Genomic DNA, 112,335 nt, shown 5'->3' with positions numbered 1-112,335 from the left:
GGACTTCACGGGCGTCATCGGTTTCGGCGCCTGACCGCCCAGCGATTGTGCAGAAAGAGCGGGTGCATTCGCCGGGCACCCGCGATTTCTGCACAATCGGCGGCCCCGCGTGGGGCTCAGCGGTACGCGACGACGCCGGAGGTCGTCCCGAGGAAGAGCAGGCCGAGGGCCGTGCTCGGCGTCGCGAAGTTCGGAACCGATGACCCGACCCCGATCGTCTGGATGAGCGCCCCCGTCTGCGCGTTGTATTCGCTGAGCGTGCCATCCGGGTACTGGGCGGCCCAGAGCGTCGACCCGATGAGCGTCGGTGAACCGTTCGCCCCGGACATGATCGGGCCGACCGTTGCGTGGGCGAGATCAACCGGCTGGATGCCGCCGCCCCTGCACGGAACGAAGATCCGGTTCGTGGCCGCGTCGTAGGCCGGACCGCCGTCCGGGTCACTCCCGCAGACCCCGTGGATGGCCGCGACCGGCGCGAGGGCAGACTGCGAGAGCACGTAGCCGATGTCGGTCTTGCCGACCGAGAACAGCGTCCCGCCCCCCACCAGTACCGGGTTCGTGGTGCCGAGGTCCTCGTCCCCGCCGGCCGTCCGGTCCTTGTACGAGGCCAGCGGCTTGAGCGTCGGCGACAGCTTGACGACGCTCTCTGTGAAGCGCACCGGGTCCGGACCGCCCTGCGGCGGATCCGGGTTCGCATTGCCCGTGCCCACGTAGAGGTTTCCGGCGGAGTCGATGGCCGGTGCGCCGCCGCCCTGCCAGATCGCGCCGCCCTGGCCGTCCGGAGCCGCTTCGAATGAGACCAGGTTCGGAGCGCCCGTCTCGTTCACGCCGACGACCCACCCGTGGTACGCACCGCAGTCCCCGTAATTGCCGCCGTAGGCGATGTAGACGCGGCCGTTGGCGAGGGCGAGGGATGCGCGCTGCAGCAGGCTGACGGGACTCTCGCCGGCAGGGAGCGGGGGATCGACCGGTTCGGACAGCGCGACCCGCCCCGTCGCGACGTTGATGCCTTCGAGCTGATGGTGGACGGAGCCTCGTGCGGCGACTTCGCCGACCACGAACACGGTGCCGGTCGCAGCATCCACGACCGGAGTGCTGGTGATGCCGAGCGGATCGATGTTGCCGCATCCCGCGACCGCACCGACGTTCGTCAGGGGTGCGCCGAGCGAGACCGACCAGACGAGCTGCCCGTTGGCCGGGCTCAGGGCGACGACTTCGTTCGTCTCGGTCGCTGCGATCACCCGTCCGCCGGCGACGACCGGCTGGCCGTAGACGGCTCCTCCGAGGTTCGCCCTCCAGGCGAGCGTGGCCGGGGAGTGAGGCGCGGGCGCGGCCACCGCCCCGGTGCGCGCCTGGTCGGCGTGGTATCCGAGCCAGCTGTTCACCCCGGGGATGGCGACGCCCACTGGAGGCCGGATGTCGGTGGCGCCCGGCGTGGGACGGGCCGCAGGTGGACGGCCGGACGTCGTGTGCGTCGCGGTGGGAGCCGGGGATGCGCATCCGGCGAGGATGAGCCCTGGGAGCAGGGCGAGCGCGGCGCTGGTGCCGAGCGCCCGCCGCGCCCGCCGGCCGAGCGCGTCCGGCCCGTTGGTCATGGCGTCAGCGTAAGCCTGCGCGGTGGTGGCCGCCAGTGGCGCAACACGGGGCTTTGCCCGCCACGTCGAGTCGTTTCGCCAGGTCGCGGCATCGGACTTGGAGCGCGGCTACGCGGCGAGCGCGCAGGGGAATCATCGAACCGGTTCGAGCTCGAGAATGCGAATCGTGGGGTCGGATCGGGAGGCCAGATGCCGGGGCGTGGGCGCGAAGCGACGCCGACGAGAGCGGTCCGTCGGGTGACGCGCCCCGCGAGAACCGGTTCGACGATCATGCGGGATTCGGGGCCCTTGCGGCGGTTCGGCGCGGTCGACGGGCGGAGCTGCGGCCCTTTCGTGGGAACATGAAGGGACCGCACGGTGAACGAGCAGAGGAGCGACGTGGCCGCGACGATCCGTGACGTGGCCAATGCCGCCGGAGTCTCGGTGAGCACGGTGTCGTACGCGCTCTCCGGAAAAAGGACGCTCTCCGAAGAGACGCGCGCGCGAATCGAAGACGCCATCCGCACTCTGGACTTCACGCCGAATGCAGGCGCCCGGGCGCTTGCATCGGCTGAGACGAAGGTGTTCGGCCTGTACCTGCAGTTCCGGGAGGACGAGTTCGCTCCCGCCATGCTGCAGTACGTCCTGCCGGTTTCGACGACCGCCCGCGAGCACGGGTACGACCTGCTCATGGTGACGGACACCGACCTGCGTGGTGCGGTCCATCGCACGACGTCGTCGCATATGGTCGACGGCGTCGTCCTGCTCGACGTCACTTATGATGACGTTCGCCTGGAGCCGCTGAGGCAGGCGAAACAGCCGGGCGTCCTCATCGGCTATGCTCGCGACGCCACCGGATTCGACGCGTTCGACCTCGACTTTGGCGAAGCGGCGCGGATGGCGGTCGACCACCTCGCGGAGCGCGGACACCGCGAGATCATCCTCGTCACACCGCCGCGGCACGTCTACGATCGCGGAGGTTCTTACGCCTGGCGGTTCCGGGACGCCGCGGTCGAGAGGGCGGCGCGGTACGGCATCCGGATGTCGGTCCACGAGGGAGAGGCCCGCCAGCCGGGGATCACCGAGGCGCTCGACGCCGCGCTCGCGGCGCTGCCGACCGCCACCGCGCTGATCGTCCACAATGATGCGACCGTGGCCGGACTGCCGGCATACCTGAACGCCCGTGGTGTCGTCGTGCCGCGGGACCTCTCCGTCGTCGGGGTCTACTCGGCGGACTTCGGCAACGCCTTCTCGCTTCCCTACACTGCCGTGGAGACCTTGCCAGACGAACTCGGAAGGCTCGCCGTGACCCAGCTGGTGCGCCGCATTCAGACGCCGGGTCTGGCCGGGGAACCTCTCACCCGGTTGATCGAGCCCGGGTTCGTGGTCCGCGACAGCACGCGCACCGTCCCGTAAGGTCCGCGCCGGAACCCCAGGCCAGGCACGTCGCCGCCGCGCGCGCGGGCAATTTCCATCCTCTGATCAGGCCCGAAAAAATCGTCGAACCGATTCGACTTGATTAATGGGTTCCACGGCGCTACTGTCATCGAAGCGGTTCGACGACGAATGGAAGAGGCAGCGTGGCCGTAACGATCAAAGACGTGGCGCGTGAGGCCGGCGTCGCCCGGAGCACCGTCTCCTACGCCTTGTCGGGAAAACGCACGATCTCGGATGAGACCCGCGCCCGCATCGAGGATGCGATCAAGTCACTCGGGTTCATGGCCAACGCCGGCGCGCGCGCCCTTGCCACATCGCAGACGATGGTGATCGGCCTGCTGACGCAGTTCCACCAGGACGAGTTCGCCCCGGCGATGCTCCAGTACGTCCTTCCTGTTTCGGACACGGCGCGCGAACTCGGCTACGACATCCTGCTCGTCACCGAAGCCGACGGAACCGAGGCGCTCAAGCGCGTGACCAGCTCAGGGATGGTCGATGGCGTCGTGCTCCTCGACGTCACGCATAATGACGACCGACTGGAGACGCTCAAGGCGGCCCCCCAGCCCGGCGCACTCGTAGGACTGCCCAAGGACACCGAAGGGCTCGACGTGTTCGACCTGGATTTCGGCGAATCGGCCCGGCTCCTCGTCGACCACCTGTACGGGCTCGGTCATCGCGAGATCATCGTCGTGTCCCCGCCGAAGCACGTCTTCGAACGCGGGGGAGCGTACGGTTGGCGATTCCGCGATGCCGCCCTCGAGCGTGCGGCCAGGTACGGCATCCAGATGTTCGCGTACTACGGGGAGGCGCAGCAGCCGGCGATCGGTGTCAGCCTGAACGCGATCCTCGACGCGCGCCCCACGGCGACCGCGATGATCGTCCACAACGACGCGACCATCGCGGCGCTCCCATCCGTCCTGATGCAGCGGGGGGTCCGCGTTCCTGACGACCTCTCCGTCGTCAGCCTCTACTCCAAAGACTTCGGTCGATCGTTCTCACTGCCGTACACGGCCGTCGAGACCTCGCCCGACCAGCTGGGCCAGCAAGCGGTCCGGCACCTGGTGCGGCGGATCAACTCGCCCGAGCTCGCTGGAGCTCCGGTGACACGGTTCATCGCGCCGGAACTCACGAACCGTGGAAGCACCCGATGATCCCTGACGCGAACGCAGCCACAGGCGGAAGCGGTTCAATGCAACGCACAATTCAAGGAGGAATACTGTGATCGGCAACAAGAAAATGCAAGCAATCGGGGCGGCCATCCTGGCAGTGTCGGTTGTCGGCGGCGTGTCCGCCTGCTCGTCCGCCAGCAGCGGAGGAAGCAGCAGCGCGGGTGGCAGCTACACGTTCTGGGACCCATACCCCCAGTTCGACGCGACCAGCGACTGGGCGAAGCTCATCGACAAGTGCGGAACCGACGCCGGCGTCACCATCAAGCGCACCGGCAGCGACACCAGCGCACTCACCAGCAAGGCCCTCCTCGCCGGCCAGCAGGGCAGCTCGCCCGACCTGCTCCTCGTCGACAACCCCGTCGTCTCGACCCTGGCGGACGCTGGCATCCTCACCTCGACCGACGAGAACAAGCTCGACACCTCGCAGATCCAGAAGAACATCCTGCAGGCGGGCATCGTCGACGGGAAGACCTACGGGGTACCGATCGGCGCGAACACCCTTGCGCTCTACTACAACAAGAAGGTCCTCAGCGAGACCGGCGTCGACATCTCGACGGTCAAAGACTGGAACTCGCTGACGGCGGCGCTCGCCAAGGTCAAGGCCGCCGGCAAGAAGGGCATCACCTTCTCGGCGATCGGCACCGAAGAGGGCAGCTTCCAGTTCCTCCCGTGGTTCTGGGGAGCCGGCGCCGACCTGACCAAGCTCGACTCGAGCGAGGCTGTCTCGTCCCTCGCGCTGTGGACGGACTGGGTGAAGAAGGGTTACGCGCCCAACTCGGTCATCAACAACACCCAGACGACCAGCTGGCAGGAGTTCGCGACCGGCGACTTCGCCTTCGGCGAGAACGGGACGTGGCAGCTCGGAAACGTGAAGAAGGCCGGGATCGACTACGGCATCCTGACGGTCCCGGCGATGAACGGCGGCGACGCTTCGGCACCGACCGGCGGCGAGTTCATGACCATCCCGGTCCAGAAGGACACCGCACGCTATGCCACCAGCGTCAAGATCGCGAAGTGCCTCACCAGCACGGAGAACTTCGTGACGACCGACAACACGCTGTCGTACATCGCTCCGACCACGGCAGCGCAGCAGGCGCAGGTCGCGCAGAACCCGGAGCTGAAGCCCTGGGTCGCCGCGGTGGCTGCCGCGAAGGGCCGCACCAGCGACAACCTCGGGACGAAGTACCCGAAGATCTCGCAGCAGCTCTGGACCGCCGTCCAGAACGCATTGAGCGGGGCACAGACGCCGGAGGCCGCGCTCAAGGCAGCGCAGACGGCGGCGGCTGCAGCAACCAAGTAGCGTAACCAGGCTGTACAAAGCAACAGAGGTAAAACCGATGACAACAACACAGGCAGCACTCGAGCAGTCTGTCGGCGCACCAGGTGGGGCGGCGCGAGTCTCCCCACCTGGTCGCCCCTCCCGCCGCCGCTCAGGGCAGTGGGCGGCCTGGGCGTTCCTCGCCCCGGTCGTGATCTACCTGGTCGTGTTCTACGCGTTCCCGCTCTACCGAAACGTCGAGCTGAGCGTGAAGGACTACAACGTCCGGTCGTTCGTCGAAGGCAATGCGCCCTTCGTCGGCTTCGACAACTACATCACGGTGTTCCAGGACCCGACCTTCGGGCCCGCCTTCCTGCACACCGCCCTGTTCACCGTGATCTCGATCGCTTTCCAGTTCACGATCGGCATGGCGCTCGCCGTGTTCTTCCACCAGAACTTCCGGCTTTCGGCAACCCTGCGCGCACTGTTCCTGGTGCCGTGGTTGCTGCCACTGATCGTGTCGGCGTCGACCTGGTCGTGGATGCTCAACAGCGACTCGGGCGTCGTCAATGCCGTGCTCCACACGTTCGGTGTCGCACCGGTGAACTGGCTCACCTCGCCGCAGTGGGCGCTGACGAGCGTGATCATCGCGAACATCTGGATCGGCATCCCGTTCAACCTGGTCATCCTGTACAGCGGGCTGCAGAACATCCCGGGCGACCTGTACGAGGCGGCCTCGCTCGACGGCGCGAACGGCTGGCAGAAGTTCTGGAGGGTCACTTTCCCCCTCCTGCGTCCGGTCTCGGCGATAACGATCCTCCTCGGCCTCGTGTACACGCTGAAGGTGTTCGACATCATCTGGATCATGACCCGCGGTGGCCCCGGCAACGCGTCGACGACGTTCGCGACATGGTCCTATCAGCTGGGCTTCGGCTCCGTCCTGCCCGACTTCAGCCCGGCCGCAGCCGTCGGTAACGTGCTCATCGTCCTCGCGCTGATCTTCGGTTTGATCTACATCCGCACCCAGCGAAAGCAAGACATCTCATGAACGGCAAGCGTCCCTGGTGGAAGACGATCGTCGGCCTCGTGCTGACGGCGATCATGCTCTTCCCGGTGTACTGGATGATCAACGTCTCGCTCACGCCGACGACCGAGATGCGCAAGAGCCCGCCCGACTGGTTCCCGCTTCACCCGACCCTCGAGGGCTACCAGACCGTCATGAGCGAGCAGTTGCCGTACCTCGGCACGAGCCTCATCGTCGGCCTCGGAACGGTGCTGCTCACCGTCGTCCTGTCGGCGCCCGCCGCGTTCTCGCTCGCCAAGCTGCGTCCCGCCGGCCGCGGTGTGCTGAACTTCGTGCTCCTGATCGCACAGATGATCCCCGGGATCATCATGGCCATGGGTTTCTATGCCATCTACCTGAATCTGGGCATCCTCAACACCATTCCCGGCCTCATCGTCGCGGACTCGACCATCGCTGTGCCCTTCGGGGTCCTCATCTTCTCGGCATTCATGGCAGGCATCCCGAACGAGCTGATGCAGGCCGCGAAGATCGACGGAGCGGGCGCCTGGCGCACGTTCCGTTCGATCGTGCTGCCGGTGAGCCGCAACGCCATCGTCACGGTCTCCTTGTTCGCCTTCCTCTGGGCGTGGTCGGACTTCATCTTCTCGTCGACGCTGAACTCCGGCGGTGACCTGCAGACGATCACACTGGGCATCTACAAGTACATCGGCAACAACAACCAGGAATGGAACGCGATCATGGCCACCGCCGTCGTCGCGTCCATCCCGACAGCGGTGCTGCTCGTCCTCGCGCAGAAGTACGTCGCGGCCGGGGTCACGGCGGGGGCGGTCAAAGACTGATGGACGCTTCCCAGTGGTCTTTCGACATCCGCGAGATCCCGTTCGCGCGACGCGGTTCCTGGATCGACCTGTCGCCGGTGATCGGCCTTCACCGCAGCGCTCCCACCGTGCATCTCGTCAGCCACCAGACGGGGATGCATCCGGTGTTCGAGTTCGCGCCGACACGCGCAGGCGAGCCGGTGGACGTTGCGATCACCGCGACGCCCGCCTCGATCCGATGGGCGGATGATGCGGGCAGCGTCGACGCGACGTTCGAGTCGGCGGACACCCTCCGCATCCGCGGCGTGGGGCTGGGCCTGCGCCTGATCGAAGCCGCTCATGGCCTGACGCCGTTCACCGGCGCCTTCCTCTTCACCGACCCCGTCGACGGCGGCATCGTGCTGACGACCTACGAGACGGGTCGCCGCTACCGGGTCACCGTCCTGGCCGGTTCGGCCGTGGTCACGGGCGACGGCGCCCTCGGAATGGCCGACCGGATGATCGACCTGGCCGAGGATGAGCCGTGGGAGATCGCGCTCGAAGAGTTCGAGACGGCGCGCCCCGGCTATACGCAGTCCCGCCCGTTCCGCGAGGTCATGACGGCTGTCGCCGCAGAGTTCGAGGCGTACCACCGTGCGCTGGCGCCCACCCCGTCACCCGGTTCCGTGAAGGCCGCGTACGTCCTCTGGTCCGCGACTGTCGCGCCCTCCGGTTTCTTCGGGCGCGAAGCGATCCTCATGTCCAAGCACTGGATGGATAAGGTCTGGAGCTGGGACCACTGCTTCAACGCGCTCGCGCTCGCCGAATCGGACGTCGACGCGGCTCTCGACCAGTTCCTTCTTCCCTTCGATCACCAGGACCCGTCCGGCGCGCTACCCGATTCGATAGCGCACTCGGAGCTCCTCTACAACTTCGTCAAGCCACCGATCCACGGATGGGCGTTCCAGAAGATCCGCTCGCGGGCGACACGCGAACTCACTGAGGCAGAACTCACGGTCGCCTACGAGAGGCTCGCGAGCTGGACCCGATTCTGGCTTCGCTCACGTCGCGCTCCCGGGCACGACCTCCCGTATTACCAGCACGGCAACGACAGCGGATGGGACAACTCGACCACGTTCGACGTCGACCGCATCATCGAGTCGCCCGACCTCGCGGCCTTCCTGATCCTCCAGCTCGACGCTCTGGCTGAGCTGGCCCTGGAACTGGCGCGCTCCGAAGAGCCGTGGAGCGCGATCGCCAGCGAGCTGGAGGGCGCACTGCTGGAGCAGCTCTGGACCGGCGAGCACTTCGTAGCCCGGTCGGTCGTCACGGGCGCCGCGAGCAGTGCCAGCAGCCTGCTCAACACGCTGCCGATCGTGCTCGGCGACCGGCTTCCCCGATACGTTGCCGAACGACTCGCCGAGCAGATCGAGAATCATCTCACCGAGTGGGGGCCGGCCACCGAAGGCGTCGGGTCCGACCGCTACGAACCCGACGGATACTGGCGTGGTCCGATCTGGGCCCCGTCCACGGCGCTCATCGAGGACGGAGTTCGCAGGGCCGGGTTCGTCGGGCTCGCCGACACCATCTCTTCGCGCTTCCGTGCACTGTGCGAACGCAGCGGCTTCGCCGAGAACTTCGATGCCGTGACCGGGGAGGCCCTGCGCGACCGCGCATACACCTGGACTGCGAGCACCTATCTCGTGCTCGCGAATGATGCCGCGATGCGCGAACGCCACCTGACGACTGTCACCGGAGAAGCATGACGACCACGCTTGAAAACCTCCGGCTCGGCGGACCCGTCACGCCGTCGAACTCCACTTTGCGCCCGTTGAGCCAGCAGGAGATCCGGCTCGTCGACGGCTTCTGGGCTGACAAGCAGGAGCTCAACGCGACGGCGATCCTCGATCACTGCCTGACCTGGATGGAACGCATCGGCTGGATCGCCAACTTCGATCGTGCGGCCGACGGCACGGTGGCCGACCATCATTCCGGGATCGAGTTCGTCGACTCGGAGGTCTACAAGCTCCTCGAGGCGATGGCATGGGAACTCGGCCGCAGCGGGGAGAAGCACCTCGATGCAACCTATCGTTCGCTCGTCGCCCGCGTCGCCGGCGCCCAGGAGGCGGACGGCTATCTCCACACGAGCTTCGGGCGACCGGGCCAGCGCCCGCGGTACTCCGACCTCGAGTGGGGGCATGAGCTCTACTGTTTCGGACACCTCTTCCAGGCGGCTGTCGCGCGAATCCGCACGGGCCACGACGACCAGCTCGTCGATGTCGCCCGCCGGGTCGCGGATCACGTCTATGCCGAGTTCGGACCGGCAGGCCGGGATGCCGTCTGCGGTCATCCCGAGATCGAGACGGCGCTCGCCGAACTGGGAAGGGCGACCGGTGAGCCACGCTACCTCGAACTCGCTCGCGTCCTGATCGAGCGACGGGGGCGGGGGACCCTTCGGACGACCCTCTTCCAGGGAAGCGAATATTTTCTCGATGACAGGCCGGTGCGGCAGGCGGAAGTGCTTCGCGGCCACGCCGTCCGGGCCCTGTACCTGGCATCCGCCGCGGTCGACATCGCCACCGAGTTCGGCGACGAGGAGCTCCTCGACGCAGTGAAGCTCCAGTGGGACAACACCGTCGCCAGGCGCACGTACATCACGGGGGGAATGGGCTCCCACCACCAGAATGAAGAATTCGGGAGCGACTACGAGCTCCCCGCCGACCGGGCGTACTCCGAGACCTGTGCCTCGATCGCCTCGGTGATGCTCAGCTGGCGGCTGCTGTTGCAGACCGGGGAGGCGAAGTACGCCGATCTCATCGAACGCACCCTCTTCAACGCGGTTCTCGTCTCGCCACGCGAAGACGGCAGGGCGTTCTACTACGCGAACACGCTCCACCAGCGTGAGCGCGGAAGTGTGCCGAGCGAGGGCGAACTGAGCCAGCGGGCCGAGGCGAGCCTCCGCGCTCCCTGGTTCGAGGTCTCCTGCTGTCCGACCAACGTCGCACGCACCCTGGCGAGCGTGTCCTCCTATATCGCCACCGCGACCGACGACGGGGTCCAGCTGCACCAGCTCGCCGACGCCGACATCGATACGGTGACCGGCGCAGGGGTGCCCGTTCGGATGCGCGTGCGAACCGGCGGCTACCCGTTCGGCGGCGAGATCGTCGTCACCGTGGAGAGCCCCGCAGAGGTCGAAGTCAGCGTACGCATCCCGCCGTGGGCGCGGGAGGAGGCCCAGGCCACGTTCGACGGACAGCGGCTCGAGGTCGTCGACGGCTACGTGCGTCACCGTGCCGTATTCGACGCGGGCCGCGTACTCCGTATCGAGTTGCCGATGAACGCACGGTTCGTGAAGCCCTCTGATCGCATCGATGCGGTCCGGGGCACTGTCGCGGTCGAGCGCGGCCCACTCGTGCTGTGCCTCGAATCCGTCGACCTGCCCGGAGACATCGATGTGGATGCGGTGCGGGTGGACACCGCCTTCGAACCGTTCCTGACCGAGGACGGCGCGACGGTCACCCTGTCCTTGACGGCCGCGGAGGAATCGGCCTGGCCCTACGGGTCGGCGGGTCGCGCAATGTCTGAAGCACCAATCGTCGCTGCACTGCGGCCGTACGCGAATTGGGCGAACCGGGGGCCGAGCACGATGCGCGTCTTCCTGCCGCATTCGCCCGAATAGACCGCCTGGCCGCCGGTCACGTCATCGGTGCCGGCGGCCAGGTGAACGCCGGGGTCACCCTTCGTGCCCTCGGCGACCGCACGACTGTCCGGCGTCGGATGCGGCGGGTACCGTGAGCCCCATGGGCCCGGAACACGACAGCGGATGCGCGATCACGCTGGCCGACGGACGCCGCTGCCCGGAACCACGCGACCCGGGCTCCCCGCTCGCCCTCTGCACCAACCACCTGCTCGCCGCGTACGACTGGGTGGCCAGGGATGTGGGCGTCACCGACCTGCTCCCGTCACCGTGCCTCGCCTGCGGTCGGCGGGTCGGCATCCGCTATCCGTCCGGCTGGATCTGCGCCGCCTGCGAGTCCCCTGGTCGGCGACCTGCCCGACCAGGGGATCGTCGACGTGCGTGTCGACGTCGTCTACTACCTGCGGTTCGGCGACCGCATCAAGATCGGCACCTCCAACAACCCGCGCCAGCGGATCGCAGCTCTCCCGCACCACGAAGTGCTCGCCTTCGAGCCCGGAGGGCGGATGCTCGAGCAGCGCCGCCATGCCCAGTTCGCCGACCTGCGCATCCCCCGCACCGAGTGGTTCGAGACCGGGCCGGCGCTGAGCGCGCATGTCGCGGCGCTGCAGGAGGGTGTGGACGATCCGTGGGCGCAGTACGCGTCATGGCGGAGCCGGCGGATCGCACTGAGCGGGTAGGTGTTGCGGCTTTCGTGCATCCCGTGCTGCGGGAGCGGCCGGCCGTTGAGAGAATAGGGGGATGTCACCGAGGAACCGTGCCAACGAAGAAGCCTTTCCGAAGAACGATCGGGGATCCGGCTCGCTCAACGACTACAAGTTCGACCTCATCCCGAAGTCGGCCAAGCTGCGCATCCAGCTCGCCGGCAGCGATCCGTACCAGGACGAGTTGCGCGCCGTGCTCGAAGAGAACGGCAGCGACGTCTTCACCGCCGGCGGCCAGCGCACCATCGAAGAGGAGCGCACGGATGCTCCGATGGAAATCCGGCTCTTCACCGGCAGGCGCGTCAGCGGGGTCGTCGGAGTCGTTCCACGCGGCCTGGAGCCCGCGTTCGCGGAGGCGCTGATCCGGTTGGAGCGCGCGAACAAGCCGCCGCGCATTCCGGCGGAGATCGTCACCACACGCCAAGGGCTCCGCCTCGAGGTGCTGATCGGCCAGACACGCGACGTCTGAACCGGCGACCAGCGACCGGCCTGCTGCCACCGGCCTAGGCTGAGCGCGTGACGATCTCGCGCGCGGAACTTCTCACCTATCGCGGCGCCACGCTTCCCGACCTCGTCGGGCCCGGGACGAAACTGCTGTTCGTCGGGATCAACCCCGGCCTGCTCACCGTCGCCGTCCAGGCGCATTTCGCCAAGCGCGGCAACCGGTTCTACCCCGCGCTCCACCGGGCCGGCATCACCGACCGCGTGATCGACGCGTCCGAAGGGTTCCGGCCGGAAGACCGGGCATACCTGCTCGCGCGCGGCCTCGGCATCACGAGCATCGTTCCGACGGCGACCGCACGCGCGGACGAGCTCACCCGCGACGAGTTGATCGCGGGCGGCGGCGCACTCAGGGACCGCGTGACGAGCATCCGCCCTGCCGTGGTCGCCGTGCTCGGCATCACTGCGTACCGCGTCGCCTTCGATCGACCGGACGCGCGCACGGGCAGGCAGGACGACCTCTGGGGCGACTCGCAGGTCTGGGTGGCGCCGAATCCGAGCGGCCTGAACGCGCACGAGTCGCTCGCCAGCCTGGCCGAGGCCTATCGCACGATCGCCGTCGCGGCCGGCCTGGATCTCTATCCGGAACCGGTCTGACGGGTCAGGCGAGCCGCGAGCTGTAGTGCAGGTCGCCGATGGCAGGGAAGTACGGTTCCTCGGTGGCGTTGAGGCCGGCCTGCACGAAGGTCGCGCCGATGTTCCCGAGCAGGAAGGTCAGTGCGAAAGGTGCGGCGGTGCTCTTACCGGTGACGTGTGCGATGCCGGCGGAGAACTTCCACAGCCACCAGATGTTCACGATCGGCACGATGTAGAACCATGTCGTCGGCACGCGCGCATCTCGTGAGATCAGTTCGCCGCGAGTTCGGGCGAGCCAGACGATCCAGTAGATACCGAGCGTGAGAAAGGGTAGGAAGAAAACGGCCGCGGGGGAACGACGCTTCACGGAACTCCTCGTCGAGTTGGGTAATCGCGTAATCTTATCTTTCTGAGGGCTTTCGCAGAAAGCCCGTATATGGGGCACATCCGGGCGTCCGTTTCGCCGTCCGTGTGACGTGCGGAATACCGCTCTCTCTGAGTGTTTGTTAGCCTCGGACGGGTATGCAGACCCGACCCCGCACACGATCGCACGGCCGCCGCTCGGCGCGCCGGCCCGTCGCTGTGTCCAAGGCGATCGTCACGCGGGCCATCCACCACCGCATCGGGGTGGGTGTCACCGCCCTCGCACTGGTGGCCGGGCTGTCCATCTCACCGACCGGTCCGGCACAGGCGGCGCCCGCCCCGTCGGGCTCTCACGGGCCTGTGCAAGTGTTCTACGTCGACGCCCACGTGACCGCCCCGCCGGTCAAGCGCGACGAGATCAGCGCCACCGACGGCGTGCAGACCCTCACCACGAACGCGACGAATGCCGATTGGGCGAAACTCGTCATGATGTTCGGCGGTTGGCCGCAGAGCGAGAACAACGTCACGGTGATGCTGCGCTGGATGCGACAGGAGAACGGTCCGCCCGACTGGTGGAACCGTAACAACCCCCTGAACAACGGTTACGGTTCGGGCGGTGGGGCAGGTCTCGGCAGCTACCCCGACCTCGTGACGGCGGCGAAGTATGCGGCGCAGAACCTGCAGCGCGGCTACCCGGACATCGTCGCAGGCTTCGCGGCCAGTGCATCCCCCGACGTGACGGCGGCGGCGATCTGGGCGTCGCCCTGGTCGACCAGCCACTACGCGAACGGCGCCCACTGGAGCACGCGTCCTGTCGAGGTCGTGCAGGCGCCGGCTTCAGCCTGGTAGTCAGCGGGACGCGTCGGGGGCGCCGGCCGACGGCGTCCCGTTTTCGAGCATCCGCGCGTGCATCTCCTTCGTCAGCTGGTGGATCGTGCGGGTCAGCTCGGTGTTCTCCTCGAGCAGCTTCTGCTGGGCGATGTAGTCGTGGTCCGCTTTGGACTGCTGGAAGGCCGCCTGCCGGTTCTGTCCGATCATGACGAAGGTCGAAAGGAAGATCGCCTCGAGCGACACGATGAGCGTCAGCGTCGGCCAGGGGCTCTTCTCGAACACGAGCATCCATACCGCGAACAATGCGATGTGCAGGTAGACGAACATCATCGACCCGGCGAACGAGGTGATCGCGTCGGCGATTCGCAGCTGAACGCTCGAGGCTCGGCGCTCGGCCTCCGCGAGCACCGCAGGGTGTAGTTTCTCGTGCGGGGCGTTGGCGAGCAGGCGGCTCGGCCTGAGGAAAGGGCGCCGGTGCTCGGGCGCAGGTGCGGTGGCCGTGGCGGTGCCGCCCGGGTTCTGGGGGGTGGGTGATCCGGATGCTCCGGTCGGGGAAGACGGTTGCGACATCGCTCTGCTCCAGGCTCACAGCGGGTCCCTCCCGCCGATGTGGTGAGCGTACTGCCCAGGCTTGACGTTGGCTGGGAAGACGAGGGTGTTCGTGGGTGCGCCGATGGCGGTTCGGCGGTTCCGTCGATAGTGTTCCCTCACGGTCCCGATCCGCGACCGGTCGAGCATCCCTATCCCGAGGTTGAACGTGGGCAGAGCTGAGCGTGCGGCCGCTGAGCCGTGGCGCCGCGCGTCGGGCTCCGGATGGTGGTGGGCTGTCGGCGTCTTCGTGGCGGTCGCGATCGTACTCGGCTTCGCCAGCATCCTGGGGATCGGGCGGACGCCCGTCCTGGCGGGGGTGATCGCCGCGCGGAACGCGATCACCGTCGCGGCCGCGGCCGGAGCCGTCATCGCGCTCGCCGCAGCGAGCATCCGCCCGGTCCGATTCCTCGCACTCCCGATCGCCGTCGCGCTCGCCGTGACGACCGCGATCAGTGCGCCGATCGTCCTCTCACGCGGGGTGGTGGATGCGCGCCCGGCGCCGATCTTCGACGCGCAGCTGCGCATCCTCTCCTGGAACATCAACGCCGACCTCGTCTCAGCCGACACCATCGCCGAAGAAGCGGTCTCCGTGCGCGCGAACGTCATCGTGCTGCCCGACGTCGCTACGGCGGTGAGGCAGGATCTCATCGCGTCCCTCGCCCACCACAACCTCATCATGGTCCCCCACCGGGCCGGCGGGAACGGGGTGCTGGTGCTGACGGATGCGGCGCTGCGGCGCGCCGACACGACCACCACCGGGAGCCCCCAGCGTTCCGCGACCCTGGTGGTTAAGCCGTCCGACTCGCGCCAGCCCACCATTCTCGCGCTGCACGCCCCCCGGCCGACGCTGCACGGCAATGCGGACTGGCGCACGGAACTCGCGTGGGTGAGCGCTGAGTGTGCGAAAGGCGACACGATCGTCGCAGGCGACTTCAATGCGACGCTGGACGGGCTCGGCGACTCGGGGCTCGGCCGGTGCCGTGACGCCGCCGCCGCCGCGCACGCGGCCAGTGTCGGAAGCTGGCCCACCGCTGTGCCGACCTGGCTGGCGATGCCGATCGACCACATCCTCGTCACCCCCGGGTGGGCGGTCGACAGTTTCACGGTGCTGACCGACCAGGATCGGTCGGGGGCGCGCCACCGCCCCGTGTTCGCGGTACTGTCACGCCGCTAGCGTGGGTCGCCGTCCGCGATCGGGCAGGTTCTGCCACATGTCGCGCGGTTCGGCGACCGAAGACGTCCGATCGGCCGCGCTGCGGTCCGCGACGAGGCGCGGACGGGGTGCGAAGTCAATCCCTCCCGCGAAAGTCGTTGCGGGTTTACCGTCGTTCATGACGCAGGGCGCAACCCGAAGCGTCACCGTGAGCGTCCCGGCCCTCCCGCAACCGGCACCCCTCAGGCCGGGAGGGCCGGGCACTCACTACCCCGACGTCCCCAAGCGTCGCCGAGCACAGGAAAACCGGGCCTCAGCCTCCGACAGAGGCCCGGTTTTCCTGTGCTCGGCGGAGTTCAGCGGGGGCGGTCTTCGGCGGACGGAGCTCCGTGGGGGTGCGCGTCCGCGGGACGGGCGCGACCCGCCGCTGCGGCAAGGGCGGCTGCGTCCGCGGGACTCGCCGCGTCTCTCTCTGCCGCGCCAGCCGCGGGGGCATCGGTGCGACGCCGCTTCCGCCGTGCCGCCAGCAGCCGGATCAGGAGGGGGACGATCGAGATGACGACGATCCCGATCAGGATGTAGTCCAGGTACTTCGACACGAAGTCCGCAACGCCCGGGATGTGCCCGAGCCAGTACCCGAGAAGCACGACAGCGGTCGTCCAGACCGCCGCACCGACGACGTTGAACACGGTGAAGACGCGTCGCCGCATGTGCCCGACGCCGGCTGCCACCGGCGCGATGGTGCGGACGACCGCCACGAACCGGGCGACCGTCACGGCGGCTGGGCCGAACCGGTCGAAGAAGTGCTGTGTTCGCTCGACGCTCGCCCGGCTGAACAGGCCGGCTTCGCGCCGCTCGAAGACGGCAGGCCCGGTGCGGCGCCCGATCGTGTAGCCCAGCTGGTCGCCGAGGATCGCCGCCACCGCGATGGCGATGATGGTCACCCAGAGCGGTTGGGTGATGTGCCCGGTGAAGGTGAGCACGCCGGTGAAGAAGAGCAGCGTGTCGCCGGGCAGGAAGAAGCCGAGGAGCAACCCGGTCTCGCAGAAGACGATCCCGCAGATCACGAGGAGCGCCCAGCCTCCCGAGCTGTCGATGAGGGATTGCGGGTCGAGCAGTCCGGTGTGCAGTGCGGAGAGCATCAGATGAGAGTTCCGTTCAGTCGGTGGTTGGTGAGTGGTCTGTGGTCTGTGGTCTGTGATGGCTGGTCAGCGGGTGAACTCGACGATCAGGCCGCGGTGCGTGTGGATGACCGCCCCGCGCTCCTCGAAGCCGAGGCGTTCCAGGTCACCCGTCCCGTAGGTGTCGGGCCTGCCGTCCGCGTACTCGATCAGCCAGACCCGGCGCACGCTGTCGAAACGCCCGAGTGCGGCCGCGTGCGCGACGGTGTATGCCCGGTCCGCCCATCCGTTGTTCGCGGTGTACGGAACGTCGATGGTGACGTCGCGCGTGTTCGCGAATCCCGCCGGGTAGGCGTGCATCGCCAGTCGCGGCTTCTTCGACGGATGCGCGGACTCGTCGAAGACGACCGCGTCACCGGCGACCGCGTAGGAGCCGATCACGCTGCTGACGACCGCCCAGTCGCTGTCGTTCTTCGCATAGGGCGTGCGCTGTGCGAACCAGATCGGAGCGGCGAGCGCGGCCAGCGCGGCCAGCGCGGCGAGTTCGACCCAGCGCCGGCCGCGGGCGAGCACCTCGATCCCGCACGCGATGAGGAGGGCTGCCGCCGGAGCGCAGAACGATACATAGCGGGCGGTGAAGGCCGGGATCGCCGCACTGCCGAGCACGACCACGAGCGTGGGAAGGAAGAGCCAGGCGGATGCGACCGCCACCAGCGACAGCGGGCGCGCGGTACCGGCGAGGTCGGCCTGGACATCAGGTCCGACTCCGGCCCGGGTGCGCCGCGCGCGCATCCGGATCGCGTCCACGAGCGCCACGATGATGAGCGCCCACGCGGCGGCGGCGAACCAGGGAGCGCCGAACCACAGCGAACTGAAGACCGTGTCCGGGCTGAGCTGGTCGTGTGTCGCCAGGTAGGAGATCTGTTTGCGTTCGAGGATGGCGAAGATCACGAGGGGCAGGACCGCGGCGGCAGCGATCCCGACGGTCGTCGCCCAGCGCACCAGCAGTGCGCGCGGGGCACGGGCGCTGACGAGGATCACCGCGTGCACCAGCGCGAACAGTGCGACGTACAGGAAGGCGTAGCTGCCGACCGCGAGCAGCGCGCCATAGGCGACCCACAACCGCATGGGTGCCTCGTCGCGACGCAGCAAATCGAGCACGATCACGGTCAGCCACGCGACGATCGCAGCGCTGAGCGCGAACGACCGGGCTTCCTCGCCCATGTAGGTCACCCGAGGGAGCAGGCAGCAGACGATTCCGGCGATGACGCCGAGCCGTGACGACCCGAGCCGGGTCGCGATCACCACGACGGCGGCGACCGTGAAACCGACGGCAAGGGCGCTCGGGAACCGGATCGAGAACGGAGAGGGACCGAGCAGGACGACCCACCAGCGCAGGAGGAAATAATAGGTGCCGTGCACGGCGTCGACATGCCGGAGCATCGTGAACAGTGTCGGCAGCGGGCGCTCCGCCGACATCAGGCTGGTCGCCTCGTCGCCCCACAGTGAGGGCGTCCACGAACCCCAGGCCGTGACCACCACTGCGATCAGACCGAAGAGCGCAGCACGGTATCGCAGCGGCACGGATGCGCGAACTGCGGTGGCGAGTGTGGGCTTCGTTGTCCGATCGATGGTCTTCGACATGCGGGACCTCCAGCCTGCATATACCTCTCGGTCGACCCCTCCAGTCCACAGGTACCACTCCCAGAAACATCCAAGAAGCCCTCTGGCTGCGCAGGGACTCAGATTCTTGGAGGCATCTGGGAGGCGAGTGCGGATGCTGGGTGCGGAGGGGATGCACGCATGCGGACGGAGAGACGGATGGGCTGGGCGACGCTGCTGGGGCTGTCCGTGGCGGTTGTCATTGCCACGTTCGTGTACGCGGTCGCCCTCCTCGTCATGGAGGACGCCGAGGACGACGTGGACCAGGTGGGCGACGTGGACGGCTTCCAGGGCGACCAGCTCAGCGAATTCGACTGATCCGCCGCGCGACTCAACGCGCCTAGTGCGCGAGCGGCAGCCGCAGCACGAGGGTGGTGCCCTCCCGCGAGGTCTCCGCGACGTCGACCGTCCCGCCGTGCCGGGTCGCGATGTCGCGCACGAGCGCGAGGCCGATACCGAAGCTCGACCGCGGCAGTGCGGATCCGCTGGTCGGTGCCGCGTGGGCGAACCGGTCGAAGATGCGGCGTGGCTCGATTCCCTGGATGCCGGTGCCCTCGTCGGCGACCGCGATCGACACATCGCGCCGGTCGGCGGTGACGAGCACCCGGATTGTCGTGTCGTTCGGCGAGTGCGCCACCGCGTTGTCGAGGAGCGCGGTCAGGCACCGCTGCAGGCTGGTCTCCGGCACGCGGGTCGCAGGGGCCGACCCACCCGCCGGGTCCAGCGTCAGCGCGATCCGGATGCCACGGGGCAGCGCCAGCACGGCCATCGCGTCGACGGCGCTGCGGATCGCCGGCTCGACCAGCACCGGTGCGGATGCGCTGCTGTTCTCGTCCGCATCCGCCGCCAGCAGCAGGTCGTTGACGATCTCGATCAACGTCCGCGTGTCCTCGCGCAACTGCTCGACCGTCTCCCTCGACGGGTCGTGCACGTCGAGGGAGCGCTGCAGGACCTGGAGGCGCGCATCCAGGACGGCGAGCGGCGTGCGCAGCTCGTGGCTCGCATCCTGCACGAAGGTCCGCTGGATGCGCAGGGCCCGTCCGAGCGGAAGCACGGCCCGGCGCGTGATCACGAGGCTGAGCACGCCCGCGATCGCGACCGCGAGGATCCCGACGACGATGAAGGCGACGAGCGCCTCCGTCGTGTCGATGTAGATCTTGTGCTCGCCCGGCAGCGGCTTCTCGCTGAGCTCGGAAGGCCGCAGTTGGTCGAGGATGAAGAAGAACGCGGCGCCGATCGCGGCGATGACGAGGGCGCCGGATGCGATCGTGATCCAGAGCCCGACGAACCGGGATGCGCGGCGCACGGCACGCGTGTCGCTGTCGACCACCGCATCCCTCCCGCTCTTCCGGCTCACAGCTGACCCAGCCGGTAGCCCTCGCCACGCACGGTGGCGATGATGTCCTTGTCCGTCTTGCGCCGCACATAGTGCACGTACGTGTCGACGGTTCCAGGTTGCTCGTCGCTCTCGAAGACGGCTCGAAGAATCGCGTTCCGGCTGAACGTGCGCAGCGGATTCTCGGCGAGCAGCCGCAGCAGCGCGGTCTCCCGCACGGTCAGCTGGATGCGCCCGTCGTAGGGCGAGTAGATGCAGCGGCTCTCCGGATAGAACTCCCACGCGCCGATCGACAGCGACGGGCCTTCGCCCGTGAAGGTTCGCAGCAGGGCGCGCAGGCGGGCGAGGAGTTCGTCGAACTCGAACGGTTTCACCAGATAGTCGTTGGCGCCCGCATCCAGACCATTGACCCGGTCGGCGACCGTGCCGAGCGCGGTCAGCATCAGGATGGGCGTGACGACCCGGCGTGCACGCAACGCTTCGACGACGGCGACCCCGTCGCGCCCGGGAAGCCGGCGGTCGACGACCATCACGTCGAACTCGTCCGTGAGCCCCACGGTCAGGCCCGTATCGCCGTCGACGACGCGCAGCACGTCGTAGTGCTCAGCGAGGACCTGCTCGATGAGGGGTCCGAGCTGCGGGTCGTCCTCGATCAGAAGGAGGCGGGGTCGGTTCTCGTCCATCGGTGCTCAATCTAACGCTTGGCTGATTCTTAGAGAACCGGTGGCAGGGTGGGCGGGTGCTGCGAAACAAAGTCCCCGAAGTGACGGCGATCTTCTGGATCACCAAAGTGCTGACCACCGCCATGGGCGAGACGACCTCCGACTTCATGGTGCACCAGATCGACCCTCCGGTGGCTGTCGCCATCGCGTTCGTGGTGCTCGCCGCATCCCTCGTCCTGCAGTTCGCGGCCAAGCGCTACCTGCCGTGGGTGTACTGGTTCGCGGTCGTCATGGTGAGCGTGTTCGGCACGATGATCGCCGATGTGATCCACGTGCAGTTCGGCGTGCCGTATGCCGTGTCGACCACCTGCTTTCTCGTGGCGCTCGGTGCGATCTTCGCCCTCTGGTACGCGACGCAGAAGACACTCTCGATCCACCGCATCGATACGCGTGCCCGCGAGACGTTCTACTGGGCGGCGGTCATGGCGACCTTCGCGCTCGGCACGGCGGCCGGCGATCTGACCGCGACGACGTTCCACCTCGGCTACCTCGCCTCAGGGATCCTGTTCGCGGTGGTGATCACCATCCCGGCGATCGGGTTCCGGTTCTGGGGATGGAACGGGGTGTTCTCGTTCTGGTTCGCATACATCATCACCCGTCCGCTGGGGGCGTCGTTCTCCGACTGGCTCGGGCTCCCGCCGGAGCGCGGGGGAGTGGGTTTCGGCACGGGACTCGTCAGCGCAGTGCTGACCGTCGCGATCATCGTGTGCGTCGCGATCATGAACCGTGACCACAAGCGCGCGGAGCGGGTGCCCGCGCTCGCCGTCAACGCGCAGGCCGAGTAGCGGCGCGCGGCCTCGTAGCCGCGCCTGGCCCGAGAGTGCCACGTGCGGCCGAGCTGGTCCCGCAGAACGGCCACGCTCGACCGGAACTGACCCTCTCGGCAGTGGTTGGGTCGCTGCTCAGGATCTCCGAATAGCCTTCGCCTATGAAGTCGCTCCTGCGGATGCTTTCGCCGTTGCTTGCGGCACTCCTTCTGGTCGGAATCGCCATTTCGGTTTGGGGAGCCGACGCCACCCTGGCGGAGGCATCTCTCTACGAGCCGGTCGCCCCGCTCGGGCACGCACTCGCGACCGCATCCGTACTGATCGCCGGAACATCGGCGGGCATTGCCGCCCTCATCTCGACGGGCCGTCTCCTGAACGCCCGGACCGCCTCCCATTCGCATGTGGAGTCGGGGCCCTCCCGAGAGTGACACGTGCGGTCGAGCTGTCCCGCGGAGCGGCCACATTCGACCGCGACTGACCATCTCGGCAGCGACCGTCCGCGCGAGAGTCCCCGTTTACGCCGAGATGACCCGGTACAGGGGCGATTCTCGGCGGTAATGGCGATTCTCGGCGGCGCGCGGGGCGCGGGTCAGACGCCGGCGGCCGTCACGATGAAGTCGGTGGCGAAGCCGGCCGCGAGGCCGATCAGGATGCCCCAGTAGAGCGTGTAGCCGCGACCGAGCTTGAGCGCGACGCCGAGCAGCTGGACGATCACGTAGATGATCGAGCCGGCGGCGAGCGCGAGGAACGTGATCGCCAGCGCCTCGTTCACGAAGAGACCGCCGAGGATGGAGCCCACGACCGTCGGCCCTCCGCCGATCAGGCCGAGGAGGGCGAGCTGGCCCCAGCTGGGACGGCGGCTGCCGCCCGCGAGCGGCGCCGTGATGCCGAAGCCCTCGGTGGCGTTGTGGAGGGCGAATCCGACGACGAGGACCACGGCGAGGCTGATCTCGCCGCTCGCCGCCGACTGGCCGATGGCCAGGCCCTCGGAGAAGTTGTGGAGGCCGATGCCGACAGCGATGAGGAACGCGAGGCGGCTCGCCGGTTCGTGCAGGTGGAGCACCCCCCGACCCGTGTCCGCGATGGAGGGGTCGATCGCTTTGGCGCGGGCGGCGATCCACCGGTCGTAAGCGGCCAGTCCCATCAACCCAACGATGATGCCGCCGAGGAAGAGCGAGCCGAGTCCGATGAACGGCCACCAGCTGTCGGTGTGATCGAGGGCCGCCTTCGTGAGCGCGGTCTCGACGGGTTCGACGGCGTGCGTGAGCACATCCCAGAGCAGGAAGAGGAGCACACCGATCGTGATCGCGTTGAGGAGCGAGCGCACCCCGACGGCGCGCGGACCGAGCCGGCCGATGGGCAGGCCGAGGAAGATGGTCACGCCGGCGATGCCGCCGAGGATGGCAGCATTGGTCAGGTTCATTGAGGGGGCACTCCAGCGGAGGGATGGGGCGAGGTGGCTTAGGTTACCCTAGCCTAACTCGCTGGCATCGGCGTAGCCGCGTGTCGAAATGCTTCCGCTGCTGCAGACTTGACCCATCGAAACCACAGCACGCCGGGCCGTCCTCGCCGCGGTCTCCCTTTCACTCGTCCTCACCGTCACCGGATGCGCGGCCGGCACGTTCACCGCGATCTTCCCGTCGCCGAGTCCGGCCGGGTCCGCCGACGCCGGTTCGCCTGTCGCGAGCCCGTCCTCGGCGACGCCCACACCGACGCATCCCATCCCCGCCCCTCCTGCCGTCGCGCCGGGCGCCCCGACCGCCGACGCACGCGCACTGCTCGCGACCCTTCCCGTGAAGGGCAAAGCCCCGCTGACCGGCTACAACCGCGTCGGAGACTTCGGCCCCGCGTGGAAGGACATGGATCACAACGGTTGCGACACCCGCAACGACATCCTCGCCCGCGACCTGGTGGACAAGACGAAGTCGGGCGTCTGCAAGGTGCTCACCGGCATCCTGCACGACCCATACACCGGCAAGACCATCGACTTCGTGCGCGGACCCCAATCCGCCCAGGTGCAGATCGACCACCGCGTTCCCCTCGCGAACGCCTGGCAGACCGGCGCGCAACAGCTGACCCAGCTGCAGCGGGAGGAGCTCGCCAACGATCCGCTCAACCTGGTGGCAGTGGACGGCCCGACGAACGAGCGCAAATCGGATGCGGATGCGGCGACCTGGCTGCCTCCGCAGGCCTCCTACCGGTGCCAGTACGTCGCATCCCAGGTAGCCGTCAAGGCGAGGTACCACTTGTGGGTGGCGCCGGCCGAGCGCGACGCGATCGCTCGGGTGCTCGCGGGCTGCCCGGTCATCCGCGTGCCGACGCCCGGCCACTGACCACCGGGTCCCGCCTGCGCCCCGTCGCACGAGTTGTGTGCCACCGCACGTGTTCCAACTTGTGCGCTGGGATGCAACGCGTGCGGCGAGCTGTGAACCCTCGTGCGCTGAGACAGCCGCGCTCAGTCGGCGACGGCGCCGGCCGTGATGTTGATCGCCGCCGCCGTGATGGATGCGGCCTTCGAGGACGCGAGGAATACCGCCACGTCGCCGACCTCCTCCAGGGTCGCCGCGCGCCCGAGCATCGTCGACTCCACGATCGACTCCGCGATGCCCTCGCGGCCCGGAAAGTCGCGCGGCACCGTCTCGAGAACGCCTCCGGTGTGGATGGTGACCACCCGGATGCCGTACTCGCCGAGTTCCGCAGCCAGCTGGCGGCGCATCGCATCCACCGCCTGCAGCGCCACCTGGAATCCGCCGATGCTGTAGTGGCGGATCGGGTTGCGCCCGCCGTCGCCGCCGAACGCGAGGATCACGCCTCCGCCCTGGGTACGCATCCGCCCGGCCACTGCCGTGGACGTGATGAAGAACGACCGCACAGCGGTGCGGATCGGCCGTTCGTAGTCGTCGAGCGACATCTCCACCATCGGCGTGCCCTGCACATCATCCACCGAGATCAGGTCGAACGCGATGTCGACGCTCCCGAACCGGCCGGCCACACGCTCGACGTGATCGGCGACCTGGGTCTCGTCGAGCGCATCCACGATCGCCGTCTCGGCGAGTCCGCCGGACGAGTGGATGTCACCGGCCACCGCATCCAGTGCCTCCTGCGTGCGACCGCACAGGTGCACGCGCGCACCCTCCTGGGCGAAAGCACGCGCGACTGCACCTCCGATCGAGCCGCCGCCGCCCCAGATGATCGCGTTCTTCCCGTCCAGCAGCATCCTGCACCTCCCGACCCCGCGTCGCGGTCCGTGCCGCCCGCGGACAGTGTGAACACTGGCACGGACGCCCGCGATGCTCAAGGCCAGGCGCGGCGGCGCGGCCGCTCGGCGTACTAGGCTCCGGATGTGGACGGCTCGACGGGCGACGATCTGGCGGTCGCGGCGATCAGGGAGAGTCTCGAGCGGACGCGGATTCGTCTCGCCGGATCCGGGGCGCGGGATGAAGCGCTCGCCGAATTCGTCCCCTCACGACGCGTGCTGCTCATCCCCCGCGAGGCCACCATGGTTCCCATCGGCCGGGTCTGGCGGCTCGGGGCGCTGCTGCTGGGCGTCGCTCCCAGTCCCGGCTCGGACGGACTGTGGGCGACCGGCTCCATCACCCGGTCGCTCGAGCCCGGCCGCCCCGCCTACCAGTCCGAGTCGGCCGAACAGCGGCGTGCCTATCGGGCTGCGGCGTTCCGCGCGCGCTTTCCGAAGGGTGAGACGGTCAACTTCGACGCGGCGGCGATCCTGCTGGATGCTGCGTCGCTCGCCGCCTCCGCCGGTCCGCTCATCCTCGCCGACGGCCGCGCACTCGTGCGCTGGAACGCCACTCTCGGCCCGGAGGCGGCGAGGCCCCTCGACGAGTACCTGGACGACCGGGTCGACCTGCTCATCCATCCGCCCGAGGGCGCGTAGCGCGTCAGCCGCGCGCGGCGGCCTCGAGGTCGGCGACCACGATCTTCTGCATCTGCATCATCGCCGCCATGACCCGCCCCGCCTTCTCCCGGTCGGGGTCGCTGAGCAGACGGTTCAGTGCCTCTGGCACGATCTGCCAGGACAGCCCGAAGCGGTCGGTCAGCCACCCGCACGCGACCGGGGCTCCCTCGGCGGTGAGAGCATCCCAGTACTTGTCGACCTCGTCCTGGTCGGCGCAGCTGACGAACAGCGAGATGGCGTCGGTGAACGGATGCCCCGGCCCGGCGTTGAGCAGCAGGATCCGCTGCCCGGCGAGCTCGATGGTCGCGGTGAAGAGGTTGCCGTCCGGTCCGTGCTGCCGATCGAGCACACGGGCGTCGGGGAAGAGGCCCGTGTAGAGGTCGATCGCATCCTGGGCGTTGTCGTCGAACCACAGGAATGGCGTGATGCTGGTCATGATCGGTCCTTTCGTCTGACGGCGACTGCCGGAGAGGTTCCGGTCCACCGTGTTTCGTGAGGGGGTCGGAACCGGTTCACCGTTCTCGACATCGCGCTGGGAATTGTTTCGCGCCGTCGACGCATCCGATATGTTCTGGACAGTAGCAGGGTCGATCGAACAGGGGAACCTGATGAGCCAGCCATCATCGATTGCGCGCATGCTGCGCCGTCCTGTCGAGAACGCCGAGTCCGTCGAATCCGTCGCGCTCGTCGGGGGGGCTGGGGTAATCCTGCTCGGCGGACTCGTCGGCATCGTCTTCTTCTGGGGTCGCAATGTTCCCATCTCCGGGCCTGACTCGCTGGGGGCGTTCGTGGCGATCGGAGCCGCCTTCGTATCCCTCATCGCGTTCGTCGCCGGTCGGATGCTGCTGCGCGCGGGAAGGCCGCGGCACGAACGCGCGCCGCTCCTCGGCGACCTGCGCGCAGGCCTCCACGTGCGCAACCGGCTCGACGTCCCCGGCGTCCGGCTGCACTGGTTCGACAATGCCGCTCTCGCTCTCGCGCACGCGTTCATCGCGCTGCTCGGCTGGATCGGGCTCGCCGACCTCCTCAACCGCAGCTTCATCGGAGCGGTCGTCTTCAGCCTGCCGGCCGCCGTGCTGGCGGGCGTCGCGCTCGCCGTGACCACCTACATCGTCTTCCTCTCGGCCGTGAACCTCACACCGATGCTGCTCTCGCTGGTGCTGGCGCTCTTCCTGGTCGTCGGCGGTCTGGCGAGCATGCTGAGCTCGTCGGATCCGCACTGGTGGAAGAAGAACCTCAGCGCGCTGGGGATGACGGATGACATCTCCGCCTTCGCCTTCAACATCACGCTCATCATCGCGGGCGTCATCGTGACGACGATCGCCCACTATGCGACCGCGACGATCCCCGTCCGTACGCCTGCCGAAGTCAGGGGGAGGAACCGGGTGCGGATCGCGCTCATCGTCATCGGGGTGGCCCTCACCTGCGTCGGGCTCTTTCCCGTCGACCGTTTCTATGCGTTGCACACCGGGTGCGCGACCGGGATGCTCGTCGTCTTCGCGGTGATGGTGGTGGGGCTTCGGTGGCAGATCCCTGCGATGCCGAGGGTGTTCATCCTGCTGGGCTATGTCTTCGTGGGCGTGATCGTCGTGCTCGCGGTGTTCTTCGTGATCGGCTACTACAACCTGACCGCGGTGGAGCTGGTCGCCGCGGTGCTGATCTTCAGCTGGATCATCGTGTTCCTGCGGAACACCAGCGCGATGCGCCCGTCCGCCGTCGTCACCGGCGAGACCGGCGCGACCGACCTGTCGGAGCTGACCAGCGCGTAGCGGGACTCAGCCGTCCCCTTTGCCTTTCCCTTTGCCTTTGTCCTTGCCGTGCCCGTTGCCGTTTCCGTGGGTGGCGGGAGCGGGGGGCGGCGCCACGGATGGAGAAGTCGTCGTGGGCGACAGCGTGGGCGTCGGTGAGGTGGGCGGAGGGGAGGTCACCGGCGGGGTGGCTGCCTGCGGAGCGTTGAGGAGCATGCTCGCACCGAGCACGAGGGCGACGAGCACGGCGCCCGCACCCACGAGGATGGCCGCGAGGCGCCCGCGCCTGCGCTCAGGTGGATGCGGTGGCAGGTTCGCGACCGTCTCGGCCGGGCCTGGGCCGGCGCCCGCCAGGCCGGCGCCCGCCAGGCCGGCGCCCGCGAGGCCGGCGCCCGCCAGCCCCGCATCCGCCACCACAGGCAGCACGCGTGTCGGCGGCAGCATCGCCACCGTCGCATCCGTGACCGCGTCCGCCCGGGCCGCTGCGGCCCATCCGTCCAGTTCGTCCGCGATCTCCCGCGTGGTCACCGCGACCTCGAGTGCATTCGGTCGCATGGCCGGGTCGCGCGCCGTCATCTGGCTGATCAGGGATGCCCACGCAACGGGAAGATCCTCGGGGATCGCCGGGTCCCGCGCCAGCCGTGCACTCATGGCCTCGACCACGCTGCCGGGGTACGCCTTCTCGCCGGTCAGGCATTCGAGGACGACCAGTCCGAGCGCGTAGACGTCCGACGGAGCGCCAGGACCATCGCCGGTGGCCTGCTCGGGCGCCAGGTAACCGGCGGTTCCGAGGACGAGGCCGCCGGTGGTCATCCGCTCGGCGCCGAGAAGGTGGGCGATGCCGAAGTCGGCGAGCTTCGCGTGGTAGGCGGGAGACGGGAGGCCGGTGGGTGCGAGCAGGATGTTCGCAGGCTTCAGGTCGCGATGCACGATGCCGAGCGAGTGGACGGCGACGAGTGCTTCCGCGATCTCGCAGGCGATCTGGGCTGCGGCCTCGCCGGTGAGGGGTCCCCGTTCGAGCTCGGAACGCAGGTCGGGTCCATCGACGAGTTCCATGACGAGGAAGCTCGGATCCTCGGACCCGGCCGGAGCGAGATGCGCGTCGTGGAGCGTGACGAGGTTGGGGTGGTTCAGGCGCGCCAGCAGTCCCACTTCGGCGCGGCGGCGGTCGTCGTCGCTGGCCGTCCCCGCCGCGAAGACCTTGACCGCGACGAAGCGCTCGAGCCGGGCGTCCCAGGCGCGGAAGACCGAACCCATGCCGCCCCGTCCGATGACCTCGTGAAGTCTGTACCGGTCGGCGAGCACCTGTCCGATGCGGTGATCAGCGTCGTTCATCGATCCCTTCCGTGGCCTCCTGCTACCGCATCGAGAGTAGGCGCATGTGGCTGGGGATTCCAGCGGAACGACCGGTCCGGTCGGGCGTCAGTCGCTGGGGATGCGTGCCGGAACGCCAGCGCGGACGGAACCGGTCGTGGATGCGGGTTCGAGCGGAACATCCGCCTTCTCCGAGCGCACGAAACCGATGCCCACGAGGATGAGCACGCCGCCGATCAGCTGCGGGATCGTGAGTCGTTCGCCGAGCAGGAGCCAGGCGTAGAACGTCGCAGCGACCACCTCGAGCAGCCCGGTGAACGATGCGAGCCGGGAGCCCAGGATCTCGCTCGCGGTGATGCTCGACGCGTACGCGATCGCGGTCGCGACCACGCCGACGATGAGGAGGGGGATCCACCAGGCGATCTCGGCGCCGAACATGTGCACGGTGCCGAACGTCGCTGTGAACGGGACGAGACCTGTCGCGCCGACGAGTGCGAGCACCACGCCGCCGAGAAGCAGGCCGAAGCCCGCGAGTGCGACCGGAGGCAGGCCGCTGTTGGGGCGCGCGGCGATCACGTAGTAGCCGGCGCAGCCGATCATGGATGCGATGGCGAATGTGAGCCCGAGCATGTCGAAGCTGCTCGCGCCGCCGGGGGAGACCACGAGGACGAGCCCGGCGAGCGCGACGACCGAGCCGATGAGGACGACCGCTTTCGGCACGCGGCGGGAGCCGACCCAGACGACAGCGACCAGGAGAAGCGGTGCCATGTACTCGATGAGGATCGCCGTGCCGACCGGGATGCGCTGCACAGCCGCGAAGTAGGCGAGCTGGCAGCCCGCGACACCGACCAGGGCCATGCCGAGGATCCGCCAGCGCGACCGCCAGACGACGCCCCAGTTTCGCCGCACCGACAGGATGGCGAACGGAGCGAGCACGATTCCGCCGGTGAGGGCACGCACCGTGACCGCTGCTGCCGGGCTCCAGCCTGCTTCGAGCATCGGCTTGATGAACGCACCGGACATGCCGAACGTGGCCGCGGAGATCACGGCGATCACAAGGCCGACGGAGGTCGACGAGCGTTTCATGGGCGGTCCCTGGCTGGGCGTGTCGATGGGGTGTGCATCCGACGCTAGTCTTGTGCTGAGTAAGGAGTCAAATTGCATTTTGCCCCTGACACCGAGGACACGCTGGACTTCACGGTCGCCCTCGTCAATACGCATCCGGGTGCGAGCAGAAGCGGCGCCGATGAGCTCGAAACGCCTGAGCAACTCGGTGCGTTCCTGGCCGAGCAGCAGTTCTCCGGGCGCATCGACCACGACCAGGCCGAGCTGGCGGACGTTCGCGAAACGCGGGAGCGCCTTCGGCAGCTCTGGACGCTCGACCGCGACGCCGCCGCCGTCGAGGTCAACACGATGCTGCGGGCCGCCCGGGCCCTCCCATACCTGATGCGCCACGACGGGTTCGACTGGCACCTGCACGCGACCGAACCCGACGCACCGCTGGCGGAACGCATCCGTGTCGAGGTCGCACTCGCGATCGTGGACGTCATCCGCACCGGCGAGACCGGCCGTCTGCGCGAGTGCGCCGCCGACGACTGCGCGGGGATCCTCGTCGACCTGTCGCGCAACGGGTCGAAACGGTTCTGCAGCGTCCGCTGCGGTAACCGGATGAACATGGTCGCGTTCCGCGAGCGTGCTGCCGGCGCCGCGGGCGCCTGGGGTGACGCGCCCGCGACAGAGGGGTCAACTTCGGTCAGTGGGCGCGATCCGCACTAGCGGAATCTGCCCCTTTTGTGCGCGGGCGGCGCGGGCGCAGCGCCGACGCCGAGCGGCCGTCGCGACAGAAAGGTCAACTTTCGTCAGTGGGCGCGGTCCGCACTAGCGGATGCTGCCCCTGTGCGGCCGGGGTCGCGGCGGGCGGGGCCGCAGCGGGCGGGGTCACGGCGGACGAGCCGCGCAGGGCGCCGGTGAACCGCATCCCGGTAGTCACGCGGCTCCAGCGCATCGTCGCGCGGTCGCGCAGATAGTTCTGCCGGAGCACCCACGGCGCCCGTCCGCCCTGTTTCGGCAGCACCGCCGACGCCCGACGGATGTAACCCGAGGTCAGGTCGAGGATCGGTCGGCGCACGCCGTCGTCGTCCGGCGCGACGGGCACCGCAATGTCGAGCCCGGCGCGGTCGAGGTGCGCGAGCAGTCGGCACACGTAGCGGGACGACAGGTCCGCGCGCAGTGTCCACGACGCGTTCGTGTATCCCACGCACCAGGCGAGGTTGGGCACGCCGGCGAGCATCAGCCCCTTGTAGACGAGCCGTTCCGCCGGGTCGACGCGCACCCCGTCCACCTCGAGTTCGATGCCGCCGCACGCGACGAGGCGTAGTCCGGTCGCCGTCACGACGATGTCGGCGTCGAGGTGCCGCCCCGACGCGAGCTCGACCCCGGATGCCGTGAACCGGTCGACCGCATCCGTCACGATCGTCGCCGCGCCGGTTCGCAGGACCGTGAACAGGTCGCCGTCGGGCGCGACGCACAGGCGCTGGTCCCACGGCTTGTAGCGCGGAGTGAAGTCGCGTTCGACCGACGCGCCACCCCCGACGCGCGCCCGCGCCCCGTGGATCAGCCACCGGGCCGCGGCGGACGGGAACCGTCGCGCGAACAGGTAGAAGCCTTGGCTCTGGGTGAGATGGGTAAACCGCGCGATCCGGTTGGCCGCGCGGGCGGGGAGGATGCGACGGAGCACATCCGCGAACCGGTCGGATGCGGACAGCGACACGACATAGCTCGGCGAACGCTGCACCATGGTCACCCTCGCGCCACCCGCGACGAGCGCGGGCACCAGGCTGACGGCGGTCGCGCCGCTTCCGATGACGACGACGGACCGGTCGCGGAACTCGAGCTCCGCCGGCCAGTCCTGCGGATGGATCACCGGGCCCCCGAAGTCGTCGATGCCTGCGAAATCCGGGCGATAGCCGCTCTCGTAGCTGTAGTAACCGGTGCAGAGATACAGGAAGCGGCAGGTGAAGTCGCGGGTCTCGGAGCCGGAACGGGCCGTGACCGTCCAGAGCGCCGCATCCGACGACCATGATGCGCGCTCCACGTGCATCCCGAAGCGGATGCGCTCGTCGACCCCGTAGTCGCGCGCGGCGTCCTCGAGGTAGGCGAGGATGTCCGACCCGCCCGCGATCACATCGCGGCCCGGCCACGGGCGGAAGGGGAAGCCGAGGGTGAACATGTCCGAATCGCTGCGCACGCCCGGATAGCGGTACAGGTCCCAGGTGCCGCCGACGTGCTGCCGGGACTCGAGCAGGACGAACGTCTTCGCCGGATGCTCGGTCTGCAGCCGGTACGCGGCCCCCACGCCCGACAGCCCGGCCCCGACGATCAGGACGTCGAAATGCTCGACCATGATGCAGCTCCTCGTCTCCGATCTTGCTCCGATCGGGTGCTTAGGGCTAGGGCGCATCCGGCGCGGATCGGGGAGAATGGCGACATGGCATCGTCATTCGCGACAGTCGACGAATACATCGCATCGTTCCCGCCCGAGGTGCAGGAGGTGCTGCAGGGTGTGAGGCGGGCGATCCGTTCCGCAGTTCCGGACGGGCAGGAGAAGATCCGCTACGACATCGCGGCGGTTATGGTCGACCCGACGCACGCCATCCATTTCGCGGGCTGGAAGAAGCACGTCGGCATCTACCCTGTGCCGCCGTTCGAAGGCGAACTCGAAGAGCAGATTGCACCGTACCGGGCGGCGAAGGATTCGGCGAACTTCCTGTACGCGCGGCCGATCCCGTACGACCTGATCGAGCGGGTCGCCGCAGGGGCCGCCGCGCGCTACGCCGGCTGAGGCGGGCGCGCCGCTGGCCTGCCTCGTTGTTCGCCAATCTTTGGGCGACCAATCGAATACCTCGCCAATATATTGGCGACCAATCTCCCGAGTGAGTAGCGCGGCCTGCCGCTGAGCCGATCGCTTGCCAATCTTTTGGCGACCAATCGAGTGCCTCGCCAATACGTTGGCGACCAATCTGCCGAGTGAGGAGCGGCCTGCCGCTGAGCCGATCGCTTGCCAATCTTTTGGTGACCAATCGAGTGCCTCGCCGATATATTGGCGACCAATCTCGCGAGCCGAGTCGCTAGGGTCGTGGGATGGACGCCACGACCGGATGGGGATGGCTCGCGCTCGCCCTGGTGAACGCGGGACTCGCAGAACAGAAGAACCGTTCACGGTGGAACTGGTTCGTGATCTCGCTGCTCATCGGTCCTCTGGCCACCGCGATGATCGTCATCTGGCCCCGGCTCGAGCCCGGAGAGACCCAGCAGCCGGCGAGTCCCGGTCTGTTGCTCGCGTGCTCGATCGGGCTCTCGCTCGTCGCCGTCGCGTCGGCGGTCGGCGCCATCCTCACCGGCGAGTGGATGCTGTGGGTCGCATGCGGCGTCACCGCACTGGGCGCTGTGGCCTTCGGCTATACCAGCGCGCGCGCCCGTTCGGATGCGCTCCCACCCGCATCCTGAACCGTTTGCCACGGAGGGGACGACTTCCGATAGTCGGCGGCAACCAGCACGAGCGGAAGTTGTCGCTTCTGCGCCTGGGACCCCCCGAACGACGCGCGCAGGCACAATCGCGTGACTGAACTGGCATCGCGGTGTCAAACTGGCGATGCTGCGGTGCTGCGGCGCCCCGATCCGAAAGGACATCATGGCGAAGAAGAGCAAGCTCGAGAAGGCGGCGGACGAAGCTTTCGCGAAAGCGAAGGCGGCGGTCGAGGATGCACGTAAAGCCGCCAAGGACCTCGACAAGCAGGCGCGCAAGCGGGTCGAGGACCTCGCGTCCTCGCTGGAGGCACTCCAGCGTCGGGCGCTCGCCGCCGCGAAGCAGGCCCGCGGGACCGTGACCAAGGCGTCGAAGGCTGCCACCGAGAAGGTCGCGGAGACGTCGAAGGAGGCCACCGAGAAAGTGGCCGAGACGTCCAAGGAGGCCACCGAGAAGGTCGCGAAGGCCTCCAAGGCGGCTACGGCGAAGATCGCGAAGAAGTCGAAAGAGGCGACGGATGCGCTCGCTGCCTCCGCGCGGTCCGTCCAGGAGAAGGCCGCAACGGCCGTGAAGTCGACGCCCACGCTGACGAAGGCGAAGGCGAAAGCGACCACGAAGGCTATCGCAGCGAAGCCGAAGTCGGCCGCCGCGAAGCCAAAGGCCTCAACGGCGAAGCCCAAAGCCTCAGCGTCCAAGCCGAAGGCGGCAGCAGCGAAGCCGAAGGCGGCACCGGCCAAGCCGAAGGCGTCGACCGCGACAGCCAAACCGAAGGCGTCAGCATCCAATCCGAAGGCATCGACGGCAACCGCGAAATCGGTCGCCGCGAAGCCGAGGGCCGCCGCGAAGCCGAAGGCCCCCGCCAAGCCGAAGGCCCCCGCGACCCCGAAGCTGGTCACGGAGGTCCCTGCCAGGCCGGTGCGTTCACGGCCGCGCACGACGCCGCCAGTCTCGGCCCCGTCGTCCACCCAGACGCCTGTCGCAGACCTCACTGTCCGTCAACTCCGCGACCGCGCGAAGGCGGAGGGCCGCACCGGGTACTGGTCGCTGAGCAAGGCGGGGCTCGTCGACCTGCTCTCGAGCATGGACGAATGAGGTCCGTTCACCTCGCGGCAACCCCGCGCAGCTAGCGTCGGGGCGGCGCGAGCGCAGGGCCAGCCGCGAGTCATCGACCGGAGTGAGACGTGACCGAACCATCCGACGGGATCCTCGACCGCGGTGACGACGCGCCCATGTCCACAACCACATCCGCACCACCGCCATCCGCCGCGCCCGCATCCCTCCTCGACCGCGGCGACGCCGCGCCCGCGCCGCGCACCCTCCTCGACATCCTCCGCGCCACCGCCCTCGCCCACCCCGAAGCGTCCGCGCTCGAGGACGGTCGCGGAGCCCTCAGCTACCGCGAACTCATGGCGCGCGTCGTCGCGACGGCCGCACGCCTGAACCTCGCCGGCGTGCGGAGGGGCGATCGCGTCGGCATCCGGATGCCGTCCGGCTCCCGGGAACTGTACGTCTCGATCCTCGCCGTGCTCGCCGCCGGCGCAGCGTACGTCCCCGTGGACGCCGACGATCCCCAGGAGCGCGCCGACCTCGTGTTCGGCGAGGCCGTTGTCCGGGGCGTCATCTCCGGCGACGGCGATTACCTGCCGACCCCTCACGAGGATGAGGTGGGCGCCCCGGCCGAGGACGAGGACGTCCCGCTCTTCGCCGGTGCGCCGCCGCATCCGAGTACCTCCGTGAACGCGATCGTCACCCCGCCCACCCCGCAGGATGACGCGTGGATAATCTTCACGTCCGGCTCGACGGGCACCCCGAAGGGCGTCGGCGTCTCGCACCGGTCTGCTGCCGCCTTCGTCGACGCCGAGGCCAGCCTGTTCCTTCAGGGCGAGCCGATCGGACCCGGCGACCGGGTGCTCGCCGGCCTCTCCGTCGCGTTCGACGCGTCGTGCGAGGAGATGTGGCTGGCCTGGCGTCATGGCGCCTGTCTGGTGCCGGCCCCGCGTTCGCTGGTGCGCAGCGGCATGGATCTCGGCCCCTGGCTGACGACGCACGGCATCACGATCGTGTCGACGGTCCCGACGCTCGCAGCATTGTGGCCGGCGGAGTCGCTCGAGAACGTCCGGTTGCTGATCTTCGGCGGCGAGGCCTGCCCGCCCGACCTCGTGGATCGCCTGGCCGTCGACGGGCGCGAAGTCTGGAACACCTACGGCCCGACCGAGGCGACCGTCGTGGCCTGCGCCGCGCTCGTGCGGCCGGGCGAGCCGGTGCGGATCGGCCTCCCGCTCGACGGCTGGATCCTCGCGGTCGTCGACCGCGAAGGCAACCCGGTCGCGGCGGGGGAGGCTGGCGAGCTGATCATCGGCGGCGTCGGGCTCGCCCGCTACCTCGATCCGGCGAAGGATGCGGAGAAGTACGCCCCCTTCCCGTCGCTGGGATGGGACCGCGCCTACCGCAGCGGCGACCTGGTGCGCTTCGATCCTGCCGGGCTGCTCTTCCAGGGCCGGGCCGACGACCAGGTGAAGGTCGGCGGCCGTCGCATCGAGCTCGGCGAGATCGAGACCGCGCTTCAGAACCTGCCCGGTGTGTCCGGGGCTGCCGCCGCGGTGCGGAAGACGGATGCGGGCAACCAGGTCCTCGTCGGCTACCTCGCGGTGAGCGATCCCGCATCGTTCGATCGCGGCGCAGCCCTGACGAGGCTGCGCGAGGAGCTCCCCGCCGCGCTCGTCCCGCTGCTCGCTGTCGTGGGCGACCTGCCGACGCGCACCTCGGGCAAGGTCGATCGCGCGCAGCTCCCATGGCCTCTGCCCGATCTCGACCCCGGCGAGGCCGACCTCGATCCCGGGCTGCGGGAGCTCGCATCCCAGTGGCAGGCGGTCCTGGGCCTGCCCGTGTCCAACCCGGCGGACAACTTCTTCGACCTCGGCGGAGGGTCGCTCGCTGCCGCCCAGCTCGTGGCGCGCATCCGGGTGCGCGATCCCGAGTTCACGGTCGCCGACATCTACGCGCATCCCCGGCTGGGCGCCATGGCCGAGGAGGTCGCCTCCCGCATCGGCGACCGGTCGGCGGGGGAGTCCACGCACATCGTTCCACCGACCCCGCGCCGGATGCAGCTGCTCCAGACGGTGCTCGGCGTTCCCCTCTTCGTGCTCAGCGGCTTCCGCTGGCTCCTCTACCTGCTGACCGCGAGCACTATCCTGCACTGGTTCGGAGGGTTCGACGCCCTGCCGACCGCGAACCTGGGGTTCCTCATCGTCGGCCTCATCTTCTTCGCGACGCCGTTCGGGCGGATGACGATCTCGGTGATCTGCGCGCGACTGCTGCTGGCCGGGGTGAGCGCCGGGGACTATCCGCGTGGCGGCGGTGTGCATCTGCGCCTGTGGCTCGCCGAGCAGGTCGCCCACCAAGTCGGCGCCGTCAGCCTCGCCGGCGCCCCGTGGATCTCGTACTACGCCCGCGCACTCGGCGCGCGGATCGCCCCGGAGGTCGACCTGCATTCCCTGCCTCCGGTGACGGGGATGCTGCGCATCGGCACCGGCGCCGCGATCGAACCCGAGGTGGACCTGTCGGGGTACTGGATCGACGGCGACACCTTGCGCATCGGCGCGGTCCGGATCGGCGCCAACAGTACGGTCGGCGCCCGCAGCACTCTGCTGCCGGGCACACGGATCGGCAAGAACGCCGCGATCGCTCCCGGCTCGTCGGTCTTCGGCCGCGTCCCGGCCGGGCAGGTGTGGGCCGGCTCGCCTGCCGCGCGCGTCGGCAAGGCGGAACAGTGGTGGGACCCCGCGCGGCCGCCACGACGCACCCGCTGGCTGGTCGGCTACGGAACCTCCGCGATCATCCTCTCGCTGCTTCCGATCGTCGCCTTCTCGGCGGGCGGCGTGATCGTCGCCCTGTTCATCCGTGACGCCCCGACCCTCGCCGATGCCGCGTGGCGCTCGCTCGCCGCGCTCATCCCGGCGACGTTGCTGGCCGGTGTGATCCTCTCCGGGCTGGTCGTCGTGCTCGTGCGCCTGTTCTCGCTCGGGGTCGCCGAGGGTGTCTTCCCGGTGCGCGGCCGGGTCGGCTGGCAGGTGTGGACGATCGAGCGCCTGCTCGATCTCGCGCGCACGCTACTCTTCCCGCTCTACTCGAGCCTCTTCACTCCGGTCTGGCTCCGGATGCTCGGGGCCACGGTCGGCCACGATGTCGAAGCTTCGACGGTCCTGCTGCTGCCGAGCATGACGACCATCCGCGACGGCGCCTTCCTCGCCGACGACACCCTCGTCGCGTCGTACGAACTCGGCGGCGGCCGGGTGCGGATCGCCCGGGCTGAGATCGGCGCGCGCGCCTTCCTCGGCAACTCCGGGATGGCCGGAGCCGGCCACCGCGTGCCGCGCGACGGTCTGGTGGCCGTGCTCTCCGCCGCGCCCCGCAAGTCCAAGCCCGGATCGTCGTGGCTCGGCTCACCGCCCGTGCGACTCCGGCGCAAGGCTGCGGCGGCGGACGAGAGCCGCACGTTCGCGCCGCCGACGTACCTGCGGGTCGCACGCGCACTGTGGGAGCTGTGCCGAATCATCCCGGTCTTCGTCAGCTGTGCGGTCGGCCTTGGCGTGTTGTTCACGCTGGCGGCGCTCGCCGAGGCGTGGGGGACACTCGCCGCGGTGCTGTTGAGCGGGGTGGTGATGCTCGCGGCCGGGGCCGTCGCTGCGGGGGCGAGCACCGTGGGCAAATGGCTGCTGGTGGGGCGCATCCGCGTCGGCGAGCATCCACTCTGGTCCTCCTTCGTCTGGCGCAGCGAAGTCTCGGACACGTTCGTCGAAATGGTGTCGGCGCCCTGGTTCGCCCAGGCTGCCGCGGGCACGCCCGCGCTCGTCTGGTGGCTGCGCAGCCTCGGCGCCTCGATCGGCCGCGGAGTGTGGTGCGACAGCTACTGGCTGCCCGAAGCCGACCTCGTGACGTTGGGCGACGCATCCACCGTCAACCGCGGGTGCGTTGTGCAAACTCACCTCTTCCATGATCGAATCATGAGCATGGATACCGTCATCCTCGATGCCGGAGCGACCATCGGGCCGCACAGCGTCATCCTTCCCGCCGCCCGGATCGGCGCGCACGCGACGGTCGGTCCCGCTTCGCTGGTGATGCGCGGGGAATTCGTCCCCGACCGCACGCGCTGGAGCGGCAACCCGATCGGGCCGTGGCGCGAAGTCACGATCGCGGACTACCACGCGACGGTGACCTGATGACGGCGATCCCCGCGGGCGCCAGGACAGCCGGCGACCCGTACCTTCCGACGTCGGGCAACGGCGGCTACTCGGTCGAGTCGTACGACCTCGACCTGCGGTACAAGGTCGCCACCAACCGGCTGGACGCGGTGGCCGTCATCCGCGCGATGAGCATCCAGGGGCTGCGATCGTTCAGTCTCGACCTCGTGCGGCTGCGCGCGTCCCGGGTTCGGGTCAACGGCAGCAAACGCACGCGGTTCAGCCAGACGGCGACGAAGCTCGTCATCACGCCCGAGGAGGCGATCGGCATCGGCGAGTTGTTCACGGTGGAGGTCGAGTACTCCGGGTCGCCCGCGCCGCGGCGCAGCCACTGGGGCCTCGTCGGGTGGGAGGAGCTCACCGACGGAGTGATCGTCGCCTCGCAGCCGTCCGGCGCGCCCACGTGGTTCCCGTGCAACGACCATCCGGCGGACAAGGCGAGCTACCGCATCCGGGTGACCTGCGAACAGGGTTACACCGTTCTCGCCAACGGGGTGCTGTTCGACCATTCGGTGTCGGCCGGCCGCGGCACCTGGGCGTTCGAACAGCACGAGCCGACGGCCACCTACCTCGCGACCGTGCAGATCGGCCGATACGTCAGCGAGGCCCGAGACCTCGCGGGCGTTCCCGGTGTCGTGGCCTACGCGCCGGAGGTGGATGCGCAGGTCCGCGCCGACTTCGACCCGCTCGAGCGGATGATGGCCTTCTTCATCGAGTCGTTCGGGCCCTACCCCTTCGCGGACTACAGCGTCGTGATCACGGCGGACGACCTCGAGATCCCGCTCGAAGCGCAGGGCGTCGCGATCTTCGGGGCGAACCACGCGGACGGTGACGGCGGCTCGGAGCGGCTCATCGCGCACGAGCTCGCGCACCAGTGGTTCGGCAACAGCGTCGGCATCGCGGCCTGGAAGCACATCTGGCTCAACGAAGGATTCGCCTGCTACTCCGAATGGCTCTGGTCGGAGCACTCGGGAGGCGCGACCGCGGATGAAATGGCGCGGCGCTACCACGCAGGCATCCGTTCGCTGCCGCACGACATCGTCATCGGCGACCCGGGTCCGGCCCTGATGTTCGACGACCGCGTCTACAAGCGCGGGGCGCTGACGCTGCACGCGCTCCGGCTGACGATCGGCGACGACCGCTTCTTCGCGCTGCTGCGCGCGTGGACCGCGACGCGTCGCCACGGAACGGCGACCACCGACGACTTCCGTGCCCTGGCCGAGGAGCACGCCGGTGCCGACCTGGGCACGTTCTTCGAGCACTGGCTGGTGGCGACCTCGCTGCCGCGACTGCCGAGGGCGACGTCCGTCAGGTCCTGACGGCGACGCGGGCCGTGGGCTCGGGCTCGCTGAGGTCGACCGGTGGTCAGGTCGTGACGGCGACGCTGGCCGTGTATCCGCGCCCCAGGTCGAGCGACGAGAGCGCGTAGACAGTGTCGTCGCCGTCGATCCGCGCACGAAGCTCGTCATCGGCGCCGGTGATGCGCACCGTCCGCGGGTCGACGCCGAGCCCACGGCCATCGGCCTTCAGGACCGCCTCGACGCGGGTCCAGTGCTGGAGGGGATCGTCACCGGATGCACCGGCCACGTTCGCGATCGCCGCGTCGCGTTCTGCGGGGCGTTCAGCATCCGCGCTCTCGACATCCACCCCGACCGGGTGCCCCCACGCGGCGGCGGCGGCGACGAGGTCGGTCGCGTGCGCGAGCGCGAGATGGAGCGTCGTCGCGGCCGCGGGCTCGACGGCGGCCGGCCGGCCGTGTGGTCCACCGCAGTACGGGCAGCGGGCTTCGATCACGACCTCGGCAGGGTCGACGGATGCGAGAACGGCGACGAGGTCGCGAAGGAGTCGGCGTCCGGCAAGGAACGTGCGGGCGGCGCCGGGGCGGAGGGAGCGATAGCGGACGAGCTCCCGCGAGGTCAGCAGGTCGCGGGCGAGGTGATCGTCGCGCTGCGCTGGGTAGTCGGGTGCGACCGCGATCCAGCGCACCTCGATATGGACGCCCGCGATGGTGCGCGCATCCTGCTCCGCGACGGGCACCGCCTAGGCGCTCGTCGCTATCTCGTCACGGAGGCGTGCCTTCGCGCCGTGCTCGACAAGCACAGGGATGTAGTCGCGAATCGGCTTGCCGACCAGCGACTCCCGTTCGCTCTGGACGATCTCGTCGATCCGGCGGCGCGGGATCGACGGGAACCGCTCGGCGAGCCGTTCGGCCACTTCTGCGACGGCTTTGTCCTCGTTAAGCTCGTTCACACTCACAAAGCTGAGTGTGGAACGCGCCCGCCCGGTCTGTCAATGCGCTCCCGGGTGATCTTCGGGTGATCCTGAGGTGCTCGAGCCGCTTGTGTCCGCTTCCTGCACAGGCTGCTAGCGTGAGCACACCATCGCACGAGGAGGCACGGACGTGACCACGGATGCTGCAGCGCAGGCCTACAACAGCCTGACGATCGAGCTCGCCGAAGATGAGGACTACGACGTCGACATCGCCGCCGACGGACTGCTCGTCCGCGGCAGGCTCTTCGCCTTCCTGGAAGGGGACGACCTCGTCGTCGAACTGCCGGAAGCGCGTGCGAACGACCTGAAGGCTCGGGGCGTCGCGGCCGCATTCCGCGCCGCCGGACATCCGACGCGCGACTGGGTGCGCGTGAGCGACCGCCAGCTCTGGTCCGAGCTATCACGCGAGTCGCACACCTTCGTCGGCGAACCGGCCGTCGGGGGCGAATCCTGAGCGGATGGCGCGGCGTCACGATCCGGCCGGTGCCGGCGTTCACGCCCTTCATCATCGTCAGCATCGTCCAAGTCGTCGCGATCGCGACGGGGGCGGATGCGCTGGTCCAGGTCACGAAGCCGCTCCTGATGCCGGCGCTCGCCATCGCCGTCGTGCTCGCGCGACTGGGGCGGGGGTTCACGCTGCGGGTGGGACTGCTGCTCCTCGCGATCGGTCTGTCCTGGCTGGGGGACCTGGCGCTCATGGTCCCCGGCAACCTCTGGTTCGTGCTCGGGCTCGGCTCGTTCCTGCTGGCGCACGTCGCGTACCTGGTGCTGTTTCTCCGGATTGGCGGGTTCGGCCGGCCGCGCGCGTGGTCGATCGTCTACGCGGTCTGGTTCATCGTGTTCCTGGCGGTGCTCATCCCGAGCCTCGGCTCGCTCGTCGTCCCCGTCGTGCTCTACGGGCTCGTGCTCGGTTCGATGGCGACCGCGGCGACGCGCGTTTCGCCGATGGTGGCTGCGGGAGCTGCGGTGTTCGTCATCTCGGACACCGTCCTCGCGCTCGCCAGGTTCCTGCCTGCGCTCACCATCCCGGGGCATGACGTGCTCACCATGCTCACCTACTGCCTGGGGCAGGGGATCATCGCCGCCGGCGTGCTCGCCGTTCTGGCCCGCGCGACCGTCGAGCCTGCCGCTGCGGTGTCGTCAGGCGCTCGTGCGGGGTGACAACAGTTCGCTGCGCTCGGGATGCTTGTCGAACCACGCGGCGACATACCAGCACATCGGAACGATGCGGTAGTCCGTCGTCGCCTCGATGTCGTCCACCGCGAACGAGACGAGCTCCCCGGCGAGACCGTGGCCGCGGAAATGCGGAGCGGTGTACGCCCGCGTCAACGAGATAGCGCTGCCGAGAACGGAGTAGTCGAGCGCGCCGGCCAACTCGCCGTCGATGTGCACAGCGTAACGATCCGCATCCGGTTCATGCGTGAATTCCTTCGCCATGTGCACAGCCTACGTCCGCTTCAGGATCATGGCCCCGCGCGTTTCCCCAGAGTATGGTTGGCCCTGTGGGAAACCCGACCCGCACCTCGGTTCCACCGCATACCGCAGCGCCACAGCAGGCCGCAGCGTGTCGAACGCCGTAGAACCGTGGAACCGTGGAGGTACCGTGACCATCGAGTCGCACATGCCCAGTCTTTCGCCTGTCCATGAAGCACTGCTCGCGCAGGTCCCCGTGCGGGAGCACACGTTCATCGAGACCGAGGACGTCCCCTACGAACACGAGGGCCTGGCGCTCGAAGGCTATCTCGCCCGCGACTCGCAAGCCGACGAGCGACGGCCGGCCGTGCTCATCCTGCACGACTGGAGCGGTGTCGGAGACAACGTGCGGATGCGCGCCCAGATGCTCGCGCGCCTCGGCTACGTCGCCTTCGCCGCCGACCTGTACGGTGCGGGGGTACGGCCCACCGGCGAGGCGGCCTCCGCCGAGGCGGGCCGGTACTACCGGGACCTGCCCCTGCTGCGCTCCCGGGTCGGTGCCGGCTTCACCCACCTGTTGCAGCATCCCGCCGTCGACCCCGCGCGCCTGGTCGTCATCGGATACTGCTTCGGCGGCACCGCGGCGCTCGAGTTCGCGCGCACCGGGGCACCCGCCCGCGGTGTTGTGTCCTTCCACGGAGGACTGGTCACCCACGACCCGAGCGACGCCGGCGCGATCGCGGCGTCCCTGATGATCCTCACCGGCGGGGCCGACCCGGTCGTTCCGGATGAGGCGATCGCCGCGTTCAAGGATGAACTGCGTGCGGCTCCGCACGTCGACTGGCAGGTGACCAGCTACAGCGGTGCGCCGCACGCGTTCACGGTGCCCGGGTCGGACCGGTACCGTCCGGTGGCGGATGCGCGCAGCTGGCGGGCGCTCGTGTGCTTCCTCGACGAGGTGTTCGCGTAATCGCGCGGGCGTTGGGCGCGCGTGTGCCGTCCATGCGCCCGAGTTCGCGTGAAGCGCAGGTGGGCCGTCCATCCGCCCGCGTTCGCGTCGAGCGCACGCGTACCTCGACGTGCGCTCCCTCACGACGCGTGCGCTCGGCGCCTCTCGCCGTCGTGGCCTCGACGCAGGGTTGCGCCTCGCACTAGGAACGTCTCGCCGCACGTGGTCTACCTCGTGCGCCGAAACTCAACTAGTGCGACGAGCCGCGGATGCGAGCGCGAGCCAGCGTAGACGGCCCCAATTGGCGGCGCCCGACCCCATCATGTAGTCTCTAACGTGGCTTGCGAGCGGTTCCCGCCCGAAGCCGGTGTGTTCCAGGCCTCGCCTGACACGCAAAGCGCGCCCGTAGCTCAACGGATAGAGCATCTGACTACGGATCAGAAGGTTGGGGGTTCGAATCCCTCCGGGCGCACCACACCCTCGGCCAGCCACTCAAGAGGCTGGCCAGTGATCGCAGCCCAGCGCACGAAGTTCGATGCGCTGGGCTCGGTCTTTCCAGTCTCCCATGTCGAGACGGTGGCACGAGCCACACCCAGCCGAGCGGCGATCTCTGCCTGCTCCAGCCCTGCAAGTAGACGCGAGCGGCGCAGCCTGTCGGCGAGCGTCCACGTCGGATTGTCGATCATCGTCATGCGGCTACGTTAGCGCAATCCGCGTCAAATATCCCGACACGCCGCAACCAATCCGCGAACGTGTCACGGCGTGCGGAATGTTCGTGCTGTGACAACAAACCCGACACCGGAGCCTCGGCTGATCCGCCGGCAGATGCGGTTTGAGCGCAACTTCACGCAGCTCCCGAATCCGTGGCTGCGCGACGAGTCGCTGTCCTTCCGCGCTCGTGGCCTGCTGGCCATGCTGATGACGCACGAGGACGGCTGGCACGTGACGCTCAAGGCGATTGCAGCGACGAGCCCGACCGAGGGCATCGACGCGATGCGCTCAGCCACGAACGAGCTGGAGGCTGCAGGCTACCTCAAGCGGGTGACACTGCAGGGCAAGGGCGGCAAGTTCGAGGGCACCACCTGGGAGATTTGCGACCCGCACGACCACGGCGACGTGCCCCTGTTCACCGCGTTGGATCATCCAACAACGGTGGGCACCCGCGTTGGATCATCCAATGCGCACCGCGTTGGATCATCCAACGCCTATAAGAACACAAGTAAGAACACTAAAGAGAGTTCTAGAGACAACCAGACGGGCCCGCACCCTGTCCCGAACTCTGATCGTGTCTGCGACGCCGAGCTGGTCGACGATCGCCATTGCCTATACGGGCACCTCGTCGTCCTCGACTCCGAGCTGGTCGACGCATGAGCCGCCGCCGTCGCTCGACCTACATCAAGCCCGCGCCGCCGGTCTGGGCTCCGCTCGTCGTCATCGCCGGGCTCACCGCCTGCGCGTGGCTGGCTTCACCCCTGCTCTGGATGGGAGTCGCAAAGTGAAATGGTTGGTCTTCAAGCGGCGGGCCCAGCATGGCCTGAGCGCCGGCTGGTATGCGCTGCACGAGTCGAACGGCACCGGCGGATTCTTCCCGTCCCGCGAGGGCATCGAGGGATGGCGGGCGGCTATCGAGTTCGTCGCCTCGCAGATCCGCTGCGAGGTGAGCGCCTGATGCACGACAACGACAGCATGCCGGCGTGGTTCGCCTACACCCTGGGCGCTATCCTGTGGCTTACCCTCGGGGTCGTCTGGCTCCGGATCAAGCGCAGTGAGAGGATCGCCCGCGATGCCGACCAACAACTACGAGCTGGAGAACTGGGACAAGCCGCGGGCTCAGACCAAGTGGGAGCGCAAGACCCACGAGCAGAAGGTGCGCGTGCTGCTCGGCTGGATCGTGGCGACGACGGGCGTGGTGGCAGTGGCGACGGTGGCGAACTTCATCGCGGGTCTCGTGATCGCAGCAGCGGCAGCAGCGCCCAGCTTCTAGACGACGACGAGCTGATAGCGCTCGCTCGCTATCACAACACGCCTTGGTTCCTCGCAGACGATGACGGTGTCGCGCTGCGCTCCGCTCTGATCAAGGTCGAGCGGGCGGCATCCGACGCGCTGCATGCGGAGCGGGCGGGTCGACGGTGAGCCGCCACCACCGGGCGCAGCAGTGGTCGACCCACGCGCCCAAGCTGCGTGCCATCATCAAGGCGCAACTGCCTGCACCCTGCGTGAACTGCGGACGGCCGGTGCTGCCCACCGACGCGTGGCAGGTCGGGCATCGCCAGGACGCAGCGAACGGTGGCAGGCCCACCATCGCGAACACCGGCCCAGCTCACACTCGATGCAACCTGTCGGCCGGCGGTAAGCTCGGTGCCCGGATCGTCAACGCCTCCCGCTCTCGGCGCAACGTCGGGCGCCGCTCGTGGTGAGTTTTTTGAGCGAGGCGTCCATACCCCCGCTAGATAGCAGCACGAAATTCTCTCTCGATTTGTGGGATTCGATTCGGGCGCGCGCGCTTCCGCCAACGTTCGCCGGCACCCTCGACGAGACGCCCTCCCTTCGCGTCGAGTTCCTCGTGGGGGCTCGTCTGATGGGCTATGAGCTGGTCGACCTCGACGACGCCGACGAGCTGCAGCGGCTGCAGGCGATGACCCCGCCGCGCTACCCGCTGCAGCCGCAGCAGCTCATCGTCGCGGACGCCCTGAACGCGCCCTACGACGAGTATGTGGTGGAGATCGTGCGCCGCGCGTCGAAGACCACGAGCATCTTCTGTCTCGTGCTCGGCCGGATGAAGTGCAGGCCCGGCTACCAGGTCACCTTCTCGGCGCAGAACGGGGTGAAGGGCACCGCTCGGCTGCGTGAGTGGAAGCGCCGACTGGACACCGTCAACCCGCCCGACGACCTCGACCTGCCGCCGTGGCTGCGCGGCCACCGCCCGGTGCCGAAGAAACGGCAGCAGGCGATCGCCCTGTTCGGTGAGGACGTGCTGCCGGTCGAGGACGAGACCGACACCCGCCGCGGGTTCAAGATCATGATGGGCGAGGTCGGCAAGGGCATCTACTTCGAGAACGGTTCGACGATGCTCGTGTTCAAGCCGGACGCCGAGGCCTACCGCGGCGAGGCTGCCGACTTCGCGTGGATCGATGAGGCGCAGGAAATCCCGGTGGACGCCGGCGGCGACCTGGTCGCCGGTCTGCTGCCGCTGATGGACACCAAACCGAACGCCGCCCTGTGCCTGTCCGGCACCGCCGGCGAAGCCCGCGTGGGTCCGTTCTGGGATTCGGTTAGCCGCATCCGTGAGGCCGACCCGACCATCGGCGGCGTCGACTACTGCGCACCCGAAGGCGTCGAGTGGGCGCAGGTCGAGGACGAGGACGCAGCGATGGAGCTGCTGCGCGCTGTGCACCCGGGCATCGGCACCCTGACCACGATCGAGAAGATGCTGAAGAACTACCGATCCAAGAAGCTGCCGAAGCCGCAGTGGGCGCGCGAGTACCTGTCCATGTGGCCGGAGGCCTACGGCACGAGCGCCATCCCCGCCGGATGGTGGAACGACGCGATCGCACCGATGCAGGCGAAGCCGCGCCGCGTCGCGTTCGGGTTCGACATCGCCCCGCGCGGGTCGTCGGCCGCGATCGTCGCCGCATGGCGCGACGAGTCCGGCACCGCGTGCATCGAGGTCATCGAGCACCGGCAGGGTACCCGGTGGATGCCCGCCCGGATGCGTGACCTGTCCCGCGGCTACCCCGGGTCGACGCTCGCCTACGACTCGTTCGCGGAGAGCACCGCCACGGTGACCGAGGCGCTGGCGCTGCGACCGCGGCCGCGGCTGCAGAAACTCGTCTACGGCGACATCGCCGCCGGCTGTGTGCAGTTCCTGCGCGACCTCGAACGCGGCACCCTGCAGCACTTCGACGACGCTTCGCTGAACTCGGCCGCGATGATCGCCACGCAGCGCGAGGTCCGCGGCGACAAAGGCATCTGGCTGTGGGGTAAGCCGCTCGACGGCGGCGACATCTGCCCGCTCGTCGCGGCCACCCTGGCGCTGCGGAACTGGGACCAGTACCACGCAGGCAAGACACGAGAACGGACGACGGCAGTGGTGGTTGCAGCATGAGCGCATTCGTAGACGGGTCGCACGAGACGTTCGTGTATGGCTGCCATCTCTGCCCGTTCTGGCGCGGCATTGCCCTGTCGAAGGACGCCGCCGAAACCCAGGCGATCGCCCACGAAGAGACCTTCCACGGCACGCAGCAGCTCCGCAACAGCCGCGACCGCCGGCGGGCGCGACACGCCAAACGCGACCGGGAATTGATACCGACGCCGTAAATGTCCGGATCGAGCCCTGAGCATCTAACTCATGGGAATTCTCGGCGGGTTCAAGTTGGCGCAGCAGGTCGCCGCGTCGAACGTTGTGCCGTTCGTGCGACCCAAGGCTGTTGCCTCACCGTGGGCCGACAGTGAGCTGGCACAGATCCTCACCGGCGAGCTGTTCGGGCTCGACACTGACCGGCTGCCGCTGACCCGACTCGAGGCGCTGCGCGTGCCGTCGATCGCGAAGGCCCGCGCCGTGCTGCACTCGCTGATCGCCTCCCGGCCGCTGCGCGCCTATGACGCCACCGGCCCGCTGGCCACCCAGCCGACCTGGCTCTACCGCTCCGACACCGGAGTGTCGCCGTACCTGCGCAACTGCCAGATGCTCGATGACATCGCGTTCAACGAGGCGAGCCTGCTCGCGGTCAAGCGCGGCACCGCCGGGCAGATTCTCGATGCGGTCAACGTGCCCTATGACACGTGGCGGGTCGACGCGGACGGCTACATCCTCGTCAACGATGAGCAGGTCGACGAGAACGACGTGGTCTACATCCCCGGCCCCGGCCCCGGCCTGCTGCTCGCCGCGGCCGAGACGATCCGCGCCGCCCGGGCGATGGACCGGGCGTGGGCGCAGCGGGTGCGCAACCCCATCCCGCCGATCCTTCTCAAGGAGAAGGAAGACAACGGCATGACGGTCGACGAGGCGAAGCCCTACGTGCTGGCGGTCGCTGAGGCCCGCCGCAACCTCGACGGCGGCGTGATGTTCCTGCCCTACTCGATGGATGCCGAGTTCGCGCAGGCGACGGCCGAGACGAGCCTGTTCGAGAACGGCCGCAACGCGTTGCGGATCGACTTCGCCAACTACTTCAACATGCCCACTGCGATGCTCGACGGCAGCGTGGCCCAGGCGTCGCTGACCTACTCGACCCAAGAGGGCCACCGCAACGAGCTGTTCGACTACACGGTGCCGTACTGGGCCAATCCCATCGAGCAGGCGCTGTCGCTCGACAACGTGGTGCCGCGCGGCCAGCGTGTGCGCTTCGACTTCACCGACCTACTGACCAGTCAAGCCGAGCCCACCGGGCCGGCAGAGGAGGACTAACACCAATGGAACTCGGCGCTTTCACTGTCGATGTCGATGCGCGGATCGTGCGCGGCATCCTGCTCCCGTTCGGGGAGACCTCGAAACTGTCCATGTCCAAGACCGAGCCGGTGTACTTCTCGGCGGACGCGGTCGAGCTGCCCGCCGACCCGTCCGTGGTCACCCTGAACGTGGAGCACGACCAGTTCGGGCCGATCGGCCGGGCGACCCACCTGGAGAAGCGCCGCGAGGGCGTCTACGCCGAGTTCGCGATCGCCCGGACGCCCGAAGGCGACGAGTACCTGTCCAGCCAGTATCCGGCCGGGAAGCTCAAGAAGCTGTCGGCCGAGCTGCGCGGCATCGTCCGCGACACCGTCGACAGGACGAAGGCCGTCGCCGGGCTCATCACTGGCGCGGCGCTCTGCAGCGAAGGCGCGTTCGAGACCGCGGCGCTGTTCGCTGTGGCACCCGCCGATGGCTCGGTCGAGGTCGACGGGGTCGAGGTGCCGGCCGAGTCGTCGAGCACGTCGAGCTACACCACGACCGGCAGCGACGGCTCCGAATGGTCGGACTCGACCGAGACCACAGAGAAGGTCGAAGACCTCGGGAGCGGCAAGAAGCGCGTGACCCGAACCACCGTCACCGTGACGGAAATCACCGAGCCTGACCCTCAGGCCACCAACACACAGGAGGACACCACCGTGGGCGCTGCAACCGTTCCAAGCACTCTGGCCGCATCCGCGGCCAACCTGGTCACCCCGGCCGGGCTCATCGACGAGCAGAGCGCACGTGACGTGTTCTCGCTCATCACCCGCGCCAAGCGTGGCGACAGCGAGGCCGAGACCATGCTGGCCGCGCTGACCGACATCAAGGTGACCGGTGCCGGTGCGCTGCCGGTCGCCGGTGTGCTCCAGCCCAACTGGCTCGGTGAGGTGTGGAAGCAGCGCACCTACAACCGGCGCTACATGCCGCTGATCGGGCAGGGCAACATCGTCGCGATCGATGAGAAGGGTTTCACCGTCTCTGCCGGCACCGAGCCGGTGCAGCCGTGGAACGGTAACAAGGCGGACGTGCCCTCGTCGGGCGGCACCACCGCGCTCGTGGCGTCCGTGTTCCAGCGCTGGGGCTGGGCGGCCGACATCGCCCGGGAGTTCTTCGACATCCCCGGCAATGAGGAAGTCATCGCCGCGTTCCTGCGCCTCGTGACCAACAGCTACGCCCGCGTCACCGACAAGTGGACCTGCGCCCAGCTCGTCGGCTCGGCAACGCTCGTCGCCCCGGATGTCTACCCGACGCTGCCGGATGTCCGCGACTACCCGACCGCCATCAAGCAGCTCATCCAGGGTGTCGACGCGATCAGTGCCGACCCGATCGACGACACGCCCACGTTCGCCATCGCGAACGCGGCCGCGTGGAAGGAGATCATCTACGCGCCCAAGGATGCGCTGCCGCAGTGGCTCAGCGTCGATTTCGGCATCACCGACCAGTCGGGCACCGCAGACGGCAAGGTGCATGTGGTCCGTGGCGATCTCGGCATCGAGGACACGTCAGCCGTGCTCGTCGGCGCGAAGGACGCTGCGCACGTCAACGAGCTGCCCGGTGCGTCGCCGCTCCAGCTCGACGCGATCGACATCGCCCACGGCGGCGTCGACCGGGCGAACATCGGCTACACGCAGTTCATGGCCGACTACGCGCAGGCGCTCGTCATCATCGGCGAAGCCGACGCGTAACCACCGGACACTCAAGGGATAGGGCAGGCACGATCATGGGATTCTACGAAGGCGACGCGCCAGCGCAGCCGCTCATCGTCGAGCCTGCCCTAGACCTTGGGCCGTTCACCGCCGCCGAGGCGCTGCTGCTGTCCCCGGAAGGCAGCGAGACCCCGATGGTCGCGACGATCGATTCCGAGCTGGACCAGATCAGCATCGCGTGGCCGGCCGAGGTCGAGCTGACCCCGGCCGGGCTGTGGCGGGTGCGACTGACCCTGACCAACACCGCCGGTGCGCGCCAGCTCGTCGCCGCGTTCCCGGTCGTCGTCGATGCGTTTGAAGACGGTTGGTACACCCTCGACGCCGCCCGCGACGACTGGGCGGACGCACCACGCGCCGACCTCAAGCTGTACGAGCTGCTGCAGGGTGCCAAGGGACAGGTGCTCGACTTCGCGCCCGCGCTGGCCGAGGATGCCCCGGTGCCGGGGAACTATAAGACCGGGCAACTGATGCAGGCCCGGAACCTGTGGAACGCGGCGCTGGTCGACCCGTCGAACGGTGGCATCGGTGAGGACAGTTTCATGATCAGGCCCTACCCGCTCGACTGGATGATCAAACAGGTACTGCGGCCGCGCCGTGGCGTCCCGGTGGCTCTCTGATGTCCGTGCGATCCGACCTCGAGGCCTTGCTCACCGCGGCCATCCCGACCACGTGGCGCGTTGTGCCGTCACAGCGCAACACCGACAAGCTCGACGCCGTCACGATCAAGCTCAAGCAGGACGAGATCGTGAACACGCCCGAAGCGCCGAAGGGCTCCTACACCTACACCTACGTCATCGCACTGATCAGCCCGCTGAGCGACTTCGAGCGGGCCGAGATCGCCCTGGACGACGACGTGCAGACGCTCTGGGAAGTCCTCGAATCGATCAGCCCCCGCATCAAGCCGACCAAGGCAACCAAGGTGACCGCCGGCGCGTACCTCGCCTACGACATCGAAACATCCATCCTCGCAGAGAAAGAGAGCTAACCCCTCATGGCCAAGATCCTCAACAAAGCGCTGTTCCTCCAGAACGCCACCGTCGAAATCGACGGATCATCCTTCGAGGATGCCGTGTCCTCGGTGGCATTCACCCCGACCACCAACCAGGTCGTCTTCAAGGGCCTCACCCCGACCGCGATCCAGAACTTCTCGACCCCGGCGACGTGGGTCTGCGCGCTCGACTTCGCGCAGGACTGGACCACGCCCGGCAGCCTCGCCCAGTACCTTCACGAGCACGAAGGCGAAGTGGTGCCGATGACGTTCCTTCCGGAGGCCGACGAAAACGTGGACAGCCCGACCGTCACCGCGGATGTCGTCATCGTCCCCGGTGCGATCGGCGGCGCGGGCGGCGCGGTGGCGACCTCGTCGGTGTCCCTGCCGGTCAACGGTCGCCCGGTCATCGTCCCGGCACCGTAACCCCGCGGGCCGAGAGGGTCGACACCATGCCGCTGCTGAAGATCAGCACCAAATCCTCGACCGCGCTGCGTGCGACAGTGCAGGCGTTGAAAGTCATGGATAAGACCCTCTCGGCCAACATCCGGAAGTACACCAAGTCGGAGCTGCTGCCCGAATGGCAGAAGGGCCTCACCGAGCACGCGCTGAGCAGGGTGCAGATTCGGACCCTCGCTGACACGGCCCGGGTCGCGGTCAGTAACACGAACGTCACCCTCAAGTCGGCCACAGTCGGCAAGCCGCTCTCCGGCGGTCTGAATCCGAAAAGGCAGTGGTCGGCGCTGGAGTTCGGAGCCGACCGCGGCGACACCCGGAAGACGACCTACAACGCTCGCAGCTCGAAGGGCCGACCCTACACAGTCACCCGCAACACCAAACGGCAGCTCCCGCCCCGGTCCCGCACTGGCTGGGTCGTCTACCCGACAGCCGCCAACCTCATCCCGCGGTTCGCCGCCCTGTGGGTACAGACCACCGTCCGCACGATCTATGAAGCATTCGAAGGGAAGCCCTGATGTCCGCCGGCGTGAACATCCCTATCGCGGTCGATACCCGCGACGCGGTCAAGAGCACCGGTGACCTGGCGAAGGGCTTCGACTCGGTCGCATCCTCCCTCGACGAACTCGCCACCGATGGCAGCAAGTCGGGGGCGAAGCTCGAAGAGTCGATGCGCGATGCGCAGCGCGAGACCAAGGAGACCGGCGACGCGTTCCAGCAGCTCGCCCGGACCCAGCGGCAGGCCAACAGTCAGAGCACGAGCGACTTCGAGCTGTCCACCCGGGAGAAGACGAAGCTCAACCGGGAGGCCATCCACGAGATCGGTAACGAGGCGAAGCAGAACGCCGCCGAGACCTTCTCCAGCTTCGACGGGTCGGCACAGTCATTCGTCGATGGCATCCAGGGCACCCTCGGCGGACTCGTCGGCTCGCTCGGCCCGGTCGGGCTCGCCATCGGTGCAGCCGGCGCGCTCGCTATCGGTCTGGTCAACGGTGCCCTGCAGAAGGGCGACGAGACCAGCCAGCAGTTCAAACAGGATGTGGCCGACCTCACCCAGGCGCTCATCGACGCCGGCGACAGCGGGCAGGTGTCAATCGATCACATCGTCGATGCGCTCAAGAAACTGGCCACCACCGGCGACACATCCGGGGTCACCCTGCAGAAGCTCTCCGAGCTCAGCAAGCGATCCGGGAACACCTTCGAGGATGTCGCGCAAGCCTACTCAGGCAACGCCCAGCAGTTGCGCGAGCTGACCCTTGCCCAGCATGAGCACCTGCAGTCGCTGCGCGAGCAGCAGATTCAAGCCCAGTCGAACGCGGACATCGTCCCCGGCGTCATCGACGATCTCGCCAAGCAGGCCGGGGCGCAGAAAGACCTCGTCGACATCCTCGACCAGGCCGCCGCGAAGGCCGACGCCGCAGCGAAGGCCGACGAACTCTACGCCGAGTCGGGCGCTCCCGAGATGGAGCGCAAGAAAGAGCTGGTCGCGCAGATCGGCAAGGCCTACTCCGACACCGCCGGCAACGCTGACGACTACATCAACCAAGAGCGGCAGCTTCTCGACGTCTCCAAGTACATCAAAGCGATGCAGGCCAAGCAGAAGGCGCTGGAGGACTACCAGACCAACCTCGCCTCCAGTGGCCTCTCCGACGCCGCCAAAGGGTTTCTGGAGTCCGAAGGGCAGGAGACCGCGGCCGCGCAGCTCGCCGGGTACAAACAGGCCTCACCGCAGCAGCAGGCCGAGCTGAACGACATCTGGGCGAAGGCCGGTGCCGGCAACGGGCAGACCTACGCCAACAACTTCCAGAACAACATCCCGCACAACATCGCCGGACCTGAGATCGTCGCCACCTGGCGCATCGACGACTCGGCGCTGCAGCGCGCGATCCGGGCGCAGACCAACGTCACTGTCCCCGTTCGTCTCGTCGATCCCCGATCAGGTAGGGCCATCAATTGACAACCACCATCACCCGCAACCCGCGCACCACCGTCACCGATCGCATCAACCGGGTCACCAACCCGGCCCGCCGGACGGCAACTGGCTGGACGGTCTACGCGGGCGCGGGCGGAACGTCCGCAGCGTCTTCGCAGACGGGCAGCGGCCCCGTCGCCGGCGTGACGACCTACCAGCGCCAGACGTGGACGGTCGCCTCCACCAACTACGGTGACATCATCTACGGCGCGGGCAAAGAGTTCCAGGTGTCCAACCTGATCGGCCGCGGATTCACCGCCTCCATGTATATCCGCAACACTCTGGCGATGACGCAAGCGAAGCTTGTGGTCGAGTTCTACACCTCGGCCGATGTACTGATCGGGTCGGCGTTCGTCGGCGCTAACACGACGATCAGTGCGTCGCAGTGGGGGCGCGTCGCAGTGATCAACCAGCTCGTGCCGGCAGGTGCGCAGTACGCCATCATCCGCGCCCGCTCGGGCGTGCCGCAGACGGTCGGCTCCGTGCTAGACGGCACCGCACTGCTGTTCGAAGCGCCCGGGATCGTTCTGGACACGTACTTTGATGGGACCACCGCGAACGTTCCACCGAACGCGATCTACACGTGGGCCGGTACGGCGGACGCCTCGACCTCATCGAAGGGCCACTACGACCCGGCCGACATCTTCACCCCGGACCTGATGACCGGCTACGACCTGTCGGCACCGATCGGGAACACCCTCAACCCGATACCCGGGGATGGTTTCCCGTGGGTCACCTTGCACCCGCTCGGGGCGCGCGCCGGTGACCTCACGTTCCTCGTCAAGTCCGACGCCGCAGTGAACACGCTGCGCCAAATGCTGAGCATCGCGACCTACTGGCTGCTGGCTGACACCGACCGGCCGTGGATCAACATGCCGTTCGCGCTCGGCGGTGGCCAGGTGCGGGTCGCGCTCGACCCAGACACCCGCGACGCGTGGCTGGTCAGCTTCGCCGTGGTCGAGCAGGCGGAACTCTGATGGGCCGCCAGATCATCGCCAAGATGTGGCTGCCCGATAAGACGACCACGTTCGACATCATCCGGATGAACGTGACCGCCGACGAGGGGTGGATGCCCTACTACCAGGGCAGCATCACCATCCCGCCGCCGAGCGCCGCCCAGCTCGCCACCCTCGACCCGCGCACCTACCCGGTGATCGGCGTCGCCGTGTGGTCCTTCGACGTGCAGGGCAACAACGACGGCACCCAGTCCCAGTCACTGCTCTATGTGCCGCTGGTCGTGCGCAACTACACCCGCAACTACGGCACCGACGACTCGCTGACGCTGGATGTAGCCTCCACCGAGTTCAAGCTGCAGCAGTTCGCCCGCGCGGAGACCACCGACTACGTACCCGGCACGAAACGCATCGACGGGCTCGTGAACGATGCGCTGGCCTTCGCCGGGGAGCCCGCGCTGCTGTTCTTCGGCCCGGACGCCTCGACGGCCGCAACGCCCGCGTCCACCCTCTCAGTCGGGCAGACGCTCGACGACTGGATCAACCCGCTGATCACGGCCAAGGGGTGGGTGCTCTATCCGATCCTCGAGAACGGTCCCACGTTCGACCCTGCCCCGTTCCCGCCGACCGCCGCCCAATACGCCCTGATCACCGCCGCCCAGCGCGCGGCCGGGAACGGGGCAGGCTACCTGCACACATTCCAGTACAACTCCGACATCATCGACGCGTCGATGACCATCGACACCGATTCGCAGTACTGGGGTGATGCCGTGGTCTATCGGTACCGGTGGAACGACGCCGCGACCAACACCAACCGGCTCAAGACCTACACCGCCAAGCCCGCCGCCGGCAGCTACCACAAGACCCTCGTGCAGGATTTCAGCACACCCGACCCCGGCGTGAACGGTGCCACCGCAGCGCTCGCCCGCGCCCAGACCATCGTCATCAACGCCGAGATAACCGTGCCGCTCGCCTCCGGCACCAACGCAACCGCGATCGGCGTGCAGACCGGCGACCCCGTCAACGTCATCCTTCCCGAGGGCACCCTGTCCGGCATCGCCCGCCGGATCACCTGGTCATTCCCCGACGACCGCATGACGATCAGCCTTCCCCAAGCGAACTGGATGTGACCATGACTGCATACGTTTACCCCACCATCGTCCGAGCCGTCTCGGACAGCTTCGACGATCACGTCGAGCGCCACTCGGTCAACCCTGGCACCGACTACAAGGCACCGAAGGGCACCACCGTAGTGTCGGTCGCTGCCGGGGTCGTGACGGACGCCTACGGGGCGCCGGACGGTTCCGGAGGGCGCCGAATCCACATCGACCACGACGACGGCAGCGGGGCCGATTACCTGCACTTGAACGCGCTTAGCGTCTCGGCCGGCGATCGGGTCAAGCAGGGGCAGAAGATCGCCGTCAGCGGCGCATCCGGATCCGAGTCCGGCAAGCCAAACAACGACGGTTACGGGCCGCACCTTCACATCTCGTTCAGACGAAACCACAGCCACGACTACGGCAACGTCGGCAACGTCGACTTCGACGCACTCATGCGGTCGCAGACCGCACCCGCAAGCATCCCCGCCGCCGGCGGGGCCACCCCGATAGGAGAGACCGAGATGGGCAAGTTCATCCACAAGAAAGACAGCACGATCGGCTACGTCAGCCCCGAGGGCAAACTCACCCCGCTCGTCAACATGGACGAGGTGCGCGCCATCGAGGCGGTCGGCCTCGCCAAACAGGCCGAGATGATCGAGCTGTCCGACAATCTGATCTGGGACAAGCTGGCGGCGATCACCGCGCGCCAGAAGTGAGCGATGGGGTGTGGGTCGCGATCGTTGGAGCGGTCGCGGCCATTATCGCTGCAGCCCTCGCCACGTGGCAGGCTGTCCGCGCCCGTCGAGAGAACCGCCAGGAACATCTAGAGGCGCGGGTCGCCCGAACCGAGCGCGACAATCGGCTGCTCTGGCTGTGGTGCCGGCAGCTCGTTGACCACATTTACAGGCAAGACCCGCCGCCACCACCCGAGGCCCCGCACGGCCTCTTCGAGGACACCTACCCACGGAAGGAAACAACACCATGACCACCACGGACACGGACACCATCACACCCAAGCCTCTGCTGCCGCTCAAGGCTCGCCAGGTCATCTATGCTGTCGCGGCCCCTGTGGGCGCAGCGGCGGGCGTGATCGCCGGCACGCAGGTATTCGGCCCGCAAGCGTCGATCATCGCCGGAGCGGTCGCCGCCGCCTGCGTTGCGGCGATCGGCGGGACCGCGGGAGCGAACGCCCGCTAACGAGACTGGCCCCCACGTAGTGATGTGGGGGCCAGCGTTGATGGGATGCGCGACTAGCGCGGTTCGGAGTAGTCCCCGCACGAGCACACGAATCGTTGTGTGCGCGCGTTGTAGATCATGTCCGTCGCTTCCGGGCAGTTGGGGCAGATTGCTCCAATAGCGCCATGACGGATGCGGCCGCGTTTTTTGCGTCGACCAAACCAGTCGTCCTGGGGTAAGGTGATGACGTCCCTCCTCTCAAAATGCGATTAATCTTCACAATTTGAGTATGACGAGAGAAGGTTCCGGAAACGGCCCCTGTTCGCCCTGGGCGTTAATGACGCAGGGAATACAACAAAAGCCTCACCCAACTTGGGCGAGGCTTTTGTGGGTATCAGCCAGCGGCCGCGAGCACAGCCCGGCGTAGTGAGTCGTCTGCCACCTCGACATAGAGTTTCGTCGTCGCCGGCGACGCGTGGCCGAGCAGCGCCTGCACCACGAAAACGTCACTGTGCCGATAGGTGCGGGTGCCGAACGAATGCCGCAGGGTGTGCAGCGTCCACTCGTCGGGCAGCACCACGGTGGCCAGCTTGCCGACCCAGCGCGGCGACAGGTGCCCGCCGTCCGACCCCGGGAACGCCCACCCATCAGGCAGGGTGCGCAGCTCCAGCGCAAGCCGTGGCGTCAGCGGTACGGTGCGCTGTTTCGAGCCCTTGCCGTTGACCCGCAGGGACCAGCCGTGCAAATCCTCGAACAGGTCGCGGGAGTGTATCTGTGCGATCTCGGCGCGGCGCAGCCCGGCGTCGTGCGCGAGCCGCAGAATCAGCTTGAGCCGGTCGTCAGCGTGCGCCAGTGCCTGCTCGTAGACGCGTTCCGGGGTTGGCCGCGGCCGCGGCTGCGACGGTGCCACCCGGGGCAGCGCCAGACCCACGTTCGCTTCGACGCGGCCGACCGTGGACGCCCAGCCGTAGAACGATCGCATCGTGGTGCGCCGGCCGCGTCGGGTCTCCGGTTTCCATTCCTGCTCGCCGGCGTAGATCACGAGCTGGTCGCCGGTCACCTGCCAGGGCTCGACGCCGATCCGGCGGGCGAGGTGCTGGAGGTGCTGCCGCCTCGTGTTGCAGGTCGTCGAGGGTGCACCGGCGGCGCGTTGTGCTGTGAGGTAATCATGAATTGCTTTGGTCCAGGAGTCTGAGAGTACGTTCATATTTCCCTCCCGACTATCGGCACGGTCGCCATGCCCCGTTAGGGGGTATCGACGACCGGCGCATGCCACGACTGATGCAGGGCATCGTCGCGGACGATCGCGCCGCACGTTTCACACTCGGTCACGGGCACGGCTTGGGGCTGGTCGATGCCCTCGACGCCGTCGATATCGGTCCGCGCAATAACCTGCTTGATGGTGCCCATGAATGCTCCCGTTCGTGTTGAGTATGGTTTGAGGGTGATTCAGACAATGGATGTGCTGGTTTGGGTGAAGCGAGCAGACCTCGACGACGCACTCGCTCTGACAGCGGGCGGAGTGTCGGCGACCGCGGATCACGATTGGAACGTCACGGTTGACCCGACCGTGTGTGTCGTGAAATATTCGGTCTTGCTTGGCCAGGGAGCTGACGTGCCGGACGGACTTGACGCGGTAAAGCACGTCCTCGCGAACCTGGACGCGTCTGGCCTCTGGTACCAGTACTACTCATCCGGCAACTCTGTTTCTCCAACGGACTGAAAGCCCTGCCGTCCGGCGGACAGGGGGCACGCCAGGTTGGGGCATCCGTCGTGCCCGAACGTGTACGAGCGACACCTGATGCACTCGGCCACGGCGTCGAACATGTGCCCCTGGAACGCGCAGCAGCCGGCCTCGGCCCAGCCGCGCGGATTGTGATGCAGCCACACGGTATAGGCGCCGGCGGGGTCGAGGCAGAACGGGCAGACCCCGCCGAGACATTCCAGCTCGTGCGCCGGCCCGTCGTCGCTGTTAACGTGGTGCCCGCAGGGCAGCACCGGCACGACCTCGCCCCGGCTGTCGAGGTCGAACATCGCCAGGGCGCTCACGCGTCGATCTCCAGTAGTTCGGGCTCTTCGCTCGCGTAGCGTCGGTGGCTGACTCGCACGTGCCTGGCGGCATCCTCCAGGGCCGCGTCGGGATCATCTGCGCCGGCCTCGAAGCGTCGCGAGCAGAGCGTGCAGCGCATCATTCGTCGAACTCGATCGCCTCGAAGAACAGTGGGCGAGGCTCGGCAATGACGACACCGCAGCGGTAGCACTGGCCCAGCTCGTGGTGGCCCCATTTGTGCTCGCACTCGCCAATGAAGTCCGCCAGGTCGAGCGGATATGCCAAGTTGTCGAGGTTGGTCAACGAGCGCTTGTGACCGGCCATCCGTTGCGGGAATCCAAGGTGGGTGTCGAGCATGCACCACGCCTTGCCGTCCGCATCCGTCACCCACTGGCCGTCGGGCAGCGCTGCCGCTTCCGCCGGCGTGTTGACCACGAAGTCCCCGCTCATCGGTCGCCTGCCTCACGGCTTGCGACACGGTCGCGCATCAGTGCGCGTGTGATCAGGGCGAAGGCGAAAAGCCCGGTTAGGATGTCATTCGCCCGGGGGGATTCGATCCCCCAAGCTACTGAACAGAAGGTTGGGGGATCGAATCCCTCCGGGCGCACCAAATGAGGTAGTCGCGGTACTCATCCGCACCAATCAGAACCCCGTCGGTGATCCGGCGGGGTTCTGTCGTTTCCCCGTTAAGAAACGCCACGCTCGTGTCGAGCGCAGCCGCGACGGCTTTGATCTCCGGGAAGTACCAGCGAAGTCGGCCGTGCATTTTTGCACTGAGGTTCTGTCGCGCAACACCGATCTCTTTCGCAAGGGCCGCCAAGGTCATCTTTCGACGGAACAGCAGCAAGGTGATTCGCTCGGCTGTTACGTCCGTATCCCCGACAGGTACCTGGAAAACATCGGTCATGCGACCATTCTCTGACCAGATGGCGCGAATACCAAGCACTATGGTAACTTCTCTGCTTAGCGAATAGAAATTATTCGCATGTCGGGAAGGAACGCCATGCACGAAACGTCGCCGATCGTTGCGAACAACATCCGACAGTGCCTGCGTGATCAGGAGCGTTCGGCTTCATGGCTTGCACGAAAGCTCGATCGGCCGTTCGTGTGGTTGGACCGGCGACTTCGTGGCGCGGTGTCGTTTTCGATCGACGACTCGATGAGGATCGCAAGCATCCTCGGCGTGGGCATCGAGGCTCTTATCGCTGATCCCGCGGCCCCGAGCCGGTCAGCCGTCAACGTCTCCGCATAGAAATGGCCCCCTGCTGTAACAGGGGGCCGTGATCCTGAAAGGAATCATGATCTCAGTCAATGATACTTCGAGCGACCTCGGAGGAGGAGCGAACTGTCGCATTGAACCGGCGTCAGGAGGGCTTGGACCCTTCGCGTCCGGTGCGCAATCGCGTCGCGCTTTCGGCCGGGAAGCGTTCACGACAGAAGGCCGCGTTGGGGTGCTGTCGTCGGTGCTCGACGCGGCAGGGGTGGAGCGGGCCGCGTACGACGAGCGCGTGTTGATGTGGCTGGCTGGCACGTCACCTGAAACGGTCGGTGTCGTTGCAGGGTGGGTTGCCCGCTCGGGCGGCATCGACGACGCCTCATCGCTCGTCGACGTCGTCGCCACACCCGTGGCGCAGGTGGGACGTTCCCATGAGTGAGCCGATCGCAATCGGACGATCCAACCCAGTTCTGAACATTGCGACCGCGTGCGGCGTTGGGGTTCTCGCGACTGGCGGGTTCACGCTGAGCTTCGCGTCGCTGCGCGATCTCGCGATCGCCTCGGGGATTCCCGCTGAGCTCGCATTCATTTGGCCGGTGATCGTCGACGGCTTCATTGTGGTCGCAACCGCGGCCGCGTTCGTCCTTGGGCGGCGAGGTCGTCGGGTGTCCTGGTATCCGTGGGCGGCCCTGGTCGTGTTCTCGGCGATCAGCGTTGCGGGAAACGCGCTCCACGCGACCGAAGCAAACCTCAGAGTCCCGCTCGCTGTTGCGACCGTCGTCTCTGCGGTGCCGGCCATCGCGCTCCTGCTCGCCTCGCACCTGCTCGTGGTCATGGTGAGTTCCCAGAAGAACAGAGCGCGAACCTCTAGAACAGTCACTCCGACCAAGCTGTCTGCCTCGCCGCCTTCGGTGGAAGCGCACAAGCCGAAACCAGAGCGGACCGAGACCCCTCATCCCAACCGTTCTCCCGAACCCCGCTTCGTTCTCGAAGCCCGGGTCCGCGAGGCCATTAACGAGGGAACGCATGTGACCGGTTCGATGGCAGCCGAGTGGGCGGGAGTGCCGCTCACCACGGCCAAGCGCTGGCTGAACGAGATCAAGAAGACCATCGCTGATGAAAGCGAAGCATCCGTCGAGATCTCAACGATCGGAGCACCCGCATGACGGCCATCCAGGACGCCGCTTGTTTCTCGTGCGATCCGACGGAACGCCCAGGTTGCCGGGAGAAGCGGCAGGCCAGGCGCTTTTGGGCCGAGTTCGCCGAATCGCAGCTCGAACGATACGAACGAGCCGTTTCGATCCATCCCTTAAACGTGCGGGACCTGACGTCGAGGCAGATCGTCGAGGGCAAGAATCTCGCGTTCTGGCGACGCCGGAACGCTGAGATCGCGGCAGCCCCTCATTATGTCCGTGATCTTGAGCCGCTCGAAACTCACGGTCGGTCTGAAATGGGAGGTGATGTTTAGTGGCGACGGCTATTGCGACGACGAACCAACTCATCGTGGACGACCTACCGGCGGAGCGTCTGCACTGCTCTCGATGGTTCGCGTCCTGCCCGGAGAAGCAGCGGTGAGCATCCGAGCGCTGAACTGGGCGATGGCAGCCCGCACCGGCTCACCCTCCCGTAAGGCTGTCCTGGTCGTGTTGGCAGACAAGGCGGACGAACAGGACTCCTGCTTCCCGTCGGTGGCGCTGATCGCGTACGAGGCTGAGCTTTCGGAGCGAAGTGTCCGTGACCAGATCGCACAGCTTCGCAAGCTCGGCTTCGTCGCCATCGAGCCACGTTTCAACAGGCGGGGTACGCAGATCAGCACCCGCTACATGCTGGACGTCGAGAACACGCGGCCGACGGGTACCCGGCAAGATTTGCCGGGTATTGAATCCGCGGCCGTTGGCACATCCTCCGCCGTTCCATCGGGCGAGGAATCCCGCGAGTTTGGTACCCGGCAGGATTTGCCGGGTACGCTGCGGGAGCTGCAGGGGGAGGGTGCAGCTGTCGCAGGGGGAGGGTGCGAGAGCTGCACCCCCACTACGTTGAACCCTCAAGAGAACCCACAAGAGAACCCTCATTCGTCTTCGAACGATTCCGTCGCGACCGAAAACGCACCTGGCCTCGTGGCCGCCGCAGGTCCACCGACGGACGACGACGATGATTCCAGTTCAGGCTTCGCGGTCGACCCAGCGCTGGCGAACCTGATGCGAGAAGTGCATCCGCGACTTGACGCGGAGCTGCTGGTGCAGCGACTGTCACCGAGGGTGCGAGTCGAAACGATCGACCTGGAGCGAGCAGCCGTGGAGATCGTCACGGCGTCGACGCGAGCGATCGGCGATCCGGTGGCATACGTCGCATCGTCGATCGAGCGAGAGCCCGGTCGGTGGGTTCGCCCTGAGCTGCTCGTCACTGATCCACCGACCAGCCCAGTGCCGGCTCGCAGCGGAGCGCAGGAGGCCGCCGATGTGCGGTCGGCGCGAGCTCGGGGACTAATCCCGAAGGACTGGCCGGAGTCGTCACCACTCGACCCGGCATCCCGCGCAGCGCTCGAGGCAGCTCGAGATGCGGACCGAGCCAGGATCGATCCACCACGCCAACGAGAGGAAATCTACGCATGACCGAGGAAACCACGAACCCGGATCGACGGATCCTGTCCTGGCTTGAGCAAGGCACTGGTCGGCGGATCTTCCGGCTTTCGATGCGGCAGTGGGGGCTCGTCGCCGCGGTCCTCGCCGCATTTGGGCTGATCGTGATCGTCGGACTTGTCCTCACACCACAGCAACCGCGTCTGACGAATGCCAACGCGTCCGATCTGATCGGATGCCGTCTGAGCCTCCACTCGGCATCGGGAGTGACAAACGAACTCGGTCGCGCCGAACGATTCACAGAAGGTGAAAACGGCCCGAACGTGTACGTCGAATTCGGCTGGTTCGACGACTTCGGCCACCCGCGCCGCGAGAGGGAGACGAAGCTGACGCCCGCGTGGGTTCCAGCTTCGATAATCACGGGCTACACCTGCGATGAGGGTGCGACATGGACACGCTTCGAGAAGTGATCTCGGGGCCCGTGGATGATCCGGCGGTTCAGGACGCGAAGGTCATCGCTGCCGCTGTCGAGAGAACCCGCGGAATGGTCATCTCGCGCCTCGGAACCTATGGGCGTCAAAGCGATACCGAACAAGTCCTCGCGGACATCCTCTCGATCGTGTGGGAGCGCACCGCCGTCTCCGGGCGTGCGAACGAGGCGACGCTCGGCCGATACACGACCGGCACCGCGCAACACGTCGTGCGGCAGCACATCTACAAACGGGCCCGCCGCCGCGAAGTGTTCGACCACGAAACCGCCGATTCGACAAGCCCTGACCTGCTCGAACGGTTATCGGCTCGAGATGAGGCCCGCGCGATCTGCCGCCACATCCGCGCATCCGTAGGTGAGAGCACCTGGTCCAAAGTCGTGCAGCGATTCGATCCGGATGGATTCGACCATGAAATCAGCGGGGCCACGAGCTGGTGGGTCCGACAAGTGGCCGGCGTGGTTCGCGCCGCAGTGCAGCTGGCGGCGGACGAGCCCTGGTTGGGCTTAGACGACGTGCAGGACCGTTGTGTGCCTTCCCGCACCGTTGGTGCTGGCGCATCCGCGCAGCGCGAGGCACGCGCAGAGCGGGAGACGACCCTGCTGCGCCTGGTCGCCTGGAGGGTGTTCCGTGAAGAGAGGTGCTCGTGGTAGCTCCCGTCGCGGCGGCCGCGGGGAAGAAGATAGCCGGGAAGCTCGGAAAAGCCGTCGCCCGCGGTGCAGCGGGTAAATCACGGAAGTCGAAAATCCTGACCGGGCTGCTGATCGCGATGGTCATGTCACCGTTCGCGGCGATCGCGGGCATCGTGGGCGTGATCTGCCTTGTCGTGGGCGGCCTGGCCGGCAGCGGGCAGGCCGCCACCTGCGAAAGCTCGTGCACCGTGTCTGCGTCGGATCAGGCCAACGCGCGAATCCTGATAGACGCCTACAACAACGGCACCTTCTTCGAGGTCGAGAGCCAGAACACGATTCTGTGGGAGATCAAACCGATCGCCGACGGCCAGCCCCGGCCAGGCTGTGCTGTCGATTCTCGCGTGTTCCAGATCCTCGTGCTCGCGCTGGGCCGGTACGAGACCGTCGGGATCAGTGACCTCGCCCGACCCTGCATCGGCCTCGACCTCAACTGCGAGTTCTCGGCGCACTGCAAGAACCCCGCGACGGCCATCGACTTCACCAACCTCAGCGGGACCAGGCTTACCGGTGGCGACCCGCAAAGCCTTGACCTGGTGAGGTACCTCGACACGATCATGCCCACCGGATCCCGAGCCGGCCAGATCCAATGCCGGACCGCGATCCCGCTCGTGCACCTGACACCGTTCTTCGACCAAGCCGGATGCAACCACCAACACATCGACCTCCTCTACACGGAAGCGCCCCTGAATGTCACAACGAACTAGCCTCGCGACCGCAGTCACCGGCGCGGTCCTTGTCCTTCTGACCGCTTGCGCGCCCGTTCACCACGAGCCGGTAAATACGGCGACACCGAAAGCCGGAGTGCCAGCCGCATCGAGCACGCCCCTCCCTCCGGCGCCCGAGCACGACGAAGACCCCGGTCCCGCTCCAGCGAACGCGAGTACAGACGCCGCCCGCACGGCCACGGCAGCGATGACCGCCTTCGCCCGGCCCACCCTGCCACCCGCGGACTGGTACGCGGGCCTGTCCACGTACCTGAGCGATCAGGGGAAAGGTTGGTACAAGGACGCCGACCCGTCCCGTATCCCCGCGACGGAGGTAACTGGGCCGCCGTTTGGGACTACAGGCGATCTTGTCTCGTGGGCCATCGTGACCGTACCAACAGACGCGGGCCGGTACACAGTGAATCTGGCCCGCCCGGACGCGTCCCGCCCCTGGCAGGTGCTCACGATCGTGGACTCCCAAGGTCGGAGCTGAACAGGCAAGGTGCGCCGCCCGAAAGCTCTGACAAGAGCGGCGGCGGTTTCCACTCGGGGCTCATCCGCCTCTCGGAGCAAGCGGCACGTTCACGTCTACCTCGACACCCGATAGGACGTACCCGGATTGAACCGGAAAGCGGCCGAGGGCGACAGCGGTCCACATGCGGCGATCGGTCTCAGTCACCTCGTCGAGGAAGCTTGCCTGGCCAAGCCACGATGGCAAGACGAGTGCGACACCACGCATCCGCCAGCCGGCGTGAAGCAGATCGTCTCGGCACTTGAGGAAGGAGCTGAGATTCTTCGGACTTGCGGGCACTTTGCTCGGTCGGCTCGTGAGCATTTGGTGCGCAGTCCACTTCTCGTCCTGCGCGCCGTGATGGATCCACCGATCATGGACGGGCCCGATGCGCGCCTTGTGTGCGGCCTTGCACTCGATGATCGCTTGCCGTGTCATCTCGCGAGGGAATTCGTCGAGCGCGATCCCTCGAAGCATCGTCTTGATCGAATCCAGCAAGTGTGCGAGGTCACGCGGCTCTTCGGCGGGGTTGGGGCTCGCAGCCGAGATGATCTGGAATACGCTTCCAGCCTCGCCCTCCACGAAGACGTCGTTTCGGGCGATATCACCGATTAGGTAGGTCAGCCGCTGATCAGGCTCCAGTTCGGTCCAATCCATAGCGCGACCCTAGTGGGCCGCCACATCAACGGTCCGATGGCGCTTCGCGGGGGCCGATGTCGGATCCCACGGCGCCAACCGCGGCGAAGGATTACGAGCACCTTTCGCGTATACGGGTGAACCCCCGCTGTCCGGCGGGAACCACTCCACGGCGAAAGGCCACCTGATGTTCTCGCTCGCAACCCGCATCGACCCGCTCGTGCTCGCCGACGGTCTCGTTCAGCCCGCACCCGTGTTCGACGGGCCCCTGTCCGGCATCGTCTCCACCCTCGGCGGGTGGGCAGCCGGCCTTCTATTGGGCGGCGGTGTCCTAGCGGTGGTCGTCGGCGCGATCCTTCTGATTGTCGGATCACTTGCCCGCCAGCATGAGGCCAAGGCCTGGGGGTGGAAGGTTGTGATTGTTGCCGTCGTCGCGGTCGTCGTGGGCGGATCTGCGACCGGGCTGATCGCGCTCGCGCAGGGAATGAAGGTCGCCGGCTGATGCTGGGCCCGGCCGAGGACTGTAGCTGGCTGGACGTCGGCTGCGCGGCCAAGAACTCCGTGGCCGACGCGTTCAATACGGTTCTGCGTGACTTCGCCGACCAGCTCGCGTCGTGGTTCGCGGGTCTCCTTCGCGGTGCGCTGAACGCCGACTCGTCGATCACGATCTTTGCGGCCAACGATCAGACCGGGACGTTCGGGAACTTGGGTTTGTCTAACCAGTTCGCGTTCTGGATGGTTCTGATGTCATCGGTCGCGGTGATCGTTGGCATTGTCCAACTCACCGTTGCAATCGCCCAAGGCTCGGGCCGGCGCGTCCGTCAAGTGACGCTGGCCATGCTCGCCAGCGTCCCGACCGTATTCGTCGGCACGCTCCTGATGCAGCAGATGAACCTGTTCGTCAACGCCGTCACTGACTCGTTCATGGATCTCCTTCAGAACGACAAGGAAGGCGGGCTGACCCACGCTGTGCTGAACATGACTGGACTCAGCTCGTACGAGGTCGCAGATCCGGACGCGTCGCCGTGGGTGATTGTCGACACGGATGTCAGTAAGGCGATCGTCGCCCCGCTCGATGGCGGCACGAGCCCCTTGATGGCAATCCTTGTCCTTGGGTTTCTGTTGATAGCGGTTGGGTTCCTCTCTGTCGCGATGCTTACTCGAGTCTTTGGTCTGGCAGTGCTGGCAGCGATGGCACCGATCCCGTTGATGTTCGTCGGGCAGCCCAAGTTCTCGGCGTGGGCTAAGGGATGGGCGGAGATCGTCGCGGGCCTCCTGCTTGCGAAACCCCTGGCGGCAGGAATTATCGGCGTCTGCGTCGCGATCGCCGCAGGTGGATCGACCGACGCTCAGAAGGAGACCGGCCAGACGACGACAGACTTGTGGGGAATCGTTGCGGGGTTCGTCGGGCTCCTTCTTGCATCGGCGTCGCCCGCCATGACGATTGCGCTGACTCGCTGGGCCGGCAACGAGGTGCAGGCCGCGGTCGCGTCGCGTCCATCTGTTACCCGAGGGCTCAGCAAGGTTCAGTCGGTTCGGAGCGTAGCTGGCACGCCGGCACGCGTGGCGGGGATGCTCGGCCGTGCTCGCAATACGTCGCGCTTGGCGAGCACACGTTCGACTGGCCGGGGACAAGCCGGCGCGAGCGGTGGCGGTGGCAGGAACGGCGCGAGCGGTCGCGATGGCGGCAGCGAAGGCAACGGAACCACGGGTAAAAGCGGGGCCAACGGCCGAGCAGGACGCAACCGCGATAGCGGTCGCACCACGTCCGGCGGCTTCTACCGGCGACGGAACGCCGTTCCAAGCAATGGCCGCGAGAGTTGAGCGAAAGGAAGAGCCCAATGAGTGAAGGAACGGTCAGCGCAATTCGAGTCCGATTCGGGCGTAGAGAACGTCGTGGTGTGATCCTCGGCTTGGTGTGGTCGCAGCTGTTCGTGATCGGCGGATGCGTCCTCGTCGTCGCGACTCTCCTGTGGGCACAAGCATGGACTCTGCTCGGAGTGCTCATCGGACCGATCATCCTCGCCGGGCTCACTGGCGCGGGTCGATGGCGGCGCGAGGCGCTCCTGGTCTACGTGCTTCACGTCCTCCGGTTTTGGCGTGAAGGAGCGACAAGACAGTGGGTCGCCCAGGGCGGCCCAGCGGTGGTGAAGGTCGGCCGGCTGACCCTCCCCGGTGCGCTCGGATCACTCGACATCCACGAGACAAGCAACGGACTCGGGTTCAGCTACGACCCGACCCGGGGACAGTTCGCCTTCACGCTCACAATGGACACCTCAACCTGGCCGCTCCTCGACGAGAGCCAGCGAGGCAGCGGCGTCGCCGGTTTCGTGTCATGGATGAACGGCCTCACCCGCGTCCCGGGCCTGACGATCGCCGACATACGGATGCGCACCGACTTCTCGTCGTCGACAGACGTCTCCGACTACACCGAGAAGCGCATCACAGAACGCCTCGAGGCAGAAGCCCGCCCGGTGGTTTGTCCGAGTTGCGGGAGCCCGGGGCCATACAGATTCTGCGTCTCGTGCGGGACGCAACTCCGGTTCACCGATGAGTCCCCACTGGCGTGGTCGGACGAGCAGGCGCGCGAGGCCGCAGCTACCGTCGAAGCAGCATCGATGGAGTTCTCCTACGAGATCACCTTCGCCCTTTCGCTCAACTCGCTTCGCGATCGCCGATTCACCCAGCGCATCAAACGGGCCGGGGGAGGACTGGACGGCGCCGGCCAGGTGCTGGAGCTGGAAGCGGAAACGCAGGTTCGGGCGCTCTCACGTGCTGGGGTCAGCAACGTGCGCGCTCTGACGGCGGACCAGCTCCGGCTCTCCGCCCGCCGCGCTTATGACCCGGAAACCCTGATCGCTAGACAACGGGACGGATGGGGCGAGGCTTTGAGCGCGCCCGAGGCGGTACGCCCGCTTGGAGCGATGCGGCGTTGGGACCACCTGCGCGTCGACGAGAGCTACCACCAGGTCTTCTGGATCGGTGAATGGCCCACCAGCGACGTACCGATCGGCTTCCTCGAGGAGCTCGTGCGCGATTCCGGTGAATTCACCCGCTGTGTCACGTTGCAGCTGGGGCCGGTTTCTAAGGAGGACGCGCTCCGGAAGATCAACCACGCGCAGACCGATCTGGACCAGGCCGAGAGCACCCGGCAGAAGATGGGCCAGCGCACAACGCGTGAACAGGACGCAGAAGCCGAAGAGGTCACCGCACGCGAGGACGACCTCTCCGAAGGGTTCCGCGAGATGGAGTACCGCGGATTCATCACGATCTCCGCATCCTCCAGGGAGGAACTCGACGAAGCGCGGAACCTGATCGAGGTGGCCGCGCAAGAGGCGCAGATCGAGCCGAGGGTGATGTATTTCCAGCAGGCAGCCGCCTTCAACACGGCCGCGCTGCCATTCGCACTCGGGGCGGTCAAGAAATGACGGTCACTTTCGTCCCCGCGCGCGAGACATCTGCCCAGCGCAAGGCGCGTCGGGCGGCCGAACGGTCGGCACACAGCCGCATCTACGACGAGGAGAAGGTCGTCGCAGCGGCGATGCCGACCAGCGACGTTCCTCGTGCAGGCGTGCGACAGCCGTGGAACTGGCGCGGGTCCGTTTCTGCGCGACCGCCCGTGCACCGGGTATCGACCCGCGTCCTGCAGGCGGCATACCCATTCGTGGCCGGCACCGGTGCCCCGACTAAGGGCGGCCTGATCGGCGAGAACCTGTTCAAGCGGCGCGGTTACTCGCTTTCTCCGTGGGAAGCGTACGCGGCCGGCATCGCCCGGTCTTTCGCCGTCGCGATCTTCGGGCCGCCCGGCACCGGCAAATCCATGGGCTGCAAGGTATGGGCCAACCGGCTCCTCTCCGACGGTGTGCGCTTCGCCGTCCCCTCAGACCCGAAAGGCGAATGGACGCCACTCGCCAGGTACGCAAACGGGCGAACAATCGCAGTTCGACCCGGCGGCGCACACGTACTGAACCTGCTCGATCCCGGGCCAGCGCGTCCGGATCTAACGCGCGACGAGCACGCTGAGCTCGTTCTGCAGCAGCGGCGCTCGACCCTTCGAAAGATCGTGGGCATCCTTCGCAGCCAGGACGGCATCGCCGACGTCGAACACACCGCCCTCGACCTGGCTCTTGGCGAAGTGCTTGCGCGCACTGACCGGCCGACTGCGAGTGCCGTGCTTGACTGCCTGCTCGAGCCGTCCGCGGAGTCCCGAGAACTCGTCGGTGACGGCGGCCGTAACCTCTTTCACACCCTGCGCCGACTGGTCGAGGGGGATGTGCGGGGCATGTTCGACAGTCATTCGACGGTGCAGTTCGACACGAGCGTGCCGATCATGACCGTGGACACCTCGGGGCTGAAATACACGTCCAAGGAGGGGCAGGCCATCGCGACTCTGGCAACCTCGAACTGGATCAAGCAGGCGATCAGCGCGACGAAAGAGCGCCGCGTCATCGTTCACGAGGAAGCCGCGATCGGCCTCCTCGCCGACGTGAACTCGTCCGGCTCGGGGTTGGACGACAAGACCACCCAGGAAAAGCTCGGGCGCGACGACAACACCTCCAACTGGTACCTGTTCCACCGCGGATCCGATCTCGACGCGCTCGGCGACGAAGGCTCAGCCATTCGCGCCCAGGCCCAGGGCCTGATCGCCGACACCGACATCCGCATCGCGTTCGGGCAGACCGCCGACACCGTGGACTACGTGACCCGCACCCTGGGCCTGAACGCCACGCAAGCCGAGTTGACCCTCCAATTCGAGCCCGGTGAGGCGCTTTTCCTCGTCAGTCGCGAGGAAGCGGATGTGGTGCGTATCCAGCCCTCCGAAGCCGAATGGGAAGCCTTCACGACCGACACCGTTGAACGGGAGCACTGACCATGATGTCCACCAGGCAGCGCATGGGTTACACCGCGCTGACGGCTGCGCTCCTCTTCCTTCTCGCCCTGATCCCGGCGATGCAAGTCGCAACGTTTCTCGGCTGCGGACGCTTCGCGACCCTGAGCAATCAGATCGTCTCGCCGCTGGTGTTCCTGTTCACTCAGAGCCCGACCCGGTTCGGCGAGGTACCCGGATGCGCAGTTCCAGCGGCGGCGCTCGACGGGGCGGCGATCGTGCTCGTGGTGCTGATGGTGCTGATTGCGGTGGCCGGTGGGATCTTCTGGCAGAACTGGCGCCACTCGACCGGCTACTTCATGAATGACCTTCGCACACGTGACGGATTCGCCCGCGCCCGTGAGATCAAGAACACGATCTCCGCCCGCGCGGTGCTCGCCCATGCGTCGATCCTGCGCCCTGCGCTGGCGGATTCAGGTCGGGCGGTAGTTCCGCGGGACGTGGGAATGTCGCTGGGCCGCTCCCGGGGTGTCCCCGTCTACGTGTCCGTCGAGTCCAGCATGTGCCTCTGGGGTCCGCCTCGAAGCGGCAAAGGATTCCGGATCATCATCGGCGCGATCATCGACGCTCCGGGCGCGGTCGTGACCACCTCCACCCGCCCCGACAACCTGCACGCCACGTTGAACGCCCGCGCCGTCGATGGCCGCCCCATCGTCGTCTTCGACCCCCAAGGTGTCACCGGCATCCCCGGCGGCAGGAAGTGGTCACCGATCATCGGCTCCGACGATCCCGAAGTCGCCACGCGGCGCGCGAAAGACATCCTCGGCGGGTCGGCCGCGACCGACGGCAACAATGCCGACTGGGCGGCGGCATCGGCGACGATCGCAGCCGGCCTCTTGCACGCCGCGGCCGTCGGCGGCCGCGGGATCGAGCAGATGCGCGCCTGGACCGCGAGCCCTGGGCAAGCGCGCTTCGCGATCGATGACCTCGCAGCAGGCGGCGCGCCCGGCTGGGCCGAACGGCTCAAAGGCGTACTCGACGCCGACCCACGGATGGTCGACTCGAACTGGCATTCCTTGAAGATGGCATTCGACCCACTATTCCTCCCGAAGATCGCCGAGTCCATGTCGCCCGCGCCCGGTGAGGAATTCGACGCCATCGACTTCATCAACCGACGCGGAACCCTCTATCTGGTCGGGACAGGTGTCGGAGTGGCCGCCGTCGGTGGATTCCTCTCAGCCATGATGAACGACGTCGTCGAAGCCGCCAGGAAGAAAGCGATGACCCAGAAAGGCGGTCGTCTCGACCCGCCGCTCACCCTCGTGCTGGACGAGATCGCGAACATGTTCGCCTGGCCCGAGCTGCCGATGGTCCTCGCTGACGGCGGAGGGCAAGGAGTGTCAACCATGGTCGTCCTTCAGTCCCTGTCCCAGGCGCGTTCCGGCTGGTCTGCCGCGCAGGCAGACACGATCTGGGAAGCATCAAACGTCAAGGTGCTGCTCGGCGGGGCCGCAGCGGAATCCGACCTCGAGAACTTCTCCAAACTCCTCGGACCGCGCACGGTGAAGAAGTACTCCTTCAGTGAATCAACCCGGGCAGGCGTCACCTACAACACCCAGGACGAAGACGTGCCGCTGATCCGCGCCGACGAGCTGCGCCGGCTGCCCGACGGGATCGGTGTGCTCGTCTTCAAGAACATGCGCGGAGTGCTTCTCGACCTCGCCGCCTGGATCGAACGAGCCGATGCTTCCGAGATCAGCGCCGGAAAGAAGAGCACCGAGACCCAAGCGCGCGCCGCGCTCCGAGACAGCTACGACGACTATGCCACCGATGAGAAGGACCCCGTGAATGTCTAGCCGACGCAAGCCCGACATCGAGCGAGCAAAGTACAAGGAGTACCTTCGCTCACCCAGCTGGCGACACCGCTCGACCCAGTGGCGACGCGAGGAGCAGATCAGCACCGGGAGGCGACCGGAGTGCGCCGCCTGCTTTGTCCTCGGCAACCTCGAGTTGCATCATCTCGACTACAGCGGTGTGATCTGGACTGCGAGCGGATGGATTGCAGAAGAAGACCACGACGACATAGTCGCGCTCTGCCCCCGCTGTCACGAAGCCGTGCATAAGCTTCTCGACTTCGAATCGACATACGGCAGCCTTAGCCGGCGGATCGCGTCGCTCGAAGCGATCCGAAGACTCCGCCGCCGCATCGTCGACCTTGTCCTCGGTTGCACTCCCGCGCTTGTGGACTCGCCCCGATGAGCGAGAACGACGAGACGCCGACACCGCTCGCTGAGGACGACCTAGAAGATCTGGCGAGTCGATTCCGTGACTACGAGCTGCGCCCCGAACAATTTGAACGGCTTGAGCAGCTAGACGAGAACGCCAGTGACCGGGGAACCGCGACCGAACTGATCGGCGACGTGACCATCTTCAACTGGCGCACGATGCCTGACGACGAGATCGCTGAGAACTGGGCGGCATTAGCCGAGTGGGTGACTTGGCTCATCCACCGCTACCACCTATCCAGCTCGAAGATCCCCGACTGCTGGTTCATGCACGGCGCGCTCGTCGAAGAGCTCTCAGCGCTTTGCTCGTTCTGGGTCGCATCCTTCCGAGCCGACGGCTCCGGTGGCGGCCCTTTGGGCTTCCATCGGGAGATGTCGGCGGCGTTCGTGCGTTTCCGCGACTACAACGTCGAAGCCTGCTTCAGTCAGCACATCGAGCCGTCGGAACGCCGATTCACCGACTACATCGAACGCTTTGACATTTGGGCGACCCAGACACACACCTACTGATCAGTTACGTCGCGTTGCGCATCAGATGCATCGAAACAGGCGAGTGTCCGGGGCTCGGGTGCAAAGCTAAGTCACAGCTTGAAGTCGGCGGGCGTTTCGAGCGCGTGAAGGGCGTCCTTGCGTCGCTCCTTCGCGCCTGCATAGACGACGTTGTTACCGGAAGTCGATTTCAAAAGCCAGCCCTGCGAAACCAGTTCGTCAATGACCTTGGAAACGAGCGGTCTGTCATTAAGGCTTAGACCCCGGCTCAACGCCCCCTCTTTGCGAGCTGATCCGCGTTGTCCAAAGACCTTCTTCAGCACGCTCAGGGCGATCCTCGACTCACGGTCAAGATCGAGTTGCATGATGCCGGCCGTGGTTTGGGTCGCGAGGCTGAATCGGTCGATCTCACAGTCCGCAAACTGCCCGTCCAGCCATTTCGGTAAAGCGGATACTCCGTCGATGAGTCCGATCAGTGATTGTTGAAAATGAGGCGCAGCGCTCGCCTCATCGAGACCGCTTACATCCAAGCGTTCGATCACGCAGTCGCGAAAGCTAGCGACTCCGAGTACGGGGTGGTCAGCAAGGATCAACTGTTCGAAATAGACCCCAGTTACGAGGAATGTGGAGGCCACAGGTCGGGCGTCCCAGGTGAACTCGACGGCAACTCGAATCAAGTCCGCCATTACCGCGTCGAATCTCTCGTGCTTTGCACGGGCCACCAAAGCTGACGTCACAATCGTCGGGCCGCCCCCGAGTTCATTCAAGGAGGCGGCGCAAACCTCAACACCAAGGTCGCTCGAGGCAGTCGACCAGGAGGCGACAGAAATGAGCGGATGAGAGTCGTCGTATGGACTGAGAATATATTCGGCGAGGTCCAGGCCGTACGCAGTATCAGCAAGGTCGCGATCCACGAAAACGCGAGCCTCAGCGGAATCTGTGGGATCCGCCGCCGCAAGCCCCGGCAGGCGTAGCAGCAACTGAAGCCCTTCCTCATCTGGCTGTAAGCCGTTGACCGCGACAAATGCAGATTTCAGCAACTCCATATCTAGCGGTCCTGTAACGTCGCCTCTCGAGCGCGCAAGTGTGGCTGCCCGAGACACAATGCTCCGAATGGTCTCCGGTCGCACCCCAGTGAACATCTGCGCCTCGCGGTCGCAGATGGCATCAATGAACCGGCGCCATCCGGTGGCCCGGCTCACGGCTGTCGCCACGTTGGCCGCGTCCTCGGCATCGATCGCTACCAGATATCCGAGGAGAAGCGGTCGCATCGGAACCCAGTCGGGAACCGTCCATTTCACGCCCGCTTGGTCGAGGAATTGCTTCAATTGACCTTCGTCAAAGTCGGGGACGGTGAAATGCTCGAAGGCCTTGAAACCGAGGGCAGAGACCATCTCCGTCTTCCCTGAGAAGTAATGCGATCGACCTGCAACGACGATCCCAGCACCGTTCGGCGTCTCGCTCACAAGCCGTCGTATCGGGCTGAGCGCCTCCCAACGAACCGTCTTAAGGTCTGCAGCGCTCCCGAACCACCGGCTCGGCACAACTTCGTCAAAGCCGTCGAGAAGAAGCACGCACGCGCCAGCACGCCACGCCGAGATGAGGCCGTTGGCATGATCAAAGCCGATCTCCTCCGCGTGGCGCCGAAGAATCTCGGCCGGCGTTCGGAGCCCAGCGCAGTCGCGGAGATTGATGTGGATCGGGAACGGCGTTAGCTTTCCATTCTTGAAGTGCCGCTTGCGTAGGATCGAGTAGAGCTCACGTAGTGTGTGACTCTTACCGACTCCGTAGTTTCCGACCAGAAGCACTCGCTGCCCCGTGATGAGGCGGTCCGCCATGGTGTCGACCGTTACAAACTCGCCGTTCGAGCTTCGGAGCTCGACCGGGACGTTGGGTGCCTTTGCCATCTGCATGGTGCCGAAGGAGACGCTCCCAAACGGTGCGTTGTCGCGCGCCTGTATGTACAGCTCGGAATTGCAGATTCGGGAGTGGAGAGTTGCGATGCTTATCGCGTTGATTCGCTCACCGCGCTGCCGCGCGATGGCTTCGATTGAACTCCTTTGTTCGCCCGTCGGCTCTTCGACTGTGACAAACCATCCTGTTCGTGTTTTGAGAGAGTTGCCAGCCTGTGCCCCAACACCCCTGAGTAGGTCTGCGAGTTTGGCACCGTCCTTGACGGCCTTGTCCTTTGTTCGCGAAACCGTGAACTCATAGGCGTGGATCTCCTCATGTCCAACGAAAAGCCCATCCCGCTCGCTGCCCAGATACATAACTGCGCCCTGTGTGCCCATTGGGTCGTGTAGAGCGCGAGCTAGCGATAGGCCGCGTTGTTCGAACTCGTGGCCCGATTCGCCTGCTTCATTCATGCTTGCCTCGTCAGTTTGGAGTTGAGATGCCGTACTGAGATGAAACCTACGGCACGGTGGGTCGACACGTCGCGACTTGGGCATCACATTCGATTACCTGAGAGCGAAGGGCCACGGAACGTTGTCTAAATCACCGAGTTCGACATGTTGGGGGAGGGGATCATCGTCGAGCCGTGTCCGACCTTCGTCTCGGCTTCAAACAGTGCCGTCTTCTCGCTCCGCTGCACTTCTTCATTGGCGGTCGGGCGGTTCAGCTCATGAGCGACGGAGGCCCGCTCCTCGATTGAGAGCACGTCGTACGTCTTAAGATCGACTCGAATCTTCGATGCCTGCTGATCGAGCTTCTCGCGGACGACTCCGAGCCGCTCGAGATTGGCAGCTTCGCTTACCTTGACGCCGCGCGGAAGCAACGCGGCCGCTCCGCCAACGCGCTCCCGCCAGGAGTCGATAGTGGACTGGTGAGCGTCCCGCGCAGCGTCGAGTTCTCGAGCTGCAGCGAGCAATTTTGCGGAACTGGCGCGCAGCCGTTCGGTGAGCTGCCCTCGGGCACGTGAGACCGCCATCTCGATCTCCGCTCGTTCCCACGACACCCATGCATCGGGAGTGGTGCGAGTCGAGTCCCCGGGGATGGTCGCTTCGTACTGGCACTGCGCGAGAGTTCGGGCGCGCTCAGCGGCACGCTGTTTCATGCCGCGCGCAAGGGGGTTAGCGTCCCGGACTGCCTGGTCGGCATGGTCCAGTGCGTTCCGTGTCTCGGCGATTCGGTTGTTGGTCACGCGTACGGCGGCGTGCTCGGTGTCGGCAACAAGTCGCTCGAGATCGGCACGCCGCGTCTCTGCCTGCCGAAGCTGATCGGCTGCTGTCGTGAGCGCGGTGTGCGTCTGCCACGGGTTCAGTTCGCCGGCCATCGCGAGCTCGCGTAGGGCGTCGACAATCCGGATCTCGTGTTCGGTTGCGCCCAGCCGGTCGGTCATGGCGGTCCGGAGCGAATCGATCGCGAGCTGGTCCTTGGCAGTGAGGGTGGGCTCTTTCGGCATCGCGGCGACGGAGAGCTCGTAGTCGATCTGCATCCGGGTCTGCTCCACCGTGTCCTCGACCGCGCTGCGACGGATCGCCTCGGCAATCTCGGCGATCGCCGCATCCGGGGTCGCGGCCGTGCTGATCACGTGGTTCTCGCGGACACCACGGGTCATCCCGACGTAGAGGCCGGCACCGGTCACGCCGGGTGCCGTGATGGCGTAGTCAACCGTGGCACCCTGGATGCCGTGCGCGGTGGATGCGTACGACAGGTGCGCATGCGACGCGAGATAGTCGGCACCGAGCGTGGTCTCGTCGTTGTGGAAGTCGCCTTCGCGACGCGCGGTCACACGACCGTCGTCGTGGATGTCGATGATGGTGAAGTCGTCACGGTTGGAGACATCCGCGCTGGAGTCGTTCTTGCGGGTCTGGATGCGATCCCCGATATATAGAGCCTGCTGGTGCTGCCCGAAAGCAGCGCGGGTTGTGTCGAGCTGGCCTTGATCGATGCGTCGCGCCTGGATGGCCTCGTTGATGTCCTGCGCCTGGTCGTTCGTCGTCGTCGTGATCGCGATGGTCTTGCCGGCACCGTGGGCGGCGAACCACTTGTCCACGATCAGGGCTCGGGCGGAGTCATCATCGTCGGCACGGACGATCTGACCACGCCGCGCGAGCTCGTACGCGATTGCCCCAGCATCCTCTGCGCCGGCTGGCTCGCGAAGCCGAAGTGAGAGCGCGGCGTACTCAGCGTCGGCGGTATCGTCGGCGAGCCGGAATCGGTGGACGGCCGACAGCTCGGTCGTCGCATCCGCGAGGCGGGTAGCGAGTGCCATCGCCCCGCCGTGTCCGGTGGGATCGAGCTGGCGGGGGTCGCCGACTTTGGCGATGCCGGCTCCGGTCTCGTTCGCGATGCTGAGGAGTGCGCGGGCAGCGTAGAGGTCCATCATCCCGGCCTCGTCGACCACAATCCGGTCGCCGGGACCAAGGATGAACGAATCCGCCGGTCCGGTGTATTCATGCCCGGCGTGCGGGTCCAGGTCGCCAGGCTTCAGGCGGGTCCAGTGCTCGCCTGCGCGGTCGCTGGACCAGCGCCATCCGTACGAGTGAAGGAGCGCGTGGACGGATGATGCGTTCGCTCCGATCGCGGCACCGGCTACCTGAGCGGCCTTCTTGGAGGGTGCGACAACGATCACCCGTCGGCCTTGTGCGTCGAGCGCCTTCTTCGCGACCGTCAGCATCGTGGTCTTGCCTGTGCCGGCCGGCCCGGTGATGGTCAAGAGGCGGTCGGTGCCCGCGATCAGCTGGGCAGACTCGCACTGCCTCGAGTCCAGCGGATGCTTGTTCGTGGCCCGGTCGATCTCCCTGATGGATTTCTCGCCCAGACGGCGGCCTGGTTTCTGGATCTCGCGCAACAGCGCCTCCAGCTCGGTCTTGACCTGGACCGTGGCAGTGGACCGCAAGGCTTTGATGTGGCCCGGCAAGTGCTCAGCGTCAGCGAGGGTCACGGTGTGGTCGCGGATGGCCCGGTCGGTGACGTCCTCGATCAACTCGTCCAAGGTGGCCCGGTCAGCGACCAGGTTGGTCGCGGCGACGGCGTAGGCCACCGCGGCCCGCAGCGTGTAGTGATTGAACCGGTCGTTGGACCGCGCGGACCGGTTGTCGGCCCAGACCGATGCGTAAAGCGCGAGTTGGTCGCGGTCCAGATCTGCGATCGATGGATGGTCCACTGCCGTTGCCGCGCGGTCCACGCCTGATTCCGCCGCGTGGTCCGATGCGGTGAATAGGTGGGCCAGCTTGTGCCCGGCCTCTTGGTCCAGGTCCATCAACTCGGAACGGACTTTCTCGGTCCAGTCCATCTCGTCGAACTCTTTGGGCTTATTCGGGCGGTCCTTGGCCCACGCCCACGCGTCGAACGAAGCAAAGTGCTGGGCCGACGGTTCGCGGCCCGGGTTGTTGGTCCGCCACCACGCCTCGCGGGCGGCCCGGTTGGTCTCGATCTGAGTGGCCCGCTTGCTGAACGGACGAACCAGATGGGCCACCTCTGCGATCTCGCCATCGGCGTCCAGTGTCAGTCCGAACCGGTCCAGGGTGGCCCGCCATTGCGGGTCCGTCCGGGCCGCCAGCTCTCCCTCCCCGTTGATGATGGGCTGGTACTGCATGAGCACCTTCGAGTCCACATTGGACCACTTGCCGTCCTGGCCCTGGACCTTCGCGTTCAGCCACAAGTGCCGGTGGGAATGTGGGTCCAACGAGCGGGACCGGGCGTGGTCCAGTTCGACCACCTCGATCCGGGCCAGGTCCTCACGGACCTTGGACCCGGCGCCACGGCGCGCGTTCAACTCGGTCTGCCACTTCGCGATCGCCTGGTCGCGAACCCGGTCCATCAGTTTCGACAGCTCCGCTGCCAGCCCTGGATGCATCATCGCGACCAGGGAGTACGACTTCGGCGTGTTGATCGTGGCGTCGTACAGGAGCGCGGCGTTGGGCTCGTGCATGGTTTTGCCGCGCACGTCGCCGGTCTCGGGATCGCGGCCGTCGATCCATGTCTGGAGTTGGTCAACGCTGAGCTCGTCGCGCGAGATCTCGCCGTTCGTCACGACGTGTCGCGTGACGGTTTGGGCGGCGTACCGGGATGCGGCGATCACGGTGTCCTGCGCGGCCTCGTTCGCCTTCGACGCGTCGCAGCTACCCCCGAGCGCGTACGAGACGGCAGCCCGAATTCCGTGGCCTGCTGACCCACGTTTCCACGGAACTATCCCGCCTCGCATACTGATATCTTAGTCTCTCGAATTCGAGAGCATACGTGCATTGGCTTTCCTCGATTGGCCTTGCTCGGTTGAATGCTCGGTTCGCAGCTCTCATATTGTGTTCGTTCGCTTGTTCTCAGCTTCGTTCGTTCTCCGTATTCGGCTCTTTTCTCCTGACGTCTCCTGTTGCCTGGCCCAATCGGTCGCCTGCGACTTCTCGCTCCGGCCTGTCCGGCACTGGCGGGGTCACGCCCTCACGGTGCCCCTCGTGCACCAATCAGGTCGTCGCCTGGTCGCGATACGTTCGGCCGCTGAGGAATCGAGTGAGGCACGCGAGGATCACGACCCGGCGGCCGCCAAGCCCGAACCGATTGCCTGCAGCCCGACCGTGGCGCCAGCAACTGCGAGAAACGCTAGAGATAGCAGAAATAGCCTTGACGAGCGATCAAGATCCTTTAGGGCTGTGGCGAGGCTTCCTAGAGCCTCCCAACTTCCTTTGAGGTCAAGACCCGCATACTCCTTGGCCATGTCGCTGCCCGGCTCTTCCTCGGCGAATTTCTTCATCTTTTCTGACCCGGCGGCAATGGCACTTTCGGCCTTCTTCCTGCCCGGCCACGTTGAAATGAGGTCGACTAGGGCAGCGATGAAGATGATTGCGGCGGCGATCATCGATAGCCAAGCGATCAAGGTTGAGTTGATTTCGCTCATGGATATTGCTCTTCAATCGCGACGGCGTGGACTCTTTCGAGTTGAAATTCCGCGCCTTGCACGAGTGTGTAGCTGCTCCTAGTGCCTCCCACTACATGCCCGGCTAGGGAGCCGTCTGGGCAGAAGACTGATCCGCCCGAGTCGCCCTCATCCGCGACTGGACCGGCGGTCATCGCAATTTCCGCCCATCCTGCCCGTGACTGGTCCACAACGAAGTTCGGCGAAAGGGCCTGAATCCATGTGGTCATCGAACCTCTTTGCCCTGCGTATTCAACCAGGTCTCTCTCGGCGACGGTGACCAGAGCGCGCGATATTCGCGATGAACCGCCAGACGCGCACTCAACAAATGCGACATCGGCCGCTGGCGTCAAAGATGCGGAGCCGGGTGATTCGGACTCGATCACACTCCCGATCACATATCCAGCACGATCCCGAACTAGCGCGCCAACGTCGGGTGCCACGTGGCCCGCCGTTAGGAAACCGAGCGTCCCATTCCGATCGGCAAGCGTTCCGGACATTCCGTTGCGCATCCCCACGCGTAACCGGGTGCCGAGCGGCGGTCCAGCGAATAGGCTGGGGGCTCGATCCCGACGGCCAACAAATTCGGTCCTACGTCTACGGCTGAACGAAGGTCGGCGACAGGAGATTCCTCGAGCGGTATCAAGCCTTCGCCGATAGCTCGGGACGATACGAACACGACAGGAAGCATCGCCTGACTGTACTGATCTAGCCAGGCGCCGACCCCAAGAAGCTGGGACCGAAGATACTGCCATCGTTCGATCTCCCGCGGATTTCCAAAGATCCGGTCCCGCCTTGGCGACGTGCGCAAGTACTCATCCACGTAGGAAACCGGTTCGGCCACCTCGGGGTGGCGCTCGCTGAACTGGGACCAGATCGACATCGTCCTTGCCCTCTCCGTTTCGAGTATAGTGAGGATTATTCAAGAAAGACAGGAAGCCACCAATTGACCGGCCTTTGCCGCTGCCTAGCGTCGACGTCTGGACGCGCCAATATGCTGTTCTGCAACGGTTCGCGGTGGCGCGTTTCGAATAAGCACCGGCCCGGCTGAAGCGATCGCCACGAAGTTGCCGGTGCCCGGTATCTCGGCTTGGCCTACGGGTGGGCGTTATGGTCGAAACAGTACGAGAGGACCGAACGCCCTCGGGTGAGGTGAGTCGTGGCACTCTTTGGTAGTCGACCGCGGAAACGAACAGAACTGAGTGCATATAGAGTGTTCACTCCTGGCGTGCCTGCACAGGAGAATTTCGTGCCTCGCGATCGGCCGCTTGCCCTCCTTGAGTCTGCCTTGAGCAGCCCCGGGATGCAGGTCATCGTCTATGGGGAGAGCGGCTCCGGAAAGTCGACACTGCTTGCGAAGGAGCTCGCTGGTAAGTACGCCAAGTACATCGTCACCCGGTGTACGTCCACGTCGACCTATAGTGATGTGCTGCTCCAAGGATTTGATTCGCTCGAGCATTGGGTAGAAACCGAAAAGAACTCCGGGCGCCAAGCAGCTATTGCGGGCGAAATCGGAAGTTCGATCAGCGTTATCCGCGCGGGAATTACGACGTCCACGCAGGAGAATTCAGCAACGGCAAGCTCGCGCATAGTCCCGCCGCAACTCACTCCCCAGCGGCTAGGGGAATTGATTGGTGCGTCTGGGCAGTGCTGGCTTATTGAAGACTTCCACAAGGTTCCCGCCGCTGAACGGCGTGCGCTTGCGCAAACGATGAAAGTGTTTTCTGATCTCGGAGCCAACTATCCCGAGCTGAGAATAGTTGTGATTGGAGCGACTGATTCAGCAAGAGACGTTGTTAGCTATGACGCAGAAATGAGGAACCGCGTGGCGGAAGTGTTCGTCCCGCCGTTCTCAGACGCGGAGCTACGCACGCTGATCTCGAGCGGCGGCCGACTGATGAACGTAGATTTCACCGATTTGGAATCCGAGATCGTCAGGAACTCGATCGGTAGCGCAAGCGTCGCACACGCGCTCGCGCTCAATTCCCTACTTGCTCGCGGAATAAAGCGGACGCAGCGAGAGCTGACGAGGCTTACAGAAGACGATCTGAGGGCGGCTGCGGAGCAATATGTCCTGTCGTCATCTGCGACCCTAAGGGCAAAATTCGAAAGCGCGCTGAAGCGGACCAAATCAACTGGATACGACAACTGTCGACTGATTCTGGCGTCGCTGGCTGCACTAGATGTGGGCGGTGCGTTGCATGGTGACATTTTGGCCCAAATTAGGCGGAGCCATCCCGACTATCCGTCCGGGAACCTTACAACTTACCTTCGTCAACTAAGCCACGAGGGTCGGGGAGCCGTTGTTCGAAAGAATCTTGACGGGCGATTCCATTTTTCTGAACCGCTTTTCCATACGTATGCGCGGCTCACTCTTCTCAAGAATGCGACCACGCGAAACGACGATCTCTTCGCCTTCGACCTCAAGAACTTCGTGATATCGATCCGGGCAAGGTCTGAGCTCTCGCCTTAGACGAGGTGGGATTATTCAGCTCGCCGACACCTTCACGAGGCGCCCCGAGCAATGAGAGCGTGGAACCTGCTCGATGCACTAGAACGCGGGCATGTGATGCGCAAAGCCCCGGCCTTCAAGGACTACCGATACGAAGTGCCCCGTTTGGGCGGCTGATGCTCCGCCGTTCGCACCGATAACTTCGTGGGGGAGGTTTGAGCGCGCATGAGCAAAGGTTTCGTGGTCATTGATCTGGAGACGACGGGTCTTTTCCCAACCAAGCACGACCGGATAGTCGAAATCGGGATCGTATTGGTCTCCCCGGATGGCGAGATCGAGTCGAGACACGAGACCCTCGTGAATCCGCTGCGCGACATGGGGCCGCAGCACATCCACGGCATCAGCGCAGCAGCCGCGGCCCGGGCACCGATCTTCGACCAGGTCGCGCCACGTGTGGCCGAGCTGATGGATGACCGTGTGCCGGTCGCGCACAACGCAGTGTTCGATTCGGGATTCCTCAACTACCAGATGACGGACGCCGGGTTCTACGTGCCGGAGTCGAATCGGTGGCTGTGCACCATGCGGCTGAGCCAGAGCCTGTCCGGTCACCGCCGACTCGCCGAGTGTTGCAGCGCGGCCGGCGTCGACCTCGTTGGGGCGCATAGCGCCGGAGGTGACGCCTTCGCTACGGCGCAGCTGTTTCATACCCAGATGAAAGAAGTGCCCGACCCGCACTATTGGGAGGGCTGGTTGGCTTCCGCATCCCCGCATGGGCCGTTCGCCGTCGACTTGTCTGTCCCGTGGGTTGCCCGCACGGAGGCGTTCGAGCCCGAGGTATCCTTCATGTCTCGCTTGGTCGGTTCGCTTACGACGGCGAGGGTGGGAAGTCATCTGAATGTTGACTACTTGGCGTTGCTGGATCGAGTCCTGCTCGACCGCGTGGTCTCTGTCTCTGAGGCCTCGGCGCTCCTGGAACTCGCTGCACACCTTGATATGTCAGCAAACGATGTGCGATTGGCGCATCGCGCGTACTTCGACGGCCTTGTCGCTTCGGCGTGGGAAGACCATGTGCTCACGGTGGCTGAGATCCACGATATTCGTGAGGTGGGCGCGGTCCTTGGCGTCGACGGCGTAGTAGTTGAGAGCGCACTTGGCAGCGCGCCGCTCAACTCGGCGCCGCTGGTCAGTTCCGGCTTTCGGCTCACGCCAGGCGACATTGTCGTCCTGACCGGAGAAATGACGAAACCGCGAGAGGTCTGGGCAGAACTGCTGACTCGCATGGGCCTCATCGTGAAGGAAAACGTCGTGAAGAAGACCAAGCTTCTAGTCGCGGCCGACCCGGACTCGATGTCTGGAAAGGCGAGGCAGGCGCGCGACTACGGGGTCCCGATCGTGAACGAATCTGGCCTCGAGAAACTAGTTGGAGCATGCTGAAGTCGCGGCTTCCGGGCCAGCGAAAGTCTCGGCATTGAGTAAGGTTGACGCGCTTGTCGCGCGACATGTTCATAGGGACATGCTGGTGACGTTGCAACGAGTCAACGCGTTCCACCGAGAGAACCCCGAACTGCAGCTTCAAGTCCGTACGGAACTGCGTCGCCGTATCGCAGATGATTCCATGACGATCCAGCTGGCGATGGCCGGACTCTTCGTCGCGTTTCTCGGACTCGTGATTGCGCCAACAAACCCGATTCATTCCGGCGCACAGCCCTGGTTTGCGAGCCTGCTCTTTGGAGGGGTACTCGGCATCCTCGGAGCGCTCGTCCTTGCGCCGTTCCTCGTTTTGGCAGTGAGGCAGCACGAGCGGAAAGTGCGTGCGGTCGTATGGCTCGCTGCGTTCGATGCAAGTCAGCGACTTTCGCGTTCTTCGAGACGCCGCAGTCGAGTCGGCCCTCGACCCAGTTGAGGGTAATCGTGATCAGCTTCTGTACGAGTGCTGGTCACGGCTGAGCGATTTCGACCGCTTAATCTACCCCAGTAGTTACGCCGCCTCGCTGGTTCCGCACGGTTGCGGGGTTCCGCTATTCTGTGGGGTTTCGCATGAAATGTGGAACGTTACGTTCTGCCCCTATGCTCGCTTTCGCGTGCCTATTAGCACGACCTGGTTTTGGTGTGGAGGCGTTGGTGGCACGGTCGGGGTTTGCTCGTTCGCGCGTTCGCGCGTTCGTGCACGATGGATTCTCCGCTTCGCAGCGATCGGCCTTTGTGCGCTTTCGTCCGTCGCGCTCGTCATTGTGGAGCGCACGTCCCCCAACACCGCCTCTTGGCTCGTGCCTCAGCTGCTGGCTGTCATCACTGGGCTTGTCTTACTTTTCGGGCTCACCTTCATATTCGTTTCCAACTCCGCTCGACGCAGGACATCGGTGCAGCGAGCTCACCCCGATTCGCTCCTGGTCGGGTTCTCAGGACGCGATGACACGATGCTTGCAATCTCGCTAGGGAACCAATATTCAGGCTTTAGGACAGGGTCTTACATACTCGAGGTCCATTGGGACGCTGTGCTTGTTTAGGGTGGCATCGGCGAGCCGAATCTGGTGACGGAGATCCCGAAAGAGGCAATACTCGGGGTGCACCCGACCATGTCCAAGATTGGCCTTCGCAAAGTCGGCAAGCTGAACATCCAAGTTCGCACTCAAGCGGGTCCTCAGGACATTCCGACCTACCCCGCCGGCGTTGGATGGGGGAGCCTGTTATAGTCCCGCAAACGGCTCAGCCGGCTATGGCCATTCGGATAATTCAGAAACTAGGGCTTGACGAACGAACGCCCGAATAATGTCTTCGCCACGTACCGGCTTGCGATCGCCCAATGCAAAAAACCCCTGGATCAGGCATAACGAGGGCATATGTTGAAGCTCTTTTGAAGTGCGCCGCTAGCACTTTTATGGACGTGCCCCTCGGCGGGGTCAGACTTAGCGCGGCTCTCCACCCTGGGGTTGTTATGCAACCACCGCTCCCAAATGCCGGATTAGCTGGCCGCGTTAGCGCGAGAACCTCCGGGCGAGAGTGGACGCAAGGAGAGTGCCGATGGGTGTTTTGGACCTATCGTGCTCTGCTATCGGGACGCCTCGTTGATTGAGCGACCGATAGCGCTCGCCCACACCCTCAACGGGATCGCTGTTGGAGGGACTCTGCCTCGACGAGTGCGCGAAGGAGCCCGTCGCCGTCTGGGACATCGAAGAACGCTAGTGGGCGCTGGTATATTAGTCCGTCGAGGCCTGAGTTGAGAGGCATCCGGTTTCCGCCGCCCATCGGATTCCACGTTGCGGCTCGGCCGGTGGTGAACGCCACCGAGACGAGTCGATTCCGCGGTGATCGGCTCACCGTTCGCCCGACGCCGATGATCGGCGTATCTGTGACTGTTCCGCCCTCCACCGCGAACGCGCGCCGGTCGGTGACCGCATAGACGCTTCGACGCTTGCGCCAGACCTTGACGAAGAATCGGCCGAACACGTAATACAGCCCGATGACAATGAACAAGAATCCGAAAATCGGGAAGAACACCGGTGCGCTTTGCGCTGCCTGCGTTGTCCAAAAGACCGCAAAAGCAAGAAACAGCAGACCGAATGGGATCAGGAATCCGTCGGCCGGAATGAAGAGAGCTCGCGCCTCCGGCCGACCGCTCCAAAGCAGACGCTCTCCGGGGCGCAGCTCGGAGAGCACCGCGGTCTCTGCAACGTAGGACATGGACCGAGAATAATGGAGCGTTGCAGAGCTTCGACGGGCCGACCTGCAACTGAGTCAATTCAGACGTGAGATACCAACGCGCATGCAGGGCGGTGAGGCGTAGCGTTTCGGGTCGAGATGTGCAGCGAACCTTGCTCTGAAGGCCAAAGATGCGCCCCTTTCGCGATCCGCTACCAGGACGGCTTACGTGTTGTGGCACCCGCGCCGCGCACGGACAACCTATTTGGCGGAGATCGTGGAGCGTCTGCTGACGAAGCACTTTCGGACAGCTGATTGGGACAATCTGCTGAAGGCGCGGACGGCTGGTGTCGACCGAGGTCACAGGTGGGGATGTGGTTGCGGGCGCACTCAATCCGTTTGCGCATATCCGAGTCGATCATCGATTGCTGTAGCCGTGAACGGCCTCTCACGTCCTGCCATCGACGGGTATGCTTGGCCGATCGACATCCTCCGATGTTGCTCTGGACGAGATGCGCCGTACCCGGTCTGACAAGACGACGCTCCAAAAAGGAGCTGTCATGGATCAGGTTGTCCAAATCGCTGGGTCCCTTCTCGTACTCGCGGCGTTCTTGCTTGCTCAGCGCGGAGTTTTGAACCCGAAGTCGAAGCTCTATCTAGTTCTGAATCTGGCCGGCTCCGGCGTACTGGCTGGCGAAGCCATACGGTCTGGACAGTGGGGCTTTGTTTTGCTCGAAGGTGTGTGGGCGCTGGTGTCACTTGTGTCGCTTGTGGCGGTTCTGGGTAGGCGCCCGCGCCCGCAGTGAGACTTCGATCGGATGCGGTTTGGTGCGGCACCCATCGCGCTGCGTTTCGTCCAAATGACTACCAATCACGATGATGTCCGCGCGCTAATCCAGCGCGCTACAGCGTCGGTGTCGTTGGTCTCCAAGACCCGAGTGGAGATGGCTTTCAGCTCGGGTATGCCGTTGGCGACTGCGTAGGCCTCGTCGGCGATTGCGAACATGGGGACGTCATTATGGTTGTCCCCGAACACGACAAGGCGGTCAGCGCCGAGGTCCTGCATGAGCCGGCGGATCGCCTCCGCCTTTGTGCCGGTGCTGCTGTGAATCTCGAGCCAACTGAAGCTTGGCGTCCCTGGATCGTCGCTCAGAAAGTGAGCACAATCGCCCAAGGTCGAACGCAGATCCTCGCGAAGTACCGACAGGGTGCGACGTGAGGCGAGGATTGCCACATAGAACACTGACGACAAGTCGATCGGGTCATCAGTGGTGATCGGTCGAAGTCTGGGATCGCCGGCTCTCGCGTCAAGAAACGCTGTCGTACCCGCAGCCTCGTGTTCGGGCTGCCAGCGCAGCCAATCCCGACCTCCCTCAAACGTATGAAGGATGGGCTGGGTCGCGCCGCTTTGATCACACGCGTGCCGCACATTCGCGACGACACTCTCGGGGAGCAGACGGATGTCGATCGGCTCGCCGGTCTGGTGGTGGGCAGTGATGGTGCCGCCGTACGTGATGACCGGCAGTCGGAGTCGCAACGCCCCTGTCACGCGCCGTGAGGAGCGGAAGGAGCGCGCTGTCGCGTAAGTGAACAGGGCGCCGCCTTCGATCGCCGAGTTCAGCAACCGTGCCGTGTCATCGCTGACGGAGCTGTCCGAGCGCAGCAATGTCCGGTCGAGGTCGGTAACGAACAGCGTGCGTTCCTGGTCTGTCATTGTCGTCTCCCACCGCATTCGGTTGCGCACTTGCGCTTGTGTGGCACTCAGGCTACATTGTTGCAAAGCGCTTGCCAAAGCGGTTTGCAAAATCAAGGAGGATTCCAGTGGTCTCGATCGCCGATGTGGCTGAACATGCCGGGGTCAGCTCGACGACGGTTTCGCACACCCTCAGCGGCAACCGCAAGGTGAGCGACGAAATCAAGGCCCGCGTGCTCGCCGCCATGGCCGAACTCGACTACGTCCCGAGCCGCTCCGCCCAGAACCTCGCACTCGGTGTCACGCGCATCCTCGCGCTGGTCGTACCCGACATCGGAATGGAGTACTTCGCCGAACTCGCCAAGGGCGTCGAACGCGCGGCTGTCGACCGAGGCTACAACCTGATCCTCGCCACCACCGGCTCCGATCGCGACCGCGAGCTGCACTACCTCGAGATGATCAACTCGCGCGCCGTCGACGGCATTATCTACTCGGCAGGCGCGCCCCCAACAGAGAAAGAGCTGGGTGCATTGCTCGGCGGCATGCCCCTCGTCTTCGTCGACGACCAGGTCGAAGGCACAGCGTTCCCCGCCGTCGTCTCCGACAACGAGGATGGTGGCCGTCTGGCCGCCGAACATCTGGCAGGGCTCGGCCATCGCTCGGCCCTCATCATCAGCGTCGAGGGTCACCCCGTGTCGAGCGCTTCGCGCAGCCGCGGGTTCCTGGCGGTCTGGGATGACCTCGGCGCCACGAGCATCCAGGATTTCACCGGCGACAATACCGAGGAGAGCGGGCGCGCGATCGCCGAGCGATATCTTGACGAGCTAGCCAGCGGCCGAATCACCGCCGTCTTCGCGCACAACGACCTGATGGCGCTCGGTGTGGTCAACGCCCTGCGCTCGCACGGTATCAACGTTCCCGGCGACATCTCTGTCGTCGGGTTCGACGACGTCGCCGCTGCGCGCTACGCGTTCCCGACGCTCACGACCGTCCGCCAGGATGTGATCGGCCTCGGCACCATCGCGACAACGCGCATGATCGACTCTCTCGAGTCGAAGCAGGCGATGGGCGCCGAGCAGCAGATACTGCCCGTCACCCTGATCGCCCGCCAGTCGACAAGCGAGGTCGCACGATGACCCGCGACACCTACTCCGTATTCTTCGGGGACGTCGCGCAGGACGAATACTTCGTCGCACCGCAGTTCCCGGTGGCCGGAGACAAGGTGATCGTCGAGGCCCTGCCCGTGCAGTTCGGGGGCATGGTGGCCAATTCCGCAGCGGTGTTCGCGAACTATGGCATGAAGACATCCTTCATGTCGCAGCTGAATTCTGGTGAATTGACCCAGAAGCTGCTGCGCCAGTTGTCTGGCCTGGGCCTCAACACCGAACACGTGATCTTCGACGAGGCCGTTCCCGACTCGCATTGCATCATCCTTCTTTCGGGTGACCAGCACATCGTGCTCATCCCCAATCTCGGTATCACGCACACCGAGATCACGCCCGCAGCCTTCGAGCACATGGCCGGTGCCGAGTTCCTCGTCACCAGCCTTACCGACGCGAAGCCCTTCCGCATGGGTGAGCTGACGGCTCGGGACATCCTGAGCGCGCTTCGCGACCGTGGAGTGAAAGTCGTGATGGATATCGACGTGTACAACCACGAGCACCACCAGTCCGACCTCATCGAGCTCTGCGACATCCTCTTCATGAATGCACTCGGCGAGCAGCGCTTCACCCAGAGCGGTAGGAGTATCGGCGCATACCTCGCCGCGGGGGCGACGGCAATCGTCGTCACCCGGGATAGTGAGGGTTGCGAGCTGTACACCGCCGAAGGCATGACGACCGTTCCCGGCTTCCCGGTCGATGTCGTCGACGTGACCGGCGCGGGCGATACCTTCTCGAGTTCATTCCTTTATGCCTACTCGACCACCGGGGATGTGATCGAGGCCGCTGAGTTCGCCAACGCGGCAGCGGCCTTGTCGGTCGGCAAGGCCGGCGCTCGAGGCGGCATGACCACAGCCGAAGTGGTCAATTCATTCAGAGCGCAGTTCGTCCGAACCGCGTAATCCGTGACCGACATCGTCGTCGGCACCAAACAGAAAGGCCCGAAAGTGGCAAGCAACAGCAAGTTCGCACGGTTGATGCGCAGTTACGGCAGCCTCACCATCTTCATGATCCCGATCGGCATCGCTATCAACTTCGTCGGCGGCCAGATCGCTCTCCTTCTGAAACTGCCGGTCTACCTCGACAGCATCGGAACGATCCTGGTCGGCGCCACCTGCGGGGCTCTCCCCGGCGCACTGGTCGGATTCCTGTCGAATGCGATCAACTCGATCACGTCGCCGCCGACCTTCGCCTACGCGATCCTCAGCATCATGTTCGGTCTGCTGGCCGGCTGGTTCGGCCGACTCGGCGTCTTCCGCGTGTGGTGGAAGGCCCTGCTGAGCGCGATTCCGTTCGCCCTCATCGGCGGCGTGCTAGGTGCGCTCATCACCATCTGGGTCTTCGGCGGCCTGGCCGTCGGCGGCGGCGCCATCATCGTCGGCGCGCTCGTTGCCATGGGCATGGACCTGAACGCGGCCAACTTCGCCGCGCAACTGCCGATGGACATCCTCGACAAGGTGCCCACCGTACTCATCGTGTACGCGATCATCAAGGGCATCCCGAAGCGTCTGCTCGTCAAACTGCCGCTCGGCTGGGTGTATCTGGCGAAACCGCGCACGTCCCCCTCCGCACCGGCTTCCGTCGAGACGGTGGAGTCCGGATCGTCGAGCTCATGACCGCTGTCCCCGCCCACGGCGACCGATTCGCTGACACCTTCCGGCAGGAGGCGACCCTCGGGAACTGGCTCCGTGATCGCAGCCCCATCACGACACTATTGGTGCTGACGGCCCTCGCCGTGATCGCGGTCGGTATTCCGGGCGTCATCGCCCCGGTCGCTGTGAGCCTCGTCTTCGTGGCGCTCGCCTTCGCCGGCGGTGTGGGCCGGTCGTTCACACTGACCTTTCTGAAGCTCTGGCTGGTGGTCGGTCTGCTGCTGTTCGTGCTTCGGGCATTGCTCCTCAAAGGTGCGACCGTACTGTTCACTCTGGGACCCATCAGCGTGACCAAGGAGGGCATCATCGAGGGGCTCCGGTTCTCGACAGTCGTAATGGCCATCTGCGGTGCGGTAGCGCTCTTCTTCGCTCTCGTCCCCATCCGGAACCTGATGCTCGCTCTCGAACTGCGCGGCCTATCGCCATACGCCAGCTACGTGCTCCTAGCGTCCTTTCAAGCGATCACCGATCTCGGAAAGACGGCCAAGGTCGTGATGGATGCGCAAAAAGCGCGCGGGATCGAGACCGAGGGCAGCATCGGCAAGCGGGTCAAGGCGTTCTTCCCCGTGCTCGCGCCGGTGTTCCTGTCTGCGATGACGGCGACCGAGGAACGCGCGATCGCACTGGATGCGCGCGCGTTCAACTCCCACATCCCGCACAGCCACCTGGTGCTGATGCGAGCGACCCCGCGGTGGGAATGGTTCATAGTCGGTCTGGCGATCGTCGCGGCGATCCTGAGTTGTATCGGTGGGGCAGTCGGATGGTTCTAGTCTCGTTGCGCGACGTGCGCTTTACATACGCCTACGCCGAATCTCCAGCGCTCAACGGGGTCACCCTTGAGCTGGAGGAGGGCAAGCTGCACGGCATTGTGGGCTTGAACGCCAGCGGGAAGACGACGCTGTGCGGCCTGATCCGCGGCATCATCCCACACTTCCACAAGGGGGACCTCGAGGGCGAGGTCGTGGTCCTCGGCCGCAACCTCCTCGACTGGAACCCGGCAGAGCTCTCTCGCACGATCGGGTGTGTGTTCGACAACCCGTTCACCCAGATCAGCGGGATCAAGGACACCGTGTTCGAGGAGATCGCGATCGGCCTTGAGAACCTCGGCGTCCCCCGAGAAGAGATGATCGAGCGCGTCGAGCGCGTCGTCGAGCAGCTGGGCATCCAATCGCTCGTTCGTAAGAACCCGAACGAGCTCTCGGGCGGTCAGCGGCAGAAGGTGGCCTTCGCGTCCATCATCGCCATGGATGCCGACGTCGTCGTCATCGACGAGCCGACGTCGCAGCTCGACCCCGAGGCGTCGGAAGCGGTCTTCGGCATCATCGGTGGCCTCAAGGACCGCGGCAAATCGATAGTGCTCGTCGAGCACAAGATCGACCTGATGGCGGAGTACGCCGACACGATCACGGTGCTGAAGGACGGCGCCGTCGCGATGTCGGGCCCCACCACCGATGTCCTCACCTCACCGGACCTCGTCGACACCGGTGTCCCCGCACCCGAAGTGACCGAGTTCGCATGGAGGCTCCGGGAGGCCGGGAAGCCGCTGCCATTCATGCCGGTGACCCGCGCAGAAGCACATCGCGCCGTGAGCGCCCGAATCGAAGAGGTCTATCGTGCCGATCGAATTGCATGACGTCGCTTTCACCTATCCTGACGGCTCGCCGGCAGTCACGCGCGTGAACCTGAGGATCGATGACGGCGAGCGGCTGGCCATCGTCGGCCAGAACGGCGCCGGCAAGACCACGACCGTGAAACTGATGAACGGCCTGCTCAAGCCGACCAGCGGTGAAGTCATCATCGACGGGGTCTCAACGGCACGCCGTACCACCGCTGAGGTCGCACGCAGTGTCGGCTACGTGTTCCAGAACCCGGACGACCAGATCTTCAGCAGCGACGTGCGCACCGAGGTCGAGTTCATGCCCCGCTACTACAAGTGGGATGCAGCCAAGCGCGACAAACGTGTCGCACGCGCCATTGACCTGGCGGGCATCGCCGCCTACCTCGATGCGAATCCGAAGGATCTGCCGGCGGCCATCCGCAAATTCGTCGCGATCGGCGCCGTCCTCGTCGGTGAGTGCCGGTACGTCATCTTGGACGAGCCCACCGCAGGCCTGGACCTTCGAGGCCTGGAGCTGCTCAACACGATGATCGATCGGCTTGGCGCCGACGGCATCGCGGTCGTCACGATCACCCACGACATGCGGTTCGTCGTCGAGTCCTTCGAGCGCGTCATCGCGATGGCGAACGGCACCATTGTGGCCGACGGCCCGTGCGCCGACGTCTTCGCGGACGACGACGTGCTGCATCGCGCGCGAATCAAACGCCTCGAAGTGGCTCAACTCGCGCGCGATCTCGAGCTCAGCCGTAGCGCCCTCACCATCAGCGACGTTGTCGCACTCGTTCCCTGACCACCTCATGCCCCAAAAGAACAGGACATCCATGCCTACCCAGAGCTTCCTCGAATCGTTCTCGTCCGCGAGGCCCGTCTTCGCAATGCTGCACCTCAAGGGCGACGACCACTCCGACCGGTTCGAGCGTGCCAAGCGCGAAATCGAGCAGTTGTGGTCCAACGGCGTCGACGCCCTGATTGTTGAGAACTACTACGGTGACGTGGATGACGTGGTCGCCGTCTGCGACTACCTGAGAACCACGCGACCCGAGGCCGTCTTCGGCGTCAACGTACTCAAGGACGACTGGCGTGCGTTCGAGGTCGCAAACGAGTTCGGTGCTCGCTTTCTCCAGCTCGACTCGGTCGCCGGGCACCTACCAGTTGACGAGGACGGGGACTTTGCGGCTCGCCTCGCAGAAGCGCGGCGCGCATCTGATGCATTCGTTCTCGGCGGGGTGCGCTTCAAATACCAGCCGTACCGCTCCGGCCGCAGCCTCGAAGAAGACCTGCGGCTCGGCGCAGAGCGCTCCGACGCGATCGTGGTGACCGGTGATGGAACGGGCCTTGTGACGCCGGTGGCGAAGACCGCCGAGTTCCGCAGCATCCTCGGACCCGATTTTCCACTCGTCGTCGGAGCCGGAGTGACGCCCGAGAACTGCGCGACGACGCTGGCCCACGCCGACGCGGTCATCGTCGGCAGTTACCTCAAGGACACGTACATTGATACCGGCGACGTTGACTCGGACCACGTTCGGACGTTCGTAACGGCGATCCGACAGCTCACCGACGAGCGGGTGCTCTCGTGACACAGCCCATCCTCATGGACGTCGACACCGGTGTCGACGATGCGCTCGCGCTGCTCTATCTGCTTGCGAGCCCAGACGCCGAGATCGTGGCGATCACATGCACTGCCGGCAACGTGCCGGCGCGCCAGGTGGCCGCCAACAACCTCGCGCTGCTCGAACTCTGTGGTCGAACGGGAATCGAAGTGGCACTCGGCACAGAGGTGCCAATCGTCCAGCCGCTGGAGACATCCGAGGTGACGCACGGGCCGCAGGGGATCGGCTACGCCGAACTGCCCGCGCCCTCGCAGGGTTTGTCGGCGCGGCACGCAACCGAGGTCTGGGTCTCGGAGGTCCGCAGCCGCCCGGGCGAAATTGTCGGTCTCATCACGGGCCCCCTCACAAACCTCGCCCTGGCGCTGCGCCTCGAACCCGAGCTTCCCCTCCTTCTAAAGCGTCTCGTCGTCATGGGCGGCTCGTACAACCACGCTGGCAACACCACACCGACCTCCGAATGGAACATCGCGGTCGATCCGGAGGCGGCGAAGATCGTGTTCGATGCGTTCGCGACGGTTCCCGACGATCGGCGACCGATCGTGTGCGGGCTCGACATCACCGAGCAGATTGTCTTCACGCCGGCCCACGTGGCGAGGATCGCCGAACTCGCCGGCAGCGCCCCAGCCGAAGTGATCTCGACGGACGACCCGCGTGGTACCCGGTCGACCGCAACCAACCCCATCGTGCGCGCACTCTCCGATGCCGTCCGCTTCTACATGGAGAATCAGTCGGACAACGGCGGAGGTTTTGCCGCATTCATGCACGACCCGTTCGCGGCGGCACTCGCGATCGATCCCGGGCTCGCGCAACTACGGCCGGCGACCATCGACGTCGAGCTCGCGGGCACCCTCACGCGCGGCACGACCGTCGCCGACCTGCGGGGGACGTGGGGTCGGCGGCCCAACGCCGACATCGCCTGGTCGACCGACGCCAACCACTTTCTCGACCAGCTGGTCGACCGGATCGGGCGCTTCGCCCACGCAACGAAGGGAGTCCACGCATGAGCCGGATTCTGTTGGCGGGGGAGTCGTGGTCGACGACCTCGATTCACACCAAGGGGTTCGACACCTTCATGACATCCGTCTACGAAGAGGGCGCGGAACACTTCATCGCCGCACTCGAGGCCGCAGATGTCGAGGTCGTGTTCCAGCCCAACCACGTGGCGGCCGATCTCTTCCCGTCGACCCTCGATGAGTTGAACGCGTTCGACGTCGTCGTGCTGAGCGATATCGGCGCGAACACCCTTCTTCTACCCGGGTCGGTGTTCCAGCGTGGACGTCGGATGCCGGACCGACTCGCCCTTCTCGCCGAATGGGTTCGCGGAGGCGGTTCGCTGCTTATGGTCGGGGGCTACCTAAGCTTTCAGGGCATCGAGGCGAAGGCGAATTATCGCAACACCGCGCTCGCGGGTGTTTTGCCCGTCGAGATGGAGATCGGAGACGATCGCGAGGAGACGCCCCAGGGTGTGATCGCGTCCGTGGTCGCTGCACATGAGATAACCGCAGGTCTGGACGACACCTGGCCGCACCTCCTTGGCTACCACCGCTTGGTAGCCAAGGCGGGAACTGAGACCCTCGTCGAGGTCGGTGGACATCCGCTCCTCGTCATCGGCGAGGCCGGCGCAGGGCGGGTCGCAGCGTTCGCGAGCGACATGGGGCCCCATTGGCTGCCGGTCGAGTTCCTCGCCTGGCGCGGTTACCCGACCCTGTGGCAGCAGCTGATCAGCTGGCTCGCGGCCCACGACCGAAACAGCACGGCACTACGAGAAGGAGTACTGAAATGAGCACACCGACACTGAACGCGTCGATGGCGGAACGGGTGATCACGGATGAGCCGCCCGCGGGTCTCGTGGAGGCGCAGCGCCTTGCCATCCGTGTTGCAGAATCGTCGGCCGCTGCCGCGCGGCCCGGCGAGACCGAACGCGAGGTACGGGACCGAATCGACCGGCTCGTGGTCGAACTCGGCGGCACCGGTGTGTGGACACCGACCACGGTCGGATTCGGTATCGGAACCCTCAGCTGCTTCCCAACCGACAAGCCCTCCGACCGCGCCCTCTGGAACCTCGACCTCGGCATGGTAGATGTGCACCCTGTCACCCCTGACGGCTGGTGGGGCGACTGCACTCGTTCGTTCGTCCGCGGCGACAACGTTGCCCAAGTCGAGGCGCTCGCCACCATCGAACGCATCCACGCTCACGTGCTCGCGTCGGCGCGCCCGGGCATGCGCGCGTGCGACTGGTTCGGTGTATTCAAAGAAGAGCTCGACAAAACCGACTTCGTGCTCCTGGACCGCCTGTCGAACATCGGACACTCCCTCACCGTCGAGTCTTCGTACGACGACGGTTACATCGACGCCTGGAACGAGACTGTCATGACGGGTGCGTGGGCGGTCGAACCGTTCATCGGCAACCACCTCTACGGTGTCAAGCGCGAAGACGTGGTGTGGTTCGGCCCCACACGCTGCACCGTCATCCATTAGAGATCATGGCCACCATCGCTGTCGTCGGTTCGATGAACCTCGACATCAACGTACGCGTGCCGCGGTTCGCAATGGCCGGTGAGACGCTCACCGGCAGCGACCTGGCGGAGAGCCCTGGCGGCAAGAGCGCGAACCAGGCGGCCGCGGCGGCCAAGCTCGGGGCGTCCGTCCGTCTGGTCGGGGCCGTCGGGACAGACGCGGCGGGCGATTACTTGCTCCGCGAAGCACACGCGCTGGGAATAGAGACGTTCCACGTCGCTCGTCTAGACGATGTCGCAACTGGACGCGCGATCATCCAGGTCGATGCGTCGGGCGAGAACACGATCACCGTGGTGCCCGGCGCCAACGACTGCGTTACCGAAGACCTTCTCGACGACGGCGTTTTCGAGGGGAGCTCGATTGTCAGTCTCGCTCTGGAGATCCCTGTGGAATCCGTGCTTCAGGCGGCGGCGATGGGCCAGCGGCATGGTGCGCAAGTCGTCCTGAACCTCTCGCCGTTCCGCCACGTGCCGCGTGAGCTGCTCGAGTCGATCGACGTTCTTCTCGTCAACGAACACGAAGCGGCACAGTTCATCGGCCAAACCGTCTTCGCGCCCGAATCCAGCGTGCCGGCGCTGGCAGAGCGACTGGCCGCAGCCGGAATCGGAGCAGCAGTTGTCACCCTCGGCGCTCGCGGATCGCTGGTCCTGCACCGCGAACTCGGGCTCGATTCTCCGTTCGTGTCGCTCGTCGTACCTGCCGTGCATTTAGAAGCCGTCGACACGACCGGGTGCGGTGACGCGTTCGCAGGCGCGCTCTGTGCCCGCCTGGCGGCGGGGTCTCTGTTGTTGGAGGCCGTGGAGGTGGCGACCGCGGCAGGCGGATTTGCCGCGACCCGACGTGGGGCTCAGTCCTCCTACCCGAGCGCTGGGGAACTAGAAGCCTGGCTAGAGCAGTCGGGGGCTTTGTCAGCCCAAGTCAGCGGCGCGCGTCTCACGCCACACAAATGACGGACGTTGTTGACATTCGGTTGTGCTCGATCGAAACGTCGGGGGCGATAGGCCCGGACGCCGCGGTACCCGTTCGTGATCCAGAAATCCCCGCATATGGACGCGGGCAGGTGGCATCAATTTCCCGTCGGGCTAGGACCGGAGCGGTTCTCACCTGTCGTTTTGATCTGACCGAGAGCTCGACCCGTTTCTAGTCGATCCTTCGATCGTGGTGCTTCCAACTCAGTCGTCTTCGGACTACTGGAAAGGGATCTCAGAGCCACAGATGACTGGCTGAACGGACGGGTCGTACCAGTCGGTGAACCAGCCCCTGAAGTACTCATCCAGTGCCGCGAGATTGCGCTCCTTATGGACCCCGGGCCCAACGCGCACCTCGGTAATCGCCGCGCGGTTGATCGGTACCCTCCAGTACGGTACGACAAGGCCGGTAGCGTTGACTCGGAACCCTGGAACCCCCCTATCCTCGCCGTCGGAGTTGTAGCCTTCCGCTCGGTAGTAGGGCGGGATGGAAATAAGGAGTCGGACCTCTTCCTCCTCAGCGAAACCTGCGTCCTTGACAGACAGCAGCGCACGAGCAGCTGCCGTTAGGCTCTTCGCCTCGTGGTTTGGCTCGGAATCGAAGCTGGTAGAAACCTTGCCTTCAGGCGCCACGTAATCCTTGATCCTCGTGTAGACGGCGTCGATCCCCGTCGGCCCGTAGCAGATCGACCGGAACTCCTTTTCTAGCCGAAACGCAGGAAATTCAGCGACCAGGCGTGTTGAATCGACTCCGATAGCGCAGCCGTTGTCGCCTGCGTAGCCGCGCCACTGGCTGAGTTTGTCACCCTGCTTGGAGAAGGCGACACCGAACGGGGTGGCGCCCCGGTCGCGCGAAGGGTCGCGATGCTCGTTGGCAATGCGTTCGAGGATGCCGGCGAAGAACTCTGGGTTGTCACCGTTCCAATTCGTCCCATCGGTCTCCCCGGGCGATACAGGCGCACGTTCGCGCCTTATCTCTCCGGCGAGGGCTGCGACCCGGTCGAGTACGTCCTTGCGACCGTACTTAGTCTCAGTTGCGTCGTTGCAATATCGAAGGTCGCTGGCCCAGAACTCTCCCGACTTGAAAATGTCTAGAGCGTTCGCGATAGTCGTGTAGTGGTAGATCGTCGTCGGAACTTCGTTGTCCGTCACGATAGCGATCGTAGCGGGAGGGGGCCAAAAGCAGCCGAATTCTGTACAGTCCGGTCGAATGGCCAGCGGCTGGGACCTGTAGATTTCCTAGGGCGAACCTGAATTAGGTGCTGCGTTTCTGGTGATCGAGACCGGCGCGAGGCGCCCATGATGACGATCGGGGTCGGAAGCCCCCATCCTGGACGACGAGGCGTCCCCGAAGAATGCTGTCTATGAGCGTAGCTGTGTGGGTTCTCCGCCAACGACAGCCCATGTATCGCTGACTGCGTGCTTGCCGCACGGCGCTCATCGCGATCGGCGACGCGCAAGCTTCAGGTTTGCTCGGGGTTCGGACGGATCGGCTGCCCTGTCGCATACCTTTCGACGACGGCCGGGTCAATAGGCGGTGGGGCGGTCGCCGGACCGTACAGGATGTCGGAAGGCCATGGCTTTTGCTCAATCACGCTGAAATAGAACGCGATCGCGGCGTTGAACGTATTGCGAACATCGCGCCCAGCCAGCTGCTTTTCGTAAGCGTCTATCTGGTCCGCGACACGTAAGGCCGGCTTCCCCTGCTCCCGCGCTTCTGGTCGCAGGGGTAGTGTCTCGACCCACCGAAGCTGAAGTGAGTGATCTGTTTCTATGTATGCGCCGCTGTGCACCCAGCGGGCTCCATCGACTCTATAGACAGACATTGGCACTGGAACAAAACCGACGACTCTTCTTAGGCCGTGATGTGACGCATTGCGAGCGCCGATTAGGCCCTCTATGTAGGGTCCAAGTTCGCGATCGAGTTCGGACGGACGCCGATAGATCTGGGCGCTCGTGAGGTGGTCGTGCAGGCTGTGTACCCATTCCAGAGCATCAGAAACGGCGACGATTGCTCGAATGGTCGGAGACTCACTGGGTCTGACCGTCTCATCGTCAGGTAGCCCTTTGGGTAGTTCGCTAAGGACTTGAAAGAGGCGGTCCACCGCGGTCCGAAGGCCGTTTCTGCCGATAGCCAACGGATTGCGATCACTAATATGGTCACTCGCCGGGAAGATTCGCGCTCGCCAACGACCCCAACCCATGTACAGGTCGGGTTCTAGCGCTCCGCCGCGTCTAATCTCAGGTTCAATCCAAGCGGGATCGCCACTTTCCTCAAACTCCGGCCCCCGGGCGTTGGTCATGCGGTGATTGTAGGCGTCGAAGTATTACCGGGGCGAGGGACGTATCCAAGACGCTTTTGTATCGCGGACGCGGACGTTGGAGTGTCCCGCGCGACGCCCGGACGGGCAGTGAGCCTCGCCGCCAGACGTCGCGCGAGCCACGGCCGGAGAATCCTTTCGCGTTGCGGGACAAGAGAACGTGCGTGGATTCGATCGATCTGTCCCTCTGGATCCTTCTTCACGCAAGAGTGGGATATCGCCTGCAAACTGCGGCGAACAACTGACGGCTTCCGACGCGTATTGGGTGAACGGCGATCTCATACGTCGTGTACACGAGCCTTCGGCTAGAGCCATCCATAGCGGATCGCCGAACAGGTCGAGGGCTCAATTGAGAAACGGAAGACACACCCAATGAACCTCTTCATCCGAGGCGTCTCGAGCGCGCATCCGGCCAGACCCCGAGAGCGCAGGCGTCGACCATCCGCAACAAGGCTCATCGCCACGATTATCTGCGGATCGCTCTCCGCAGGAGCAGCTGTCGCCCTAGCGACTCCAGCGATCGCAGCTGAGCAGGGTCCCGGCTACGGCTCCTACGCCGCCGGCACCTTCAAGGGCGCCCACACGGTCAACGGCGTCCCCACCTGGTGCATCCAGCCGAGCGTTGGCTACCCGTCTGCCGCGACGGTCGATCAGGGCATCGTCGGGAATCTGGCGGGAGCGTCCGACACCGTCAAGGCCCAGCTGCACTACGCGGCTGCGATCGGGGCGAAGAACATGAACTCGCTCCCGGCCTTCAGTGGCCAACCGACGAACGTCAACATGTGGGCCGCGGCGGCCGGCTTCGTGATCCAGTACCTGAAGGATCCGGCCGGGATGATCGCGGACAACGGCAATCCTGGTTCGACGTTCGATTCACAGATCGCCTGGGCGAGGAACGCGATCGGCGCCGACTACGACACGGTATTGGCGATCTCGAAGAAGCTGCTTGCGGATGCGCAGGCGATCAAGCCGGGAGCGACCTCGCTGGTCCCGATTGTCGAGAACAACATGGACGCATCTCACAACTTCGAGGGATCGATCGTAGTTCGCAACGTTCCTGTAGGCACAGTTACGACGTTGACACTCTCGAACGCGCGATTCCTCGAGAACGGCTCGAATACCGCGACCGTTCGAGATTCCGCCACCTTGCACACGATGGGTGTCCCACCCGCGAACAGCCTCACCTATGAGGCCGGCGGCAGCTACAGCTCGACGGTGGAGGGGAACTGGATTCCTCAGGTGCATCTGTATCGCACGCCTGGCGGGCAGGACACGATTTCGGCGGTTGGCATCCCGTCTACCCTGACTGCGTCTGCGCACTTCTCCGACCCGTTTCCGCGCAATGTGCCTCAGGTCAGTTCGAAGGCTCAGGTGCTTGCCTCACCTTCGTCCGAGGCCTCGGAGACGGTAACTGTGACGGGAGAGCCCGCATGGTTCCCACGTGGGGGGATCGATGTGTCCAGCGTCGCCTATCTGATGGCGGGTGCGCAGTCGGCAACTGGTGAGGATGTCGCCGACGGAAGAAGGCTGTTCGAGACCCCGGTCTGGAACACGGCTGGCCCGGCCGACCACACCTGGACGATCCCGACTCTGGATGAGTCGGTCACTGCCGGGATGCACATTGTCTGGATTCACACGTGGGTGAACCACGACACGGGTGATGTGCTGGGCGTCTCGCGCGCGGATGACTCGGAGGAGAGTACACCGGTCGAGGAGCTCGCGGTGGTGACGACGCCACAGGTCCACGAGAGCGCGTGGGCGCAGGACCTGCTTGACGTCGATGGCTGGGTGAAGGAGGGGGACAAGGCAGTTGTGACGCTGTATGCGGTTCCGTTCGGAGAGACCCTCACATGCACCGCTGAAGACCAGGTTGGGCCGGCACTGAACCCGATCGAGCTGACCCCGGGCCTGAATCAGCACGCGATCTATCGCAGCCAGAAGACGGGCGCGCTTCTCCCCGGTATCCAGTACGGCTTCGTTGAACGGGTTTACCGCGACGGGAAGCTCTACAAGGAAGGCGGCTGCCTCGACGAGCTGTTCACGGTGGATGCCCCGCCGACACCGCCGACCCCGCCAACGCCCCCGACACCCCCGACCCCGCCGGTTCCACCCACGCCGCCGGTTCCACCCACGCCGCTGGAGCCGACGCCCCCGGCTCCAGCCGTTCGGATGCCCGTAATCGCTGGATAGAAGCACACCATTCGGGTGGGTCGGACGGATTCTGTCCGACCCGCCTCTACGTTCGGGAGAACACTTTTGACGAAACAGTCGGACAACCCAGCGAACTGGGCACGGGCGCACTGTCGGGTGCTGACAGGAATCGGAGGCTTCGTTGTGGCAGTAGTTGCCGCCATTGCCATCATGACCTCGCTGGCTTATTCCTCGAACGCGTCCGGCGAGCGATCGGTCACTGCACGAGCACCTGCACCGACGGCTGCCGCGCCCCCTGCGCTTACAGGCGAGCAGATTGCCGCGCTGCCCGCAGCGAACCACGACGCGGTGATCCCGGGCCTGCTCGATTATCGCGACACCTCTACGAGTGGCGTCGCCTACTCATATATGGCGACGGCAGACGTTCCGGTCTTCGGTACGGACTACGGTTCGGCGATCGCGCGAATCCCGGCGAAGAACTTCCTCGGTGAGCCCACAGTAATCGTTCCGGTCAAGGTGACGGCGGAGTGGGCTCTCGTGCTTACTCCGTCGCGGCAGGCGAAACCGTCGACGGTGGGCGGGGACGCGGCGGCCCAAACGGCCGGATGGGTGCCGCGGCACATGTTGAGCAAGGTGGAGAAACTTGACTCCGTTGTGCGGATCTCGGTCTCACACCAGACGCTCTCGATTGTGCGGGATACGTCCACGGTCGATTACAAGGTAGGAGTCGGCACGGATCGCACGCCGACACCGATAGGCACGACCGGATATCTCCAGGCGCGTTTCGAAGACTCGCAACAGGCCGAGCATCCGATTCTGCTCACCAGCCTCCATTCGGGTGCTGTAGATGAGCCATTTGGCGGTTCGGATGGCGGTCTCATCGGGATGCACTTCAACTCGACCAATGCGGGCGCGGTCTCGCACGGGTGCATCCGTCTTTCCGTTGCGGCCTTGGTCGCTGTGAACCAGCTCCCGCTGGGAACTCCTGTCGTCGTCACCCGCTGAAGGCTGACATGGGCGTGGAGGCTCACCCAAGAGGGGAGTAGGGCGAGCCTCCACGCGTTTCGCGCGTCGCTACTGGACGCAGTAGGAACCGGTGACTTCCCAGCCAGTCCCGGTGTCTCTGAAGTCGGCGGTGAGGTAGCGGTCATGGACCACGACGTAGCCGCCATACGATGCCCAATAGCGGTAGGTCGCAACTAGATCTGGGCGGCAGTCACTTGCATGGGTGCCCCACTCGACGAGCTTTTCGTGGCTGGGACCGGCAGGGCTGCCACCGCTCGAGCTCGGATTGCCTGCAGCGGGTTCTCCGCTACTACTTGGACGGCTGCCGCCCGAGGGCACGTCGCTGGACGATCCACCCCCGGACGAATCGCCTCCAGTATGGGATGAACTTGTGCCATAACGGTCAGGTCCGGAGCCCGCTCGCGCCCTCTCCGCAGCCTCCGCGGCAGCCTGCTGTGCCGCCGCCGCTGCGGCAGCTTCTTTGGCGACTTGTTGGTCGTGGGCAGCATGGACGGCCTGTGCTTTGGCGAGGTAATCCAGCAGAAGAGGTGCCGGCTCCGCACCTGTCTTCACTCCCTTTTGTGCTGCGGCGGCGGCGGCCGTCACGGCGTCTTTGGATGCTTGCGGGGCCTTCGGCCAGGTAGCGAGGACGGTGCGCGCCGTCACGTCGATACCGTCAACGCTCTTGGTGGTCGACGTCGCCGGCTGCCCTTCGATCATTCCGGCGAGTACGCGGTTCGTGTAGTCGAGTTGTCCAACGATCCCGGTGGCGGCTTTCGAGGTGGTCGCGTGCGCAAGCTGCTGAGCGGCGACCTCGCGGCTGAGGGCGTCTGCCGCGTGGTTGAGCTCGTCCGTTCCCGTTGACGCCGTTCCGGTCAGCACCGGCGCGGTCACGGGTTCGCCGGCGATGAACCCGGCGTACATCCGAAGCAGCTTTCCGTGGTCGGCAAGAGTGTTCCGCTGCGCAGGAGAGAGGTACCCGACGGACATGCCCTCGGCCTTCTTCACCTGTTCGGCAAGCTGGGTCACATCCTGGTGACCTTCGGCGAAGGCGACCTGCGCGTTCTGATCGGAACGATAGAAGGCCACCGCCTCGATGCGAGCGTCCTGGTAGGAGGCATCCGCGATCGTATGTTGGATGGTGACTGTCGTGAAGAATCCGGCTATCAGAAGCCCAGCCCCGAGAAAGGTCACGGCCGCCGCGGTGGGCAGCTTGTGCTTCGCGCAAAATCGGCCGGCGCGGCCAAAGGTCCCGCGAAAGATACCCGGGGTCGGTGCGGACTTGGTGGGGGGTGTGGCTGTGGGGAGGTTCGACATCGGTGTGCTCCTATCGCGTTGACGAGTGTTCCCCGGCCGGTGGACGAGTGGGCGCGGGTCGGAGCAGATTTCGGTACTGACATCGGACTATTTAGGCGTCTCCACCGGGATGTGGGCGCAATATCCCTGCGGCAGCGACCTCGTCTACGTGCCGATCTGGGGCGAAGGACTAGCGCATCCGGTCGCGTATTGGGTGAGCGCACTATCCGGTGCGTGATCGTATGAACACGAAAGGGTGGTACCGCGATGGCGGAATCACAGACCCCGCAGAAGACCGTCGTTGGCAACCTCACCCGCGACCCGCAGGTTGGCATCGACAGGAACGGGAAGCCCTACGCGCTGTTGCGTCTGGCGGAGAACACCCGAGTGCAGGACGAGCAAGGGAAGTGGGGCGACGGCCCTACCGCGTTCCACAACGTCTACATCGGCGGACAGCTCGCCGAACACGTCGGGCAAACCCTGCACAAGGGCGATCAGGCGATCGTGTCGGGTCGGGAGCACGAGGGGCGGGCGTACGAAAAGTCTGATGGAACGCTCGCGATGGGAGAACCGCAGATCCAGGCGACGGCTGTCGGAGCCGGACTCCAGTACAACGCGGCCACGATGATCAACCCGTCGAAGGCCGCCGATGAGCGTTCACCTGTGGCCGGCCCTGAATTCGGTGTAGAGTCGCCAATCCCCAACCCGGACCCGGCGCGCACCACCGAATGGCCGACCGCGATCCCGGGGCAGCCCGCTATGTCTGTGGCTCTGGCATAACTCAAGGAGCGGCCGGGCGCCTTCGCGATGCGGGGCGCTCGGCCTGACCTATCTCAAGAATTCCGCCGGTTCACGGTTCAACCTCAAGCCGGCGTGTGCAGAGCAAAGAGCTTGGGGTGTCAGAAGCGGTCGGTGTGAGAAGGTTTCGTTTAGGTATCAAGGGGGGCGAGGAGCTCGCCCAAGTCCATGCCCAAGGCTTGCGCAATCCTGTACCACGAATCAAGACGTCCGTGAGTTGTGCCGGTTTCGATCGCAATCAGCGTGCGTCGAGTAACTCCGGACCGCTCTGCGAGGGTGTCATAGGTCCATCTTCGAGAGGCTCGGAGCTTACTCAGCTCCACCCGTAACGCTTCAAAATTCGGGTCGCGAGTGGCGTAATTCACTACTCCAGTTCAGTCGCGGCGCGTTTGCCGCGCAGTGTCGAAATCTTCACTATTGTGAAGAAAGCTTCACCATGAGATCTCCGGATCTTCGACAAGAAGGGGCCCGCTTGAAGCGCGCAGTGTTCGTCCGAATCAGCAATGATGTCCGCCCAGACGCGTGCTCGAGAATCCGGTGAACGGGAGATCCAACGACGCAATATGCACCCGGAAGGTAGGCTCATGACTGATCGGCAAGCGCCAAACGAGACGACGTGCATGGGAACTTCCACTGTCTTACGTGGAATTGTCGTTGGGGAGCCTTGGTATGTCTCGGACTCGGAATCAACGCATTTCCTGCTCGCGCTTAGCGGCGCGCTCGATACCGCATCGCGGGAATTGCTTTGCCAGATCCGATGCGATGGTCGGCTCGCGGGCCAGGTTGAAGCTGCAATCCGTCACCTCGACCCAGTTCTCGTCCTTGGCGAACTGCTGACGCAAGCCCCGCGCCAGCACGAGCGGATCGCACCAATCGTTATTGCAGTCCACGCCCACACGGTTGGGCATGACCTCGCACGAACAACGATGATGCCAGTCGTATAGGGGCTGGACAAAGGAGGCCTGGATGTAGGTGAAGTGTTACGGCGGCAAGTTTTGTTAGGAGAACGAGATCGCGTTGATCCCGATCACCCGCAGTGTCGGTATGGTCGTGAGGGATCGACATTGGTCGCTACCTCGGCTAAACTGTTCAGGCAGGCTCGCCCCACTCTCGTGGATTGGCGGGCCTAGCTGTTTAACTTCCAGGGTTCACTCTTTGGTGCTTTCTTCGCCAGATAGTCTTCGTACCAGTACCAGGCGAACTCGTTGCCGGCGTGGGCACTGACATGGGCGTGAGCGGCATATGCCACCAGATCGGCCATCTGCATCCACTGAGATCGCTTCGAGTCGTGGAACATTGGGTCTTCGATGATGCGCCTAGTGTCCAGCGGGAGGGCCCGGTGTGCACGAAAGTACGAAGGGTCGGAGCCGTCGCCGTCCATGCTGACGAAGGCGAAGTCGCCAGCGTTGCGGTGCTCCTGGTCCCACGCCGCCACCAGCGCCGCGTACATACGGCCACGCTCCTCGAAGTATTCGCTCCCGCGCAGATCGGTGCGTTCCCAAACGGCCCCGACTCGTATGTACGGACAGTCGCGGATTTCTTCGAGGCAGCGAATCGCGACGGCGCGGCCGAGATCCTTCCAGTAAGTGATCCCATGATGGACAAAGCGATCAGGCGGATTGGTCGAGATCCTCGATCGCCCGAATACGAAATCAGTCGCGTGGAGTTCCTGAGCCGGCGGGATTGAGAATTCGCGCCACAGCTCCTTGCGCAACTCAAGCCAAGTCCGCAATGCCAGCGCCCACTCCGCGGGCGAGCACTCCACCCAGCCGTAAACGATCCATCCGCGCTTGGTGTCGCCAGAGTCATCCACGTAGATGAGCCGAGAGAGCGCGTCCGTCACCCGCCTAATGTACTAGGCCGCTAACGAGGCGGCCTTGCCGCCCGCATGGCGCAGCGGCTCCGCAAATGTCCGCGAATTCGCTCCGCTCCAACACGACCGGCATGCATGCGGTTTACCCCAATACAGGGGGCATTCCGGAAAATCCACGATTTACATCTTTCATGCCTGCAATGTTTGCCGATACCTTCAGTCCTGCCGCCTCGTGTGTAGGCAGTTTCTAGGGGGTTTCATGCGTCCCGTTGCTTCAATCCACTCCTTCCGCGCCATAGGGCAGGGCTGTTCAGGATTCGCCGCGTGACCGGCAGGACTCGGCTGCGGCCGGTGACCGCCGCCACCGTGGTCGGGGTACTGCTGACCGCAGGCTTGGCCTCCGCCGCCGGCACGGCAACAGGAGCGACCGCTGCGACATCGAGCACACCCCTGGCGGATGTGACACACACCAGCGATCCGGCGACCGCGTCAGCAGTCGCCGCCCAGTACGGTCACCCGGTCGCGATCGACTCACAAACCGACCAGCTGTCGCAGGTGTCCGCGCAACCGGACGGGTCGATGGAGTTGCAAGCGTCCTCGGTCCCGGTCCGGGTCCAGAACGGCACCAGCTGGGTGCCCGTGGACGTGACCCTCCACACCGGCACCGATGGCATGCTCACCCCCACGACAGCGGCGGCACCGGTGGAGTTCTCCGCCGGCGGCAGCGACCTGATGGCGAAGGTGCAGACCACCGGCGCCAAGTGGGTGTCGGAGACCTGGCCGGGTGGAACCTTGCCGTCCCCGACCGTGGCGGGGGCGACCGCCACCTACCGGGAGGTGTACCCCGGGGTCGACCTGCAGTTGACCGCGACCGCAGCTGGAATGTCAGAAGTGCTTGTGGTGAAAACTGCTGCCGCGGCCGCGAATCCGAACCTGAAAACCGTCCAGCTCGGGATCAGCGGCGCATCGGTGACCGCGAACGCGACGAAACAGGTCACAGCAACCGCGACGGACGGGTCAGCTGTCACGTCGGCATCGCCGACCTGGTGGGACTCGACCGGGGCCGGCTCTGACGGGCAAGGCCCATCCGGTGGGTCCGAAGTGCGACCACTCCCGTTCAGCACCTCCGCGAGCTCGGTGACGTTGAACGTCAGCGCTGCAGCTACCACAGCAGGCGTGACCTATCCCATCTTTGTGGATCCGGAGTGGCAGCCGGGCGCGAACGCGTACTGGTTCACCGACCGGGCGTACCCGGACCAGTCCTACCTGAATGGGAACCAGGCCGGTGGGATCCAGTCGGTTGGCAACGGCGGCGGCTACTTGTCGCGGGCGTTCTGGCAGTTCCCGACCAGCGGATTGGCCAACAAGGTCATCATCACCTCCCGGTTCGATGTGACCGAGTTGTGGTCGAACACGTGCACCGCGAAACCGATCCAGGCGTGGCGGTATGGGCCGGCAACCCCCGGGTTCACCTGGAACACCGACCCCAACCTGTGGCAGCACCTCGACGACACGCTCTCCCTCGCCGACGGCAGCAGTTGTGCGGGGGCGAAGCTGGAGGGGTTCAACACCGGCCAGTCGGCGGTGTGGGCGGCAGCGAACAGTGCCAGCGTGGTCCAGATCGGGTTACGCGCTCAGGACGAGTCCGACACGTTGACCCGCCGGCATTTCAGCCAGGCAGCAACGTTCTATGTGAAGTACGACACGAAACCGTCCGCGCCGGTCCTGCTCGGGTTCGACACCCCGAAACGCGGTTGCGGGACGCAAGCGAACCCGGCGTGGATCAACGACAGCACGACCGGGTTGGTCCCGGTCGCGTCGACCGCCGACCCGGATACCGGTGCTCTGTTGGTCACGACCTTCCACACCATGTACGGGTCACCGTTGGTGACCTATTCCAACCGGATGTCACTGAACGAGGCACCCGGCGCAACCATTTACACGGACCCTGCGCACGAGTGGGTGGCCAATGATTTCCGGGACAACGTCCCGTATTCGATGTGGGTGGACTCGAACGACGGGTGGGGCACATCGCCGCCGTCGAACACCTGCTATTTCCGGGCCGACAACATCGCCCCGGACCAGCCGACCGCCGTCGCCGCCCCGGGACCATACACGGTCGGGTCACCGATCACGGTCACCGCCACCGCAGCCTCGACGTCCCCGGACACGGCGGCGTTCGAGTATTGGTGGTTCGGCTCATCAATACCGCCGGTGCCAGCGGCGACCGCGTCGTCGTTGACTGGGCTGCCCTGTAACAGCACGACTCCGGTGGTGAACACGGCGACCGCATCGTTCAGTTGCCAGGTCAGCTCGAGGACGGCCACCCTGACGGTGGCGCCACCGGACAACAACACCGCTTTGACCTTGTATGTGGCCGCGTTGGACGCCGCCGGGAACGTATCGACCAAGGTTGCCCAGGTCCCGATCACTGCCGGCGAGTCGCCGACGGTGAACTATCAGAACGGTCACACCTGGCTCACCGACACCGCCGGCGTCCAGTTGACCGGGGGACAGACGGTCACCGACACTAATGCCAACCAGTTGCCGTTGACGATCGGCACCGGCCGGACCACCGCCGCACCATTACGGTCGGTGCCGACCAGTTTCACCGACCCGAAGGGCAGCCCCCTGGACTTCACTGCCCCACCCGGGGCCGCGGACACGACCGCCACGTCGGCGACCGGGTCGGGAAGTTTCTCGATCGGTGCCCGGCTCTACCCGACGACCACGACCGGGATCCAAACCGCCCTGTCGCAGTCCGGGCCGGCCGGGTCGGTGGTCACACTGAGCCAGAACAGCGGCAGTTGGGAGTTCTGTGTCACCAGCGGGACAACGAAAACCTGTGCCACCAAGGCGGGCATCAGCACCCAACAGTGGGTACTCGTCACGGGGATCTGGGATGCGGTCGCCCACCAGCTCCGGCTAGTTGTCGGAGCCACGGCCACCGCTCCCGCGGTCAACACTGTGGCCAGCATCCCGTCCCTGGCGGGTCCGTTCGTGGTCGGTGCCGCCCGGCAGACGGCAACCACCGACTATCAAGCCTGGACCGGCCAGATCAGCGATCCGTTCGATTTCCCCGGTGTGATCGACAGCGACCAGCTCAGCGAGCTCGCCCAATCCAACCCGCTCACCTGACAACCCCACCCGCGGATCCAAAAAGGGACATCGTGATGGCTAAAACACGCTTCCAGCTGCGCAAACTGACGATCGTAGTGGCGGTGATCACGGTCGGGACGCTCGGACTCACCGGGTTCACCCCACCCCCCGCCCCGCCCTCGAAAGCGTCAACGGTGCCCGTCAACCGCGGACCGAAAGTGCCCGGCCACCACGCCACACCGACCGCCGCCCGCCCGATCCCCGCCAGCAACCGATCCGCGGCACCTGCCACCAGCAGTCTCCCCAGCCCCGGCGACTTCGACACCAGCACCCCACTCACCGGGACCCTGACCACGCTGCCCTCCCACGGCGGTGGCGGTTTGAAACGTGGGCCATGGCAGAACCTCGGCAACACCGGTCTCGCCGTCGCTGCCACCACCCCAAGCACCGCGCCCGCGAAGCGGACCAAGGGCAGCATTTCGAGCACGGTCGGCTCGGTGAAGGCCAGCATCCTCAGCCAGGCGGACGCCAAGAAGTTCGGTCTGAAAGGCCTCGTCGTCGAGCTGTCCCGCACGGACAACTCCACCGTCGCCGCCCCGGTGGCCGTGCGGATTCCGACCAACATGTTGAACAGCCTCTACGGCGCCGATTACGCCTCCCGGCTGCACTGGGTCCAGGTCGATGGCAGTACCCCACCCGCAGCGACAGGGTCGACGACGTCGGCCCCGTCTGCGGCCGGGCTGTCGGTGGCGCCGGCCTCCTATGTGACAAAGCGGTCCAGTTTGAGCACGCAGAAGAAGTCGGTCTCGTCCCCGGTCGCTCAGCGGGTGCCGTCGACCGCAGACTCGTCCAGCACGATCGTCGCCACCCCGATGCTCAGTGCGCAGCCGATGCTGCTGGCAGCCACTGCGGGCCCGATCTCTTCCACCGGTACCGGGTCGTTCACCGCGACGCCGTTGAAACCGTCCTCGACCTGGGATGTGTCTGCGCAGACCGGTGACTTCACCTGGGCGTACCCGTTCCGGGTTCCACCGGCCGCCGCTGGCCCCGCCCCGTCCGTGGCGGTGAACTATGACTCGCAGTCCATTGATGGGGAGACCGGGGCGACGAACAACCAGACCTCCGCGATCGGTGACGGCTGGAACCTGTCCGGTGCCGGGTTCATCGAACGCTCCTACGTGTCTTGCGCCGCCGACACGGTCCCGGTCACCACCTCCGGTGACTTGTGCTGGAAGACCGACAACGCCTCTATCTCCTTCGCCGGCCACTCCGGCCAACTCGTCAAAGATTCGACCAGCGGTGCGTGGAAGCTGCAGAACGACGACGGCACCAAATTCGAACACCTCGTCGGCACCACTGCAGGATGCGCCGCGAACGGCACCTACGACACCGACTGCTGGAAGATGACCACCCGGGATGGCACCCAATACTTTTTCGGGAAGAACCAGCTACCCGGCTGGGCCACCGGCAAACCCACCACCAATTCGACCTGGACCGTCCCGGTGTTCGGCAACGACACCGGCGAGCCCTGCCACTCAACGACGTTCGCGGCGTCGTCGTGTGTGCAGGCGTGGCGGTGGAACCTCGACTACGTCGTTGACGTGCACGGCAACGCGGAAGCGTTCTATTACAACGCGCAAACCAACATCTATTCGAAGAACAAAACCACTGCGACCGCCTACACCCGTGGCGGGGAGCTCGAACACATCGACTACGGGTTCACCACCGGCAACGCCTACGCCACCAACGCCGCGTCCGGGAAGGTCGTCTTCGGTTACGACGCCTACGGCCGCTGCAACGACACCACGCACGTGAACTGCACGGCGGAACCGGCATCCGGATATGCGACAGCCCCCGCGCATCCGACCTACTACCCGGATGTCCCGTTCGACCAGAACTGCACCAGTGGGACGTGCACGGCGTTCGTGTCACCGACCTTCTGGACCACCAGCATGCTGTCCACCGTCACCACCAAAGCGCTGGTCGCCGGGGCGTATTCGAATGTGGACGTGTGGACGCTCGGGCATTCGTTCCCACCGACGGGGGAGACCGCGAACCCCGCCCTGTGGTTGACCCAGATTTCGCACACCGGCTACAACGGGGCGGCGTCATTGACCGAGCCGGTTACCACCTTCGGCGGGGCGACCATGGACAACCGGGTCCTCACCACCGGCAGCGGGCTGTCCCCACTGGCCCGGTACAGGATCACGGCGCTACACACAGGGTTGGGGGCGGCCATCTCGGTCAACTATTCGGTCCCGGAGTGCGTGCCGGCCGACGTAGCCACGATCAATGCGGCACCGCAGTCGAACACGAAACGGTGTTTCCCCCAGTTGTGGACTCCCCAGGTCACCCCACCACAGGCACCCGAACAGGACCTGTTCCACAAATACGTGGTCACCAGCGTGGTTTCCAACCCGACCACGGGGAACGCCATGGACGCCACCCAGGAAACTGATTACGTCTACACCGGGCTGCCGGCCTGGCGGTACAACACCTCCCCGCTGGTGCCGGACAACGCCCGCACCTGGAATGTGTTCGCCGGCTACAACAAGATCGAAATCCGGGTCGGCGACCACAACAGCCCCGCCTTGCAGCAGACCACCGACTACACCTTCTACCAAGGCCTCGACGGCGACCGGGCCGCCCCCTCCGGCGGCACCAAAACAGTCAGTGTCACCGGGTCGCCCGGGGTGCCGGACTCGCTCTGGTTCGCCGGCCGCACCCGCGAAGCGAAAAACCTGAACGGGGTCGCTGGGGCCATGGTCAGT

Annotated in this window: 113 protein-coding genes, 1 tRNA gene and 1 riboswitch (2 of these 115 cut by a window edge); of the genes, 80 read left to right on the top strand and 34 right to left on the bottom strand. The window is 65.9% G+C overall.

The features are described 5' to 3' along the window. On the top strand, positions 1-34 hold the end of the coding sequence (locus tag ACV7NN_RS09235; protein WP_463349276.1) for a hypothetical protein. The gene continues 1,019 nt to the left of window position 1, outside the view; 34 of the gene's 1,053 nt are visible here — the last part of the coding sequence; the start codon falls outside the window, past its left edge; its stop codon occupies positions 32-34. A gap of 82 nt (positions 35-116) precedes the next feature. Here the strand turns inward: ACV7NN_RS09235 and ACV7NN_RS09230 are convergent, their stop codons facing one another. Then, positions 117-1,595, bottom strand: a complete 1,479-nt coding sequence (locus ACV7NN_RS09230) for an outer membrane protein assembly factor BamB family protein (RefSeq protein WP_463349275.1) — start codon at positions 1,593-1,595, stop codon at positions 117-119. Between the two features lie 357 nt (positions 1,596-1,952). Here ACV7NN_RS09230 and ACV7NN_RS09225 point away from each other — a divergent pair, with 357 nt between their 5' ends. From ACV7NN_RS09225 to ACV7NN_RS09180, 10 genes are all read left to right on the top strand, one after another. Beyond that, on the top strand, positions 1,953-2,990 hold the full coding sequence (locus ACV7NN_RS09225) for a LacI family DNA-binding transcriptional regulator (protein ID WP_463349274.1): 1,038 nt from the start codon (positions 1,953-1,955) through the stop codon (positions 2,988-2,990). 164 nt (positions 2,991-3,154) lie between these two features. Further along, entirely contained in the window at positions 3,155-4,162 is a 1,008-nt protein-coding gene (locus tag ACV7NN_RS09220) for a LacI family DNA-binding transcriptional regulator (RefSeq protein WP_463349273.1), read from the top strand. A 67-nt stretch (positions 4,163-4,229) separates the two neighbouring features. Next, a complete protein-coding gene (locus ACV7NN_RS09215; RefSeq protein WP_463349272.1) occupies positions 4,230-5,480 on the top strand; it encodes a sugar ABC transporter substrate-binding protein in 1,251 nt (416 codons plus the stop codon). Between the two features lie 37 nt (positions 5,481-5,517). Further along, positions 5,518-6,486, top strand: a complete 969-nt coding sequence (locus tag ACV7NN_RS09210; protein ID WP_463349271.1) for a carbohydrate ABC transporter permease — start codon at positions 5,518-5,520, stop codon at positions 6,484-6,486. Then, positions 6,483-7,301: a carbohydrate ABC transporter permease gene (locus ACV7NN_RS09205; protein ID WP_463349270.1), complete on the top strand. Its 819-nt coding sequence runs from the start codon at positions 6,483-6,485 to the stop codon at positions 7,299-7,301. The genes ACV7NN_RS09210 and ACV7NN_RS09205 overlap by 4 nt, the downstream gene beginning before the upstream one ends. Beyond that, positions 7,301-9,025, top strand: a complete 1,725-nt coding sequence (locus ACV7NN_RS09200) for an amylo-alpha-1,6-glucosidase (RefSeq protein ID WP_463349269.1) — start codon at positions 7,301-7,303, stop codon at positions 9,023-9,025. Before ACV7NN_RS09205 ends, ACV7NN_RS09200 begins: the two co-directional genes overlap by 1 nt. Next, complete coding sequence (locus ACV7NN_RS09195) at positions 9,022-10,938, top strand: glycoside hydrolase family 127 protein (protein ID WP_463349268.1); 1,917 nt, start codon at positions 9,022-9,024, stop codon at positions 10,936-10,938. The genes ACV7NN_RS09200 and ACV7NN_RS09195 overlap by 4 nt, the downstream gene beginning before the upstream one ends. A gap of 257 nt (positions 10,939-11,195) precedes the next feature. After that, positions 11,196-11,636 (top strand): GIY-YIG nuclease family protein, encoded by a 441-nt coding sequence (locus tag ACV7NN_RS09190; RefSeq protein WP_463349267.1) that lies wholly within the window; start codon positions 11,196-11,198, stop codon positions 11,634-11,636. A gap of 61 nt (positions 11,637-11,697) precedes the next feature. Further along, a complete protein-coding gene (locus ACV7NN_RS09185; protein WP_463349266.1) occupies positions 11,698-12,129 on the top strand; it encodes a hypothetical protein in 432 nt (143 codons plus the stop codon). Positions 12,130-12,176: 47 nt separating this feature from the next. Beyond that, complete coding sequence (locus ACV7NN_RS09180; protein ID WP_463349265.1) at positions 12,177-12,758, top strand: mismatch-specific DNA-glycosylase; 582 nt, start codon at positions 12,177-12,179, stop codon at positions 12,756-12,758. Positions 12,759-12,762: 4 nt separating this feature from the next. On the opposite strand, the gene ACV7NN_RS09175 is transcribed toward ACV7NN_RS09180, so the two are convergent. After that, positions 12,763-13,104 (bottom strand): DUF4234 domain-containing protein, encoded by a 342-nt coding sequence (locus ACV7NN_RS09175; RefSeq protein ID WP_463349264.1) that lies wholly within the window; start codon positions 13,102-13,104, stop codon positions 12,763-12,765. 155 nt (positions 13,105-13,259) lie between these two features. On the opposite strand from ACV7NN_RS09175, the gene ACV7NN_RS09170 reads away from it, so the two are divergent. Next, a complete protein-coding gene (locus ACV7NN_RS09170) occupies positions 13,260-13,949 on the top strand; it encodes a hypothetical protein (RefSeq protein WP_463349263.1) in 690 nt (229 codons plus the stop codon). Here the strand turns inward: ACV7NN_RS09170 and ACV7NN_RS09165 are convergent, their stop codons facing one another. Beyond that, positions 13,950-14,501, bottom strand: a complete 552-nt coding sequence (locus ACV7NN_RS09165; RefSeq protein ID WP_463349262.1) for a DUF1003 domain-containing protein — start codon at positions 14,499-14,501, stop codon at positions 13,950-13,952. It abuts the gene before it with no gap. A gap of 187 nt (positions 14,502-14,688) precedes the next feature. Here ACV7NN_RS09165 and ACV7NN_RS09160 point away from each other — a divergent pair, with 187 nt between their 5' ends. Next, positions 14,689-15,696 (top strand): endonuclease/exonuclease/phosphatase family protein, encoded by a 1,008-nt coding sequence (locus ACV7NN_RS09160; protein ID WP_463349261.1) that lies wholly within the window; start codon positions 14,689-14,691, stop codon positions 15,694-15,696. Between the two features lie 335 nt (positions 15,697-16,031). On the opposite strand, the gene ACV7NN_RS09155 is transcribed toward ACV7NN_RS09160, so the two are convergent. Next, positions 16,032-16,817 carry a DedA family protein gene (locus ACV7NN_RS09155; protein ID WP_463349260.1) on the bottom strand — a complete coding sequence of 262 codons (786 nt, stop codon included), beginning with the start codon at positions 16,815-16,817 and terminating at the stop codon, positions 16,032-16,034. Between the two features lie 66 nt (positions 16,818-16,883). Continuing rightward, the gene (locus ACV7NN_RS09150) at positions 16,884-18,440 is read right to left on the bottom strand and encodes a glycosyltransferase family 39 protein (protein WP_463349259.1); all 1,557 of its coding nucleotides are present in this window, start codon (positions 18,438-18,440) and stop codon (positions 16,884-16,886) included. Positions 18,441-18,599: 159 nt separating this feature from the next. Between ACV7NN_RS09150 and ACV7NN_RS09145 the strand changes: the two genes are divergently transcribed. After that, complete coding sequence (locus ACV7NN_RS09145; protein ID WP_463349258.1) at positions 18,600-18,776, top strand: hypothetical protein; 177 nt, start codon at positions 18,600-18,602, stop codon at positions 18,774-18,776. A 22-nt stretch (positions 18,777-18,798) separates the two neighbouring features. Here ACV7NN_RS09145 and ACV7NN_RS09140 read toward each other — a convergent pair whose 3' ends face one another. Continuing rightward, positions 18,799-19,815 carry a sensor histidine kinase gene (locus ACV7NN_RS09140; protein ID WP_463349257.1) on the bottom strand — a complete coding sequence of 339 codons (1,017 nt, stop codon included), beginning with the start codon at positions 19,813-19,815 and terminating at the stop codon, positions 18,799-18,801. Next, a complete protein-coding gene (locus tag ACV7NN_RS09135; protein WP_463349256.1) occupies positions 19,812-20,477 on the bottom strand; it encodes a response regulator transcription factor in 666 nt (221 codons plus the stop codon). Before ACV7NN_RS09135 ends, ACV7NN_RS09140 begins: the two co-directional genes overlap by 4 nt. Before the next feature lie 56 nt (positions 20,478-20,533). Here ACV7NN_RS09135 and ACV7NN_RS09130 point away from each other — a divergent pair, with 56 nt between their 5' ends. Beyond that, positions 20,534-21,301, top strand: a complete 768-nt coding sequence (locus ACV7NN_RS09130) for a COG4705 family protein (RefSeq protein ID WP_463349255.1) — start codon at positions 20,534-20,536, stop codon at positions 21,299-21,301. A gap of 143 nt (positions 21,302-21,444) precedes the next feature. Further along, positions 21,445-21,711, top strand: coding sequence for a hypothetical protein (locus ACV7NN_RS09125; protein ID WP_463349254.1), 267 nt, complete (start codon positions 21,445-21,447; stop codon positions 21,709-21,711). 161 nt (positions 21,712-21,872) lie between these two features. Here ACV7NN_RS09125 and ACV7NN_RS09120 read toward each other — a convergent pair whose 3' ends face one another. Further along, positions 21,873-22,706 carry a ZIP family metal transporter gene (locus ACV7NN_RS09120; RefSeq protein ID WP_463349253.1) on the bottom strand — a complete coding sequence of 278 codons (834 nt, stop codon included), beginning with the start codon at positions 22,704-22,706 and terminating at the stop codon, positions 21,873-21,875. 370 nt (positions 22,707-23,076) lie between these two features. Between ACV7NN_RS09120 and ACV7NN_RS09115 the strand changes: the two genes are divergently transcribed. Further along, a complete protein-coding gene (locus ACV7NN_RS09115) occupies positions 23,077-23,616 on the top strand; it encodes an HNH endonuclease family protein (RefSeq protein ID WP_463349252.1) in 540 nt (179 codons plus the stop codon). A 122-nt stretch (positions 23,617-23,738) separates the two neighbouring features. On the opposite strand, the gene ACV7NN_RS09110 is transcribed toward ACV7NN_RS09115, so the two are convergent. Further along, positions 23,739-24,500: an SDR family NAD(P)-dependent oxidoreductase gene (locus tag ACV7NN_RS09110; RefSeq protein ID WP_463349251.1), complete on the bottom strand. Its 762-nt coding sequence runs from the start codon at positions 24,498-24,500 to the stop codon at positions 23,739-23,741. A 126-nt stretch (positions 24,501-24,626) separates the two neighbouring features. Here ACV7NN_RS09110 and ACV7NN_RS09105 point away from each other — a divergent pair, with 126 nt between their 5' ends. After that, complete coding sequence (locus ACV7NN_RS09105; RefSeq protein WP_463349250.1) at positions 24,627-25,178, top strand: hypothetical protein; 552 nt, start codon at positions 24,627-24,629, stop codon at positions 25,176-25,178. Between the two features lie 4 nt (positions 25,179-25,182). Here ACV7NN_RS09105 and ACV7NN_RS09100 read toward each other — a convergent pair whose 3' ends face one another. Then, the gene (locus ACV7NN_RS09100; protein WP_463349249.1) at positions 25,183-25,635 is read right to left on the bottom strand and encodes a VOC family protein; all 453 of its coding nucleotides are present in this window, start codon (positions 25,633-25,635) and stop codon (positions 25,183-25,185) included. Positions 25,636-25,807: 172 nt separating this feature from the next. Between ACV7NN_RS09100 and ACV7NN_RS09095 the strand changes: the two genes are divergently transcribed. Then, positions 25,808-26,968: a DUF998 domain-containing protein gene (locus ACV7NN_RS09095; protein WP_463349248.1), complete on the top strand. Its 1,161-nt coding sequence runs from the start codon at positions 25,808-25,810 to the stop codon at positions 26,966-26,968. A 6-nt stretch (positions 26,969-26,974) separates the two neighbouring features. Here ACV7NN_RS09095 and ACV7NN_RS09090 read toward each other — a convergent pair whose 3' ends face one another. Together ACV7NN_RS09090 and ACV7NN_RS09085 are read right to left on the bottom strand one after the other, a co-directional pair. Further along, entirely contained in the window at positions 26,975-28,282 is a 1,308-nt protein-coding gene (locus ACV7NN_RS09090) for a serine/threonine-protein kinase (protein ID WP_463349247.1), read from the bottom strand. Between the two features lie 87 nt (positions 28,283-28,369). Further along, positions 28,370-29,347: an EamA family transporter gene (locus tag ACV7NN_RS09085; RefSeq protein ID WP_463349246.1), complete on the bottom strand. Its 978-nt coding sequence runs from the start codon at positions 29,345-29,347 to the stop codon at positions 28,370-28,372. 72 nt (positions 29,348-29,419) lie between these two features. Here ACV7NN_RS09085 and ACV7NN_RS09080 point away from each other — a divergent pair, with 72 nt between their 5' ends. Next, the gene (locus ACV7NN_RS09080; protein WP_463349245.1) at positions 29,420-30,037 is read left to right on the top strand and encodes a CGNR zinc finger domain-containing protein; all 618 of its coding nucleotides are present in this window, start codon (positions 29,420-29,422) and stop codon (positions 30,035-30,037) included. A gap of 73 nt (positions 30,038-30,110) precedes the next feature. Here the strand turns inward: ACV7NN_RS09080 and ACV7NN_RS09075 are convergent, their stop codons facing one another. After that, positions 30,111-31,664 (bottom strand): flavin-containing monooxygenase, encoded by a 1,554-nt coding sequence (locus ACV7NN_RS09075; protein ID WP_463349244.1) that lies wholly within the window; start codon positions 31,662-31,664, stop codon positions 30,111-30,113. Positions 31,665-31,748: 84 nt separating this feature from the next. Between ACV7NN_RS09075 and ACV7NN_RS09070 the strand changes: the two genes are divergently transcribed. From ACV7NN_RS09070 to ACV7NN_RS09050, 5 genes are all read left to right on the top strand, one after another. Continuing rightward, the gene (locus ACV7NN_RS09070) at positions 31,749-32,102 is read left to right on the top strand and encodes an iron chaperone (RefSeq protein WP_463349243.1); all 354 of its coding nucleotides are present in this window, start codon (positions 31,749-31,751) and stop codon (positions 32,100-32,102) included. Between the two features lie 299 nt (positions 32,103-32,401). Beyond that, complete coding sequence (locus tag ACV7NN_RS09065) at positions 32,402-32,767, top strand: hypothetical protein (RefSeq protein ID WP_463349242.1); 366 nt, start codon at positions 32,402-32,404, stop codon at positions 32,765-32,767. A gap of 184 nt (positions 32,768-32,951) precedes the next feature. Beyond that, positions 32,952-33,878: a hypothetical protein gene (locus ACV7NN_RS09060; RefSeq protein WP_463349241.1), complete on the top strand. Its 927-nt coding sequence runs from the start codon at positions 32,952-32,954 to the stop codon at positions 33,876-33,878. Between the two features lie 137 nt (positions 33,879-34,015). Further along, the gene (locus tag ACV7NN_RS09055) at positions 34,016-38,005 is read left to right on the top strand and encodes a Pls/PosA family non-ribosomal peptide synthetase (RefSeq protein ID WP_463351270.1); all 3,990 of its coding nucleotides are present in this window, start codon (positions 34,016-34,018) and stop codon (positions 38,003-38,005) included. Then, a complete protein-coding gene (locus ACV7NN_RS09050) occupies positions 38,005-39,345 on the top strand; it encodes a M1 family metallopeptidase (protein ID WP_463349240.1) in 1,341 nt (446 codons plus the stop codon). The genes ACV7NN_RS09055 and ACV7NN_RS09050 overlap by 1 nt, the downstream gene beginning before the upstream one ends. A 46-nt stretch (positions 39,346-39,391) precedes the next feature. Here ACV7NN_RS09050 and ACV7NN_RS09045 read toward each other — a convergent pair whose 3' ends face one another. Continuing rightward, complete coding sequence (locus tag ACV7NN_RS09045) at positions 39,392-40,063, bottom strand: 4'-phosphopantetheinyl transferase family protein (protein ID WP_463349239.1); 672 nt, start codon at positions 40,061-40,063, stop codon at positions 39,392-39,394. Between the two features lie 3 nt (positions 40,064-40,066). Continuing rightward, positions 40,067-40,282, bottom strand: coding sequence for a three-helix bundle dimerization domain-containing protein (locus ACV7NN_RS09040; protein ID WP_463349238.1), 216 nt, complete (start codon positions 40,280-40,282; stop codon positions 40,067-40,069). Between the two features lie 145 nt (positions 40,283-40,427). Here ACV7NN_RS09040 and ACV7NN_RS09035 point away from each other — a divergent pair, with 145 nt between their 5' ends. Beyond that, positions 40,428-40,751 (top strand): hypothetical protein, encoded by a 324-nt coding sequence (locus tag ACV7NN_RS09035; protein WP_463349237.1) that lies wholly within the window; start codon positions 40,428-40,430, stop codon positions 40,749-40,751. Between the two features lie 29 nt (positions 40,752-40,780). Beyond that, on the top strand, positions 40,781-41,458 hold the full coding sequence (locus tag ACV7NN_RS09030) for a lysoplasmalogenase (protein ID WP_463349236.1): 678 nt from the start codon (positions 40,781-40,783) through the stop codon (positions 41,456-41,458). Here ACV7NN_RS09030 and ACV7NN_RS09025 read toward each other — a convergent pair. Next, a complete protein-coding gene (locus tag ACV7NN_RS09025; RefSeq protein WP_463349235.1) occupies positions 41,438-41,734 on the bottom strand; it encodes a GNAT family N-acetyltransferase in 297 nt (98 codons plus the stop codon). The genes ACV7NN_RS09030 and ACV7NN_RS09025 overlap by 21 nt on opposite strands. A gap of 166 nt (positions 41,735-41,900) precedes the next feature. Here ACV7NN_RS09025 and ACV7NN_RS09020 point away from each other — a divergent pair, with 166 nt between their 5' ends. Then, positions 41,901-42,680, top strand: coding sequence for a dienelactone hydrolase family protein (locus ACV7NN_RS09020; RefSeq protein ID WP_463349234.1), 780 nt, complete (start codon positions 41,901-41,903; stop codon positions 42,678-42,680). Positions 42,681-43,058: 378 nt separating this feature from the next. Continuing rightward, positions 43,059-43,134 (top strand) — tRNA-Arg (locus ACV7NN_RS09015). Here ACV7NN_RS09015 and ACV7NN_RS09010 read toward each other — a convergent pair. Next, positions 43,097-43,345 (bottom strand): helix-turn-helix domain-containing protein, encoded by a 249-nt coding sequence (locus ACV7NN_RS09010; RefSeq protein ID WP_463351269.1) that lies wholly within the window; start codon positions 43,343-43,345, stop codon positions 43,097-43,099. The genes ACV7NN_RS09015 and ACV7NN_RS09010 overlap by 38 nt on opposite strands. Positions 43,346-43,439: 94 nt before the next feature. Here ACV7NN_RS09010 and ACV7NN_RS09005 point away from each other — a divergent pair, with 94 nt between their 5' ends. The 18 genes from ACV7NN_RS09005 to ACV7NN_RS08920 all read left to right on the top strand — a co-directional run bounded on the left by ACV7NN_RS09005 (position 43,440) and on the right by ACV7NN_RS08920 (position 56,459). After that, entirely contained in the window at positions 43,440-44,030 is a 591-nt protein-coding gene (locus tag ACV7NN_RS09005; protein ID WP_463349233.1) for a hypothetical protein, read from the top strand. Further along, positions 44,027-44,158 (top strand): hypothetical protein, encoded by a 132-nt coding sequence (locus tag ACV7NN_RS09000; RefSeq protein ID WP_463349232.1) that lies wholly within the window; start codon positions 44,027-44,029, stop codon positions 44,156-44,158. The genes ACV7NN_RS09005 and ACV7NN_RS09000 overlap by 4 nt, the downstream gene beginning before the upstream one ends. After that, the gene (locus tag ACV7NN_RS08995) at positions 44,155-44,328 is read left to right on the top strand and encodes a hypothetical protein (RefSeq protein WP_463349231.1); all 174 of its coding nucleotides are present in this window, start codon (positions 44,155-44,157) and stop codon (positions 44,326-44,328) included. The genes ACV7NN_RS09000 and ACV7NN_RS08995 overlap by 4 nt, the downstream gene beginning before the upstream one ends. A gap of 114 nt (positions 44,329-44,442) precedes the next feature. Further along, entirely contained in the window at positions 44,443-44,643 is a 201-nt protein-coding gene (locus tag ACV7NN_RS08990) for a hypothetical protein (RefSeq protein WP_463349230.1), read from the top strand. A 145-nt stretch (positions 44,644-44,788) separates the two neighbouring features. Further along, positions 44,789-45,076 (top strand): HNH endonuclease, encoded by a 288-nt coding sequence (locus ACV7NN_RS08985; RefSeq protein ID WP_463349229.1) that lies wholly within the window; start codon positions 44,789-44,791, stop codon positions 45,074-45,076. A gap of 59 nt (positions 45,077-45,135) precedes the next feature. Further along, entirely contained in the window at positions 45,136-46,764 is a 1,629-nt protein-coding gene (locus ACV7NN_RS08980) for a hypothetical protein (protein WP_463349228.1), read from the top strand. Continuing rightward, on the top strand, positions 46,761-46,976 hold the full coding sequence (locus ACV7NN_RS08975; RefSeq protein ID WP_463349227.1) for a hypothetical protein: 216 nt from the start codon (positions 46,761-46,763) through the stop codon (positions 46,974-46,976). The genes ACV7NN_RS08980 and ACV7NN_RS08975 overlap by 4 nt, the downstream gene beginning before the upstream one ends. A gap of 31 nt (positions 46,977-47,007) precedes the next feature. Beyond that, positions 47,008-48,063, top strand: coding sequence for a phage portal protein (locus tag ACV7NN_RS08970; protein ID WP_463349226.1), 1,056 nt, complete (start codon positions 47,008-47,010; stop codon positions 48,061-48,063). Between the two features lie 5 nt (positions 48,064-48,068). Next, positions 48,069-49,772, top strand: coding sequence for a hypothetical protein (locus ACV7NN_RS08965; RefSeq protein WP_463349225.1), 1,704 nt, complete (start codon positions 48,069-48,071; stop codon positions 49,770-49,772). 35 nt (positions 49,773-49,807) lie between these two features. Next, positions 49,808-50,410, top strand: a complete 603-nt coding sequence (locus ACV7NN_RS08960) for a hypothetical protein (protein ID WP_463349224.1) — start codon at positions 49,808-49,810, stop codon at positions 50,408-50,410. Continuing rightward, the gene (locus ACV7NN_RS08955) at positions 50,410-50,778 is read left to right on the top strand and encodes a hypothetical protein (protein WP_463349223.1); all 369 of its coding nucleotides are present in this window, start codon (positions 50,410-50,412) and stop codon (positions 50,776-50,778) included. The genes ACV7NN_RS08960 and ACV7NN_RS08955 overlap by 1 nt, the downstream gene beginning before the upstream one ends. Positions 50,779-50,784: 6 nt before the next feature. Continuing rightward, entirely contained in the window at positions 50,785-51,207 is a 423-nt protein-coding gene (locus tag ACV7NN_RS08950; RefSeq protein WP_463349222.1) for a hypothetical protein, read from the top strand. A 26-nt stretch (positions 51,208-51,233) separates the two neighbouring features. Beyond that, positions 51,234-51,755: a hypothetical protein gene (locus ACV7NN_RS08945; protein ID WP_463349221.1), complete on the top strand. Its 522-nt coding sequence runs from the start codon at positions 51,234-51,236 to the stop codon at positions 51,753-51,755. Further along, on the top strand, positions 51,755-53,194 hold the full coding sequence (locus ACV7NN_RS08940) for a hypothetical protein (protein ID WP_463349220.1): 1,440 nt from the start codon (positions 51,755-51,757) through the stop codon (positions 53,192-53,194). Before ACV7NN_RS08945 ends, ACV7NN_RS08940 begins: the two co-directional genes overlap by 1 nt. Continuing rightward, positions 53,191-54,186, top strand: a complete 996-nt coding sequence (locus ACV7NN_RS08935; protein ID WP_463349219.1) for a hypothetical protein — start codon at positions 53,191-53,193, stop codon at positions 54,184-54,186. Before ACV7NN_RS08940 ends, ACV7NN_RS08935 begins: the two co-directional genes overlap by 4 nt. After that, positions 54,186-55,292, top strand: a complete 1,107-nt coding sequence (locus tag ACV7NN_RS08930) for a hypothetical protein (protein ID WP_463349218.1) — start codon at positions 54,186-54,188, stop codon at positions 55,290-55,292. The genes ACV7NN_RS08935 and ACV7NN_RS08930 overlap by 1 nt, the downstream gene beginning before the upstream one ends. 2 nt (positions 55,293-55,294) lie before the next feature. Then, positions 55,295-55,978 (top strand): M23 family metallopeptidase, encoded by a 684-nt coding sequence (locus tag ACV7NN_RS08925; protein WP_463349217.1) that lies wholly within the window; start codon positions 55,295-55,297, stop codon positions 55,976-55,978. 265 nt (positions 55,979-56,243) lie between these two features. Beyond that, positions 56,244-56,459 carry a hypothetical protein gene (locus ACV7NN_RS08920; RefSeq protein WP_463349216.1) on the top strand — a complete coding sequence of 72 codons (216 nt, stop codon included), beginning with the start codon at positions 56,244-56,246 and terminating at the stop codon, positions 56,457-56,459. A 373-nt stretch (positions 56,460-56,832) separates the two neighbouring features. On the opposite strand, the gene ACV7NN_RS08915 is transcribed toward ACV7NN_RS08920, so the two are convergent. The 5 genes from ACV7NN_RS08915 to ACV7NN_RS08895 all read right to left on the bottom strand — a co-directional run bounded on the left by ACV7NN_RS08915 (position 56,833) and on the right by ACV7NN_RS08895 (position 59,395). Further along, positions 56,833-57,498, bottom strand: a complete 666-nt coding sequence (locus tag ACV7NN_RS08915; protein ID WP_463349215.1) for a tyrosine-type recombinase/integrase — start codon at positions 57,496-57,498, stop codon at positions 56,833-56,835. 185 nt (positions 57,499-57,683) lie between these two features. Next, positions 57,684-57,848 (bottom strand): hypothetical protein, encoded by a 165-nt coding sequence (locus ACV7NN_RS08910; RefSeq protein WP_463349214.1) that lies wholly within the window; start codon positions 57,846-57,848, stop codon positions 57,684-57,686. A 276-nt stretch (positions 57,849-58,124) separates the two neighbouring features. Continuing rightward, positions 58,125-58,487 (bottom strand): hypothetical protein, encoded by a 363-nt coding sequence (locus tag ACV7NN_RS08905; RefSeq protein ID WP_463349213.1) that lies wholly within the window; start codon positions 58,485-58,487, stop codon positions 58,125-58,127. A 139-nt stretch (positions 58,488-58,626) separates the two neighbouring features. After that, on the bottom strand, positions 58,627-58,938 hold the full coding sequence (locus ACV7NN_RS08900; RefSeq protein WP_463349212.1) for a hypothetical protein: 312 nt from the start codon (positions 58,936-58,938) through the stop codon (positions 58,627-58,629). Positions 58,939-59,053: 115 nt separating this feature from the next. Further along, positions 59,054-59,395: a helix-turn-helix domain-containing protein gene (locus ACV7NN_RS08895; RefSeq protein ID WP_463349211.1), complete on the bottom strand. Its 342-nt coding sequence runs from the start codon at positions 59,393-59,395 to the stop codon at positions 59,054-59,056. Between the two features lie 373 nt (positions 59,396-59,768). Between ACV7NN_RS08895 and ACV7NN_RS08890 the strand changes: the two genes are divergently transcribed. From ACV7NN_RS08890 to ACV7NN_RS08860, 7 genes are all read left to right on the top strand, one after another. Next, positions 59,769-60,143 (top strand): hypothetical protein, encoded by a 375-nt coding sequence (locus ACV7NN_RS08890; RefSeq protein ID WP_463349210.1) that lies wholly within the window; start codon positions 59,769-59,771, stop codon positions 60,141-60,143. Continuing rightward, positions 60,136-60,870 (top strand): DUF2637 domain-containing protein, encoded by a 735-nt coding sequence (locus tag ACV7NN_RS08885; protein WP_463349209.1) that lies wholly within the window; start codon positions 60,136-60,138, stop codon positions 60,868-60,870. Before ACV7NN_RS08890 ends, ACV7NN_RS08885 begins: the two co-directional genes overlap by 8 nt. Before the next feature lie 240 nt (positions 60,871-61,110). Further along, positions 61,111-62,316, top strand: coding sequence for a helix-turn-helix domain-containing protein (locus tag ACV7NN_RS08880; protein ID WP_463349208.1), 1,206 nt, complete (start codon positions 61,111-61,113; stop codon positions 62,314-62,316). Further along, complete coding sequence (locus ACV7NN_RS08875; RefSeq protein WP_463349207.1) at positions 62,313-62,753, top strand: hypothetical protein; 441 nt, start codon at positions 62,313-62,315, stop codon at positions 62,751-62,753. The genes ACV7NN_RS08880 and ACV7NN_RS08875 overlap by 4 nt, the downstream gene beginning before the upstream one ends. After that, on the top strand, positions 62,732-63,424 hold the full coding sequence (locus tag ACV7NN_RS08870; RefSeq protein WP_463349206.1) for a hypothetical protein: 693 nt from the start codon (positions 62,732-62,734) through the stop codon (positions 63,422-63,424). The genes ACV7NN_RS08875 and ACV7NN_RS08870 overlap by 22 nt, the downstream gene beginning before the upstream one ends. After that, positions 63,418-64,167: a hypothetical protein gene (locus ACV7NN_RS08865; RefSeq protein WP_463349205.1), complete on the top strand. Its 750-nt coding sequence runs from the start codon at positions 63,418-63,420 to the stop codon at positions 64,165-64,167. Before ACV7NN_RS08870 ends, ACV7NN_RS08865 begins: the two co-directional genes overlap by 7 nt. Continuing rightward, a complete protein-coding gene (locus tag ACV7NN_RS08860; RefSeq protein WP_463349204.1) occupies positions 64,151-64,660 on the top strand; it encodes a hypothetical protein in 510 nt (169 codons plus the stop codon). Before ACV7NN_RS08865 ends, ACV7NN_RS08860 begins: the two co-directional genes overlap by 17 nt. 60 nt (positions 64,661-64,720) lie before the next feature. Here the strand turns inward: ACV7NN_RS08860 and ACV7NN_RS08855 are convergent, their stop codons facing one another. After that, positions 64,721-65,335 (bottom strand): hypothetical protein, encoded by a 615-nt coding sequence (locus ACV7NN_RS08855; protein ID WP_463349203.1) that lies wholly within the window; start codon positions 65,333-65,335, stop codon positions 64,721-64,723. 166 nt (positions 65,336-65,501) lie between these two features. Between ACV7NN_RS08855 and ACV7NN_RS08850 the strand changes: the two genes are divergently transcribed. The 7 genes from ACV7NN_RS08850 (at position 65,502) to ACV7NN_RS08820 (ending at position 72,937) form a co-directional block, all read left to right on the top strand. After that, on the top strand, positions 65,502-65,816 hold the full coding sequence (locus tag ACV7NN_RS08850; RefSeq protein WP_463349202.1) for a hypothetical protein: 315 nt from the start codon (positions 65,502-65,504) through the stop codon (positions 65,814-65,816). Further along, positions 65,816-67,138 carry a hypothetical protein gene (locus tag ACV7NN_RS08845; RefSeq protein WP_463349201.1) on the top strand — a complete coding sequence of 441 codons (1,323 nt, stop codon included), beginning with the start codon at positions 65,816-65,818 and terminating at the stop codon, positions 67,136-67,138. The genes ACV7NN_RS08850 and ACV7NN_RS08845 overlap by 1 nt, the downstream gene beginning before the upstream one ends. A gap of 17 nt (positions 67,139-67,155) precedes the next feature. Further along, complete coding sequence (locus ACV7NN_RS08840; RefSeq protein ID WP_463349200.1) at positions 67,156-68,742, top strand: SCO6880 family protein; 1,587 nt, start codon at positions 67,156-67,158, stop codon at positions 68,740-68,742. A 236-nt stretch (positions 68,743-68,978) separates the two neighbouring features. Continuing rightward, positions 68,979-70,184 (top strand): hypothetical protein, encoded by a 1,206-nt coding sequence (locus ACV7NN_RS08835; RefSeq protein WP_463349199.1) that lies wholly within the window; start codon positions 68,979-68,981, stop codon positions 70,182-70,184. Positions 70,185-70,186: 2 nt separating this feature from the next. Then, on the top strand, positions 70,187-71,998 hold the full coding sequence (locus ACV7NN_RS08830) for a type IV secretory system conjugative DNA transfer family protein (protein WP_463349198.1): 1,812 nt from the start codon (positions 70,187-70,189) through the stop codon (positions 71,996-71,998). Then, a complete protein-coding gene (locus tag ACV7NN_RS08825; RefSeq protein WP_463349197.1) occupies positions 71,991-72,401 on the top strand; it encodes a hypothetical protein in 411 nt (136 codons plus the stop codon). Before ACV7NN_RS08830 ends, ACV7NN_RS08825 begins: the two co-directional genes overlap by 8 nt. Continuing rightward, the gene (locus ACV7NN_RS08820) at positions 72,398-72,937 is read left to right on the top strand and encodes a hypothetical protein (RefSeq protein WP_463349196.1); all 540 of its coding nucleotides are present in this window, start codon (positions 72,398-72,400) and stop codon (positions 72,935-72,937) included. The genes ACV7NN_RS08825 and ACV7NN_RS08820 overlap by 4 nt, the downstream gene beginning before the upstream one ends. Before the next feature lie 71 nt (positions 72,938-73,008). On the opposite strand, the gene ACV7NN_RS08815 is transcribed toward ACV7NN_RS08820, so the two are convergent. From ACV7NN_RS08815 to ACV7NN_RS08805, 3 genes are all read right to left on the bottom strand, one after another. Beyond that, on the bottom strand, positions 73,009-75,282 hold the full coding sequence (locus ACV7NN_RS08815; protein ID WP_463349195.1) for an NACHT domain-containing protein: 2,274 nt from the start codon (positions 75,280-75,282) through the stop codon (positions 73,009-73,011). A gap of 125 nt (positions 75,283-75,407) precedes the next feature. Further along, a complete protein-coding gene (locus ACV7NN_RS08810) occupies positions 75,408-79,067 on the bottom strand; it encodes an AAA family ATPase (RefSeq protein ID WP_463349194.1) in 3,660 nt (1,219 codons plus the stop codon). 318 nt (positions 79,068-79,385) lie between these two features. Continuing rightward, positions 79,386-79,754: a hypothetical protein gene (locus tag ACV7NN_RS08805; RefSeq protein WP_463349193.1), complete on the bottom strand. Its 369-nt coding sequence runs from the start codon at positions 79,752-79,754 to the stop codon at positions 79,386-79,388. 1,321 nt (positions 79,755-81,075) lie between these two features. Here ACV7NN_RS08805 and ACV7NN_RS08800 point away from each other — a divergent pair. Then, entirely contained in the window at positions 81,076-82,245 is a 1,170-nt protein-coding gene (locus tag ACV7NN_RS08800; RefSeq protein ID WP_463349192.1) for a hypothetical protein, read from the top strand. Positions 82,246-82,449: 204 nt separating this feature from the next. After that, the gene (locus ACV7NN_RS08795; protein WP_463349191.1) at positions 82,450-83,658 is read left to right on the top strand and encodes an exonuclease domain-containing protein; all 1,209 of its coding nucleotides are present in this window, start codon (positions 82,450-82,452) and stop codon (positions 83,656-83,658) included. 1,665 nt (positions 83,659-85,323) lie between these two features. Here the strand turns inward: ACV7NN_RS08795 and ACV7NN_RS08790 are convergent. Continuing rightward, positions 85,324-85,905, bottom strand: coding sequence for a hypothetical protein (locus ACV7NN_RS08790; protein WP_463349190.1), 582 nt, complete (start codon positions 85,903-85,905; stop codon positions 85,324-85,326). 437 nt (positions 85,906-86,342) lie between these two features. Beyond that, positions 86,343-86,409: riboswitch (guanidine-III (ykkC-III) riboswitch) on the top strand. On the opposite strand from ACV7NN_RS08790, the gene ACV7NN_RS08785 reads away from it, so the two are divergent. Further along, on the top strand, positions 86,376-86,669 hold the full coding sequence (locus ACV7NN_RS08785) for a CBU_0592 family membrane protein (protein WP_463351268.1): 294 nt from the start codon (positions 86,376-86,378) through the stop codon (positions 86,667-86,669). It overlaps the preceding riboswitch by 34 nt. 65 nt (positions 86,670-86,734) lie before the next feature. Here ACV7NN_RS08785 and ACV7NN_RS08780 read toward each other — a convergent pair whose 3' ends face one another. Then, positions 86,735-87,577 carry an HAD hydrolase family protein gene (locus ACV7NN_RS08780; protein ID WP_463349189.1) on the bottom strand — a complete coding sequence of 281 codons (843 nt, stop codon included), beginning with the start codon at positions 87,575-87,577 and terminating at the stop codon, positions 86,735-86,737. Between the two features lie 107 nt (positions 87,578-87,684). On the opposite strand from ACV7NN_RS08780, the gene ACV7NN_RS08775 reads away from it, so the two are divergent. The 11 genes from ACV7NN_RS08775 to ACV7NN_RS08725 are packed head-to-tail and all read left to right on the top strand — an operon-like array spanning position 87,685 to position 97,063. Beyond that, entirely contained in the window at positions 87,685-88,692 is a 1,008-nt protein-coding gene (locus ACV7NN_RS08775; RefSeq protein WP_463349188.1) for a LacI family DNA-binding transcriptional regulator, read from the top strand. Beyond that, complete coding sequence (locus ACV7NN_RS08770; RefSeq protein WP_463349187.1) at positions 88,689-89,618, top strand: carbohydrate kinase family protein; 930 nt, start codon at positions 88,689-88,691, stop codon at positions 89,616-89,618. The genes ACV7NN_RS08775 and ACV7NN_RS08770 overlap by 4 nt, the downstream gene beginning before the upstream one ends. Before the next feature lie 3 nt (positions 89,619-89,621). Next, positions 89,622-90,332: a hypothetical protein gene (locus ACV7NN_RS08765; RefSeq protein ID WP_463349186.1), complete on the top strand. Its 711-nt coding sequence runs from the start codon at positions 89,622-89,624 to the stop codon at positions 90,330-90,332. Beyond that, entirely contained in the window at positions 90,329-91,138 is an 810-nt protein-coding gene (locus ACV7NN_RS08760) for an energy-coupling factor transporter transmembrane component T (protein WP_463349185.1), read from the top strand. Before ACV7NN_RS08765 ends, ACV7NN_RS08760 begins: the two co-directional genes overlap by 4 nt. After that, the gene (locus ACV7NN_RS08755; RefSeq protein ID WP_463349184.1) at positions 91,129-92,001 is read left to right on the top strand and encodes an energy-coupling factor ABC transporter ATP-binding protein; all 873 of its coding nucleotides are present in this window, start codon (positions 91,129-91,131) and stop codon (positions 91,999-92,001) included. Before ACV7NN_RS08760 ends, ACV7NN_RS08755 begins: the two co-directional genes overlap by 10 nt. Then, a complete protein-coding gene (locus ACV7NN_RS08750; protein ID WP_463349183.1) occupies positions 91,982-92,776 on the top strand; it encodes an energy-coupling factor ABC transporter ATP-binding protein in 795 nt (264 codons plus the stop codon). The genes ACV7NN_RS08755 and ACV7NN_RS08750 overlap by 20 nt, the downstream gene beginning before the upstream one ends. 31 nt (positions 92,777-92,807) lie before the next feature. Then, positions 92,808-93,563 (top strand): BtpA/SgcQ family protein, encoded by a 756-nt coding sequence (locus ACV7NN_RS08745; protein WP_463349182.1) that lies wholly within the window; start codon positions 92,808-92,810, stop codon positions 93,561-93,563. Continuing rightward, positions 93,560-94,600: a nucleoside hydrolase gene (locus tag ACV7NN_RS08740; protein WP_463349181.1), complete on the top strand. Its 1,041-nt coding sequence runs from the start codon at positions 93,560-93,562 to the stop codon at positions 94,598-94,600. Before ACV7NN_RS08745 ends, ACV7NN_RS08740 begins: the two co-directional genes overlap by 4 nt. Continuing rightward, a complete protein-coding gene (locus tag ACV7NN_RS08735; RefSeq protein WP_463349180.1) occupies positions 94,597-95,379 on the top strand; it encodes a glutamine amidotransferase in 783 nt (260 codons plus the stop codon). The genes ACV7NN_RS08740 and ACV7NN_RS08735 overlap by 4 nt, the downstream gene beginning before the upstream one ends. Next, on the top strand, positions 95,376-96,074 hold the full coding sequence (locus ACV7NN_RS08730; RefSeq protein WP_463349179.1) for a M24 family metallopeptidase: 699 nt from the start codon (positions 95,376-95,378) through the stop codon (positions 96,072-96,074). Before ACV7NN_RS08735 ends, ACV7NN_RS08730 begins: the two co-directional genes overlap by 4 nt. Before the next feature lie 5 nt (positions 96,075-96,079). Beyond that, positions 96,080-97,063: a ribokinase gene (locus ACV7NN_RS08725; RefSeq protein ID WP_463349178.1), complete on the top strand. Its 984-nt coding sequence runs from the start codon at positions 96,080-96,082 to the stop codon at positions 97,061-97,063. Positions 97,064-97,300: 237 nt separating this feature from the next. Here the strand turns inward: ACV7NN_RS08725 and ACV7NN_RS08720 are convergent, their stop codons facing one another. Together ACV7NN_RS08720 and ACV7NN_RS08715 are read right to left on the bottom strand one after the other, a co-directional pair. Continuing rightward, complete coding sequence (locus ACV7NN_RS08720) at positions 97,301-98,233, bottom strand: DUF2971 domain-containing protein (protein WP_463349177.1); 933 nt, start codon at positions 98,231-98,233, stop codon at positions 97,301-97,303. Positions 98,234-98,544: 311 nt separating this feature from the next. After that, entirely contained in the window at positions 98,545-99,384 is an 840-nt protein-coding gene (locus tag ACV7NN_RS08715) for a hypothetical protein (protein WP_463349176.1), read from the bottom strand. Positions 99,385-99,774: 390 nt separating this feature from the next. Between ACV7NN_RS08715 and ACV7NN_RS08710 the strand changes: the two genes are divergently transcribed. Both ACV7NN_RS08710 and ACV7NN_RS08705 read left to right on the top strand, forming a co-directional pair. Beyond that, on the top strand, positions 99,775-101,592 hold the full coding sequence (locus ACV7NN_RS08710) for a hypothetical protein (RefSeq protein WP_463349175.1): 1,818 nt from the start codon (positions 99,775-99,777) through the stop codon (positions 101,590-101,592). Positions 101,593-101,736: 144 nt separating this feature from the next. After that, positions 101,737-102,558 (top strand): L,D-transpeptidase, encoded by an 822-nt coding sequence (locus tag ACV7NN_RS08705; protein WP_463349174.1) that lies wholly within the window; start codon positions 101,737-101,739, stop codon positions 102,556-102,558. A 69-nt stretch (positions 102,559-102,627) separates the two neighbouring features. Here ACV7NN_RS08705 and ACV7NN_RS08700 read toward each other — a convergent pair whose 3' ends face one another. Continuing rightward, positions 102,628-103,875: a hypothetical protein gene (locus ACV7NN_RS08700; RefSeq protein ID WP_463349173.1), complete on the bottom strand. Its 1,248-nt coding sequence runs from the start codon at positions 103,873-103,875 to the stop codon at positions 102,628-102,630. Positions 103,876-104,121: 246 nt separating this feature from the next. On the opposite strand from ACV7NN_RS08700, the gene ACV7NN_RS08695 reads away from it, so the two are divergent. Continuing rightward, entirely contained in the window at positions 104,122-104,634 is a 513-nt protein-coding gene (locus tag ACV7NN_RS08695) for a single-stranded DNA-binding protein (RefSeq protein WP_463349172.1), read from the top strand. Between the two features lie 149 nt (positions 104,635-104,783). Here the strand turns inward: ACV7NN_RS08695 and ACV7NN_RS08690 are convergent, their stop codons facing one another. From ACV7NN_RS08690 to ACV7NN_RS08680, 3 genes are all read right to left on the bottom strand, one after another. Then, a complete protein-coding gene (locus tag ACV7NN_RS08690) occupies positions 104,784-104,975 on the bottom strand; it encodes a helix-turn-helix transcriptional regulator (RefSeq protein WP_463351267.1) in 192 nt (63 codons plus the stop codon). 363 nt (positions 104,976-105,338) lie between these two features. Beyond that, positions 105,339-105,542 carry a hypothetical protein gene (locus tag ACV7NN_RS08685; protein ID WP_463349171.1) on the bottom strand — a complete coding sequence of 68 codons (204 nt, stop codon included), beginning with the start codon at positions 105,540-105,542 and terminating at the stop codon, positions 105,339-105,341. 236 nt (positions 105,543-105,778) lie between these two features. Beyond that, the gene (locus ACV7NN_RS08680) at positions 105,779-106,495 is read right to left on the bottom strand and encodes a DUF3800 domain-containing protein (RefSeq protein ID WP_463349170.1); all 717 of its coding nucleotides are present in this window, start codon (positions 106,493-106,495) and stop codon (positions 105,779-105,781) included. 294 nt (positions 106,496-106,789) lie between these two features. Between ACV7NN_RS08680 and ACV7NN_RS08675 the strand changes: the two genes are divergently transcribed. Both ACV7NN_RS08675 and ACV7NN_RS08670 read left to right on the top strand, forming a co-directional pair. Then, the gene (locus ACV7NN_RS08675; protein ID WP_463349169.1) at positions 106,790-109,603 is read left to right on the top strand and encodes a LamG-like jellyroll fold domain-containing protein; all 2,814 of its coding nucleotides are present in this window, start codon (positions 106,790-106,792) and stop codon (positions 109,601-109,603) included. 35 nt (positions 109,604-109,638) lie between these two features. Beyond that, a protein-coding gene (locus ACV7NN_RS08670) for an RHS repeat domain-containing protein (RefSeq protein WP_463349168.1) crosses the window boundary here: on the top strand, positions 109,639-112,335 show its start. Its footprint extends 3,678 nt past the window's final position; 2,697 of the gene's 6,375 nt are visible here — the first part of the coding sequence; it begins with the start codon at positions 109,639-109,641; the stop codon falls past the right edge of the window.

The organism is Leifsonia sp. Ger2509 (assembly GCF_055231915.1).
This window is presented reverse-complemented; position numbering and strand designations above follow the sequence as displayed.

Excerpts from the sequence above, each read along its gene's own strand:
- ACV7NN_RS09230 (WP_463349275.1), bottom strand. The coding sequence starts at position 1,595 with ATGACCAACGGGCCGGACGCGCTCGGCCGGCGGGCGCGGCGGGCGCTC.
- ACV7NN_RS09210 (WP_463349271.1), top strand. The coding sequence starts at position 5,518 with ATGACAACAACACAGGCAGCACTCGAGCAGTCTGTCGGCGCACCAGGT.
- ACV7NN_RS09205 (WP_463349270.1), top strand. The coding sequence starts at position 6,483 with ATGAACGGCAAGCGTCCCTGGTGGAAGACGATCGTCGGCCTCGTGCTG.
- ACV7NN_RS09200 (WP_463349269.1), top strand. The coding sequence starts at position 7,301 with ATGGACGCTTCCCAGTGGTCTTTCGACATCCGCGAGATCCCGTTCGCG.
- ACV7NN_RS09195 (WP_463349268.1), top strand. The coding sequence starts at position 9,022 with ATGACGACCACGCTTGAAAACCTCCGGCTCGGCGGACCCGTCACGCCG.
- ACV7NN_RS09190 (WP_463349267.1), top strand. The coding sequence starts at position 11,196 with ATGTGGGCGTCACCGACCTGCTCCCGTCACCGTGCCTCGCCTGCGGTC.
- ACV7NN_RS09185 (WP_463349266.1), top strand. The coding sequence starts at position 11,698 with ATGTCACCGAGGAACCGTGCCAACGAAGAAGCCTTTCCGAAGAACGAT.
- ACV7NN_RS09170 (WP_463349263.1), top strand. The coding sequence starts at position 13,260 with ATGCAGACCCGACCCCGCACACGATCGCACGGCCGCCGCTCGGCGCGC.
- ACV7NN_RS09165 (WP_463349262.1), bottom strand. The coding sequence starts at position 14,501 with ATGTCGCAACCGTCTTCCCCGACCGGAGCATCCGGATCACCCACCCCC.
- ACV7NN_RS09155 (WP_463349260.1), bottom strand. The coding sequence starts at position 16,817 with ATGCTCTCCGCACTGCACACCGGACTGCTCGACCCGCAATCCCTCATC.
- ACV7NN_RS09150 (WP_463349259.1), bottom strand. The coding sequence starts at position 18,440 with ATGTCGAAGACCATCGATCGGACAACGAAGCCCACACTCGCCACCGCA.
- ACV7NN_RS09145 (WP_463349258.1), top strand. The coding sequence starts at position 18,600 with ATGCGGACGGAGAGACGGATGGGCTGGGCGACGCTGCTGGGGCTGTCC.
- ACV7NN_RS09135 (WP_463349256.1), bottom strand. The coding sequence starts at position 20,477 with ATGGACGAGAACCGACCCCGCCTCCTTCTGATCGAGGACGACCCGCAG.
- ACV7NN_RS09125 (WP_463349254.1), top strand. The coding sequence starts at position 21,445 with ATGAAGTCGCTCCTGCGGATGCTTTCGCCGTTGCTTGCGGCACTCCTT.
- ACV7NN_RS09120 (WP_463349253.1), bottom strand. The coding sequence starts at position 22,706 with ATGAACCTGACCAATGCTGCCATCCTCGGCGGCATCGCCGGCGTGACC.
- ACV7NN_RS09110 (WP_463349251.1), bottom strand. The coding sequence starts at position 24,500 with ATGCTGCTGGACGGGAAGAACGCGATCATCTGGGGCGGCGGCGGCTCG.
- ACV7NN_RS09100 (WP_463349249.1), bottom strand. The coding sequence starts at position 25,635 with ATGACCAGCATCACGCCATTCCTGTGGTTCGACGACAACGCCCAGGAT.
- ACV7NN_RS09095 (WP_463349248.1), top strand. The coding sequence starts at position 25,808 with ATGAGCCAGCCATCATCGATTGCGCGCATGCTGCGCCGTCCTGTCGAG.
- ACV7NN_RS09090 (WP_463349247.1), bottom strand. The coding sequence starts at position 28,282 with ATGAACGACGCTGATCACCGCATCGGACAGGTGCTCGCCGACCGGTAC.
- ACV7NN_RS09085 (WP_463349246.1), bottom strand. The coding sequence starts at position 29,347 with ATGAAACGCTCGTCGACCTCCGTCGGCCTTGTGATCGCCGTGATCTCC.
- ACV7NN_RS09075 (WP_463349244.1), bottom strand. The coding sequence starts at position 31,664 with ATGGTCGAGCATTTCGACGTCCTGATCGTCGGGGCCGGGCTGTCGGGC.
- ACV7NN_RS09070 (WP_463349243.1), top strand. The coding sequence starts at position 31,749 with ATGGCATCGTCATTCGCGACAGTCGACGAATACATCGCATCGTTCCCG.
- ACV7NN_RS09065 (WP_463349242.1), top strand. The coding sequence starts at position 32,402 with ATGGACGCCACGACCGGATGGGGATGGCTCGCGCTCGCCCTGGTGAAC.
- ACV7NN_RS09060 (WP_463349241.1), top strand. The coding sequence starts at position 32,952 with ATGGCGAAGAAGAGCAAGCTCGAGAAGGCGGCGGACGAAGCTTTCGCG.
- ACV7NN_RS09055 (WP_463351270.1), top strand. The coding sequence starts at position 34,016 with ATGTCCACAACCACATCCGCACCACCGCCATCCGCCGCGCCCGCATCC.
- ACV7NN_RS09050 (WP_463349240.1), top strand. The coding sequence starts at position 38,005 with ATGACGGCGATCCCCGCGGGCGCCAGGACAGCCGGCGACCCGTACCTT.
- ACV7NN_RS09025 (WP_463349235.1), bottom strand. The coding sequence starts at position 41,734 with ATGGCGAAGGAATTCACGCATGAACCGGATGCGGATCGTTACGCTGTG.
- ACV7NN_RS09010 (WP_463351269.1), bottom strand. The coding sequence starts at position 43,345 with ATGATCGACAATCCGACGTGGACGCTCGCCGACAGGCTGCGCCGCTCG.
- ACV7NN_RS09000 (WP_463349232.1), top strand. The coding sequence starts at position 44,027 with ATGAGCCGCCGCCGTCGCTCGACCTACATCAAGCCCGCGCCGCCGGTC.
- ACV7NN_RS08990 (WP_463349230.1), top strand. The coding sequence starts at position 44,443 with ATGCCGACCAACAACTACGAGCTGGAGAACTGGGACAAGCCGCGGGCT.
- ACV7NN_RS08975 (WP_463349227.1), top strand. The coding sequence starts at position 46,761 with ATGAGCGCATTCGTAGACGGGTCGCACGAGACGTTCGTGTATGGCTGC.
- ACV7NN_RS08970 (WP_463349226.1), top strand. The coding sequence starts at position 47,008 with ATGGGAATTCTCGGCGGGTTCAAGTTGGCGCAGCAGGTCGCCGCGTCG.
- ACV7NN_RS08965 (WP_463349225.1), top strand. The coding sequence starts at position 48,069 with ATGGAACTCGGCGCTTTCACTGTCGATGTCGATGCGCGGATCGTGCGC.
- ACV7NN_RS08960 (WP_463349224.1), top strand. The coding sequence starts at position 49,808 with ATGGGATTCTACGAAGGCGACGCGCCAGCGCAGCCGCTCATCGTCGAG.
- ACV7NN_RS08955 (WP_463349223.1), top strand. The coding sequence starts at position 50,410 with ATGTCCGTGCGATCCGACCTCGAGGCCTTGCTCACCGCGGCCATCCCG.
- ACV7NN_RS08950 (WP_463349222.1), top strand. The coding sequence starts at position 50,785 with ATGGCCAAGATCCTCAACAAAGCGCTGTTCCTCCAGAACGCCACCGTC.
- ACV7NN_RS08945 (WP_463349221.1), top strand. The coding sequence starts at position 51,234 with ATGCCGCTGCTGAAGATCAGCACCAAATCCTCGACCGCGCTGCGTGCG.
- ACV7NN_RS08940 (WP_463349220.1), top strand. The coding sequence starts at position 51,755 with ATGTCCGCCGGCGTGAACATCCCTATCGCGGTCGATACCCGCGACGCG.
- ACV7NN_RS08930 (WP_463349218.1), top strand. The coding sequence starts at position 54,186 with ATGGGCCGCCAGATCATCGCCAAGATGTGGCTGCCCGATAAGACGACC.
- ACV7NN_RS08925 (WP_463349217.1), top strand. The coding sequence starts at position 55,295 with ATGACTGCATACGTTTACCCCACCATCGTCCGAGCCGTCTCGGACAGC.
- ACV7NN_RS08920 (WP_463349216.1), top strand. The coding sequence starts at position 56,244 with ATGACCACCACGGACACGGACACCATCACACCCAAGCCTCTGCTGCCG.
- ACV7NN_RS08910 (WP_463349214.1), bottom strand. The coding sequence starts at position 57,848 with ATGGGCACCATCAAGCAGGTTATTGCGCGGACCGATATCGACGGCGTC.
- ACV7NN_RS08900 (WP_463349212.1), bottom strand. The coding sequence starts at position 58,938 with ATGAGCGGGGACTTCGTGGTCAACACGCCGGCGGAAGCGGCAGCGCTG.
- ACV7NN_RS08895 (WP_463349211.1), bottom strand. The coding sequence starts at position 59,395 with ATGACCGATGTTTTCCAGGTACCTGTCGGGGATACGGACGTAACAGCC.
- ACV7NN_RS08885 (WP_463349209.1), top strand. The coding sequence starts at position 60,136 with ATGAGTGAGCCGATCGCAATCGGACGATCCAACCCAGTTCTGAACATT.
- ACV7NN_RS08880 (WP_463349208.1), top strand. The coding sequence starts at position 61,111 with ATGTCCGTGATCTTGAGCCGCTCGAAACTCACGGTCGGTCTGAAATGG.
- ACV7NN_RS08875 (WP_463349207.1), top strand. The coding sequence starts at position 62,313 with ATGACCGAGGAAACCACGAACCCGGATCGACGGATCCTGTCCTGGCTT.
- ACV7NN_RS08870 (WP_463349206.1), top strand. The coding sequence starts at position 62,732 with ATGGACACGCTTCGAGAAGTGATCTCGGGGCCCGTGGATGATCCGGCG.
- ACV7NN_RS08860 (WP_463349204.1), top strand. The coding sequence starts at position 64,151 with ATGTCACAACGAACTAGCCTCGCGACCGCAGTCACCGGCGCGGTCCTT.
- ACV7NN_RS08855 (WP_463349203.1), bottom strand. The coding sequence starts at position 65,335 with ATGGATTGGACCGAACTGGAGCCTGATCAGCGGCTGACCTACCTAATC.
- ACV7NN_RS08850 (WP_463349202.1), top strand. The coding sequence starts at position 65,502 with ATGTTCTCGCTCGCAACCCGCATCGACCCGCTCGTGCTCGCCGACGGT.
- ACV7NN_RS08845 (WP_463349201.1), top strand. The coding sequence starts at position 65,816 with ATGCTGGGCCCGGCCGAGGACTGTAGCTGGCTGGACGTCGGCTGCGCG.
- ACV7NN_RS08840 (WP_463349200.1), top strand. The coding sequence starts at position 67,156 with ATGAGTGAAGGAACGGTCAGCGCAATTCGAGTCCGATTCGGGCGTAGA.
- ACV7NN_RS08830 (WP_463349198.1), top strand. The coding sequence starts at position 70,187 with ATGATGTCCACCAGGCAGCGCATGGGTTACACCGCGCTGACGGCTGCG.
- ACV7NN_RS08825 (WP_463349197.1), top strand. The coding sequence starts at position 71,991 with ATGTCTAGCCGACGCAAGCCCGACATCGAGCGAGCAAAGTACAAGGAG.
- ACV7NN_RS08820 (WP_463349196.1), top strand. The coding sequence starts at position 72,398 with ATGAGCGAGAACGACGAGACGCCGACACCGCTCGCTGAGGACGACCTA.
- ACV7NN_RS08815 (WP_463349195.1), bottom strand. The coding sequence starts at position 75,282 with ATGAATGAAGCAGGCGAATCGGGCCACGAGTTCGAACAACGCGGCCTA.
- ACV7NN_RS08810 (WP_463349194.1), bottom strand. The coding sequence starts at position 79,067 with ATGCGAGGCGGGATAGTTCCGTGGAAACGTGGGTCAGCAGGCCACGGA.
- ACV7NN_RS08805 (WP_463349193.1), bottom strand. The coding sequence starts at position 79,754 with ATGAGCGAAATCAACTCAACCTTGATCGCTTGGCTATCGATGATCGCC.
- ACV7NN_RS08800 (WP_463349192.1), top strand. The coding sequence starts at position 81,076 with ATGCAGGTCATCGTCTATGGGGAGAGCGGCTCCGGAAAGTCGACACTG.
- ACV7NN_RS08795 (WP_463349191.1), top strand. The coding sequence starts at position 82,450 with ATGAGCAAAGGTTTCGTGGTCATTGATCTGGAGACGACGGGTCTTTTC.
- ACV7NN_RS08790 (WP_463349190.1), bottom strand. The coding sequence starts at position 85,905 with ATGTCCTACGTTGCAGAGACCGCGGTGCTCTCCGAGCTGCGCCCCGGA.
- ACV7NN_RS08785 (WP_463351268.1), top strand. The coding sequence starts at position 86,376 with ATGCGCCGTACCCGGTCTGACAAGACGACGCTCCAAAAAGGAGCTGTC.
- ACV7NN_RS08780 (WP_463349189.1), bottom strand. The coding sequence starts at position 87,577 with ATGACAGACCAGGAACGCACGCTGTTCGTTACCGACCTCGACCGGACA.
- ACV7NN_RS08770 (WP_463349187.1), top strand. The coding sequence starts at position 88,689 with ATGACCCGCGACACCTACTCCGTATTCTTCGGGGACGTCGCGCAGGAC.
- ACV7NN_RS08760 (WP_463349185.1), top strand. The coding sequence starts at position 90,329 with ATGACCGCTGTCCCCGCCCACGGCGACCGATTCGCTGACACCTTCCGG.
- ACV7NN_RS08755 (WP_463349184.1), top strand. The coding sequence starts at position 91,129 with ATGGTTCTAGTCTCGTTGCGCGACGTGCGCTTTACATACGCCTACGCC.
- ACV7NN_RS08745 (WP_463349182.1), top strand. The coding sequence starts at position 92,808 with ATGCCTACCCAGAGCTTCCTCGAATCGTTCTCGTCCGCGAGGCCCGTC.
- ACV7NN_RS08735 (WP_463349180.1), top strand. The coding sequence starts at position 94,597 with ATGAGCCGGATTCTGTTGGCGGGGGAGTCGTGGTCGACGACCTCGATT.
- ACV7NN_RS08730 (WP_463349179.1), top strand. The coding sequence starts at position 95,376 with ATGAGCACACCGACACTGAACGCGTCGATGGCGGAACGGGTGATCACG.
- ACV7NN_RS08725 (WP_463349178.1), top strand. The coding sequence starts at position 96,080 with ATGGCCACCATCGCTGTCGTCGGTTCGATGAACCTCGACATCAACGTA.
- ACV7NN_RS08715 (WP_463349176.1), bottom strand. The coding sequence starts at position 99,384 with ATGACCAACGCCCGGGGGCCGGAGTTTGAGGAAAGTGGCGATCCCGCT.
- ACV7NN_RS08710 (WP_463349175.1), top strand. The coding sequence starts at position 99,775 with ATGAACCTCTTCATCCGAGGCGTCTCGAGCGCGCATCCGGCCAGACCC.
- ACV7NN_RS08700 (WP_463349173.1), bottom strand. The coding sequence starts at position 103,875 with ATGTCGAACCTCCCCACAGCCACACCCCCCACCAAGTCCGCACCGACC.
- ACV7NN_RS08695 (WP_463349172.1), top strand. The coding sequence starts at position 104,122 with ATGGCGGAATCACAGACCCCGCAGAAGACCGTCGTTGGCAACCTCACC.